Consider the following 115,343-nt stretch of genomic DNA (forward strand, 5'->3'; position numbering starts at 1 on the left):
CTTGATCCAACTATAATCCTCTTCACCTCTGACAAGCTTAATCCTTCTATTTAGCCTATCAATAGGAACTATGCGAATAGGTACTCACATAGTCTAGGCTAGAATAAAAGGCTGGGCAAGATCCAGCTCCTCCTCAACAAACCGTATGTTAGATTTTCCCTTTACGGGTTTCCGATGTTCGTTATTCATGCGCATGCAGATTACAGTAACGTTTTTAATCCATATTGCCTGGCAATATACTTCACCTCGACCTGTGATCGCATCCAGCTTCTGGGTTGTCTATTCTTTATATATACAAACCGATTTAATCGTTGCAGAATTTACCAGTACAGTCTAGCTAACTTCTACTGACTGAAGTTTATATATTAATAGTTTCTCCTTCCCTGAATCTTTGGATCGAGCCACGCTACATGTTCCTAAAATGTTCTTACCCGCATATCCGCCGGTTTGGAAATAGTGCCACCGTACAGGCTGCGGATGGTGGTTACATTTCTTTCAACGCTCGCTCGAAGTCCTTGAGGAAGTTCCGTTCTCCTTGTTCCCCAATCTCTGTCAGCGGTCACTGTATCCACGACTTCTGCCACCCTATACGCTTTCACTCGTTTACACGCCTCGTACAGCACACCCCCGCGGAAGAATTTTTCATACATGACATGCCATTTGTGCTTGTGGTTCTCCTTTGCCGCATGAACTAGCTTTTCAAGTTGTTTAATCATTTTCTTGGTTGTTATGAGCACCTCGGACTCCCTACCTCAGACGTTTCAATTCGTCTTTTTGGAATTATAGATTGTCTCTTTACGGATTCCTAAAAAAACTGTGTGAAGGAGGGTCTGCCATGATCACTGCAGGATTTTTCATTCCATTCTGTTCCCCATTACGCCGAATTGTTATCCACTGCTGCTCCAAGTTCTGCATAGCTTTCTTAGCCTTCGTCCAGTTTCACAATACTCGTCAGCCTCTTTCCTCCCTTGCGAGGCCTTTTGGATAACGTGGCAGGATTTCTTCATGTTGCGGCCTGAATTGTTGCTCGTCCTGTCTCTGACGGGTACTATTGTCGATGTGCTCTTACACACAGACTTCGCCATATGCAAGCATCCTGGCTACCATTGCTCCTTGGTCGGACTTTCACCAACAAGATCATACGTGTATCTGGGCACACTAAAACAAAAAAAGCCGCTATAATAGTAACTTTAATGGGATATTTTCTATCCGACATAAATAGATTTAATATTCGTTCACTGGACCACAACCAAAAGGTTGGCAAGTCTGGATTGTCGATGCTGTTTCAATGAAACCTGTATAATCATGATATTTATAATAGTGATGGTCTGTCATATTGAATTAATGTAGAACCGTCTTTAAAAGTGATGGAATTATCGGTTGTACTTTCGACTAGTTCTAAAAGGCTATTTTCCACTTGAAGTGCTGGTAAAGAATTTGCCTGATCTTGAGCGAATGCTGGAATTGAGATAGATGTAGAAAGCATGACTCCGGCTAAAATGTTTTAGCAATTTTCATTGTTTGTATCATTTTAGTCCTCCATTCAATTCTAATCTTTCTTTTTTCTAAAAAAATCGAATTTGATTACGTAATCAAACAAAGATGTAATCACAATAGCCCCAATTGGAATAAACAAATAAACCCAGAACGGATTATTTGGAGCTTCACCAGGCGGAGAATCTGTTAAAATAAAGTAAAGAACAATGCAATAGATTATAGCCAATACAATACCTGTTATGTTTCTATTTTTCATAGTTGCTCTCACCTCTTGTTCACAGAATCAAGTATTGTATTTCCAACTCAAAAATATTATGACATAAATTTGGTATAATTTCTCTTATATACCTTAAAGTTTTTAAATAATATTTATGATGATAGCTTTAACCAGTATAATTCCCTTTGCTCAACAGCTATTTTCAGTACTATATTTCGTTTTTAATATCTGACTCCCTATCTCAGCGTTTCAGTTGCTATATAATAATATGTAACTTCTCATGCGCTAGGATACTAAATGATATTTTCAGTTAAACGCACAATGATTAGACACATCTCTATTCCGACACTTGGTACAAGGTACAAGTTCTGGTCTCGAACTAAGGACATGAACTATAAAGCTAAAGTATGGTCAAATTCTCTGAAATAGGGTAGAATTATTATAGTTACTTTCTCAGCGATAAAACAAATGTAGTAGACTAAACATAACTTTCGGAGCCAAATATGACTCCTGCACAAACGAGCCTTATATACAAAGGCTCGTTTTTTGATGTATCTTGTAAAATATCTTTTCTGTTACTAATTCGAAGATTTTCCTTTTTACATCTTTCAACAACAACATTTTACTGCTCTGTTCGATACTTTGATTAACTTGCGCTTACACCGCTGTAAGGCGGTTTTACATACACAAAAAAAGGAATAACGTTCTATACAGTACCCGTTCTCTCGAGATGTGCCATCATCTCTTATCAGAAGTTTTCCCATCATTCCTACAGCTACCGCATACGTACTCTCCGTATAGGACGAATGCTTTCCATATAAAAGCTCGATCTTCCATAATGCCTCAACCGTTTTTGGCATCTCGCTGAACTGAACATTCGGCGCAAACCATCAAGCCCCTAGAAAAGAAAAAAAGACGACCCACCAATTCGAGTCGCCTTCATTCCAACTCAATGCCAGTTTAAAAAATCACGAAACGACCCAAACAGCTCCGTCAAAATACACCCCGAAAATGAAGGGGAACTAGAGAAGCTGAAGAACAATTGGATCGGACAAACTTCATGAATAAGCATAAATCTTCATAATAAACAGAAAAGTTTCAGCGCTAAGTACACAAGTAGATCTTATAAAAACTCGAAGTCATAGCTCACGTTTTTAAAACTTGATGATACGAACAAACACTCTAAACAGCGACCTATTGTAAATCATCACCATAAGATATCATTATTTTAGCCCGGTATCGGTTAGTATTAATCCACATTTACAGGCTCGATCACTTCGAATAAAAATGGATTACCATTTAAATATTCTCTTATGTATGCTTGGGCATACTTTTGTTCATCGATTAAACTGGTTGTTTCTCTTGGATCAGAGGAGTGATGGCAGGTGTTCTCGATCATGAACATGACAAAAAAACATTCCAGATCCCGAATATAGTCCGTTTCCAACTTCCTAATACTCTCATAACCTTGGACAAGCATCCATCGATGTTTTGGCCAAAGCTCCAATATGGTACCTGCCATATCATAGAGATAATATCCGTACCCACATCTTCCAAAATCAATCGGATAGGGTTGATTATCTCTAAAAACCATATTACCGGTATGTAAATCAGCATGAATGAGCCCATAGTTATGTTCACTTGGATGCATCGTGGTAAGTTGGGATACAACCTTCTCAGCTGCATCTTGATACAGCTTCCACCCCTCTTCGGATAAAAAACGCTCATAATAACGTTCCAACTTAGCCATTTCACGTTTAAAACTTTCTACTCCCCAAGTAGGTCTTACAAAATCAGAAGGTGGATTGAAATCCTTTGCCGCTGCATGGAGCCTGCTCATCAATACACCCATATTATATGCTTGATTATCTGTAAATTCACCTACTGCTTTTTCACCTTCTATCCACCGCATCATCGTTACATAAGGGCGCCTATATCCTATCTCTGTTTCGATGTCCAATACATAAATACTATCACAATTTGCCATCCCTTCTGGTACAGTTAGATCTTTCGATTTGTTCAGGGCTTGTAACAGTAGGAGCTCCGAACGAATTTCCTCTCTGCTTAATCGGTCCGAATGAATGCGAAGTAAATAATTGTTATCTGTACTGGTTTCAATTTTATAGGTGATCGTATCGGATAGTTGAATAAACTGGATGTTATCCCATTCTAAGTCATACTTTCGAATTGCAGATAAAGCGACTTTCCTTGCTCTGATTAATAACGCCCGCCGTTCTTCATCAGTATCAAATCTAAAAAAATCATTCATTTGTTATCCCCCTACAGTTTTATGAAGTAAACCAACTACTTCTCTTATATGTTATTATAACGATAGTAAAAGCTTGAAAATATGTAGTAAACAATTTAAACCATAATATACACAAAAAAGTCACATTAGGATTTCTTCCAATGCGACTTTTGTTAAGCTATTATTTTGTATAAACGATCTTTTTAATAGTATCGCTTGAAAGGAAAAATCGATCTGAAAGTTTCTCGATAGTGTCACCATCGAGAAACTTTCGCCGGATTTCATCATTTCTAAGATTATAACTTTTCTGCTGCCTGAATTTTCACCCCGATTTTTAACGCAAACCTTTTGATTTTGGGGACGTAAACCAATCCACCGTTCATATACTTTTGTATTTCATTTAATAACTCTTCCAGAAAGATGATGTCGGCATTTACATATCTCATGATAGCCGCTCCTTAAAATAGTTGAATTTTAAGGTAGCAAAGTCTACACTATAACAATTATCACTATCCGGATTTAAGCTGTTACTTATATTATTAGCTCTATACAAACAACCGCCGTTGTTCATAAAATAAACTTTGCATAGAACATATCTCGAACATTGTCATAGTGTCTCTCCTTCCTAAATAACATTCAAACTAAAATATGTCTTCATCGGAAATAGAATGCTATCTCAATAGTAAGATATTACTCCAAGTGGGCGAAGTGTCAACACTATACAATTAAATCGTTTGAGCTAAACTGTCACATCTCATCTATTCCTTACGGACCATCAATATTAGACACTCCACATGTATCGAGTACGTGAATACTTTAAGCTCCTTCCTGCAAACTCAGCGTTGCCGATGCGATATCCAGTTCAATTCTCTGCTTTATCACTAGCGATGATATGGTTCACCTCAGTTAATCTTAAACTAAACTGCCCGCTAGCTTAATGAATTAGAGCAGTGACAAGTAGTTAAATACTTATCTAATCGGTAATCAGATCATTTCCTTGTCCTTTTCGGCAATCGGTACAAGTTCTGGTCTCGAACCAAGGACAAGAACTTTAAAGCTAAAGTATGGTCAAATCCTGTGAAATAGGGTAGAATTGTTTTAGTTACTTTTCCGCAAGAAACCTCTGCACTAATCCAAACATAGTTATTGGAGCCAAATATGACTCCTACACAAACGAGCCTTAGTTACCGAAGGCTCGTTTTTTGATGATTTTTTTAAAATATCTTTTCCGACTTTAATTCGAAGCTCTTTCTCCAACCCAGAACATTTCACTACTCTGCTCAAAATTACGCTTACATCGCCGTGAGGCGGTTTTACATACACAAAAAAGGAACTAACGTTCTATTAGGAGGAATCAGAATGGCAAGTTTTAAGAAATTAAAAAGTGGCTGGAGGTATCGGTTAAAGTACACCGATCCGTTCACTCAACAACAAAAAGAGAAATCTGAGGCTGGTTTTGGAACTAAACCAGAGGCTGAACTAGCTGCTGCTGAATTTTTAAGGCAGCTAAAGCAAGGGTTTGAACAGACAGGCATTCCTTTGGTCGATTACATTCGAAATTGGATAGATAACTCTAAAAAAGGAGTTGTACGAAAGAATACGATCAAACAACATGAGAATAACTTAAACACCATATCCAACCTTATTTTAAGCGTCTGATGCTCAAAGATTTAAAACCAGATATGTATCAAGTCTTTTTGGACTCTCTATTTAAAAAGGGACTCAGTAAACGAACGGTCGAGATCATTAACTCAACAGTATACTCAGCCATAGAGCATGCATTGATTCAAGGGAAAATATTACGCAATCCATGTAAAGGTTCAATTATTAAAGGAGAGCACAAAAAGAAGACGATCCAATTCATTGATTCAGAGGACATTCCCATTTCTTCATACTGCTCGAGGAGATGGGTACATTTATTGGATTTTCTTTAAAGTGCTGATTGAAACGGGGTTACGAAAAGGGGAGGCTGCCGCTCTAAAGTGGTCGGATATCAATTTCAAAGAAAAGATGATCCGTGTTGATGTAACACTCGATTTTCAAGCTGAAGACGAGGACGAACTTTTCGGAGATACAAAAACCGGAATTCTACCCGCACCATTAGTGTAAGTAACGGAATCATAAATGATTTGAGGTATCATGCTTCATGGCAGAATCAAAATAAGATCAATTTAGGGGAGTCCATGTACAGACACGATTTAAATCTCGTCTTGTGCAGGAATGATGGTAGTCCGATGCCTAAATCTAGTCTTTTTAATGCTTCGAAGAGAATTTTGAGAAAAGCGGGTTTAAGTGAGGAATTAACGATCCATTCCTTGAGGCATACCTATGCCGTGATCATGCTTGAAGCTGGGGCTGACATAAAATTTGTACAAGAGCAACTCGAGCATGGCAGTGTGCAAATTACATCAGATGTGTATGCTCATATTTCCAAGAAGTTAGAAAAGCGTAACATTGATAAATATGAAGAGTACACTTCCCGTATTTTTGGATCAGAAAATCAAAAACCGGGGGACGTTTGGGGGGCGCAACCTCAATAGAAGTGCAATCTTCCCAAAACGTCCCCCGGTTCATTTCTTCAAAACCCCGTAGTTACAAGGTTTTTTCGATTAGTACAACGTAATATATTGATCGCGTTCCCATTGGTGGACTTGTGTGCGGTTTATGTTCCATGCTTTCAAAGTGGATCACCCACCATAATAAATCGGCTTAAAACAAGTATTATCAGTGATCAGCTTATCAGAACTAATCATAATTATTCAGACTTTTGTGGGCATTTTGTGGGCGCTTTTGTGGGCGCCCTTTTTTTCTTATTATAATGAAGAAACTCGTTTCAGATACTCACTTTGATTGCATTACTACTCTGACATTCAATGCAATAAATCTAGTCTATATAACGCTGGTTAAATCGAAAATCTCCTAATTAAATAATATGCTTATACAGATATTATAAAGTATAAGCTCTCAATTCCAAAGCGATACAATCTCATTAATTAATAGAGACAATTTCGGCTAAAGAAACCCAGCGGAACTCATCCTCTAACATCAACTTTATTTCACACCTTGCAGAGTTTAATCCCACAACTACTCTGATATCGGCTCCTCGAAGAAAGGGTTAAATAATATCAAATAAACCGTACTACTTCTATTATAAGAGTCAACAAGTACTTCACTGATTCGCTGCATTTCCTGATCGTCCAAATTTGGCTTGCCACGTCTCTTCTGTTGCTCACACTGAGCCAACCATGCCTCTCTGTGTTCAGGCATAATCATCCTGGATGTCTCATACAACCCGTCATCCTTTAGTCTGCTACGCATGACAAGCCCCCTTAATATTGAGTCTAATAGTCAATGTTCCCAGAGGGTGGTGTTTGGTCTACCTTAGGACGTTCTCCCTCACGTTCCCATCCTTCCAGTATCAATATGTTAGCCGTGTCAGACCAACCTTCCCAATGTATGTATTCCGCAGCAATGACATCCGGTTTATGCTTACCCGTTTTGACTGTAAGTTCGTGGATAGTAGGAAACCTACGCCGTCCACCTTTGTAGTTATATAAGATCCGAAGGACCTTCCTTTGATAATCCGTTAACATGTAAATCACCTCTCCATTATCATATAAGAACATACGTTCTTTTATCAATAAAAAGACATTGCCATTTATTTTTATAGTCTAGTCCAGAATTTTATAGTAAAATCGAACTGAAAAAGTAAAAATATGGAGGGGTATTATGGGAGCAAAGAACCAAGTTATTGCTGGTGATTACAAAGGAAAGTATTTAACACTGATGTTCGGATCAGTCAGCTTATCAACCGGATTCTTTTCTTCAATTAATCTAGATAAAACTACTGTTGAAGAATACGAAGTGATGGATGCAACACGAAGTAAAAGTGCTGTGAGTGCTGTTGGAAGAGGTTTTGTTGGAAGTTTAATTCTAGGACCTGTTGGTCTACTTGCTGGGCTTTCAGCAAAAGAAAAAAGCACTCACACAATTGCCTTACAATTTAATGACGGGAAGAAAAGTTTAATTGAAGTTGACGACAATATATATAAAGCCATCATGAAGAAGCTCTTCTAAAGATACAATAGATCTACATAAAATCGGAAACGAGGTGTTTATCCTAGTTAAGATTGAACACTCCAAAGAGATGGAAGATTATTAAATAACTTAGCTAGTGAAATTGAAATCCTTTATAACATACCAGACCTCAAGGGTTCTGTAGCTCAGATTAAATGGGCACGAGATATCAGGATCAAATTTTTAAATCAAGTCCACGACAAAGATGAAAACTTAGAGACTTTGTTGCCACTCCAAAAAAAGACTTCTGCATCGTGGTGGATTAATAACAAAGATTTAACTTTAGAACAGTTAATTAAAAAATCAGCATTACCTTAGGTCAACTACCCCAGCTGGCTAGACAGGCAACAGGACAAATACGCCTGTGTTTCACTATATATCATATGATAAGAAATAACGCAAAAAGGCTCCGCAATTCAACCGCGGTAGCCTTAGTTAACAACTTTTTTAGAATTCGCTTACTTCAAACGTCAAGACACGATCAAATAGGATGTAATCCTTGCGACTTTTGAATGGTCCCTTGTTATTATCGTGCTTGTTAATTGCATAAGATGCCTTTCCACTTCCCGATTGTTTTAATTCGTACCAGTCGATGAAGCCATTAACTTCTTTCATACTCAGATCGAACTCTTTTTCCAAGCCAGTTGTCATTGTTACAACTAAGATCGCGCGATTACCCGCTGGTTCTTGTGGTTCAACTACCTGCGCTTGAGGAGTTGCTGAAGCTTCATTGGAATATTCGGACTCAACTCCATTTACAATAGAATTCACTACAAAATAGTATTTCGTCCCATTAATGAGCCCTGGTACGATAAAATTCCCATATACATCTTTTGTAGCTGTAACAGTTTCAGTGTATTTACCTGGGTCAGTGCCATATCTAATAGTGTATTTATCTGCACCTTCAACTTGCTCCCATGATAGAGCAACCTGACTGTCACCTGGTACAGCTTTCAGGTACAAAGGTTCACTCTCTCCTACTAATCTTCCGTTATCATCAATATCAATGGCATCAAGCGAAAATGTATTACTTGTACTCGTCGTCGTTAACTTCACTTCATGAACACCAAGGGGTAAATTTAAAGATTCAAAAACCAGAGCTTGATATAAATTTACTGAATTATTTGGATTGTATGTAGAAATCTTCCCATCTATTTCAATAGTTACGTTGTTCACTCTGTTGTTCCAGTAGACATCAATAATTCGCAACTTAGTTCCATAAAATTTAAACTTAATTGCGTTTGATGTTGCGCCGGATAATTTATTGAAATGACCTGATCCCCCGTAAGTATTTACATCATCGGTCACATGACTCCATCCAACACCTTCATATTTAATGAACGGGTCCATATCATCATACCTTTTCCAGCCTTCGTCTGGAGATGTTAAACTTTCACCAATTGATGCTGCATTCACATTATGGTTTAAAACTATACCAGTTATAAAAAATAAAACTGCAAACAAAAAACTTATCTTTTTCAAAAACGTTACCTTCATGAATATTCCCCCTGAAATAGTTATCTGAACAGATTAAAAGATACAATGCGCTTCTATATCATGTCTAAACATAAACTTGCTGATCTATAAAAATCATCTAATTTATTGCATTTTTATTTTATATTGGATGCGCATCTCCACAAATTACCCGTTTCTATCCTTAAAGATTTGAGTAAAATTACATAGTATAGAGTCTCAAATGAGGCATTATCCTGTGTGGTAGATTCACAATCTCAGATCCCATAGACGCGATAATGGACAGATAGTATGCATCTATAGCTGATGGCTTTGACTACAAGCCTAATTACAATGCAGCGCCTATGCAAGTACATTCCTACAATTATTGGCAGCATAGACGGTAATCGATTGGGTACTTTCCGATGGGGACTAGTTCCTTCATGGGCCAAAAACGACAAGTTCGGTAATAAGATGATTAATGCCCGGGCTGAGACATTGAATGAAAAGGCATCCTTTGAAAGGTTGATCAGTTCAAAGCGTTGTATCATTCCGACAAATGGATTTTACGAGTGGAAGAAAGAAGAATCGGCAAAGCGTCCAATGCGCATTTTGATGAAGGATGACCGCTTGTTCTCGCTTGCTGGCCTGTACGATACCTGGACAGATCCGGATGGAAACAAATTGAGTACGTACACCATTATTACAACGGAACCAAATAGTCTTATGGAGGATATCCATAATCGTATGCCGATCACCTTGCGATCTGAGGATGAGGCTGAGTGGCTCGGAAGAGATAATGATGATGTTCAGTCACTACTTGGTCTGCTTAAGCCATATCAAGCTTCAGAAATGCGAGCGTACGAGGTGCCGAAGGAAGTCGGCAATGTGCGGAATAACAGTGAAGGGCTGTTAAAAGAGATAGGATAGAAAGTTATCAGCTTTATCGACTTAGAGAGGTCGTTAAAGCTTTTTTTATTATATCTAACACTTACTTGAATATATAGACATAATTGTTTATACATGGTTCTCTCGAAAAAGTATTATCATTTATGCAAATACATTCTGAAGGAGAATAAACATGAAGAAAAAAATAGTTTTACCGATCTTATTATCATTCATTTTAGTTTTAAGTTTTGGGACAAGTGTTTTCGCTGCTAATCTTGGACAGTCTTTAAAGTCTCCAGAAGCTGGATGGAACAGATTCGACGATGACAACAGTAAGTTTATCTACACTGGTGAATGGGAAACTAGCAATAGCGGCAGTGTCGCATGGTATGGTGGCGGAGTAAAATATATTACAAAATCAAGCGACAACGATTCAGTTAGATTTAATTTTCAAGGCACAAAGTTAAGAGTCATTGCACAGACTCATATAAGCAGAACAGATAAGGTTCAAGTGAAAATTGATAATGAAATCATTGATACATATAGTATCAATAATTCAGCTTCTACAGACCAATCTTTAATTTTTGAAAAAGTGGGTCTAACAGACTCAGTGCATAATGTAGAATTAATAAACTTAAATCCACAAGCTGATTTCATTTTTGATGCCATCGACATTGATGGAGAACTTCTAGATCCCACCACATCTACTCCTAATCCAGAACCTCAACCAGCGGGAGACCGCGCTATATTAACAGTATCAATGATAGGTGGTTTAGAAAAAGAATACGACCTTCCAATGAGTGATGTAAATGCATTCCTCAACTGGTACGATGCTCGTGATGTAGGAACTGGCCTAGCTAAATTTGGTATCAACAAATACAGCAACAACAAAGGTCCATTCAGCAAGCGTACAGATTACGTGATATTTGATAAAATTTTGACGTTTGAAGTGAGTGAGTATACAAGCAACTAAAACGAAAGAGCAGTGAGGTTATCCCTCCTGCTCTATTGTTGTAGCCTAAGCCATATTCAATGATGTATCCTTGATCATCTAAATCATGCCAGACGAATACCCGGACCTTAATTAAGGCTGCCGTGAGGTAATCCATATCTGTTTGTAGTACCCGATATCTATTCATTCTTCCACATCCATACATTTTTATAGAAAAATATACCTAGGTCTGATAGACTGTTTTCTTTTGTTAATTATTACTAAATCAGGAGGAAGAAGATTGAAATTAAAGAAGGTCCAGCTCAAAATGTATTTCAGTATATGACTACAGATTACATACGCATCACTAGTTCAGTAAACAAAGTAGACGAATCGTTACGGGATGTAATGATGATTGGACAAGGAAATGGTACTCTGTCCTCTGGAGCAGATATTATTATAAGTATTGGATTGGTTATATTGGCAACCAACGCTGACATACCTACATCAGCCGTAGGCGATATTATGAAAAATTTAGGAGTCATCGATGAAGGTGTAGATTGGACAACAATTGATGAATCCACAGAGGTTAATGGCGTTCGTTATACTCTTACCGGTTCTGATGTTCTTGGAATCATGTTTAGCGCTAGTGACGCAAATGATAAGTAATCTATAAAGGAGACTATTATGAAAAGATTACTAGCTCTACTCCGTGCCATATCAATGTACTGAATATATTTGAATAAACAAAGGTGGCAGGTTATCCCTGTCGCCTTTTCTTTTGTTATTAATAGAGTTCTTAATTACTGAAAATTTCCAATATAGTATTCACAGAACTAATATTTTACATGTTAAGCATTTACAATATTAAATTATATATGGTATATTTAACCATGGTTGGCCAACCGTCATATGTGAGAGGCTATTCGACATCTAAGTTCAAATAATCACACAAACCAGAATCTCTATTTTATTGGTTCTAGTATATTTAGGAGGTTTGAATATGAAAAGATTAAGAAAATTCTCTATTTCTGTTATGGCAACTGCTTGTTTATTAGCATTCGGTTCCGGCTCTGCATTCGCTAAAACTGGTTGGGCTGATTCCTTTGAGACAGCAGAAGTGATGTACTCAAGTGTTAACCAGTCTTCCGGATTTAGCGCAACACAGTATTTAGATAGCATGAGTGATAACGATTATTATGTTGTAGACAACACAAATGGATCTTCTGTTGTCACATTTAGTGTTATTGCTACCCCACCACCTAATTTCGATATTATTATGGGTATTATTAAAAAGGATGCTAGCGGTGCGATACTGTCCATTCAAATGGATAACTGGAATGGACCAGGATACGCTGAGGCAGTTGGTATGAGCGCTAAACCTGGTGAGAAGGTTTACTTCAGAATTATGGATAATGGTATCAACAACTACAACCAACCTTATACAATTCAATTCACTAAAAACTGATAATTAGTTTTATCAAAAAGCTCCCCCGCTTAATCTGCAGGGGAGCCATTTTATTTATAGTACTTTGACGACAGGATGAGTACAATGGGAAGTTTAACCTACGCGTTCCAAAGAGTCTCCACGAATCTGGAGTTCTCTCATTAAGCGACGTACCTTTTTGTGATTCACCTCGAGGCCTTTCTTTTACTGACGCGGTTCGCATACGTTTGTAGCCGAAATAAGGACGAAGCCGATGAATGCCTAAAATATGTGCTTTTAGATCCGCATCCCGATCCGCTCGTTTCTCTCTGAGGATGATATTCTTCTTCCATTTGTAGTAACCCGTACGAGAAATTTCAGCAGTTTTACACAACCAAACCACAGATGCCCACTTACTTATTTCTCGAACGGACTGGCACAGGGCTTCGAAATCCAGCTTCCCTCTCCGTGCAAATTTGGATTGAGCTTTTTTAGATATTCTATCTGCGCTTTCAGATAAGCATTTTCTTCTTCTGCACTGCTAAAATGCTTCTTCGTCCAACGTCCTCGTTAATCCTCAAAACTCTCTCCATTTTGGCTTTTCCGTACCCAAGTAATAATCTGGCCATCACTCTAAATACCAAACTTCTCCATGATCCGACTGTATGTCTAACCCTCTTCCAATCGCAGACGAACAACTTCTTTCTTCGTTTCTTCACTATATTGATTAAAAGTTTGGCTTGCTGGCATAACAAAAATCCCCTCCTGTTTTCAGTGTTGAGTTCATTTTAACATGATCTCTTTTTTCACTGTCTACCTTGAGGGGATAATACCATTGATTCGGAGGACATTGCTATTTTTCTACATGCAGCTAGAGGATATGGATATATCTATTGAATTTTCTTTAAGCTTCTTCTTGAAACAGGTATGAGAAAAGGTGAAGCAGCAGCTTTAAAATGGTCTGATATTAACTTCAAAGAAAAAAAGATACACATTGATGAAACGCTTGATTTTCAGGCAGAAAATGATGATGAGCTATTTGGAGATACCAAACCTTCAGATCCACGCGCACAATTACTGTAAGCGCTAGCTTAATCAATGATTTGAGATATCACGCCACTTAGCAAAACCAAAAAATAAAATTAACCTAGGAGAATTCATGTAAAGGCATGATCAAAATTTAGTGTTGTGTCGAAACGACGGAAACCACATGCCAAAGTCTACCCTCTTCAATGCTTTCCAGAGGATTATAAAGCGTGCAGAGTTAAATGAAGATCTTGAAATCCATTCTCTTCCACACACCTATGCTGTACCCATGCTTGAAGCCGGTGAAGACATAAAATTTGTTCAAGAACAGCTTGGTCATGGAAAAGTGTGCAGATCACCTCTGATATATATGCTCACATCTCCAAAAAGTTAGAGCAACGCAATATTGATCAGTATACCGCCAACATTGTTGGTTCAAAAAAGTCAAAATGGGGGACGTTTGGGGGACGCAACCTCAATAGAAGTGCAATTCCCTCAAAACGTCCCCCGGTTCATTCCTTCAAAACCCCGTTGTTACAAGGTTTTTTCAATTAGTACAACGTAATATATTGATCGCGTTCCCATTGGTGGACTTGTGTTCTATACATATCCCACTCAATTTCTTTCAGCTCATAGAAGTGAGCCAAGGCGTGGTCGCCGAGAGCATCACAGATGACTTCGCTGCGGATCAATTCATTCAATGCTTCTTTCAGGTCAGCTGGCAAGCTTGGAATGCCTTCTTCCACACGCTCTTCTTCTGACATGATGTAGATGTTACGGTCAATTGGAGTTGGTAAGGAAAGCTCACGTTTGATTCCGTCCAGACCTGCTTTTAACAGAACAGACAAAGCCAGGTAAGGGTTAGCAGCCGGATCCGGGTTACGAACCTCAACACGTGTACTCAGACCACGGGAAGCTGGAATACGAATCATTGGGCTACGGTTACTAGCAGACCATGCTACATAACAAGGTGCTTCATAACCTGGTACAAGACGTTTGTATGAGTTCACAGTTGGGTTAGTAATTGCTGCAAACGCACGTGCGTGCTTCAGAGTTCCAGCCATGAAGTGACGAGCAGTTTTGCTCAGACCCAACTCGTCCGACTCATCAACAAATGCGTTCTCATTGCCTTTGAACAAGGATTGGTTACAGTGCATACCGGATCCGTTCATACCAAACAGTGGTTTCGGCATGAATGTAGCATGTAAACCATGCTGACGTGCAATCGTTTTAACAACGAGTTTGAACGTTTGGATCTGGTCAGCAGCTTTCAGAGCATCAGCATATTTGAAGTCGATCTCATGCTGACCTGGAGCTACCTCATGGTGGGAAGCTTCGATCTCAAAGCCCATTTCTTCAAGTGTGATAACGATGTCACGACGACAGTTTTCACCAAGATCCGTAGGCGCAAGGTCGAAATAACCACCTTGGTCATTCAGTTCGTTAGTCGGGTTTCCTTTTTCGTCTGTTTTGAACAAGAAGAACTCGGGTTCAGGACCAACGTTGAAGGAAGTGAATCCCATATCTTGGGCTTCCTTCAGGTTACGTTTCAAGATACCACGTGGATCTCCTGGGAACGGATTACCATCCGGAAGATATACGTCGCAAATCAGACGTGCAACACGGTTCTCTGCAACCCATGGGAAAATAAGCCAAGAATCTAGATCTGGATAGAGGTACATGTCGGACTCTTCAATACGTACATAACCTTCAATGGAAGATCCATCGAACATCATCTTGTTATCCAGAGCCTTAGTCAACTGACTCACAGGAATCTCAACGTTTTTGATAGCTCCAAGCAAATCAGTAAATTGCAATCGAATGAATCGTACGTTTTCTTCTTTCGAAATGCGGAGAATGTCTTCTTTTGTATAACTCACTATAACCTCTCCCTTTCTTATCTGCGTATTTGGCTTGCCTGTTATATTTGTACATTAGAAAGTTCCACGGGTCAAGGAGTCTCACACCAAAAGTGCATGTTTTCCCCTCACTCGCCAAGTTATGCGAATTTAGTTTTTATTAAAGAATCGGGAAAGCTCTCCCTGAATGAGAGATACTTGTCCTGGTCTCTTACCTGATACAAGCTGCTGCTTCAGCAAGCGGTGCAACTGCGTATCGGACAGCTCTCTGCGTTTAACTTCAGTATCTGGCGTGATAACTGTAGCTTCCTCGGATTCTTTTGAAACAGGATTCATCACTTGTTTGATGCCCGCGATGTTAACTCCTTTTTCAATCAAAGCCTTGATCTCTAGCAATCTCTCTACGTCATTAAAAGAGAATAACCGTTGATTACCTGACGTTCTCGCAGGAACGATCAAGCTGTGCTGCTCATAGTAACGAATCTGACGTGCAGACAGATCCGTAAGTTTCATTACAATACCAATTGGGAATAAGGCCATATTTCTGCGGATTTCATCACCCATGTTCATCAACCTTCCAGTCATCTATTCTTCACCCTATTGTACATTTAGTTATTACCAAGTGTCAATGACGTGTTAGATAAACTCACAATAATTTACGATCTTTCATAGTCTGTAACGCCATTAAAACGCCATATTTGACATGAGAGTACGTTAATCCGCCTTGCATATACCCGATATACGGCTCCCGAATAGGCGCGTCGGCTGATAATTCCAGACTTCCACCCTGAATGAACGTACCTGCCGCCATAATGACAGGGTGCTCATAACCAGGCATATCCCACGGTTCAGGAACCACATGGCTATCCACAGCTGCTGCACGCTGAATCCCCTGCACGAAGGCGATCAGATGCTCGGCAGAGCTAAACTTAACAGCTTGGATCAGATCTGTGCGAGCTTCATTCCAGGCGGGTTTGGTTACAAATCCGGATTCAGCAAACATCGCAGCAGCAAACGTACTTCCTTTGATAGCTTGTCCTACAATTGTCGGTGCCATGTAAAGTCCTTGGTAGATGCCACGTGTTGTCCCCAGCATTGCTCCAACCTCTCCCCCAATTCCAGGGGCTGTTAGACGATAAGCTGCCAGCTGTACGTATTGTTCCTTCCCACATATGTATCCACCGGTTTCCGCAATGCCTCCACCAGGATTCTTGATCAGTGATCCGGCCATCAGATCAACTCCGACTTCTGTCGGTTCACGTTCCTCCGTGAATTCACCGTAACAATTGTCTACGAATACGATGACATCTTCCTTAAGCTCTTTAACACGCGTAACCATGTCAGCAATCTCAGCAACACAGAAGGATGAGCGCCAGTCATAACCACGTGAACGTTGAATCCCAATGACTTTTGTAGCCGGTGTAATGCTTTTTTCAACTGCTGCCCAGTCCACTCCACCTTCATCAGTTAAGGCCGTCTCACGGTAACCGATGCCAAAATCGCGTAACGAACCTGTACCATCACCGGGTTTGCCAATAACTTTATGCAATGTGTCGTAAGGCTTACCCGTGATGTACAATAATTCGTCACCTGGACGCAAAACTCCAAAGAGAGCTGTACTAATCGTATGAGTACCTGAAGCAAAATGAGGACGCACCAACGCGGCTTCCGCGCCGAATACATCAGCATATACTTCATCAAGCACTTCACGCCCACGATCGTTATAGGCATAACCTGTTGAACCTGCAAAGTGAAAATCACTTACTTTTCGCTGTTGGAAAGCATTAATCACCTTCCATTGATTGTGATCTGTGATCCGATCAATCTGTTGCAGTTGTCCTTCAATCTGACGCTCCACTTGACGTTGAAGTTCAGATATTTCTGAATCAAAGCTTACCATCTTACTTCATTCCCCTTCATAGCACGAATCTGACGTCGAATATCCATTATCGTGTAACTTATCACATCAATATGTCATGAATATTACAATTCAATGAATTCTTCAAGCATATAACCAAATTTCTCATATTCACCTTTTTGCAATTCAACTTCATAAATCACATCACTCTCTTCAAAGCTGGTATCCACTACATCACCAATTTTATAGAGTACCGACGTAAGATCACCACGTTCTGCCGGAATACGGAAGCGCTTCGTATCACCTGTCAGCTCTGTCTGAATGAATTCACGGATTTTAAGCAGATCCTCCGAGTCTAATGCGCTTACTTTAATATGGTCTTTATCCAATGGAAGCATCTCAAGCTGCTCTGCTGTGCACGCATCTTTTTTGTTATACAGGACTAACTGCGGCTTGTCCCCTGAACCAAGTTCTTGCAGAATCGTATTAACCGTCCGCATCTGATCTTCACGCATAGCTGATGAGGCGTCCACAACATGCAGGATCAGGTCTGCTTCATTCACTTCCTCCAACGTTGCCCGGAATGCTGCAATCAGATCATGCGGTAGATTTTGAATAAATCCAACCGTGTCGGTAAGTACGATTTCTTTTCCACTTGGAAGTTCCATCGTACGTGATGTAGGATCCAATGTTGCGAATAGCTGATCTTGAATATACACATCTGCAGCCGTCAACTGCTTGAGCAAAGTTGATTTGCCAGCATTGGTATAACCAACAAGGGCCACCTGAACAATACCTGTCTTTTTACGGCGTTCACGATGCAACTTACGATGACGTGTCAATTCTTCCAGATGACGTTTCAGATCATCGATACGACCACGAATATGACGGCGGTCTGTCTCCAGTTTGCTTTCACCTGGACCTCTTGTTCCGATTCCGCCCCCGAGTCTGGACAGGTTCTTGCCATGACCCGACAACCGTGGCAGCAAATAGCTATGTTGAGCCAATTCCACTTGAATAATACCTTCTCTAGTGTTTGCCCGTTGTGCAAAGATGTCCAAAATCAATTGGGTACGGTCAATAATTTTGAGATCGAGGGTTTCTTCCAGATTACGAACCTGTGCACCTGACAATTCCTGATCAAATATAGCTGTAGTTGCTCCCAGTTCCTCTGCAATCGCACGGAGCTCTTCCACCTTACCTTTACCAATGAACCATTTGGTATCACGTTTTTCCCTGTTCTGAGAAAGTACACTTAGCACTTCCACTCCAGCTGTCTCGGCAAGTTTCACCAGTTCCTCTAAAGAGTACTCAGGGTTGATACCTGTGCGTTTTACATCATCCGTAACAAGACTCACCAAGACGGCGCGATCTTTTTTGACCATATCTGTATCATGCGTGCCATTTGTCATGTATATGTTCACTCCCTCTAATTACTAAATTAATCCGTTGATATACATTGCCACGAATATGCCATGGCATGCCTTAAGCCGAACCGGTTGGCCCGGCCGGCTGGTGTAAAAACTATATTATCGCTTACTTTCGCTCAAAGTTCAAATCCTCTGTACGGATTGTCATCAGCTCCAGTTTTCCTGGACTGCCTTCCGAGTATTGTTCCAACAAACGAACTGCCTGATGCCTGATCGAACGCTCAATGGCATTACGAACGTATCTGGCGTTACTGAACGCATGCAGCGAATCATTTTTCTCCTGAAGCAAATGCTGCTTTAGCTTGAGTATGGTCTGTGGCATTAGAATATAATCACGCTCTTTGGCCATAATCTCAGAGATTTGAATCAACTGATCAATGCTATAGTCTGGAAACTCCACTTGAATGGGAAAGCGGGAAGGTAATCCGGGATTGGTCTGGAGAAAAAAATCAATTTCTTCCGAATACCCAGCAAGAATCAGTATAAACTGATTTTTGTTATCTTCCATGGACTTAACAAGCGTATCAATAGCTTCCTTGCCAAAATCCTTCTCTCCCCCGCGGGCCAAACTGTAGGCTTCATCAATGAACAATATCCCACCGAGTGCCTTCTTAACCAGATCTCTTGTTTTCTGCGCCGTGTGACCTATATATTCTCCAACCAGATCCGCACGCTCTACTTCAATAAGATGACCTTTACTTAACACACCCATCTTCTGAAAGAGTTTGGCAACGATCCTCGCCACGGTGGTCTTACCGGTTCCCGGATTACCTTTGAAGATCATATGATACACGTGCGCACCACTAATTAAGCCTGCTTCGGTACGCATCTGAGCAATCTGTAGAAAAGCATAGATCTCAAACACCAAGTCTTTGATATTTTCAAGTCCAACCAGTTGCTCCAATTCACCCTGTATCTCCTGGAAGTGCGCATGTTTGGTTATACTCTTGGCTGCCTGTACTGCCGTTGCTTCATCTTTGACCAACATCTGAGGTTCCTGGTTACGCAACACAATATTAATTTGTCTGGATGGTCTGCCTCCTGGTTGCTCTCCTGCAGCCATGACCCGTCCGTTCATTCGCCATCACCTCTATTTTATCGGGCTGAACTCTCCTGATTATTAATGTATTCTATCAGGTGCTCCAATATTAGAAGGATCATGAAGAATTCTACGGATAAGTAGATGACTCAAATCTGAATGTTTTTTCGAAACTCTCCGTTCTCAAACAAACTTGGCCTATGCTTCAGTGATAACTGAAAGTATGGGAATACATGTGCATCAATGGCATGCAGCAGTTCCTTTGCCGTCTTGTTAGCCAAGTCATAATCACCCGTTGTAATATGTTTTCGTGACAGTGCATCTTCAAGCTCATCTTCATCCAGCAAAAATACTTCCCCATCTTTCAATACAACGACATCCAGATACAGGTCATCAAACCAAGGAACACCCTGATCGGTTATCCCCTGACTACGACATGTATCAATGTACCACTCTACAATCCGTTCCTGATCGTCAAACATCGCTGTAACTACAAAGTGCTCTCCCTTCGGATAGTATTGCAACCAGGAATAACCTTTATCTGCGATACAGAAGGTACTGCCTCCATAAGTTTTCCACAGAGGTTCTTTCAAATCCTGTATGGTGTACAACGTAATATAACCTGTGAAAATTTTGGATTGAACGAACCGGCATGTGAATTGTCGGTTCGTAATCCGGCGCCAGTTCGCGCGATCCCCGAATTTCCGTTTCATACGAACCCCTCTTTGCCGACTACAGGTCCGTGACCTGCTCTGATGTTATTGGTGAACAATGTAATAACGTCCGCCTGATGGATTCCAGCGCTCTGGGCCCGCCCTTGCACAACGTATTACGAATAGTTACAGCTTACCATATTTAAGGTTTACACTCAAAATCAAGCTTTGTCCCACCTATTCATCAAATCAGCTTCCATTACAGTTGGTTATGTATAACACAAAAAACTGCTTCACCGGTTTCCGGGAAGCAGTTTTTTCAATATAGCTATTTAGTGATCCATTGGCTTAGCCGCCGGTTCCAGCTTGGGAATCTGCAGGTGCATCTGTCCCTCCAGTATCCCCACTTGTTCCGCTGTCCGGAGTTACAACTTCGCCCGGCGTTGTTACGCCCCCATCATCGGAACCTTCACCATTTCCGCCAGGATCTGTTGTGCCCTGACCAGGTGGGGTCGTATTTCCTTCCCCAGGTTGACCGTTTCCGCCGTTATTACCACCGTTGCCATTGTTTCCGTTATTACCATTACCATTTCCGTTGTTGCCATTTTCATTTCCATTACCGTTATTACCGTTCGAGTTGCCATTATCGGGTGTACCATTGTCCGGATTCTCCGTACCTGGCTGCTCAGGATCTATCTCTGTTCCAGGGTCTATACCAGGATCAGGTTCCTCTGGCGGCACTTCCTGCGCTTCAATCATCAAGGAGATGGTGTTGGAAGGATCCGTCTCAAGTCCTGATGCCAAGTCGTAAGCTGTCACATAGTACTCATAGGTTAGACCAGGCAACGCACTTAAATCTTGTGCATTGGTCGCTCCTATTGCATCAATGAGATGAGTGAACTGGGCTTCAGATGTTTCTTTCCGATAAATTCGATATTGCGTACTCGCGTCACCCGTTCCAGTCCAACTCAGGGAGACGGTTTGTGCATTTGGATCGTATGATCCACTCAGCCCACTAACGGACAGAGCCGGCTTTTCTGGTTCTTCTACTGGCGGAGGTGCCTGCCCTCCAGCTGGTGCTTTGAATTGCTTCACTGGAACGCCTTTTAAAGCATCTCCCATGACTTTGGCAAAGAAAGCTGCCGACAGCTTACTGCTGTTCTTAAGCATATGATTGGCATCCGGATTGTCATAGCCCATCCAGACTGCGGCAGTCCATTCCGGTGTGTATCCAACAAACCATACATCACGGTTGGCACTGTTGCCAGAGATTCCACTTTGAACAGTTCCTGTTTTACCCGCTACCGGACGATCCAGACGCGCTGAACGCCCTGTACCGTCATTAACAACGTTCTGCAGCATCTGTGTAAGCTGATACGCATTTTGCTCACTCATGACACGCGTTGTGTCCGAGTTATCGTGTTTGTACGTGGTTTTGCCTGCGCTATCCTTGATTTCTTTAATCGCATAGGCTTGTCGGTATTCTCCGAGGTTGGCAAATGCACTATAGGCTTGCGCCATTTCCAGTGTATTTGTACCTTTGCTTAGACCACCGAGGGCAATCGCCAGGTTTTTGTCTTCATCTGTCAGCTGTATACCTACACTCTTGGCAAAATTAATGCCTGTGTTAACGCCTATTTTATCAAGCAGCCAAACCGCAGGAATATTTTCCGACTTCGTAATGGCTTCCGTCATACTGATCGTTGAAGAATATCCATGCAAGTTACCAGGACAGTAGTTACCAAAACATTGCTTCGCATTACTCAGCGACGAGTTGGCACTGTAATTTCCTGATTCAAGCGCCGGTGCATAAGACACAATCGGTTTAAAAGCTGAACCTGGTTGTCTTCGACTCTGCGTTACCCGGCTATAACCTTTAGTCTGATAATCCCGTCCACCCAAGAGGGCAACGAGGCCACCATTCTCATGGTTCATGATAACCATGGAGCCTTGGACCTGTTGATCATCTTTGCTTGCCTCGAACAGACTGTCATCTGTGAAGGCCGTTTCCATGGCTGTTTGAGCCTGAGCATCCATGGTCGTATAGATTTTGTATCCGCCGATATTCAAATCATCTTCCGTTTTACCTGTTACTCGTTCAGCTTCACGGAGCACATAATCTATAAAACCTTGATACTTCCTGTCTTTCTCTGGTCGCTTGTAGTTATAGTTAATCTCTTTTGCTTCGTCCATCTCCGCCTTGGTAATGTAGCCTTGTTCATACATCAACTGCAATACCACACCTCGACGTGCTTTTGAGTCGTTTGGATTGCTCACCGGATTATAGGCAGAAGGCCCTTTCGGCATAGCCGCCAATGTAGCAATTTGCCACAACTTCAACTGACTCAGATCTTTTTGTCCAAAGTAAAATTCAGATGCCGCTTTAATCCCGTAACGCTGATGACCGAAGAAAATACGGTTCAGATACATCGTCAGAATTTCGTCTTTTGTGTACTTGCGCTCTAATGCCATGGCAATCGATACTTCCGTTGCTTTACGGAAGAACGTTTTGTCACGGGACAAGAACATGTTCTTGGCAAGCTGTTGGGTTAGTGTACTACCACCTTCCACCATGGAACGAGCCATGACATCCTTAACCGCTGCACGCCCAATGGACCAGATATCCACGCCTTGGTGATCGTAGAATCGCTTATCCTCCGTTGCAACAAAGGCTTGCTTCACAAGCTCAGGAATATCATCTTCTTTGACAGGTTCCAGCTTCTGAATGGATAGTTCCCCCATTAATTGGCCATTGCGATCATATACTTTTGAAGTTTCATTAATTGTGGTTTTGTCCTTATTGGCTTTGAGCAGATTTTCACCACTCACCATAATAAATAAATATCCGCCAAGTGCACAGAATATGGCGATTGCCATTGTGAAAAACAGTGTCCATCCAACGCGTTTACCCGTAATTTTTTTCTTTTTAGAGGTCTTTGGCTTCGCTTTTTTGGGTGACTTGTTATTGTTGTTGCGATTGTTAGACCTCGACAACGGATCGTTTGGCATGTTACCTCCTGACTCCCTTTCGGTTGCATAATTTCTAATCGTCTGTAGGCTCAGGCATATATTAAACATATTTTGCCCGGAATGAAAAGAACAACCCTTTATTCAGGTTGCTCTGTTTCAATACCTATACTTGTAGACGAAATGGTTGGTGAAAAGGTTTCGTAATTTTTTTAAGCTTCGCCGCTGTTATCTTGCTGCATCAGCGATACGCTGCGTTGCGGCGTGAACGTGGAGATGGCATGCTTGTAGACCATTTGCTGGCGTCCGTCGCTGTCAATGACGATCGTAAAATTGTCAAATGCCTTGATCGTCCCGCGGATTTGGAAGCCGTTGGTCAGATAGACCGTAGCAGGAATATTTTCTTTCCGCAGTTGGTTCAAGAACGTATCTTGGATGTTGATGGACTTGTTCATTAGCCGTACCCCCATTGGTTCATTTGAATTCGTGTTCAAGTAATATTCAATATCGCTGAGTAGCTTTCGTGCTATTATATCATGAACAGTTTCATATAATCCACAAAAACCCCTTGTCTGCTATTTTACCCCCATTCTTAGCGAGGTGAACAAATAGAAGACTTATCCATTATACACCGCTTGTCTGTTTTGCAAAAGAGGGACAAATTCTTCATTTTAAAGCACATTTATTCGTTGTTTGGCGAATGTTTAATCTCTACCATCTGTTCTAGTGATAAGTAAAAACCTCTATCCTTTTGATGACCAGAAGGTAGAGGTTTACATATCTTGACCTAATCGATGCCTGTCAGAAGAATACTAATATTCGCTTAAATCAATCAAATTTTTGTGTAATCAATTCACTTATCTGCTTGTATTTCCCTTCAAAATCCCGGGTATCCGTCATGTCCACCCATTCTATATCCTTCATATGGCGGAACCAGGAAAGCTGCCGTTTGGCAAACCGACGTGTATCCCTCTTCAACCACTCAACCGCAGCTTCCCAACTCACTTCCCCTTGCAGGAACGCTGCAATCTCCTTATACCCCAGCCCTTGCATGGAAATATGACCTCTGGCCACTCCGCGTTCCAACAGGGACTTCACTTCATCCACCAGACCTTGTTCGATCATCAGATCAATCCGCTCTTCTACCCGGGCGTACAACTTCTGCCGATCCATTGTCAAACCAACAATAAGAAGGTCATAAGGCGACTCTTTCTTCTGTACTGCCAGCTGATCAGACCACTTCTCGCCTGTGAGATGATGGATCTCAAGCGCACGTACAATTCGCCGTTGATCATTCGGATGCAGACGATCCGCACTAACGGGATCAACTTCCCTCAATCGATCATGAAGGGCTTGAGCTCCATTTAACTCCGCATAGCTGAATTGTTGCTCCCTGAACGCTTCGTCCGAACCACTATCGGAAAATTGAAAGCCGTAACATACCGATTCCACATACAGACCGGTGCCCCCTACAATAAAAGGCATTTTACCGCGTTCGTGGATTTCACTAATCAATCGTGTGCAACTCTCCTGAAACTCGGCCACAGAATACGGATACTCCGGTTCATGGATATCAATGAGATGATGGGGTACACCCTTCATTTCTTCAGAGGTAATCTTGGCAGTTCCGATATCCATTTCACGATATACCTGCATCGAATCTCCTGAGATAATCTCACAATTGAAAGCTTGGGCAAGCTCGATGCTCATTCTTGTTTTGCCTACTGCTGTTGGTCCAACCAACACAAGCAGTTTAGGTTTTGGTTTAACTTCCACTTTCAACATTAATCACTCCGTACAGGGTTTTTGCATTCGCCCGATCAAGTATTTCAAATCCGAGCCTGTCAAACTCCGCGCTGCCGCGCTTTTCTTTCATGACTACCCGTTTACGGGCAACCCGTTTCGCTTCCATAATGCTCTGTTCATCCAGCGCGTGAGCATTTGCATAATCTCGCAAGGGCTGTATAGCACTTGAATCCATCATCGGTTCACGGAACATGGGGTCAAAATATACGGTATCACAGCTTCGATCCGGCATGGAACGCAGCAAATCGAGATGATTCGCATGACGCAGCTCAATACGCCGGAAAGCTTCATTTACCGCTGGCTTGATCGTCTCATATTGAGACATCCCCTCCACTAATAGTGTATATAGCGGAAGAGAGCTCTCACATGCAATCACCCGTCCACTTTTGCCCACTGCAACCGAGAACACCAGTGCATCCGTGCCCAGTCCGGCTGTACAATCGATGATGGTATCCCCTTCATTCACCGCCCCCGCCTCCAGCAGTGGATCAGGTTCTCCTCGCAATATACGTTTGGCACGAACAAATCCCATGCTGGGGTGGAACTCCAGCAACGGTGAATCCTTCCGAAATAGACGCACTTTACCCTGGAGTACAACCAGAACCTCCTCCGCCTCATAGTGTTCAATCATCATGGGCAGAGACATTTTATTACGGCGCACGTAAGTACCCCCTGTTGTTTCAGCAAGGTTTCGGGCCCGCTCCACAAGTAAAGCCGCTTCCTTTTCACCGGTTGTAATATACATAGATTCCTCCTAAATAGCTACATAACACGTTTGAACAATTTTTCCAGATCATATGTTGAAAATGAAATCACAATCGGCCGCCCATGAGGACAAGTGTAGGGCTGACGACATGAACCCAGACGCTGAATTAGCACTTCTGCTTCCTGATCCGTCAGCTTTTGGTTCGCTTTAATGGACGCTTTGCAGGAGCACATAATGGATGCAGCTTCTCGCATCTTGGCTACATCTATGCTGCGTTCACTAAGAACCCATTCGGACATTTCTTCGATAATGTCTTTCTCGTCCCCTTTGGGGAACCAGAACGGATGGGAGCGCACACGGAACGTCTGTCCACCGAAATGCTCCAAATATACACCCGCCTGTTCGAACCAGGCCAGCCTTGTTTTCAGCTTTTCCGTCTCCGAAGGTGTAAATTCGAGCGTAATAGGCAGCAGTAACTCTTGTGAGGCCTGGGCAGGGTTACCAAATTTCTCGTAATAGTACTCATAATTCACGCGTTCATGAGCGGCATGCTGATCAATCAAATATAAACCTTGGTCATTTTGCGCAATCAAATACGTACCATGATGCTGTCCGATCAGACTCAGCTCCGGAAATTCAGGCATGGATGCATCTGATTTAATGGCAGCAGCAAGTTTAGTGGCATCAGGCAGACCTGAGGTTTTCCACGTCCGTTCCCCTCTTGCAATCGAAGAAGGGTTGTAGGTTGACCGAGCTTCCCTAACCGGTGAATTTACGGATTCGGAGCGATACGTAGCTGGTTTACCTTCAGCTAACGGTTTTGCTGTTGCTCCACGATCCCCACCATCTTGAGAAGAGAGATCAGATTTGGGAACAGTTTCGGTAGAACTTGTATTTGAACTTGTACTTACATCCTTAGTGCCTTCTTGCACGTCAGCGGATGTCTGCCCCTCGCCATGACTAGCAATCTTCTGCAAAATATCCCCGTTCCAACTTTCTAACTGCTCCGGGGGCTGTGTAACCTCAGGTGGAGCTTCGGGCAACGGCACTGAGTGACCCTGTTCAGATACCAACTGTGCTGTAGACACATCCGCCGGAGCATCCAAATCCAGATCATCATCTTCTGTAGTTAACTTCAGTGGTGCAGCAGTAGGTTTCCCTAGTGGACCCTGTTGACCATATCCTTCTGCATCAGATGCATCTTTCAGCGGACCACGCGGAAAGAGGAATTGCTCCTGAATAAAGGAGTTATCGTCTCCACGTCGAATCTGCTGTTTTTTGACCTGTGGAATTAATACCTCCTGCCGGAGTATACCCCGCAACGTCGTCTCTATAAATTCATACAGTTCTGGTTCCTTGCTAAAGCGAACCTCCAACTTCGCCGGATGCACGTTCACATCCACAAGAGAGGGGTGCATCTCCAACTGCACCACGACAAGTGGGAAGCGATTGATCGGCAGCAAGGTATGGTAGGCTTTGAGAATCGCCTGATTGAGACCGTAATTGCGAACAAATCTCCCATTAACAATCGTTGACATACCATTACGATTCGCTCGTGTCCATTCTGGCAGGCTGATCAGCCCGCTCACCCGGTAATCCAGACTTTCTCCCTGGATGGGAAGCATCGCTTTGGCAGCACTTGTCCCATAGATCGCTGCAACCACTTGTAGCAGATCGCCGTTGCCCAACGTCTGAAGCAACACATTCTCATTATGGCGCAGTCGGAACGAAATGTTTGGATGAGACATCGCCATCCGGTAAAGGACATCTGATATATGTCCCAGTTCCGTCTGGATCGTTTTCATATATTTGAGTCTGGCAGGTGTATTGTAAAATAGTTCTCTCACTGCAAAATCTGTACCTTGGGGTGAGGTTGCGTCTTCATGAGTGCGAAGGTTCCCGCCTTCAATCACGATGCGGCGCCCCCGCCCGTCACTATCACTTGCGGATAATACCTCTACCTTGGACACGGCGGCAATACTCGCCAAGGCTTCTCCGCGGAATCCAAGACTTGTGATCTGGAACAGATCTCGGCCATGGGCTATTTTGCTGGTCGCATGACGATAAAAGGCGGTTTCCATGTCCTCTGGCTCAATACCTGTACCATTGTCTTTGACACGAATACTGAGGAGTCCGCCCTCTTCCACCGTCACTTCAATCTTGGTGGCGCCTGCATCCACCGAGTTTTCGAGCAGCTCTTTGACAACTGAAGCAGGCCGTTCGACCACTTCACCCGCCGCGATCTGGTTGGCAATATGTTCATCAAGCACATGTATTTTCGCCACAGGTTTTCCCCTCCCTTATACTCAGGATAATTGCTGTGCCTTCAATTTGAGATCATTCAATATCTGCATCGCCTGAAGAGGCGTCATATTCATGACATCGATATCTTTCATCGTACGGATGAATTCTCGCGCTGGTTTATCCACCGCAACTACATCCGGTTTCGTTGCCACATTCGGCTCATCATCTCCAAAGATGGACAGTTGAACCACATCCGAATGGTTTGCGCTGGACTGTCCTTTGCTGTTTGATTTCTTGGCATGTTGCTTCCCAACCGAATCTTCAATGGAAGGTGTGTACTCTGCACTCTCCTCAATCTCGTGTTCCCGGATCAATGGTGCTGAATCCGTGTGCTGGAATTTTCCACCTTTTAATTTCAAGCCTTCTTCCTGCTTCTCGTTTCCGATATATTCACTGCCCACTGCTACCTGAGCAGCCGCATGTTCAAACCCATGCAACAGTCCATTCGCCCGCTCAATAATGCTATCAGGCAGACCTGCAAGAAGTGCACAATAGATACCATAACTGCTGCTGGCTGCCCCGGCAATCAATTTGCGCAGGAAATTAACTTTGTCACCACTCTCCTGTACCGCCATCGAGTAGTTGGCCAGCTTGTCCAGACTCTCCTCCAGATGAGCAAGCTCATGGAAATGAGTTGATACAAGGGCTTTACAGCCGATAATATCATGTACATATTCAATAACAGACTGAGCAATCGCCATACCTTCACTGGTCGACGTTCCCCGTCCCAATTCATCTATAATAATCAGACTACGTGGTGTGGCTTTGTCCGTCATGACCTGAATGTCGGCCATCTCCACCATGAATGTGCTTTGTCCACCAATGAGATCATCCGCGGCACCGATCCGTGTGAAAATGCGATCCATAATCGGCACTTCCGCCTGACCCGCAGGTACAAAACAACCTACTTGCGCCAAAATGGAGATTAAAGCGACCTGTCGCATATACGTACTCTTACCAGCCATATTTGGTCCAGTAATCAGCAGAATACGTGCCTCTTCCTTGGTCATTGCCGTGTGATTGGCAATAAATGCGCCATCTCGCATGACCGCCTCAACGACCGGATGGCGTCCTTCTTCCACAACCAGATCATAACCGTCGGTCAACGTGGGCCGTACAAAGTTGCGCTCAGCACTGATCACCGCAAAAGATTGATACACATCAATTTCCGCTACCTGTTCAGCCAGCTTCTGCAATCTTGCAATCTCTTTGTTCAGCCGCTCGCGCAGCTCTGCGAACAGCCCATACTCAATATCAACCATTTTGTCCTGAGCTTCGAGAATCAGCGTCTCTTTTTCCTTCAACTCCGGCGTAATGTAACGTTCTGCATTGGCAAGTGTCTGTTTACGTTCATAACGTCCTTCTGGCAACGCGGACAGATTGGACTTGGTGATCTCGATATAATAACCAAATACTTTGTTATATCCAATCTTCAGCGATCGAATGCCTGTCGCCTCACGCTCTCGCGCTTCCAGCTCCGCAATCCACTGTTTCCCGTTAACTGAAGCCTCACGCAATTCATCCAGACGTTCATGGTACCCTTCACGAATCAGACCTCCGTCCCTTACCGATACCGGCGGCTCGTCCACAATGGCTTGCCCGATAGCTTCACGCAGATCATTGCAATCATCCATCGTTTCGGCAATATGCTGCAATGTTGCGGAAGATGATCCTGCGCAATGCTGACGAAGTCCTGGAATTTTCTCCAGCGATGACTTGAGCGCATTCAGGTCACGACCATTCGCATTACCAAACGCAATCCGGCCTACCAAACGCTCCAGATCATAGATGTCTTTGAGTTCTGCCCGCAGGTCTTCACGCAATATAAACTGGTTGTACAGCGTATCTACCGCTTCCAGACGCTCATTGATCTTCCCTTTTTGTAACAATGGCTTATCGACCCAGCGACGCAGCATTCTTGCACCCATGGACGTCTCGGTCCGATCAAGCAACCAGAGTAATGAACCTTTTTTGGAGCGTTCACGCACGGTTTCCACCAATTCCAGGTTCCGGCGGGTAAACGGGTCCAAGATCATATAATGATCTGGCTCATACGTTGAGATTTGTGTTAATTGTCCCAAAGAACGTTTCTGTGTCTCGCTCAGGTAGGAGAAAAGACGTGCAATACACGCTTGACGTTCAGGCTCTAATCTTGCCCAGACAGCCTCGCCAAACTGCTGACGGACCAAATCCTCCTTATTTTTTGTCCACGACGTGTAGACCACAGGGCGACCGATTGGAGATGCCTCGGCTTCTACCGTTTCAAGCAGCGCTACATCCCCCACCAGCTCCGATGGTTCGTAGATGCCGATTTCATCCTTGAGCCATTCCTTGGAATAGGGTACGGATGTCACATACAACTCACCCGTTGAGAGATCACAGGCCGCGAGCGCCAGCGTATTTTGATTACCTGTAAGACACACCATGTAGTTGTTGGACTTGTCACCGAGTGTCTTGCCTTCCATTACCGTTCCCGGTGTAACCACACGTACAATTTCACGTCGTACCATGCCTTTGGTTACACTTGCATCTTCCATCTGCTCACAAATTGCAACTTTATATCCTTTTTCAATCAGACGCTGTATGTAATTGTCAGCCGAATGATAAGGTACACCGCACATCGGAATTTTGTCATCCGTGCCTCCGTTGCGTGCGGTCAGCGTGATCTCAAGTTCACGGGAAGCATTAATCGCATCCTCGAAGAACAATTCATAGAAGTCACCCAGTCTAAAAAATAGAAAAGCATCTTGTGCTTCGGCCTTCACTTGCAAATATTGTTGAATCATTGGCGTATACTGAGCCATGATGAATATCCTCCATCCCGTTCCTATAATGTCAGGAAGAAACGCGTCCTGGAAGGACAATAAGACGGTCAGGCACTGTGTTTGCGCCTCCGCCTTATGTGTTGGCTAATCGCCACTTCCTTCAAAGGTTGCTGCTCCATATCTTCCGTAGTAGCTTATTACTCATAAAAGACTTGTTTCTTATTATATCAAAAAAACGTCCGTACTTCATGAACCTGCCCGAATATTCCAGAGTTTGCGAATATCGCGGCTCTCATCCCAAGTTCTTCCCAGTTTTAATTGAAGGATTAACGGAGACGCATACCGTTCATAACGTGCATATCCATCCAACCTCTTCAGATCATCTACGAGTGCTGGGATGTGATCCTTAATCACTTCGCGCTTTCCTTCATAAAAAGCCGTATGGACCTCAGCTTTCGCTAACGGACGCTGCCGTAATTGAGTATACCCGCTCGCGATCAGACCTGCCAAGGCCACAACACCTTTTGCAACAAGGGGCGATACAAGAAAGCTGGGTAACGTACGATACTCAAACCCACCATAGGATTTCAGGCGAAAATCACCAAGTGCTCCATAACGGGGTCGTCTTCCCGATCCACGTGGGTCTTGCAGAAATGCCAGTGGCAATGCCAGATAATTGTCCAGTGCACGAAGCAGTTCCCCGGTAAGATTCATCCCGCTAAAATGAATATGACCGCCTAGAGGTAACCCACGCTGTGGCATCCCGCCTGCCTGCCAGATGAGTGAGTGATCACTAATGCTGCGGGAAGCGGCTGCGAATGCCCTCATCAGATGAGCCAGCAGTTCTCGTGGTTCGGAGCTGGGAGCCGGTCGCAGTTCGGCAACCGGATATATGCGCCGTCCACCAATCGTGACGGAATCACAGCCTGCCATTCCTGTACGTTCAAGAAATCTGGAGGCGGGTACGATTTTGGATTCCGGCATCTGCACCAGAAGAAACTCCGGGTCCATGCCGAGTATTGGAATAGGTCTGTGACTTACTTCCTCATCCAGCAGTTCCTGATGCTGCTTCCAGCTTTCCCTATAGGTAGCAGCAAGGTTGGTCACCCCTTTCCAGGGACACGGGTCGATCGAAATCACTGCACAGCCGCCATTCCCTGAGGATTCCATTCGAACAGCTCCATGATCCAGCCCTAGCGTATACAGCGTTTTGATCGCAAGTCGTTCTATGCGCTTGAACAAGGTTGAACTCGCTTCACGCTCCAACAGAGTTTCCTGTGCCCCTCCCATGCCACTAGTATCCTTGCGTTTGATCCGGATCGCCTGCAGACAGCTTATCTCTACGTCATAGCGTACACGCAAGCCTGGTTCACGTTTGCGCCGATCGTGCAGTGACAATACTTCAATACCTGCCTGTTTCAACCGTTCTGCACGTTCTCCAGAAGTCATCCTTTCATATCGGCGCAGCGCTTCCTCCGCTTGTTCCATCACATTCATTACGTCCCCCCTCCCGGATCATGCAACTAAAATAAAAATAACCCCGCAATGCGGAGCCTTCCCGTGAAAGGTATTCCAGGCACATTGCGAGGCTCGTTACCACACATTTTTTAATATTTAAGAAGAAAGAGGGCTTACGCCCTCTTCACCGCGCCTTCTGGCGCATATGATACCTTAGGTTATCAAATACAGGCGTCAAACTCACAGCTCATCGTCGAGCAGATCGGGATCGAGATCGTCATAATCTCCATCGGCACTGCCAAAGTCATAGTCCTTGTCTTCGTAGTCACCGCAACCATCTGTGCAGACCTTCACACAAACTTTGGTTTCGGCAACGAGTTCCACAGCGAATTCCCGTTCTACCCGGATAATTACACTGCTTCCACCTGCTGATACTGTGGCTTCCACACAGCTAGGTTCCTGCGTTGCATCCGCAGATACCTCCACTGTGGAAGTCCGGTGTTTCGGGTCCAGATAGGACAAAGGCACATGTTCTACATACGAGACCGTTTCTTTGGCTACATCCGTCTGAGAGTTCTTGTCGTAGGAATACCAAATGTTGATATCGTAAGTACCAATAACTTCAATTCCGTCACCCGCTGATACGGCTTCATATTGGTGGTTGATAATCCAAGCCCCCAAAATACTTGTCGGACCATTTGGCGGAGTCACGGTATGTGTTACGGTAGAGAACTTACGACCTTTGCCGCAGATCGCCTTCGTGATAATCTCTCTACATTGATGTTTATGACTCAATGACATCTTTAAACCTCCTCCATACAATCATTCACTACAAGTGTATGCAGGGCATTCGTCTAGGGTGACAACTATTTTCTATTATTCGTTTGTAGATTGGGACCGGTCCGAGATTGGGGACGGTGCTTTGTCCTTCTTCGCGACTTTCAGATACAGCGCGAGTTCGCGGCACAGCTGGAGAATTGCAGAACGAATCTCGAATTCTTCCCTTGTATCCGGCAGCTCCATACGTTTGAATTCTTCTTGCACATCTGCAAGAAGTTTTTCAGTTCGTCCCGTGTAGGATTCAGTGAGTACGTCCTGACTAAGCTGATCGAACAGCTCCGATACCATCTCCGCATGTGGCATCTTCTGATAGATCTGGGACACGAGATGCATCATGTGCTGGATGGAGTCCAACTGCGTTTTGCGCATATAGAAGTAGACGCTCCATTCCTCATTCGGATGAATCACCTGATTCTCCAGAGAACGTTTGGCAGCATCAATACCGCCAAGTATCGCTTTATCTGCTTCAATCAGCTCTCTCCCCGCCCATGCTTCATTGGGATTACGCAGCGTGGCCGCAAATTCCTTGAAAATCTTCGAGAAGAGTTCATCGATTCGTTTGCGAATGCGCAGCATCTGTGGATCTGCTGCCGGCATATAGGCCAGGTTAACCGCCATTGCGGAACCAAGACCAATTAACAACAAAGCAATTTGTACGAGGACGACATGCACGTCCATCTCCCCGCCGCCGAACACCCGAAACACCACAACAGAACCTGTAACAATGCCTTCTTTAAATCCTACCCGGACAATAGCCGGGAATGCGATCAATATGTATACCGCCAGCACCCAATAATGGAAGCCTAGAAAGTGAAAAAGTACACTTGCAAATAAAAGTCCAACTACGGAAGCAAAGAACCGCGCCGATATGGTGCGAATACTTCGTTTTCTCGTTACATCCACACCAAGAATGGCAAGCAATCCCGCTGATGTTGGTCCCGGCAAGCGACACCAGTCTGCAATCAATACAGCCATTAATGCGGCGATTGCAGTTTTAATTACCCTAAAACCCATTTAACATTCCATCTCCTCTAAGCTGCAAAAAAATTCTTAGCCAGCTCGTCGCCTCATTCATTTATCATGACTAGTATGTCTCATCCAAAAGTAAACTAGACGACATCAACCGACATGCGCATGCATGCCGGTCACAGCAACACGCCCCGAATGAGGGACGCTGGCAAGTTAGATCGTTGCGACAGAACCTCAAGGCCCTCTTCTCCAATCATCGCATTCATTCCGGATCTGCGCGGAATAATCATACTAAATATGGTACTTGATTTTACGGTATCGGGCAACGTGACACCCCTTGTGAAATTGTATACATATCATACCCGGTCACATTACGAGTAAAACACTTCAGAATCACCTGCGGCCAGCCAGCATTTTGCGTTCTGCATAGACAACAAGTTGGTACATGGCTGTTGCAACTGCAGCAATAATTAACAGACTTGATAATACAAGTGTGAAGTTGAATACCTGGAATCCGTAGATAATGAGATAACCGAGCCCTTGTTTGGCGACAAGAAACTCACCCACAATTACACCCACCCAAGCCATGCCAACGTTCACTTTCAAAGTGGATACAATCGCCGGAAAAGAAGCAGGTAATACAACTTTTGTAAAAATCTCGGAACGGTCTCCACCAAACGTACGAATGACTTTAATATAATTGGGATCCACTTCATTGAAGCTGTTATACACCACCAGTGTCGTGATAATGACCGTGATAGACAATGTGGTCATAACAATCGCTGTAAAACCCGCGCCGAACATCACAATAAAGATCGGGCCAAGTGCTACCTTTGGCATACTGTTGAACACAACCATATAGGGGTCCAACACTTTTGACAAAAAAGGAGACCACCAAATTAAAACCGCAAGCAAGGTTCCCACCAGTGTTCCCAGTAAAAAACCAACCGCCGTTTCCCCTACGGTTACCCCAACATGTGCCCACAACTCGCCACTAGCGATGTCCTTGCCAATCTGGGCAAAAACCTTACTCGGATAACTGAATAACAGTACATCAATCCAACGGAGTCTGCCTGCCACTTCCCATAGCAAAAACATACATACTAGCATAGATAACTGTACGGCAAGCACTTGGTGTCGCCATCTGGCCACCTGCTGAATATGATTCCGATGCAGCTGCCCCATCCATTCGTCACGCTTTTCCTGCTTCGGATTCATTGGATTCACGCGTCTTCCTCACCTCCCCCGGACTGATCCAGTTCACTCCACAATGCCTGAAACAACGCATTAAATCCTTCTTGCTCCCTGGCATGAAACGGCTGAGATTTACGAATTCCATCGGGAATGATAAATTCACGACGGATGCGGCCCGGATTGCGATCCAGTACAATGACGCGGTCACTGACCGCAATGGCTTCAGACAAATCATGGGTGACGAGAACAGATGTTTTGCCAAACTGTTTTAACGTGTCCGAGACCAGATCCTCCAATTGCAGCTTGGTTTGATAATCAAGTGCTGAGAATGGTTCATCCAACAATAAAATCCCCGGATCGGTTGCCAGCGTGCGCACCAGGGCTACTCGCTGTCTCATGCCTCCTGAAAGCTCTGAAGGGTACTGATTCTCCGTTCCGGCCAATCCCATACTTACCAGCAGTTCCCGTACACGCTCACGGCTCCGTTCATCCAGTCTGCCTGTCAGTTCAAGACCGATTAATGCATTATCCAGAATGGTCCGCCACGGAAACAGATAGTCCTGTTGAAGCATATAACCAATCTGTGCTGAGGGGCCGCCAACGAGTTTACCTTTAACCTTAACCTCTCCTCGGGTGGGTGTGAGCAGCCCGGCGATGATCGACAACAATGTCGTTTTACCGCATCCACTCGGTCCAACCAGACTGACGAACTCTCCTTTTTGGATCTCCAGACTCAAGTCCTCAAGCACCAAGGAAGCTTCCCGCTCGCTGACGTATACTTGAGAGATCCCCTCCAGTCGGATCACACTCTCGGATTCAGGCATTCTGCTCACTTCCTTTCCTGAATACCCCATTACTTTGATTTCGTAGCTTCTTCCGCATGGGCATTATCCACAATGGCATTCAAATCCACACGTTCTTTCAACTCTCCGGCGGCACTCATGACATCAAGCAGATTGTTCCACTCTTCCTCATCAATGATCGGATCCGTTGCATAGCTGCCCTGTTCCTTATAACGGTTCACACTGCTTACCAAAATGGCTGGATCGATGTCTTTGAAAAAAGGAGAAATGACTTCAGCAATCTCTCCAGCCGTATGGGAATCCACCCATGCCTGCGCTTTGTGTAGACCATTCGTAAACTTCTGTACGATATCCTTATTGTCGTTAAGATAACTCTGTTTCGTCATGAAGACGGTGTAAGGCAGAAGACCACCTTCTGTGCCAAACGATGCAACAACCTTACCCCGACCTTCTTGTTCAAAGATGGATGCCTGGGGTTCAAACAGTTGAACATAATCTCCCGTGCCTGAAGCGAAAGCAGACGCAATGTTGGCAAAGTCCACATTTTGAATCAGCTCCAGATCACTTTGCGGATCAATGCCATGTTTGTTCAGTGCGAACTCCCCTGCCATTTGCGGCATGCCGCCTTTGCGTTGACCGAGAAATGTGGAATCCCTCAGTTGCTCCCAATCGAAGCTACCTTCTGTGTTACGAGCGAACAGAAATGTACCATCCGTCTGGGTGAGCTGGGCAAAGTTAATAACCGCATCTTCCGCTCCCTGCTGATAGACATATATGGACGTCTCCGCCCCTACCAGTGCGATATCCACCGAACCTGCGAGTAATGCCGCCATCGTTTTGTCACCACCAGCAGTCGTTTGAATATCCACCTCAAGTCCCTGCTCTTCAAAAAAACCTTGAGCCACAGCCACATACTCCGGTGCGTAAAATACCGAACGAGTCACTTCGCCAATCGTAATCTTGGCTTCATTCTCTTCCTTATTACAGCTGGTGAGCGCCACAATGATAATCAGCAGAATAACGATGCCCCGGACGAACCATGGCGTGTATTTCATGTTGTTTCCCTCCTTCACTGGTTTCAGCAGTTTCTCTCTATTATGGATATGCCGATGCCCAACAAAAGGTTAAGAACTTAAATGCAAAAAAGAGCCGGGCAATGATGCCCGACTCTTCAGCTCTTCGAAATGTTATTTAATATGTTATATATGGGATATCTACAGCTTGTAAATCTCGGCATATTTGGCTTCCAGATAATCGGCCAGATAATCCGGGTTCAATTCTTCACCCGTTACGGCAACAATCAATTCGGAAGGTGTGCGACTTCTACCATACTGGTAGATCTTGTCTGTAAGCCATTCCTTAATTGGAATCAGATTTCCTTCGGCAATGAGGGTATCAAACTCCGGCATTTCCTTGCGCAATGTATGTAGAATTTGAGCTGCATACATATTACCCAGAGAATACGAAGCAAAGTAACCAAAGTCACCACCGGACCAGTGAACATCCTGAAGAACACCGTCTCCATCATTCGTTGGCATAATACCGAGGTATTCCTTGTATTTTGCATTCCAGGTCTCCGGCAGGTCCTTCACTTCCAGACCATCGTTGAATAACATTTTCTCGATCTCATATCGGATAATAATATGCAGGTTATAGGTCAGTTCATCCGCTTCAATCCGAATGAGTGAACTCTCTACCCGGTTGATTGCACGATAGAAATCTTCCAGTTCAACCTCGCTCAGTTGCGGGAAATGCTGCTGCAAATCTTTGTAATAGCGTGTCCAGAATGGCAGGCTGCGACCAATCATGTTTTCCCAAAGACGGGACTGGGACTCATGAATCCCCATGGACGTTCCTTCGGCAAGAAGGGTACCCGCCAGACTGTCATCAATATTTTGCTCGTACAGGGCATGTCCACCCTCATGCAGTGAACTGAAGACTGCGCTTGCTACATCATCTTGCAGATAATGTGTAGTGATCCGCACATCACCCGGGTTAAGACCCGTTGCAAAAGGATGAACACTCTCGTCCAATCGTCCAGCTTCAAAGTCATAGCCCATTTGTTCCAGGATGAACAGACTGAATTTTTCCTGTTGTTTGGTGTCAAACAACTGATTCAGGAACTCTGTATTTGGCTTGTTTTCTGAAGCATTAATCTTCTCTTGTAGAGGCACCAAACGTGCTTTGAGGCGGGCGAACACAGCGTCCACTTTCTCAACCGTCAGATCCGGTTCATACATATCAAGCAGCGTATCATAACGTGTATCCTTCACACCCCAATAATCAATAAACTCCTGTTTGAGCTTAACGATATCTGTGAGATAAGGTGAGAATCCAGCAAAATCACTGTTATGCTTGGCATCTTCCCATGCCGTTTCGGACTTGGCCGTGAGCACCGTATATGCTTGTACTTTCTCAGGTGGTACGGATTGACTGCGATCATATTCTTTCTTGCAATCTTCAACCAGACGACGATCTATATCTTCGAGCTGTTCCGATACTGCTGGAGTCGTTAATGCATCCAGGTAAGTCTTCATGTCAGCCGAGGTTTGCAGCTTGAATGCTTCGGTGGACAACATACCCAGCGTCTCGGAGCGAGTCGGAACGCCTTTTTTCGGCGCACCTGTGCGCAGATCCCAGTGAAGCAAACCAATGGCTTCATGATAGCTCTTAATTTTACGAGCCAGATTACGGAAGGATTCCAAATGTTCCTGTGTTTGTTTATCCATTGTTATCGTTCACCTCTTCAAAAAAAATGTTATACCCTATTGATGATACTTTTTGCATTGCGTATAATCAACTTTTAACAGATGAAAATTGCATTGTTCTCCTAAAGATACGTGTTCAAAAAGTCTGGTTTTCATTACCGAGAAGATAGAAATGGCGTTCAACTTCGATGCTGATGATGCCCTCAGGCATGATTTGTAATCAAAAGTGGACTTTTTGAACAACCTCTAAAGGGTTGGAGTAATTCCATCTGCTGACCGTGAAATACTATTAAAGCAAAGGCGTGTAGGACAAGCTGCATCATATGCAAGTGGCCGTGCTCGTCGTATTGGATAACAGGAGGCAATGGACATGAACAACATTCAAGAGATTTTGACTTACAACAAATCATTTGTCGAGACTAAAGAATACGAAAAGTATACGGCTGGCAAGTTTCCAACCAAAAAGATGGTTATCATCACTTGTATGGATACACGTCTGGTGGAATTGCTGCCCAAGGCTATGAACTTGAAAAACGGCGATGTGAAAATCATTAAAAACGCAGGTGCAATTATCTCTCAGCCTTTCGGGAGTGTAATGCGTAGTGTACTTGTCGCCATCTATGAACTGGGTGCAGATGAAGTCCTGGTAGTGGGGCATACGGAATGTGGTATGGCTTCCCTTCACGCTGAGACCATGATTGGACATATGGTTGAGCGTGGTGTATCGGAAGAAGTCATGACTACTCTGGAGAACTCTGGCATCCGTTTGCAAAAATGGTTGCGCGGGTTTGACAGCGTCGAAGAAGGGGTAAAACATACTGTGGAAGTGATCAAGAAACATCCTTTACTTCCTCCCAATGTACCCGTCCACGGCATGGTTATCGATTCTGCTACAGGTGAACTTGATCTTGTCGCTGAGGGGTATGGACAACAGGCATCTCTCTAAATGGTTTGGAGTGCGGACCTTATGGTTCGCACTTTTTTTGTCTAAATTAAGGCAGTTGTTCTGTCAGGTTGTCAAACCATACAGTTTCAGTGTACACTTTTTATGAAAGCGGTCAAAGAAAGTAAAAACGATTGTTCTCTCTGACCTAGCCCTAATATTAAGGAGACATGTGCATGAACATACTTTCCTACGGATTACTCGGGCTGCTTACCCGCGAGGAGTCATCGGGCTATGATCTGATGCTGAAAATCCAGCCACATTGGCAGGCGAAACACAGCCAGATCTATCCACTCCTGTCCAAGATGGAAAACGATGAGTTATTGGCCTCCCGCTGGGTACAACAGTCTGACAAACCGGACAAGAAAATGTACGCAGTTACGGAAAAAGGCATTGAAAAGCTCTTGGAATGGATGATTACTCCTGTTACCGCACCGGTTACACGCGATGAATTTAATTTGCGTATTTTGTGTGTTGGCATAGCGGAAGACGGAAGCATGAGACGCATTCTTAACGAGCGTAAAAGCTGGTTTATGGAACGCATACGTTATTTCGAGGATCTGAAGTCACGTATACCTCAGGATAATCTTCGTGTAGGCAACCGAGATTTTGGAAGCTACATCCTGGTACAAAAAGGGTTAATGCACGCACAAACAGGCCTGGAATGGTGTCATTGGGTTACCCAATTGCTTGATGGCCAAGCTGCAATTCAAGACCCAAGTCCAAGCGTTTCAGAAATTTAATAAAATTTGAAACGTTCCTGCAAGTTGACCGTATTACATGAGTAAGGCCCATTTTTGGGCGATTCAAACAAATTAATCGGGGGGTTACGATCTTTACAATGAAGAAAAAATTCGGAGTTAAACATCTAATGATGGTATTTATGGCCTTTACATTATTGTTCGCAACAGTGGGAGTAACGAATCCGGATTCTGCAGATGCAAGACGTGGTGGCGGATTCAAGTCCGGTACAAAAAGTTATAGCAATACACCTAAGAAATCCGACAGCAATGTAAGCAAATCGAATACGAATAACAATTCCAGCAATGGAGCAGCTACAACGAACCGTGGCGGATTCTTCGGCGGTGGCGGCGGATTCATGAAAGGCATGATGCTTGGTGGTCTTGCTGGTATGATGTTTGGCGGATTGTTCGGTGGCATGGGCGCTCTGGGTAACATCCTTGGATTGCTCGTGAACGTTGCAGCAATTATGTTGATTGTTATGCTGGCTATGGCACTCTTCAGAGCCATCTCCAATCGTCGCAAACCTGCAGCGGATGGTCGTTATGACCGTCGCAATGATCGTGATGATGACCGTAACAGAAACGGACGGTACTAATCTCTATGGTTCTGAGCATGGATGAAATTGTGAATGCAATCTGTATTCATATGGCAGAACGTAAGGGTGTACGTCCAACCGATGTGAATGTAGAACTGAGCTGGGAAGAAGATACAGGTTATTCCGCTGAAGTTTGGATCCAAGGACGCAGTCAATATCTGGTCGAGTCCAATATGATTGAAGCGATTCTTCGTTACCTGCACAGTGAATACAACATCCGGGCGTACCGTGAAAATGTGCGACTTGATCTGGATGAAGAAATCACAGCGATCGTTAATCAATAAGATAGGTCAATCACTGGCCTGATATACGAAAGACCGCCTCCCCTCTGTCGCCTGACAGAGATGGAAGGCGGTCTTTTTGTTTCTGTATTTGTAGCTCTATTTGTGCGTCTATTGTAGTCTCTATACGTCTCTGTGTTACGTTCTAATTCTTGGAAACTACGATTGAAGTTTAACCAGGCTGTAGTTCTTCTTACCTTTACGGATAATAATGAATTTACCGCCAATGCCATGCTCTGCCGACACTGTGAATTCAAGCTCCGTGATTTTCTCACCGTTCATGGAGATAGCGCCTTTAGTGACATCCTCACGCGCCTGGCGTTTGGATGGCTCCAACCCCAGATCTACGAGCCAGTCGACGATATTTTTCGCTTCCCCGTCCGTTTCGAATGTTGGCATTTCCTTGAAACCCTGCTCGATTTCATCTGCTGTCAGGGAACGGATATCACCACTGAACAGCGCCGCTGTAATACGTTTAGCCTGTTCGAGCATTTCTTCGCCGTGAACGAATTTTGTCATTTCTTCCGCGAGTGCTTTCTGTGCTTCACGTCTGTGCGGCTCTGTCTCTACCTTTTCAGCCAAAGCTTCGATTTGTTCTTTGCTGAGGAAAGTAAAGTATTTCAAGTATTTAATGACATCACGGTCATCTGTATTCGCCCAGAACTGGTAGAATTCAAATGGTGTCGTTTTGTTCGGATCAAGCCAGATTGCGCCGCCAGCTGTTTTACCGAATTTGGTTCCGTCCGATTTGAGCATGAGCGGAATGGTCAGACCATACGCCTTCGCTTCAGATCCTTCTTTTTTACGAATCAGATCAAGACCACTCGTGATATTCCCCCATTGATCCGAACCGCCAATTTGAAGCTGTACATCTTCGTTTTGGAACAGGTGCAGGTAGTCGAGTGATTGAAGGATCTGGTATGAAAACTCGGTGAACGAGATTCCGCCTTCCAGTCTGCTCGCAACTACATCCTTAGCTAACATTGTGTTAAGGTTAAAGTTTTTGCCGTAGTCACGCAAGAATTCAATCACATTGATTTTGTGTGTCCAATCGTAGTTGTTCACCATGCGAACCTGATTATCACCGTCTGTTACGAACAGCTTCTTCATCTGCGCTGTCAGTGCATCCACATTCTCCTGCACTTGCTCCATCGTTTGCAAAGAACGTTCTGCCTGTCGACCACTTGGATCACCAATCGTTCCTGTAGCTCCACCAATCAAAATAACCGGACGGTGTCCTGCCAGTTGAAAACGTTTCAGCATCATGAATGGAATGAGATGTCCGATATGCATGCTATCCCCCGTAGGGTCAACGCCGCAGTACAGTGAGATTGATTTGGTTTCAGTCAACTCACGCAGTCCCTCTGCATCTGTCTGCTGGTTAATGGCGTCACGCCACTGTAGTTCATCAATAATATTCATGTGTATAACCCCTTTTCTATCCTCAAGATTCAGTCATGATCTACGTTAAATTACGAAATTACACGCTGGAACGGCTTTTTTGGACACAAAAAAATCGCCTCCTTGTCTTCATTAGACACAGGGACGATTATCATAACCGTGGTACCACCCAAATTGCATGGACAACACGTGACCTTAACACGTTATCCATACCACTTTTGGCAATATATCGTTTGCCCATCCGCTTGGCATTACCCAAGTACTCCAGAGTGTAATTCGCAGCCCTTGTATGTATCAGGTTCCATCAACCCCTGACTTTCTGTAACAGGGACAAAGCCGCTACTGCGCTCTATCAACGTGATTCATGTATTCAATTTATAGCAAGTATAGCCGAACGTTTCAGTCATTGCAAGACCAAGTATTAATCTTCGAACAGAACAACGGATGCATAGTTGAAACCAGATTATATAATCATCATGTTCAATTTTCCGTGATAATAACCATAAGCTTTCTCCGCGATCTGATCCTCATTGTTCCAAAACTGCTGATCCAGCGCATCTAACTGCTGCTCTTGTTCCTTTGTCAGGAATTTAGGAATATCCCACAGTTCGGTAAGCCTTTCATCCTCTTTCAAGTGCTCAATGTAGCCGTATGCTGACGTTATAATCTCCACGACTTGAGTCGCACCAATGATATGTAATGCCCGCAACGCGTAACGGTATACCTCTTCCCCCCAGTTGCAGAAAAACTGTATAAAACCGCCATTAAAGACATCCGCCTCTAACAGCCATAAAGCAGCAATGTCCTGCTCATTCGAAGTCAACGATGCCCAGCCCTGTTCAGATTCATTCTTTTTTTCGACAAATAACACAGCATAGTCATACCATACGTCATTAATATCTTGCTCGCTCATGTAACACACCTCACTTTTCTTTATGCCATGCCCTCTAAGTCCTGACGTTTGCCCGTCTGATGCCAATGTAAATAAGGATTACCGATCTGCTGGAAGGCTTCCAGGACACCCCTGTTCAGGTCCTTCATCACTTCATTTGTATAGTTCAAATGCGTCTCTTTATTATCCACGCCATGTCTTTCCAACAACCCTACATGCGTCGCGGTGAAAATAATATCTTCCAGCAACCAATAGATGACTTCATCCGGCTGTTTCACCTGTTTCTCCAATGAGACGTGACCACGTTCGTATATTCGTACGATATACGTATCTTCTCCAGTCTCTACATAAGGCACCCCATCCCATTTAAAGGTCTCAAACAAGCGGTTAACATAGTTCTGCATCTGTTCCCTGGGAAAAGATGTACGCTCTAAAAGCTGTAAAAGGATGTCTGCCAATTGTTGTTTGCTTAACATGTTGGACATGAATGCACCTGCCTCTATAAAGTAACGTCGATGACAGAATAAAAAAATGAAAAAGCTGCCCAAGGCAGCCTCTTCATATTTATTCCTACTGTTCAATCAGGTCCCACAAAAAGTCTGATACGAAGTATTACATTGTGCAGGTAGTTCGGCATATTCAGCCTGTTCAGGTGAGTGTGCAAACGGATCTGAAAGAACTGCCAAAAGCTTCTCCATCACGCTAAGGTCTCCGTGATTCTCCGCTTGCTCAAGGGCTTCCTCGACCCGATGATTTCGGGGAATGACGGCTGGATTGCTTGTTCTCATCAACTGTCGAGAGACTTCCTTCTCCTCTTGCTGTCTGTCCAATCTTGCTTGCCACCGCTCATGCCATTCAGCAAATTCTGTCGTGCCAAACAAAGCTGTCCCTTCCAATGTATCAAAGGTCAATGCCAGAAACGTATTGGTGTAATCTGCACTATGCTTCTCCATAAGTTCAAGAAGCTCCTTGATCAGCGCTTCATCTTCGGCCTCTTCATCCAACAAGCCCAGTTTGGCACGCATTCCCTTGAGCCAATGATGATGGTACAATTCAGAAAATTGTGCGATAGCATCCTGAGCAAGTTGCACGGCCTGTTCTTCATCTTCATGCAACAACGGCAGAAGCGTCTCGGCAAAACGAGCCAAATTCCACCCGGCAATATACGGTTGATTACCATAAGCATAGCGACCTTGCCTGTCAATGGAGCTGAATACGGTCGAAGGATTGTAAGCATCCATAAAGGCACACGGACCATAATCGATGGTCTCACCACTGATCGCCATGTTATCCGTGTTCATCACGCCATGAATGAAACCAACACGCTGCCACTGGGCAACGAGTGCCGCCTGCCGCTTAATCACTTCTTGAAGGAACAAAAGATAGCGATTTTCGGCTTGGGCAACCTTAGGGAAATGTCGATTCAACGTGTAATCAGCCAACGCCCGAAGATCGTCGATAGACCCCCATCTGGCTGCATACTGGAAGGTTGCTACCCGGATATGACTGGAAGCCACACGCGTTAAAATGGCACCTGGCCGCTCTGTTTCGCGGATAATGTTTTCTCCTGTTGATACCACAGCCAGACTGCGTGTCGTTGGGATCCCCAGTGCATACATCGCTTCACTAATAATATACTCTCGCAACATGGGCCCTACAGCAGCACGTCCATCTCCTCCACGAGAGTACGGTGTTCTCCCTGAACCTTTCAGCTGGATATCCACTCGCTCGCCCTGTGGCGTAATCTGTTCACCCAACAGCAAAGCTCGTCCATCTCCAAGCATGTTAAAATTGCCGAATTGATGCCCTGCGTAGGCTTGAGCTAAAGGCTCGGCCCCTTCCGGAATCAGGTTACCTGCAAAAATTTCCGCTCCTTCCTCACTGTCAAGAGACTCCACATCCAGACCCAAGCTGGATGCAAGCAGTCTATTGAAAATAATCAGCTTTGGTGATTCAACAGGCACTGCGCCCTGACTTGTAAAAAAGGGTTGCGGCAACTGCGCATAACTATTCTCCAAGTTCCACCCTTTGTTCAACGTTTCTTGTTGCATGGTGATCACAACTCCTTTTCTGCACCAGGGATATCCCTTGGTTATATTGTAGCCTTGTGAACCAATGCTCATTTATGTAGTCGCATGGAAATTCAATTCAAGAGGTTGTTGACTTAAACGAACATCTAAAATGTTCTTGATGAAACTTTAGCATATTTGCATGTCTTTTGCATTCCTCATGAATCGTAAGCACCAAAAAATCCAAGAGGTTTCTTTGCCAAGTGGAATCATTGTCTTACATTCCACTTCCCAGAAAACCATCTTGGATCTATTCCACTTACTACCAGATGACACGTCTGTTATTACAAGGATTACGTATGTGCTTCTTGAGCCTGTACAGGCTGTATTGGCAATTTCTCTTTTTTCAAAGCAAGGTTAAAGAAGACATTAAGCAGGATGGCTGACAGGCTTCCCGTAATAATACCATCGCTAACAATAATCCGAATACTTTGAGGAAGCTGGGCAAACAGATCGGGTACAGCAGTAACACCGAGCCCAAGTGAAACGGAGCAAGCCACGATCAATAGATTCGATTGTTTGCCAAAGTCGACGTTTTGCAGCATTTTGATCCCGGATGAGACGACCATTCCAAACAGGACAACAGTCGCTCCTCCGAGGACAGCACTTGGAATAATGGTTGCAAAAGCAGCTACTTTGGGAATAAGTCCGAGAAAGACCAGTATACCTCCGGCTGCAACAACAACATTGGTCGTTTTCACTTTGGAGAGCTGAACCAAACCAACATTCTGAGCAAATGTATTATATGGAAAAGCATTAAAGATGCCGCCAAGGACAAACGCAAGACCTTCTGCGCGATATCCCCGTGCCAGATCGTTTTCGTTGATCGGTTGATCACAGATTTTGCTCAAAGCCATAAATACACCTGTTGATTCGATGATAACCACCGTACCTACAATAATCATTGTAATAATGGGGCCGATTTCGAAGGTAGGCCATCCAAAGTAAAAGGGTTGAGGTAAATGGAACCAGGAGGCTTCCTGTACAGAGGCAAAATTCACTTTTCCCATGATGGCTGCGATGAGGGTTCCCACAATAATACCAAGGAGAACAGCCAGGGATTTTACAAAACCGCGAGCATATCGATTCAGGATTAGAATGAACAGTAATACACCAAATGAAAGCGCCAAATTGTCCAAACTTCCGAAATTCTCGCTGTTTGCTCCACCCGCCATGTTTTTAATGCCGGTTGGGATTAGCGCAAGACCGATAATGGTTACCACTGTACCGATCACAACTGGCGGAAACAATTTGACGATTTTGCTAAAAAATACGGCAAAGATGACGATAAATAACCCGGCTGCGATGATCGACCCATATATGGCAGGAATTCCGTATTGCGATCCAATCGCAATCATGGGTGTCACCGCTACAAAAGAACTTCCGAGCACCGCTGGCAAACCTATACCCAGATACTTCCCTTTCCGAGCCTGAAGCCATGTTGCAATCCCACACGTTAACAGGTCAATGGATACCAGATACGCCAACTGCTCTGCAGTCAGATTTAGTGCTCTGCCCACAAGCAAAGGCACCAGAATTGCTCCCGCATACATCGCGAGTACGTGCTGAATTCCCAGTGAAAAAACTCTCATCTTTTTGGTTTCTTTCATCCCACGTTGCCCCCCTGAAATTAGAATCAACCAAACCGCTGCAAAATCATGTTATGTTGATTCACATTATATAAACTATTCAGGGAAGTTCCATGATTCATAACATAGAATTGTGATAAGAGATAAAGAGCCCAACTAAAATTGGGCGTGTTATACAAAAGGTACTCTCAAACCGTTTGTATCGTGTTATATTAGTTGACGCAGAAAAACGAAAGTACTCTTTACACTCAGAAGCAATGAAACATGAACGTGAGAGGTAACTTCAGTGATTCATGTAAATTCATGTTAATGCATAATGTCAGAACATCATTTCTTTCATATTCTCAGCTTGTCGTGTTAAGAGGTTTGATGTTAAAACGTTGCTCCATTACCTCTCCGTTCTGGTGAACCCTCTCCGTAAAAAACACTTCTTCTCTGTTCATCAGAACAACGGATGAAGCTCTGGTCCCATAGTCGAATTTCTCACTTCTAACAAAGATGGGAGAAAGCAAACGTTCCCACTCCAATGGAACACCTGTATGGGGCAAAAGCTCATCCACTGAAGGGTCTGCCATTTGCAGCAAACCTAATATTTCTTCTGTCAGGGTAGCTTCGTCCTCCCCTTGGATGATTTTCTCCAGCCCTTCTTTTCCACGCTTCACCTTGGGCCAATCCGTATTAATCAAGTGATTACTAATCCCGTATATTCCCGGTTTCAACTTCATCACAACATTACCTACATTAGAATAATAATAGAGGTCGTCAAGATCACCCACTAACAAATTGTAGCCAGGATAATCATTTCGGCTTTGCTCCGCATGTTGCATATACTGCTCAGGTGTGGACGTTCCCTTTAAAAAATCAGCAACCAGATCTCCTCTTGAGCCCTTGGCATGTACATCTTCATTCGGATCACGATAATTCGTGGTAGCAGCCAGACGCCCCTCTGTGGTTACGCCCATCCAGGTTCCCATTTTCGACAAATCCCGGCCAGCCAATATATGAGGATGATCTTCCCAATAGTGTGCTTGAGCCGTAGGTCTGTGATAGAATTCATCCCTATTTGATCCCAATATAAGCGGATACTTTGGATCCATGTTGTAAGCAAATAAAATTAAACACATGGGAATCTTCAACTCCTATATTCGTTAAACCTCTGATTTCGCGCCTTTATATAGCATAATCAACTACAATTACATCTTCCACCCAACCATCGAGGGAAGCTACAAATGCCTGATGAGCAGGATGTGGACCATAGGCGCGCAATGCCTCCTGATCTTCAAACGTCACTCTCAATCCAATCGTGTAACCTTGGATACGATCCGTTTCTTCCGTTGCATTGATCCCTGCGGTCAGCCCGACAATCCCCGGGATTTGTTCCTGTAACGTGAGCAATTGATCCACCCATTCCTGCTGTTTAGCTAGTGTGGTTTTATCGTTAAATTTAAAAACAACCAAATGTTCAAACATCTTGTTATTCCTCCCATATCCATCCGAATATTAATGCAATTTCGTTAAATGAAGTCAATTCAACAATTCCAATCCACCCATCATATAAGGGACCACTCTGTTGGCTAATTCAGCCGGAGATTCCTGCCCGCCTTCAATATTCCATCGATACGTCATTCCATAGATCGACCAACTTAGTGTGGTTGCCGTAATTTTCAGCGTTTTGGGATCTACATCACCCGCTACTTTGCTCAATAATTCAAGAAGGAATTGCTCCAGTTGAGTCTTGATGTTCTCTTCAATAATTGGTGCAACTGTCTCATATTTTTTGATGCAACCATTACTTGAGACGTGATAATCACATAATGAAAATATAAGCTGCTGTATGGTTTCGGCTGATAACCGGGCATCCGGGTCCACTCTTTTCGTCACGTATTCCATAAAAGCATCCGCTAAAAAGGCTTCAAGCAGTGCATATTTATCCTGAAAATGGGCGTAGAATGTAGCCCTGTTAATTGTGGCTTGTTCCGTAATGTTTTGAATCGTAATGCTGTTGAAATTTTTAATATTCAATTGGTTTAAAAACGCATCAAGAATTAATTGACGCGTGCGGATTACACGCGAATCATTCGAGTTTGGAGACAATACACCAGACATGTCCCAATCCTCCTTTGTACACAAAATATTTGGTTAGACTCCTTCATTATAGATAAGTGTTATTTGTTCAACAAGTGAAAGTAAGTGCAAAGACACCATACAATAATCCGTGTCTTTCGCTTAAGCAACAAAATGCTTCGATTGTTGGTTGAGCATGCCTATACACCTTGTTAAGATTGCACTCGTACCCGCTTGAAGGTGCATAATAATGGAGGTGCTTAGTTTGAGTAATCAACAACATAACGTTATTTCTACAGAGTTTCTGTTCCAACCATACACTGTTCAAAAGTTAACCCTATCCTCGCGCATCGTCATGTCCCCCATGGCTCGTGCCTTCTCCCCGGATGGTGTGCCAGGTCCCGATGTAGCTGCATATTATCGTAGGCGTGCCGAGCATGGTGTTGGACTCATTATTACCGAAGGTGCGACCATTAAGCATCCATCTGCATCAAGTGAGCCTAGAATCCCTCATATGTATGGAGAAGCAGCTCTTCAAGGCTGGGCTGAAGTGGTCGAACAAGTCCATGAAGCCGGCGGCAAGATTTTTCCGCAGATTTTACACATGGGAATCGTTCGCCCTTCCGAATCTCAGCCTCACCCCGAGGCTGAATCACTTAGTCCATCGGGAGTTGATATGGAAGGTACTCAAGTAGGTGAGTCAATGACGGAGGCAGAGATCGCAACTGTGATTCAAGCTTATGCCGATGCAGCAGCCAATGCACAAAGCATTGGTTTTGACGGAATTGAGCTTCACGGTGCACACGGTTTTCTGATCGATCAATTTTTCTGGAAAACAACGAATAGGAGAACAGACCGCTATGGCGGTGACCTACAGAAACGAACTCAATTCGCGGTTGAAGTTGTAATGGCAGTTCGTGCTGCGGTAGGTCCTGATTTCCCTATCGCGATGCGGATTTCCCAATGGAAGATGAATGATTATCAAGCCAGACTGTTCGACACCCCCGAACAACTGGAACAATTCCTTCATTTGCTGGTTGACGCAGGTGTAGATATCTTCCACTGCTCGACACGACGCTTCTGGGAGCCCGAGTTTGAAGGATCTGAGCTTGGATTTGCAGGTTGGGTGCGAAAGCTAAGTGGTCAAACCACCATTACCGTCGGTTCTGTGGGTATGCCAGATGAGCCTGAAGCAGGAGCAGATAAAGCAACACATCCAGGTATGAGCGAGCTTATGAAGCGTTTCGATCAACAGGAATTTGATCTGGTGGCTGTGGGACGTGCGCTTCTTGGTGACCCGGCATGGGCAGTTAAAATACAGGAAGGCCGCGTATCTGAAATTCACCCTTTTACACCTGAAGTACTCGCTACGTTACACTAAGAACAATACCTTATTGTTCCAGAGATTTTTTCTCCACTATATATAGGTTTGAACTCATGAATCAACTATACTTAGCAAAGGGCTCGCTTTCCCTCCGGGATTGCGGGTATTTTGTTTTTAGAGATATCTGTCCGACCAAACACTTCGAGCAATAGCAATATCATTCAAGAAAATTCCTTCTTTGCAACCTATAATGATCTTAACTTACCAGAAAGAAGGTGCATCATGACTCGGGAAGTCCGGACTGTCGTATTTGATACCGATCTACAGCTAGAAGCTTATCAATTTGAAGGCATTATGCAGAAGTTTCCCAATCATTTTCATGACTATTATGTCATTGGATTCATTGAGGAAGGCAAACGACACCTCGTCTGCAACAACGAAGAATACATTCTGAATAGTGGTGACATGATTGTTTTTAATCCACATGATCCTCATGCCTGCGAACAGGTCGATGGCAGAACCCTCGATTATCGCTGTATCAATGTCCAGCCTGAGGTTATGCGAGAGTATGTGAGAGAGATTACCGGACAAGCTTACTTGCCACGGTTTACATCCCCCGTTCTCTACCAAAGTGAACTTGTGGGTTCCCTGCACGAGCTGCATCAGATGATTCTGGAAGAGCAATCGGATTTCTGCAAAGAAGAATTGTTACTCTTACTACTGGATCAATTGCTGCGAGATTATTCGGATGCTGAACCACCTGTTTCCACACAGGATGTTACCTTGGAGATCAGACGCATATGTGATTACATAGAAGCTCATTACATGGAGAGCATCTCGCTGAACGAGTTAGCCGATTTGACGGAGATGAGCAAGTACCACCTGCTGCGTTTATTCACCCGCCAGAAAGGAATATCACCTTACCGTTACCTGGAAACGATTCGCATTAATCAAGCCAAACGTCTGCTGGAACAAGGTCTGCTTCCGATTGAAGTAGCTGCACAGACAGGATTCAGTGACCAGAGCCATTTCACGAATTTTTTCAAAAAACTGATCGGCCTGACACCCAAGCAATATAGACGTATCTTCAATCATGATTCAGAGTTGAAACGAACCACCACTAACATCGTATGACAAGTCATCTTGATCATCAAAACACTAAAGCCTCTACCGGACATCTACTCGCTTTGTTTACTATACTGATCTGGGGAACTACCTTTGTCTCGACCAAAGTTCTGCTGATTGACTTTACTCCAGTGGAGATTCTATTTTTCCGTTTCCTGATCGGGTATTTGATACTGTTATTGATCTATCCACGTTCACTGCGGATCGCCTCATTCAGAGAAGAATGGTTATTTATTGGAGCAGGACTATGTGGGGTGACGTTATATTTTCTTATTGAAAATATTGCTCTGGTGTACACAACAGCTTCCAACGTGGGTGTTATTGTCTCCATTGCCCCGTTCTTCACTGCCGTGCTCGCACACTTCTTCTTAGATGGTGAGAAGTTAACTCGCCGCTTCATTATCGGATTCGGGATTGCCTTGAGCGGCATCCTACTCATCGCACTGAACGGCAGTTTCATTCTGCAACTGAATCCGATAGGTGATCTGCTTGCTTTCATAGCACCTGCGGTATGGGCGATCTACTCTGTGCTAATGCGGAAAATTGGGCAGCTTCGCTATCACTCCATTGGTGCGACTCGCAAAGTGTTCTTCTATGGCCTGATCTTCATGCTGCCAGCTCTTTTCCTGTTTGAATTCCACTTGGAACTCGGACGCTTCACAAACATGACCAATCTCTCCAATATTCTCTACCTCGGTCTGGGTGCCTCCGCGTTGTGTTTCGTGACCTGGAACCGGACTGTAAGTCTTCTTGGAGCTATTAAAGCGAGTGTATATATCTATCTCGTGCCTGTCATTACTGTTGTGTCATCTATACTGATTCTTCAAGAGCAGATAACCTGGGTGATTGTACTCGGTGCGTTCTTAACCCTATTTGGCTCTTACATTTCAGAACAAAAAGGACACAAGCATAACAACAAAAACACTAATCCGCATAGCGGTTAGTGTTTGCTTCATTTTTCACTGATATAACTGGACATCGTGGTTGACCACCGTTAACATGCAGCAGAAGTCATTCATTTTATCTTATTCAATTGAGACAGCAGAATCTCCAGTTCCTCTTGCTCCAGATGACGCCATTGCCCCCGCTCCAGTTGATCCAGCGTAATATTCATAATTCGTACACGCTCCAGCTTCAGGACTCGGTACCCCAAGGCTTTGCACATTCTGCGGATCTGCAGGTTGAGACCCTGTGTCAGAATAATACGAAATACATTGTCACTTTGCCTATACACTTCGCAGGGCTTGGTCACCACGTCCAGAATTTCAACGCCTTCAGACATGGACTTTACGAATTCGTCAGTTATGAGTTTGTCTACAGTCACTACATATTCTTTATCATGATTATGCTCCGAACGCATCATCTTGTTCACAATGCCTCCGTCATTCGTAAGCAAAATCAACCCCTCAGATGCCTTATCCAGCCTGCCTATCGCAAATATGCGAGAAGGATAATTCATATATTGAATGATGTTCCCCTCCACATGTTCTGCTGCTGTGCAGACAATACCGATGGGTTTGTTCAGAGCAATGTAGACAGGTTCGCTGTCATTACGAGGAATCTCCTTCCCATCAATGAGTACCACATCGTGAGGTTCAACTTCGGCCCCTTTTTCACATACCCTGCCATTGATCGTTATTCGTCCGGCCGCAATTAAACGGTTCGTTTCCCTGCGGGAGCAGAATCCCGTTTCACTTATGTATTTGTTAATTAACATGTGTCACCGCTTCTCATCTATAGTATTGCCACTGGTGCTTAGAGTACTGGTACGTTCATTCGCTTCGTGCAATCAGTTAGTACCTTGTACTGATTTTCATTCCACATCATCTCATTTATACTGAAACGAAGCAATGATTGGTTATAAAAAACACATACAACGTTACATAGGAAAGCCAAATTACACTCTGGAAGGAGTTTCTCATGTACAAAGTTACTCGATTTACAGTTGACCCCGATGATCCAAACCAAGACTCTGGCATGTGGATTGGTGGAGAAACTGCATACATTTCCGACTGGCCACTCAACCCTGAGGGGCAGCCTTTATTACATCTGTTCTCCATCAATTGCAATACACTTTCACAGCAGGTCCATATCCCTTCTTTACCACAAGATAAATATATCTCGGTCTTCTCGACCTACTCCGCTTCCGAATACTTTCTGGATCAGGTAACCTATACGGGAGATGAGCTGGAATGGAACGAGAATATTGTTGCCGGATGCACTTATGTCTCGGTATCTTCGCATCCACTCACTTCCGTATGTCCCGTTCCACCCATTCCGTTAAGCGGCGTACATTTGATTGAAATGGAGTTAGACGATCATGAGTTCCCTGCATTTTCATTTTTCTCTCCCACTGTAACAAACTGTGTGAAAGGAATTGACCATTTGCTAGAAGAACATCAACTGGTTTGTCAAATATATTCCGGAGATTTTCCTGAGCCTTATCGGGATATATTGGGTCTTCCCGATGCAAACGGTTATTTATTTTTGCGAAGTGGTCCCGCGTCTGCGCACGCACCATTCGATGGAATTTTCTTTGTGCAAACTGCTTAATGGCGATTCGTTGAGGTCAGGTATCATCATATAAAACGGCTAATCAGAACGTTTCCCGTCTACTCAGACAGGGAACGTTTTTTATATATGCACGTTTTACTATCCTCGATCAATACAGATGGAAAACCCTGTTAAAAGGTCATATGAATTAAATCATATCTACCCTTTCGACACGAAATCGTTTTAGAAAAAATTTAGTACAAGAAATATTTCTCTTCATCAAAATTTAACATTATTTTACAACAAAAAGCATGTACATTTGGACAATTATGGTATAAGTTATATATGAAATAAACATAAATTACATAATATAAAATTTATATCCAACTAGGAGGCAGGCTTTTGAAAAGAATATTCGCTCTAAGCTGCGGTTTTTATCTGTTAATCGGCATAACCAGCGTTGTGCTCGGTGCACTTCTTCCTGTTTTATTGTCACATTATGAGCGCGGTTACAGTGATGGCGGATTTTTGTTATTTCTGCAGTTTCTTGGATTTCTTGTCGGTGTCATCGCAGCTCCTGCCCTGACAGCCCGTATCGGAAGAAAAGCGATGCTGACCCTAGCTCTGATCTGTATTGTAGCCGCCTATATAGTACTCGGTTTTCTGCCATCCTGGTCTGTAGTTCTTCTTCTCACAATTATCGTAGGTTTCGGTTCAGGTATCATCGAACCCTCTGTAGGTGCATTCACGATCGAATTCACTGAGAATCAAAAGGCGGTCGCCATGTCCAAGCTGGATGTCTTCTTTGCTCTTGGAGCACTTCTCATCCCGGCTGTCGCTGCTTTATTCATCTGGATAGATCTGTGGCATCTTACTTTTTATACGGTGGCCGTGTTGTCACTAGTTCTCATGCTGCTGTGGATTACTATGCCCCAGCCAGCCGCACTGTATCTGGAACAGGCTGGCGAGAATACAGTGGCACATGCAGCAGGTAAAGCCCAATATTCGAGAAAACATCTGGGTCTGCTGACAATCTTCGTCATCTTCTTTTTCATCTACATGGGATTGGAACTGGGATTGATGAACTTCCTGCCCTCCATTCTCGTAGAACGATTGCACCTTCAGGAATCTGTCGCATCGCTGAGTGTCTCCATCCTGTGGATTGCGATGATCATCGGTCGTCTTTTCTCCGGGAAAATAGCGGAAGCCGTCAACTATATGCCATTCCTGATCTGGAGCACGGTTGGCACGCTTTTGTTTACTGTCGCTATGGTATTTGTAACTGGACAGTGGGCAACGTATGTGCTGATCTTCGGAACCGGTCTGTTCATGTCGGGGCTGTTCTGTATCGCACTAGTCTACGCAAATGTTCTGATTCCCGGTATGACCGAGCGGACAACCAGTATCATGATCGCATCGGGTGGTATTGGAGGTGCCATCTTGCAGTATGTGACTGGATGGAGTATGAGTACAGGGCCTGTCGTGAATACGATCTGGATTTTGGCCGGATTCTGTCTGATCTTGCTGCTCACATTGATGGTCTCTCATCTATGGACTGTAGAAAATAATGCAGTACGTACTGCTCTCGCACAACATAGTAAGGAAATGTAAACATCGTTTCTTAAGGGAGGTGATGCCCGCATCATCCGGATTGTTGAGCTTCGTTCGAGCTAGTACACCATTATATTGGAGGAAATCGTATGCAAACTTTAACCAACAACCGCTTCATAGCCGGAAAAGGGATTAAGTTGATTGACGATTCAGGTGTTGAATACCTGGATGGCGTGTCGGGAACATTCAATCTGTCACTGGGCTATAATCACCCACATGTTGTCAGCAAAATTCAGGAACAAGTCGGCAATCTGACGCATATGTCTTCCTCCTTCACCGAACCGTACGTAAATGAAGTACTTGATCACTTAATCGAATATGCTCCAAACGACATTAATGCCGGATGGATGCGGGATATCACTGGTTCAACTGCCAACGAATGTGCAACCAAAATTGCACAGAAGTATACCGAATCAACAGACATCATCAGCCTGTATCTGTCCCATCATGGGCAGACCCAATTTGCCACTGGGATTTCGGGGAATGCCTTTAGACGGAAACGCTTCCCCAATTCGGCTGTGGCTAACGCTGTCCATGTACCTGCCCCATACTGTTATCGTTGCCCATTCAAATCCTCAAATGGAGACTGCGGCTATCAATGCGTTGAAGCTATATCTGATGCGATAGAATATGCAAGTTCCGGCTCAGTCGCCTGCATGATTATCGAACCCATTCTCGGAAATGGCGGCAATATCATTCCTCCTGCCGGATATTTCAAACGACTGCGTAAACTGTGTGATGAGTACAATATTATTCTCATTGCTGACGAAGTACAGACAGGAATCGGTCGTACCGGAACCATGTTCGCCAGCGAACTGTTTGATATCCAGCCTGATATGATTACCCTTGCAAAAGGTCTTGGCGGGATCGGCGTACCTGTTGCTGCGGTGTTAATGCAATCCCGGCTGAACGTGCTCGAAAAGCACGAACATTCCTTCACCTCAGGAAGTAATCTGATCTCCGTAACTGCTGCCAAATCCACCTTGGAAGTGGTATCCGAACCCGGGTTTCTGGATGCGGTGAAACGCAAAGGTGAAATTTTGGGTGAGTTGCTGCATGAATTGGCTATGAAATACCCAAGTATCGGTGAAGCTCGTGGTGTCGGGTTAATGTGGGGGTTGGAGATTGTAGGTGACGGTAATGAACCGGATACGCTCAAAACCAATGCCATTGTTGACCGTGCTTTTACAGATGAGCATCTGATCTTGAGAAGTTCAAGATATGGATTTGGCAACGTTGTTAAGGTTCGGCCTTCCCTCACCACAACTGAAGACGAACTGGTTGAGATTGTAGAGCGGCTGGATTCGGTGCTTGCCAGCGTTCATTAGTGAGTAATTCATATTACACTCGAACACTACGCAAACAGAACAACCTTTCGATCGCTGTTATCCCCGGATTTTTTGATTCCCCTTTTCCCAAGGGAAAAATCCGTTGATAAAGGCGAACGCTCCGCTTCTACATGTTTGTTCTGTTCTCTTCGTTATCGTGTAATCTGAAATACAATTTTATTACTATAAGGAGGTTATATCATGCTTGCATTGGTATACAAATCGGCTTGGGATGTGGCGCTTGAGGATCGGCCTGTCCCGGAAATCACAAGAGATAATCAGGTGTTGGTTCGTATTCGAGCAACTGGTGTATGCGGTACCGATCTCGGTATTGTAAGCGGCAAATATCATGCGGTCCCTTCTGTCATTCTCGGTCATGAGTCTGCTGGGGAAGTCATTGAAGTTGGCTCTGCGGTTACGACATTACAACCGGGCGACCGTGTTGTAGTCGACCCTACCTATTATTGCGGACAATGTGACATGTGCAGAACAGGCAGACAAAATCATTGCACACATAAGTCTGTTACCGAGACAGGTGTGAGTGCTGACGGAACATTTACAGATTATTATGTGACCGAGGATCGTTTTTTGTACAAATTGAAGGATCATGTGAGCTATGAAGAAGCAACTTTGACGGAACCACTCAGCTGTATGCTGACCGGGATTAATCAGATTCATTTACTCCCGAATTTCAGAACAATCATCCTCGGCGCAGGCCCGATTGGCATTCTGTACAGCTACGCGCTCGCCTCTAAAGGGGTTACCGGCTGTCTGGTCGACATCTCCGAAGAACGCTTGGCTATTGCCGGTTCCATTGCACCTGATCGTTGGGAAGTTCATTCATCCTTCGAAAATGCCATAGAATCACTGTCACCCGAAACCCAGCAGGTCGATATGATCGTTGATACAACGGGCGTTGTGGGCACACAAGTACTTTCCCAACTCGCCAGCGGCGGTTACCTGATGCTGGTTGGTCTGAGAGATGGAAACACATCCTTCAATCCCAAGGAAGTTGTGGACCGCAGTCTGAAAATTATTGGTTCCATCGATTCTCTGGGAACATTTGCAACCGCACATTATATGATTGAACAAGGGATTATTCCGGCAAAAAAAATCATCACCCACTCCTTCCCGTTGGAGGATTACGAAGAAGCATTCGGCACACTTGGCTGCGATATTCAGGGACGCACACTTCAAGCCTCATCACATGCCATTAAAGTTGTGCTGCAATCCAGCGGTTCCAGTTTCTAAAGTGGAAGGTTAACCATGAATGGATTACATTAGAGATATATGTATACACAATCCTGGAGGAGGAATACAACATGGCAGCGAACAAAGAATCTAACGGACTGGGAGCCCATGATATCATTCAAGCGGTCATTTTTGACATGGATGGTGTACTAATTGACAGCGAACCGATTTATTTCGAGATTGAGCGCAGCTCTTTTACCCATTTTGGAGCAAGGGTGACTGATGAAGAACATCATACCTATGTTGGAGTTACGCTGGAATCCATGTGGCAACAAGTATTGGACAAACATCAGCTGACAGCTACGCTGGAAGAAATATTTGCTTATCATCAGCATAATGTGATGCAAACCATGCTTGCCCATCCGAATCTGACGGCAATGCCTTCCGTGGAACGCTGGTTAAGCTGGCTGCATGAGCAACACATTCCCATAGCCGTAGCTTCTTCCTCTCCACGTGCACTGATCGATCTGATCATGGACAAAACCGGACTTGGGCAATACTTTGAGGTGCGAATGACAGGTGAGGAAGTTACAAACGGCAAGCCGGCCCCAGATATTTTCCTGACCACCGCTGAGATGATTGGTGCATCCCCTTCAAATTGTCTGGTGATCGAGGACTCGCGCAATGGTGTCCAAGCCGCCAAAAGTGCAGGCATGCGCTGCATCGGATATCGTAATCCGGGATCAGGCAATCAGGACTTGTCCAAAGCCGATCTTCAGATTTCCAGTTACGATGAGTTATGGACATTGAAGAATACACTGCCCTTTGAAGGCAGATTGCCAAGTTTGTCAAAGTTTCGCTGAGAAGATCGTAATTTCGGAATGAGGATTTAGAAAAAAAAAAATCCAAACGGCTTCAATTCATTTGAATTGGAGCTGTTTGGGATTTGCTTGCTGCAATGGGTGTTACATAAGAACACATGCTGTAATTTCAACTAAACCGAAAGATCGAGACTTCTACCCAGATTGGGATGAGGAGCAGGTATTGACTTCAACATTTCCGCCATCTGCTGGCCTTGCTGCTGTGCCATGTCTTTTGTAATCGACATCACTTGCAAGCTTGCCGACTGCACTACTGAAGCTTGGCTCATCGCCATTGATAATGCTGCAATATCCATGTTCTGCACTCCTTTCACTTTCTGATTACATAGATGTACTTATTATATATCGGTTAGAAGGGAGGAATTGTTAAAAGGTCGATCAAAATGTTGATCCGACCACGTAAGAAGCTTTATTTCTCCATCTACAGTAATTTTCCAGCTATCATCATTAACGGAGCATAAAAAGGGGATGCCATAAGTCATGAGCATGACTGAGGACATCCCTTATTAAAGTTATTTTATTCTAATGAACCTGGCACACGCTATTCGCTCAGATTTGCACAGGTCTGTGGTGTAACGAATCACAGAGACGTTATTTCGTCGATTGGGTTGTTTTTTAGGTTCTGACACCCTGATATGATGAAATAACGTTACTGAGGTTCGTTTAAGTTTGCCATTCACATCGAATCTACCTATTAATACGCGTCAGATTCGTTAGCGCTTTGAGTGAGGTGGAAACTCACTTTGGAGCGGCCCATTACTTGTGCATTAATAACTGTTCGACGTACTCAACGCAAGTTTGTTTATTTTAACTTCCGGGTTACTTACCACCTGTTGAATCATGGAAATAAAGTGTTTTTGAATCTGTTCAACGGTAGATGGGTCATACACATTGGCATTGTACATCAATATGATCTTCATATTTTCATGAGGCTTGATGATCAAAGTAAAATCAAAACTATTGTGTTCTGTACCCCCAACATTCATAATCTCAAGCGGTGTTTCACCTTTCTGACCCAGACTCTCCATTCGGTTCTCTACCGGGAAGTTCTGATACACAACAACATGGTTAATCAGAGATTGTTTTTGCTTGGTCAGATTTTGAATATCATATAACGAATACGTATCATATGCATGTGACTCCACAGCTTGTGCCTGATTCCTTTTCATTAGAGATATAAATGACTCATCTGCCTTAGCCTGGATACGAACAGGAATCGCATTAATAAATAATCCAATCATGCTTTCGATCCCAGGAATGACAGGTGGTCTGCCCGATACCACACTTCCGAATACAACATCGTTGCTTTCATTGTATTGCTGCAACAATACACCCCAGGCAGTCTGCACTAACGTATGGAGAGTTACATGCTGCTGTTCTGCAATCTGTTTCATTTGCTCGACCAGTACATCATTCAAATAACAGTTTAACGTTCTGGAATCCTGTCTTTCATGTTTCGGTTTGATTTTTTCTCCAGGCAGTTTCGTTTGCCCCTTATAACCATCCAAGTAATGACTCCAATAGGTTATTGCACCTTGATGATCTTGCTGTTCCAACCATTCAATGAATTGACTATAAGGTGTTAATAGAGTCACTTGAGGCTTTCTATTCTCCCGAATCGCAAAGTAATTCTCGAATATTTCCTTGCTTACCAGAGACATACACCAGCCATCCATCAAAATATGGTGAAAACTCCATATGACGCGGTATTCCTCAGGCTTTGTTAGTAAAACAGACATACGTATTAGCGAATCTCGTTGTAAGTCAAATCCTCTTGCCTTGTCTTGCTCGATATACTCGTCAACATACGTTTTACGTTGTAGCTCACTTGTGCCAGCTACAACTTCATAGTTAAATTCAAATTTCTTCTCTTGATACACGATTTGAAGAGGGATATCCACGAAATCACTGTAAAAATTAGTTCTTAATATCGCATGCCTTTGCATTAATTGATCCAAACTTTGCGCAAAAGAGGTAACATCCAAATCTCCACGCATATCAAACATGATTTGTACAAAGTAAGCGCCCGAAATTGGATTCCGTTCACTTTCGTACAACATTTCCTTCTGTAATGGTGTAAGTGGATACACATTTTCGATTCGACCGATGTGCCCAGTTTGTTCCACGATTTGATCCAATTGATCAATGGTTAATGACTTGCATGAAATATCACTTGGGGTAAGCTCGGTTTGTCCCTTCGTTACACAATGTTCAACGACTCTATTAAGACCTTCCTTATAGAGACAAGCCAATTGCTCCATCGTTTCCCGGCGATATTGTTTTGAACTATAGTTAATGGACAGCGACAACCGGCCCTCTCTAACAATGCCATTGATATTAAGAACAAAAGGTCTCTTGTTGTTTTCACTTACGGAGGGCCCGCTGGAATAAGGCGAAAATTTAATGCCATCTTGGCCCGAATCCTGATTCACCTGTCCCATATAGTTGAAACTAATTTCGGGATTTTTCTCTAACTTGAATGCTTCATATCCATGTGACAAATACCTCGAAATCCCGTAACCAATGCCCTTGGTTGGGATCTTGCGCAGTCCTTCCTTGACGGTCTTAATCTTCCTTGATAAGTCAGCCCCGGACTCCATCGTAATCATAACGGGGTACATACTCGTAAACCATCCCACTGTACGCGTAATGTCCAGCTCCGGCAGGATGTCTTCTCTACCATGGCCTTCCAGATTTACGAGGATTTCTCCCATGCCTGTCCACTCATGAACAGCCATTCCTAATGCCGTTAGCAATATATCATTAATTTCCGTATGGTACGCATGATGTGTTTGCTTTAATAATTGCTCGGTTTCCGTTGCTGTCCAATGAATGGTAATCGTTTCACTATCTTTGCCAATCGTCTCATCACAATCCATATCTTTAGGCAGCGGGCTTAGCTGGGCCTGCTCCACACGACTCCAGTATGAATTCTCTTGCTTCATCGAAGGGCTGTCTGCAAACGTAGACAATTGTTCTGCCCATTGTTTAAACGAGGTCGTTTTTTGAGGAAGCCGGATTTCTTCACCTCTTAAGAACTGGTCTTGCCCTGTCTGGATATCTTCATATAAAATACGCCATGAAACCCCGTCTACCAACAAATGATGAATGGCAATAAGCAGGTGATCCCCTTCAGCACATTGGAACAACCCAAGTTTGATCAAAGGTCCGTGAGACAGATCCATACCACTCTGAATTTCTTTTGCTTTATTTTCAATGAACGATGCAGGATCTGCTTCTGTTTTGAGGTCAACGATTTCAAGGCTGTATAATCCTTCTTCGTCTGCCCCTCGGTTCCACGCTTCATATCCGCCTTCAGGAGCTTGTCGATAAAGGATGCGGAGAGCATCATGCTGTTTCACGATCTTATCCATGATGCTGTGAATAAAGCGAACATCAAACCCTTTTTCACGAAAAAACATCATTTCCTGATTGTAATGATGTGCGTCCACCATATTTTGATCAAAGAACCAGCGCTGAACAGGTGTCAGCATCACTTGCCCCGTAACTTCCCCTTGGTCAGAAATAGTGCTCACAGATGTCACGTGTTCACTCAACTCCGCTACTGTCGGATAGGTGAAGAAATGCTTCATTTCCACTTTATACCCTGCTTGAAGCAGTCGTGAGGAAACTTGAATACATTTAATCGAATCGCCCCCGAGTTCAAAGAAATGATCTGATGTGCTAACCTTTTGAACACCAAGCACAGCTTCCCAGGCAGCGACGATTGCTTGTTCTACAGCGTTCTGCGGCGCCATATACTCGGTCCCTTTTTGCATATGTTCTTGTGGAGATGGCAATGCCTTACGGTCAACCTTCCCATTGGAAGTTAACGGTATATACTCTAATTGAACAAAATAAGACGGGATCATATAATCCGGAATTTCATGAGATAATGCCATTCTGATTTTCTTCGCTGTCAGTGAGCTGTCGCCTTTCCAATACGCACACAACTGCTTCGAACCATCCTCATGCTCACGGGCAATAACGACTGCTTCCTGAATGGAGTCTATTTGCAAAAGCGCAGTTTCCACTTCGCCAAGCTCAATTCGGTAACCTCGAATTTTCACTTGATGATCGATTCGTCCCAGATATTCAATATTTCCATCCGGCAGCCATCTTGCGGCATCTCCTGTGCGATACATCTTCCCTTTTGTAATCCAGGGATGATCAACAAATTTCTCTGCGGTTAAATCAGGCCGGTTCAGATAACCTCTGGCAAGGCCCTCACCTGCTACAACTAATTCTCCCTGAACACCGATCGGTTGAATGCGTTGATGTTTATCCAAAATATAGGTCTGCAACGTCGGGATTGGTTTGCCAATATTGCTCTTTCCAGCATGTATTTCAATGTCGGTTATTTCCTTATACGTTACATGAACCGTTGTTTCGGTTATCCCATACATATTAATTAACTGGATAAATGGATATTTCAGCTTCCATTCCTTCAATAACACGGGATTGAGGGCTTCTCCTCCAAAAATCACTTTTCTTAATTTCAGATCTGTTGCATGACCTGCCAGTTCTTCCTGAAGTAGATGATAGAAATACGTTGGCGTTTGATTCAATATCGTCACTTGCTCGTTTTTTAACAATTGTAGAAATTGTTCCGGACTTTTTGCCGTCATTTGAGGTACGATAACCAATTTTCCGCCATAGAGCAATGCCCCGTACATTTCCCATACCGAAAAATCAAAACAAAAGGAATGGAATAATGTCCATGTATCTGATGCATTAAAATCAAACAAATTTTTACTATTGAACAACAATCGCACCACATTTTTATGTTCAATACATGTCCCTTTTGGTTTACCTGTCGTTCCTGAGGTATAAATTACATATGCCAGGCCTGTCGGTGTAGCAGTAATTCCTAAATTGGAATAATCTTCATGATAGGACTCAGGTAGATCCAGGCAAACGACCTCTCCTGCAAAAGAGATGCGTTCTTGCAAATGACTTTGCATTAATAATACATGTACACCCGAATCCTCAAGCATGTAGTTTATACGATCCTCCGGATATTCAGGATCAATCGGCACGTATGCGCCACCCGCTTTCAAAATCGCAAGGATTCCTACAACCATGTCTAGCGAACGATCAGCGATGATCCCGATTAACTGATCATTTTGAATGCCTTTAGCCTTCAACGTTCTTGCCAATTGGTTGGCTTTCTCGTTCAGCGTTTGATAGGTTAAATGTCGATCATCATATACAACCGCAACGTTTTCGGGAGTTCTTACTGCTTGTTCCTCAAACAGTCCATGAATTGTCTTGTCCATTGGATATTCAGCCATAGAATCATTAAACTGTTCCAAAATTTGTGTTTTCTCCTGTGTTGTGGTCAAGTCAATGTCATGGATCGGAATATTCTGATTGTTGACCACTTGCTCCAACATCTGAATCAAGTGACCTTGAATGCGTTCTACGCTTGCCCGGTCATAGACATTAGCATTGTAATAGAACATACATTTCATGGATTGGCCTGGTTTGATAATCAGGTTAAAGTCATAATTTGTTTGTTCATCTGCTTCTACATTCGTAATCCGAAGAGCTGTCTCTTCCTGATCCCCAAACTGTTCCATAATGCCCTGTACAGGATAATTTTCGAATATCAGGATATGATCAATCAAATTTTGCTTTTGCGATGTTTCCGCTTGAATCTCGTATAACGGATACGTGTCATGTGGATGCGAAGCGACAGCTTGTTCCTGATTCCGCTTCATAACCGCTGCAAATGTCTCGTTACCTTGAGTCTGAACGCGTACAGGAATGGTATTGATGAATAAACCAATGATTCGCTCAACTCCAACAATCGCCGCAGGTCTGCCCGACACCACGCTTCCGAATACAACATCCTCACTGCCGTTATATATCTGTAGCAACATTCCCCAGGCTGTTTGCATAAACGTATTCAGCGTCACCTGATTCTGACTGGCCACTTGTGCGATTTGTCCGGTTAATTCCTGACTTAATGTACAAATCATATGCTCTGAATGATATTCATCACTCTTCGTAATCGAATGTTCTTTTGGCAAAGTGGTCTGCTCATCATAACCTTGCAGATAGTCACGCCAGTATTTCAGGGATTCTTCATGATCTTGGTTGTCCAGCCATTCAATATAGTGTTTGTATGGAATCGTACTCTTTGCCTCCAGTTTTCGTTGTTCCTGAATAGCAAAGTATCCATCAAACAACTCCTGGATTACAAGAGACAGGCACCAGCCATCCATCAAAATATGATGATAATTCCAAATGAAACGATAGGTTTGGTCATGCGTTTGCAAGATCGAAATACGCATTAACACATCCTGAGACAGGTCGAAACCTTTTATTTTATCTGCTCTTGTATATTCTGCCACGTATGCTTCACGATCTTTTTCATTCATCTCACGCAAATCTTCGTATGTTAGCCCATTCCGTTTATGACGGTATACCACTTGCAGAGGTCCATTATTCCATTTGCTATGAAAATTTGTTCTGAGAATCGAATTACGCTGCATCAACTGATCCAGACTCTTCGTAAATGCTTCCACGTCTAACGGACCATGAAGATCCAGCGTAGTTTGAAGGAAATACGCTTCAGACTTTGAATGAAGCAAATGATGAAAGAACATCCCATTTTGCATCGGTGACAAAGCATATATATCTTCGATTTCACCAATGTGTTCCGATTCTTGAACAAATCCTTCTAATTCTTCAATGGTAATTCCTTTTAACGTTAGATCACTTGGTGTACATTCCCGCTTCTCTTTTGTCACACAATGCATCACGATTTCTTGCAGATGATCTCTAAAATATGTTACCACTCGCTCCATCGTTTCTTTTTGATATTGGGTGCGACTATACCGAAGTGACAACGTCAATTTGCCTTCCACAATTAAGGCATTCATATCGATAAGAACATTTCTTCTGTGATTGTCGCTTGCTGTTGCTCCGCCTAGATAGGGAGAGATCTGCATCCCGCTATTCTGAAGATCCTGATCAAATTGACCCAAATAGTTAAAACTAATTTCAGGATTCAAGGTAAAGGGCGTTTCTTGCTGATGTGCACTTAAATATCGTAAAATACCATAACCAATCCCTTTTTTAGGGATTTGACGAATCATTTCTTTGTTTGTTTTGATGAAAAGAGACATATTTGAACTTGCTTCCATATCAAGTACAACCGGATACTGGCTCGTAAACCATCCGATCGTTCGTGTAATATCGAGATCCGGTAAAATTTGTTCTCTTCCATGTCCCTCCAGATTGACCAGTACTTTATCCATGCCCGTCCATTGGTGAATAGACATGCCTAATGCATGGAGCAGCAAATCGCTAATCTCCGTTTTATACGCGCGATTCGCTTGTTTTAATAATTGTTCCGTTTCTGCCGCTGACCATTCCATCGTGATTACTTCGCTGTCTTTTTCCAGTGCATGATCCGCTTTAAAATCTGTAGGTAACGGCTTATAGGTTGCTTGTTCAACTTCATTCCAATATGCAATCTCTTGCGTTATCGCATCACTGTTCGCATACAACTGAAGCTGTTCTGCCCATAATTGGAATGAAGCCGTTTTTTGCGGTAGTTGAATCGATTCTCCATCACTTAATTGTTCATATCCTCTGGATAGGTCTTCAATCAAAATTCGCCATGAAACCCCGTCGATGACGAGGTGATGAATAACGATGAGTAAATGATCTCCGTCTGCACATTGAAATACACCCAGCTTCATCAAGGGTCCACGTTCCAACGTAAACGCACTTTGCATTTCATTTGCCTTCTTCTCGATTTCTTGAGACGGATCTGCTAATGACTTGAAGTCCATCACTTCAATTGTATATAAGGATTCCCTTGCCAACCCTTCATTCCACGCTTCATAACCCTGTTCTGTAAGACGATATACTGTACGAAGTGCATCATGATGCTCACTCAATTTATCGAATACACGGCGAAGTGTGACTTCATGAAAACCTTCTTTCCGATACAACATCACGGACTGATTATAATGATGGGCGTCTACCTTGTATTGCTCAAAAAACCAATGCTGGATTGGAGTCAGCATCACTTTTCCAGTGATGCTTCCCTGTTCTGACATGGTACTTATGGGTTGAACATAGGGAATCAAGCTTGCTATGGTTGGATTTTTAAACAGATGCTCCATCTGCACCTGGTAACCTGCTTGATATAACCTCGAAGAAACTTGAATGGATTTAATCGAATCTCCTCCAAGCTCGAAGAAATTATCCAAAATCCCAATGTTCTCTACCCCAAGTACCTCTTCCCAGATCGATACAAGTTGTTGTTCCACCATCGTTCGGGGTGCTTCGTACTCCATGCCCTTCAACATATGTTCTTGGGGAGCAGGCAAAGCTTTGCGATCGATTTTCCCGTTAGACGTGAGCGGCATCTGATCCAGCTGTACAAAATAGGACGGAATCATGTAGTTTGGCAGTTGCTGGGACAGCGCCTCCCGCAGTTCCCCGATCGTGATTGCATCCTCTCCTACCAGGTACGCACATAATTGTTTGGTTCCCGTTTCATCTTCTCTGGCTATGACGATGGCCTCTTTTATCTGGGTACTATTTAGAAGAGCCGTCTCCACTTCACCAAGTTCAATCCGGTGTCCACGAATTTTCTCTTGATGATCCACCCTTCCTATATACTCTATGTTCCCATCGGGCAGCCATCTTGCGAAGTCACCTGTCTTGTACATTTTTGCTTCCGAAACAAATGGATCATCCACGAATTTCTCCGCAGTCAGATCTGGACGGTTCAAGTAACCTCTGGATAGCCCTGCTCCGGCTACACATAACTCTCCCTGAACTCCAATAGGCTGCAATTCATTCCGTTCTCCTAAAATGTAGACTCTATTGTTCGCAATAGGCTTCCCAATTGAGATATTTTGATCTGCCGACTTGATCGACAGAACTGTGGATACAACACTATTTTCGGTTGGACCGTATTCATTACACACTTCGATGCGTGGATTGATGCGCTGCAATTTGTGTATTAAGGCAGGAACAATCTTCTCTCCCGCAGCCACCACATTTTTCATGGATGCCCAATCTTCCGCGTTGACTTGTTCCAATAGAGTCATCAAGAAACTGGGTGGACTTTGGATGTGCGTGATTTGCTGTTTTTTGACCATCGTATTGATGGCTATAGCATCTTTACACTGTTGCTGGTTTAACAAGTACACTGTCGAGCCAGATATCATCGGACCAAAGAAATGAGTAATAAATGAATCAAAAACGAAAGGATTCAGCATTAATACCCGATCATTTCCGGTAAAATGATAAAAATCCGATTTCCATTGCAGGGAATTCACAATGCTGGCATGTTCAATCATTACGCCTTTGGGATGACCTGTTGTTCCAGACGTGTAGATCATATATGCCAAATCACTGGAGATCGCTCCATCGTCCAAATTTAAATGATGGTCATGGTGATTTATTTCAGAATCCAGAATGACACATGTCCCCGCATAATGTTCCGGCTTTTGTATATGACTTTGATGCAGCAACCAAGCCACTTTTGAATCCTCAAGGATATAGTGAATACGATCTGCCGGATATTCCGGATCGATTGGGACATATGCCCCGCCAGCTTTTAGAATACCGAATAAACCTATGATCATCTCAAGTGAGCGCTCTGCCATAATGCCAACGAACTGACCCGCCTGCACCCCCTTAGCTTGAAGCGATCGGGCCAATTGGTTGGATTTTTGATTTAACTCTCTGTACGTTAACTGTCTATTCTCAAATACGACTGCCGGATGGTCCGGTGTTCGTTCCACCTGTTCTTCAAATAATTGATGCATTGTTTTGTTCTGTGGATACTCAACCCTTGTATCGTTAAAGTCATATAACAGCTTGTTTCGATGAAACTCTGATAACATATCAACTTGACTTAACTCCAGATCAGGTTGGTTTAGAACTACGGAAAACAATTGGTCAAGATGCTCTACAATTTGTACCATATAATCGCGATCATAACGATCATCATCATAAACTAATCTTAACTGAATGGAGTCGTTCTCTAGATCAAAGTGGAACATTGTCGCCGCTTTTACGTGATTTTCATCAAGTGCAGGATGAATTTCATTCAACGAAACCAAGGTATGAATTAGAGGTACATGGTTCGAATCATACTGAACATTTAAACGTTCAACCATTTTTCTGAAAGGGATTCGTTGATGCTGAATGGCTTCGGTTAAACTGATCTTCACTTGATTAAATAAGGATTTGAATGACATCGCTTGATTGATATTATTTTTTAAGACAAGAACCTTATTCGAGAGCGATAGATCAGTGTTCTTTTCTTCCATCGTTGGTATACCAATAATCATCTTGGTTTCATTCGTGTATTTATATAACAGACACTGAACTCCCGTTAATAAGATCGTATATATCGCCATAGGAGCATTTCGCGACATGGACTTGATTTTATATGAAACATCGGCTGACAAAGACTTATATATATCATTCTGGTGCTGCGTATCGTCTGGGTGTTTGGAGGTTGTCTTGCAATAAGGCAAATGAACAAGATGATCATCATCTTCAAATCGGCTTGCCCAATACGATTCCTGTTTCTTAAAAATAGACATACGGCACCCCGATCACTTTATATTTTTAGGTTAGCTTAGAAGAAATCTACTTCAATTAGATCAGCCAGCGTATCCCCATCTATTAATTCTTCAACCAATTTAATCTTCTTGATTTCAATATAAGGGTCGTTGGCAATGGTTGTTAATATGACCAATAGATTTTGTGACATCGCTTCAATCGTTGTTTTCTCAAATAAAATCGTACTGTATTCAAAGGCCACTTCTAACTTGTGTTGCAATTCGGTAACATACAACGTTAAATCGAATTTGGATACTCTCGTATTTGGAGCATAAGGCTTACAGGTTACTCCATCCATCTGAATCTCTGAAGCATCTGTATTCTGCAATACAAACATGGTGTCAAACAACGGATTCCGCCGAGCATCTTTGGTTACATTTACTTTCTCAATCAATTCTTCAAACGGATAATCCTGATTCTCATAAGCGTTCAACATATTTTCTTTCACTTCCAGCAGATACTCCGTGAATGTTTTATCCGCAGCAGGATTATTTCGAATAGCCAGTGTATTCACAAACATCCCCATGACCGGCTCCAGCTCAGCATGTGTCCTGCCTGCAATCGGTGCGCCTACAATGATATCTTCTTGTCCGCTGTATTTGGACAACAGAATGGTATAGGCGGCTAATAGAATCATATATAACGTTGTTCCTGTCCGTACTTCCATGTTCCTTAAGCCTGGAAGGATGTCTTCCTCCATAACAATGTCCAATACCTCTCCAGCATAGCTTAGCGTTTCAGGTCTCTCATAGTCTGTTGGCAGATCCAATAGCGGGATACTCTCACCAAACACAGTAAGCCAATACTTCTCCTGCTTTTTCATCCGCTCACTATGAAGCTGTATTTGCTGCCATTCAGCATAGTCCTTATATTGAATTCGAAGAGGAGATAGCTCCCCTCCCTTATAGAACTGGCTAAGTTCAGTCATGAGAAGATGTACAGATAGTCCGTCTGCAATGATATGGTGGAGATCTACCAGCAATACATGACGCTCCTGCTGAAGTTCAATAAGTCCCACCCTCATAAGAGGTGCTTGCCCGAGATCAAATGTGCGAACAAACTGTTCAATTCGATCTTCTATCTCTTCTTCCGTTGACTCGATCAATTCAATTCCAAAGTTAACTTTAGGGTATACGATCTGTTTCGGTTCCCCGTGTATGACTTTGAATCCAGTCCGAAGCGATTCATGACGATGAATCAATTGTTGGAATGCTTCTTCCAATCTGATCCGATCAAGCGATCCTTCCAACATAAACATACCTGACATGTTGTACATGAGTTCCTTGCCGGCTTTGATGCTCATAATGTACATTCTCATTTGCGCTGAAGAAATAGGATAATATTCTTTTTCCTCCACTTGAGGAATGGACACTGATACTTCCTGTTCCATTTGTTCAATAGATTGAGCCATCTGTTCAATGGTCTGCCATTCAAAGACGTTTCTTACCGATATGTGGATATTCAGCTTTTGATTGATTTTGGCGGCCAGCTTGGTCGCACGTAAAGAGTTGCCTCCTACATCAAAAAAACTGTCTTTTACACTGATTTTTTTCACGGCAAGCACATCCTGCCAAATAGGCAGCAACTGTTTTTCCACCCCAGTTTGGGGTTCTATATATTCACTTCCCGTTTGTATGTTTTCTTCTGGACTCGGAAGCGATTTGCGATCGATTTTCCCGTTCGCTGTCAGAGGCATGTGATCCAATTGTATAAAGTAGGCTGGTACCATGTAATTCGGCAACACCTTAGAGAGGCTTTGTTTTAACTCTCCCACCGTCAGCGTGGAATCCGCTGTAAAGTATGCACATAATGATTTGTCCCCGTGATCATCCTCATGTGCAACGACGATAACTTCTTTCACACACTCTAGATCTAACAGCGCTGCTTCGACTTCTCCTACTTCGATCCGGTATCCGCGAATCTTAATTTGGTGATCCATTCTTCCCAAATACTCGATATGGCCATCGGGAAGCCATCTCACCAAATCTCCCGTTTTGTACATTGTCGCTCCCTGGACAAACGGATCACGTACAAATTTTTCTGCTGTCAGCTCAGGTAAATTCAAGTATCCTCTACCAACCCCATCACCAGAGATACATAATTCTCCTACGACGCCTACAGGCTGAACTTTGCCATGTTTGTTCAATACATACAGGCGATTATTTCCTAGTGTTCGACCAATCGGTAGGTGAGCTCGTTGATTCGCTGTATCCAGGTGTTCTGGAAGTACACGGTATGTCGCAACATCCACACAACATTCTGTTGGACCGTACACATTAATTATGGTTGGAGGCGTTATATGATTGAGAGCAAATAATGATGTGATTTCATTTACACTTTGCTGAGAAAGAGCTTCACCGCCAATGAGCATATATTTTAGCGATATGCCTTGAACGTTTTTTGCCTTCGAAAGCAATTTCAGGTGCGCAGGTGTTCCGTCTGTCAAATCAATTTGGTGGTGCTGGTAATAATTCATTAAATCTTGTCCATCCAGTACCGTGTCCTTGTCTACAATAAACAAAGCATGTCCTGACAGCAGTGCGCCAAAAATCTGCTTCACAGATGCGTCGAAATAGTAAGGCGCAAGTAAAGCGACATGCAAACCGCTAAGCTGATCATCTATAACTTGACTGTACAACGCTTGAACCAAGTGATGAACCTGACGATGTTCGATCATTACACCTTTTGGCATGCCTGTTGTGCCTGAAGTATAGATCATATAAGCCAACTGCTCGGAATTCCCTTCCGTTTCCAGATTCGACAGATTAGCTGCATAGGTTTCTTCATCGTCCAAATCAATCATTTTTCCATTAAACGATACCAACTGCTTCAAATGCTTTTGCGTGACTAACAACGTTGCCCCCGAATCATGTAGGATGTACCGGATACGCTCTTCAGGAGAATCCGGATCAATCGGTACATACGCCCCGCCTGCTTTTAGAATGCCAAAGATGCCAACGATCATCTCAATCGAACGATCTGTCAGAATACCTACAAATTGATCCTGCTGCACTCCCTCAGCTCTAAGCGTATATGCCAACTGATTCGCCCGTTCATTCAATTGACGATACGTCCATTGCTCATTTGCAAAACTAACAGCCAATTGATCAGGTGTCCGTTCCACCTGTGCTTCGAATAACTCCTGAATGGTCTGATCCCGGGAATATTCTAAGTTGGTATCATTAAAGTCATATAAAAGAACGTTCTGCTCATGTTCAGACAGCATTTGAATATCGGACAAGGCAATATCAGGTTCGATCACAATGTCTCTGAGGATGTTGAACAGATGTGTTTTCATTCTGTCGATGGTATCCCGTTCAAACAGCTCCGTCTTGTAATTAAAGTGCATTTCCAGACACTCATTATCATCCTCAACGATGAACATCAGATCATATAACGATACACCGACATTTAATTCTCTAACTTTAAAGCTGCAATCCTGTTCTTGCCGTTGATTCAACGCGGTATTTAAGAAGATATACATCGTATTAAAAAGTGCTGTCCCAGTGGTATCCCGATGTGTGTTTAATTTCTCTACAAGATTGTCAAAAAGATAGTCCTGGTTATCCAATGCATCCAGGGATTGTTTTTTAATTTCTTCGAGATAGGATCGAAACGACTTATTCCCCACCGGCTGTGAGCGAATCGCTACCGTCTGGATAAAGACACCTATCATATTCTCGACATCCGGATGGTTTCTTCCTGATGTTGGCGTGCCTACAATCATATCTTCTTGTGCTGTGTATTGATGAAGCAGCACATTATACGCTGCCAATAACACCATAAACATCGTAGTTCCCGTTTGTTTCGCAAGCTTTTCCAGCGACTGCTTCAAATGCTGATCCAACACAAATGACAATCTTGAACCTGCCGAAGTCAAATGAGGTGTCCGAACAAAATCAGTAGGCAGATTAAGGTTCGGGAGTTCTCCTTTGAATTGATCCAGCCAATATTTTTCTTGCTGCTTATAAGACTCCCCCGCCAGAAATTCTTTCTGCCAAGCTGTAAAGTCTTTGTATTCAACCTCAATGTCCGACATGCTTCTTCCGTCATACACATCGATCAGTTCATTCGCAAGAATGCCAACGGAATATCCGTCCGATATAATATGATGCATCTCGATGAGAATCTCTGCATGATCATCGTTTACACGAATGAATTCGGCACGTATTAATGGCGCTTTGGAGCAATCAAATGGTTTGGCAAACGCCTTAACATGTTGTTCGAATGAAGCAGAACTTTCCTGAGATCGTTTCACTTCAAAATCAATCGTTGGAGCAATACGCTGGTAAAGCTCTCCATCCATCAGATGGAAACTGGTGCGAAAAGCTTCGTGACGGTGCACGATTTGTTCCAATGACGAAATCAATTTAGCTTCATCGATATTTCCTGTGACCGTAATATGGCCGCACATGTTCTGAAACACACTATTCGGCTCAAATTGATCCAAAAAGTAGATCCGCTGTTGTGCAGATGATGTCTCATAGAATTCCTTGACGTCCAATGCCTTAATCGGAATGAATGTTTCCTCGTTCTCGCCTGTAATCAGACTGGCCAGCTGCTTCAGACGTTGATTTTGGAAGAATTGAACGATTGAAATTTTGTGTTGAAACTGTTCATGTACCTTGGATAGCATTACTGTCGCCTTGAGCGAGTTACCTCCGAGATCAAAAAAGTGATCATGTCTCCCCACTTGATCGAGGGATAATACGTCCTCCCAGATCAAAGCCAGCTTTTTCTCCACGTCATTGACTGGAGACTCGAATATGGCTGCATGATTAACGTGAGGAAGACGCTCCGTAACAAACCGATTATATATTTCCTGTAATTGGTCCTGTTGCTCGGATGAGAACAACGTCAAAGACGAAATTTCAGCCTCTGGATGACTCACCATTTTTTGCAGCAAACCCTTAAATCCTTCAGACCACAATTTCATCATCTCAGGTCCAATAAGCTCGGTATTGTAATCAAAATCCAGGTACAATTCATGGCTAACATCCGTAATATTAAGAAATAAATCGTAAGAAATATGTTTGATCGGATACGACATGAATCCAGTCTTGATATTTTCAAATTGGAGATGATGAATCGTTCTGTCCATATTAAATAAAATCCGGGTATCCGGTGCAGGCATATGAGCAAGCTGTTCGGATACGATGGTCAATGGAACATGCTGATGCTTCATGACTAGAGCCAGCGTTTCCTTGAGCTCAAGGACATGGTCTACAACGGATTGCTTCGTTAACAAGGCATGGTGAACAGGTACAATGTTGACACAGTTGCCAATCAGCGCATTTTTTCGCATATGAGACTGACCCGCTGTAGGCACGCCGATGACAAGGTGAGACTGCCCTGTTAGTTGATGCAAATATAAATGAAACGCTGCAAACATCGTTACAAACAAACTGCTCTTATTATTTATACTTAACGTTCGCAAAGACTCTGTTAATTGATGATCTAGCTTGATGGAATATCTTTCACCGTCATATCCCTTGGGCACATCATCGGACGGTGCCGTTGGAAGTGTAATGTTGGGATAGGATAAGGAAAATTGTTCTTTCCAGAACTGGACTCCTTCGGTAAATGACCCTTTTTCATGTTCAAGTCGTTGCCATCTTAAATACGCTCGGAATGGAGTGGCTTCAGGTAATTGAACCGGAACTCCTCGGACCAGAGCAGAATAGGTATGTTCCAACTCTTGAATGAATACAGCAATAGACCAGCCATCTACAACAATATGATGAAATGTCAGCACCATAAGGTATTGATCAGTTGCCTTTTTAAGCAAGGTGATTCTAAATAGAGGTTCCCCAGACTGTAAATTGAAGGCTTCATTTGCATCGGCAGATAACCAATTGGAAATTTCCCGTTCTTGATCCTCACCCGCATATGCCGAGAAATCCAACCATGTACATTGAAATTCCATTACGGATCTGATTTGTTGTGTTTCACGATCGGCATGAATGACTGTTCTCAGGGCTTCATGACGCTGTGCGATCTGATTCACGGCCTGATCCAGTGTGGAAGGCTTGATTCCACCTGTCATTTTTAAAATAACACTCTGATTTAATGCAGCATTTGCATCTTCCCCATGTAATGAAGTTAACAATAATTGTTTTTGCTCTAAAGAGAGCGGATATTCCGAAACAGGCGATTCACCAGGGATAAACCCCCACTCGCGTAGTTCATGGATCGTCTCTTTTACGATTCTGATTATCGTATCCATGTCACCTATGGAATGCACAGTTGATATAAAACAGTTACGGCCTTCCCAAATATATAAACCTTTATAAATTAAATGGTAGAAGAATAATTCCATATCTCCAAATGATATAAATCGAAATAAAGATCCATAGTTCACCATTTGCATCGGTACATTCGCTGTTTTGAAAAACGCATTTAATTCTTTTACAAGATAATCTGTTTTTTCATTTAATTCCTTATATAAGGTTTCTGCTTCAGATTGAAGATACTGTAATACCGTTAACATCACTCTCATCGTAAGAGGGTGTGTACAGAAGGTTCCACCGACAAACGTTTTTTTATCTGCATCGGAAGGGTAAGAATCATCACCAAAGTTCCAGGTTCCACCATCTACCGGATTCATAAATTCAGCTTTACCCGCGACTATACCAATAGGCAGCCCACCACCGACCACTTTTCCATACGTAACCAGATCTGCTTGAACCCCAAACCAATCCTGTGCTCCACCCAGACCAATTCTGAATCCAGTGATGACTTCATCGAAAATAAGTGCAGTCCCAGTTTGATTTGTTATTTCTCTAAGTTCCCGTAAGAATTGTGTTGGCTGCATATCAGGTCTTCGACTTTGCACCGGCTCTACAAGCACAGCAGCCAATTCATCACCCAGGTTCTGAATCATATCCAGTGATTGCGGATGGTTATAATTAAGAATAATCAAATCATCTATAGCGCTATTTACAATACCAGGAGCCATAGGCAGCGCAGACGATAAAGCATCCCCAGGATTCGCTACACCCAACACGCCGTCATGTGTACCGTGGTAAGATCCTGAAAATAATACAACTTTGGAACGCCCCGTTGCTGCCCTCGCTAAACGAAGTGCAACCATGACAGCTTCTGTTCCTGAATTATAAAATGCGACACGCTCTACACCCGTTAGCTCGCAAATTTTAGCTGCGACATCTCCTGCCAAGTCTGACATAGGGCCCAATGGAGGCAATTGTTCCTGGAGGCTGTCTGCTATTACATTTTGAATAAATGCTGGATTATGACCAAATAGATTTACTCCAAATCCCATCGTCAGATCCAAATACTCATTCCCATCCATATCCCATAACTTAGATCCCTCTGCACGCGTTGAAATGATGGGATACACCATTTCCTTCCAATACGAACGAAATCCAGATACATTGCGATTATTCGCATGAACCAAACGTGTTTGGCCTGTTTTTAATTTGGAGCCTTTGGTTCTTGCGGTATACTTTGTTACAAATTGTTCAACATACTGGTTCTGAAGCGGTGATAATCCACTCTCTTCATGAATCTTCAACGATTGATACGGTATAAAAGGTTTTTTTTCTTCCTTCGATTCCGAATCCGGTTGGATCTTTTTGGGTTCATTGGTTTTATTGATTTCATTCATTACCGGTGAAGCTTGAACTTTTGGGGTTTCATGATGTTTCATCTCCAAAAGAGGCGATTGAACAGCATTCATTTGCTCGCCTAACAGCACATTCAAACTTTTTAATTGGGACTCCATAAGCTGAATGGCAGACATCACAATTTGTTCCGACACATTCCCTGAGGATTTTGCCGTGTTTATATTGTTCACAGATGCCAGATTTCGTTGTTCAGTATGCTCCTGAACTGTTTGATTGTTTATATTTTCAGATACATCATGATGCTTTATATTCTCTGACACATATTTAACTAAGGAATTGATATTTGTAAGGGTTTCAAAAAACATTTCCATCGGGATATTCAAACGGAACAGCTCTGAGATTTCCTTCTGAATTTGCACAAGAATAATGGAATCCAATCCCATTTGGAGAAAATGAGCTTGATGATCCAGCTCTTCCAACTTCAAACCAGATGCACGACTGATGCTTGTTTTAATCTTTAATTCAATATCGTTTGTATTCATCTCCATTTGAACCTCATTCCTCTCTGACCTATGGCCCGCTGGTATCGTATGTTTGACTTCAATCCAACAGCGCTTCTGCTCAAATGGATATAGAGGCAATGGAATTTTCCGAATGACTTCATGATTATAAAACCTTTCCCAATCAATCACTGCCCCCAGTGTAAATAACTGACCGAGTTCATTTAAAGATTCTGCCTTTCCCTGAACATAGAGATGATCGCTAACAAGCGTTTTGTCTTTTTTGGCATAACCAAAATAAACATTTGGCAGTTTACCCTCTCCGCTTGCAATTCGTTTCAATTTTTCATGTAATTCTTGTGTACTCGTGACTACGATGGCAAGCCGATAATCCAGATTAGCCCTTCCCGTACTGGCTGTATAACAGATTTGTTGAATGGAAACATCCGTGTGATCGGTTAGATATTCATGATACGTTCTAACCAATTCATCCAGCGCCCGTTCCGTGGCAGCAGACAGAACAAATAGATGAGGCTCTTGGGACATTCTTTTATCTACGGTTGGGGAAGGAACATATTCTTCGAGAACCACATGCGCATTGGTACCACTGAAACCAAAAGAACTAACCCCGCATCGTAATGGACCCTCTTTTTCACCAAAAGCCATTAATTCCTGATTCACATAAAAAGGTGAAGCTTCAAACTTAAGCATGGGATTAGGCTTGTCAAAGTGAACCAATGGTGGAATCTTTCTATGTTGAAACATAAGAATAGATTTAATTAATCCAGCGATCCCCGCCGCTTCAAAACCATGTCCAATGTTAGCTTTGGCAGATCCGATTGCACAAAATTGTTTCCGATCCGTATATTTCTCAAAAGCTTTACGCAAAGCATTGAACTCAACTGGATCACCTAATTTTGTCCCTGTTCCATGTGCTTCAATAAAGTTAAGCGTATCAGGAGAAATGCCGGCTTCTTTCCATGCCTGTTCGATCACATTGGTCTGTGACTCTGGGTTAGGTGCTGTGATTCCTACCGTCTTGCCATCCTGATTAATCGCACTTCCCTTAATCACACCATAGATATGATCCCCGTCCTTAATCGCTTGCTGCATTGGCTTCAACATGACCGACCCAACACCTTCGCCAAATCCCGTGCCGTTGGCATCTTCGCTAAACGTTCTCGTCAATGCATCTGGAGATTCCATATCCAGTCCGATACTTATCGGTAATAATGCCGTTCGAATGCCTCCTGCGATTGCCATTTCACAGTCTCCAGCGAGCAACCCTTTACATGCCATGTGAACAGCAACAAGTGAGGAGGAACAAGCGGTATCAATCGTTAAGGCCGGGCCTTTTAAATTCAAGAAATATGCAATTCTGCTCGCCAGTACAGATGGTAAATTTCCAATGATATAATTTTTGGGTTCTGCGGGGTAACTCGCCGTCACGAGCCGTTCGTAATCATACCCAACTTTGGAATACCCCACGTACACGCCCACATTTCTTCCATTGATTCCTTCCCCTGCATACCCAGCATCTTCAATCGTATGCCATGCCGTTTGCAAGAACATCCTTTGATTCGGGTCCATAAATTGTGCAGTTTTTGGAGTTATGCCAAAGAAAGAATAGTCGAATTGATCAATTTGATCCAAGTAACCACCCTTGATCCATTGAACTTCGCTCATTCCACTTCGCATGGATTGTATATAATCCGCTGCGTCTTTTATCCGACTTTCCGGGTAGTCCCGAATGTTATGCGTTCCATTTTCCAAAACACGCCAAAAATCGCTTGCATTTGATGCACCAGGGAGATTCAAAGACATACCGATAATAGCAATATCTTTGGATGGCGTATGATCCTCTTGAGTTTTGTTGACTTGCATGGTCTCGCTGTAACCTCTAGCCAGATATGCTGCCAATTCAGTTATCGAGGGATAGGTAAAGAGGTCCGTAACAGCAAGCTCTTCTCCGTATTTTTGTTCTATACGTTCAGCGATTTGGGCCAGCTGTAATGAAGTTGCACCCATATCAAAATAGCTATCCTCAAGTTCAACCTTTTTCCCAACCAGCACTTCAGAAAATAGTGAAGTTAATTCACGTTCTATGACTCGAACCGAAACAGCAGCCTTTCCCTTTGCCTTGTCATTGTCATTCTTGATCCAGTCATGGATGAATGCAGATTCTGTTGAGAATTTGCCTGCTTCATACTGCTTGGCTAACTGATACCGCTGGATTTTCCCACTTGTTGTTTTGGGTAATTTTTTGATGGGTAGTACCTCTTTGACACTCCATCCCCCAAGTTTATATAGATGTCTTTTGATTTCTTTAACAAGCGGCAAGAAGTGTTCGATCTTTTTTTTGTATACGACAAACACAATAATTTCTTCACTTTGACTATTCGAATCATACACACCACAAGCAGCAACTCTTCCGAGTTCAATATCATCTAATTGTATGGCGACACGTTCAATATCATGGGGATATACATTTTTACCATTGATAAAGATAATGTCTTTTTCCCGCCCTGTTACAACCAGTTTTCCGTTCATGATAAAACCCAGATCTCCTGTATTCACCCATCCGTCGTGCGTTAATAACTTCTCCGTTGCTAGTGAATTATTATAATAACCTTGGGTGACGTTATCCCCCTTGATTTGAATTTTTCCAATAACTAAATCGGGAACACTGTTCATTTCCTCATCGCAAATTCTAACATGGCAATAATCAATTGCTTCGCCAACGGCAACAAATGATGCCACATGTTCAGTATGTTTCTCGACTTCGATGACACGCTCCCCTAAGTTCAGATGATCCCGGTGAACGTACACCGCAGTAAACTCTTCTTCTACCTTGGGAAAGGAGACGGCAACAGAGGCCTCTGCTAATCCATATACGGTAAACATGGCTGTTTTCTTTAAGTGATATGCTGACAATACATTTAGGAATTCGTCACACACTTCGGGTAATATAGGTTCCGCCCCATTATAAATGACTCTGACAGATGACAGATCCCATCCCTCCGCTTTGTCTTCGCGAAAGAAATTCAGGAAGTATTTATAACCAAAGTTAGGGGAAGACAGTATGGTTGCTTTGTGTTCATTTACTTTTTTCATCCATAGAATCGGTTTGCGAATGAATAATTCCGTTGGGAGCAAGTACTGTTGAATTCCTGCCACGAGGGGTACGAGATGAAATCCAATCAAACCCATATCATGGGTAAGGGGCATCCAGGAGAGAAAACTATCGTTTGAACTAATTTGTGTGCCATTAATAGCAGCACAAGTATTATAAATCAGGTTTCGATGGGTGAGCATAACGCCTTTGGGATCACCGGTTGATCCAGAAGAGAATTGAATAAATGCCAAGTCATCAGACTGAGGTTCAACTATATTATTAATAGATTCATAATGATATATGGTATCTTGGATCAGATCCGTTCTGACTTCTAATTGATGATGGAAATCAAGCATGTCATGTTCCAAAACAAATCTCTTCATTTTATCCAGCACCTTCTCAGATGCAATCATGAAAGGGTTATTTAGCAAATTCCAAATACGGCATACTTTCAAGTTTTGTTCTTCATCTTCACCAATACTTACAGGGATAGGGATCATTCCACCGAGTATACAAGCCCAGAATGCGACTAAAAACCGTTTGTTTTCTTGAATCTGAAAAATAATCTCTTGTTTAGGTTTAATTCCGATGGCTTGTAGATAACCTAAATACCCTTGTGCCTCAGTAAATAATTGATGATAAGATATAAAAGTTTCACGTTTGTCCGCATCGATAAAACGAATACCGCGGTCGGTTATTTTACCTCTGTCGCGGATAATATCCACTAGTGTTTGAAACTGATTAGTATACATATCTCTCCTCCAAATGAATCATCTCTAACATGCTTATCTAATTATTTACACATATTTCAAGCAAAATTTTACCATAGAAATATATGTAAAATCAATCAGTTTATTGTTACTATATGGTAAAAAATAGAGATTGATTTGTGGGTTATTGACATATTTATTACCAAATATCTGAAGCTTCAACAAGTTCAGATGCATTAAAGGACAAAAAGACTACCTTATAAAAAGGCAGTCTGTTGCTGTAATATAGATCTTGCAAAAGAACAGATCGGGTACTAGATTGCATCGATGAACGCGGTTCCATCCAATGGAATTTTTTTTGCTATAATAATGGAATGACATACCTGTAGAGCATCATTTATCTCTTCTTCACTAAGTTCATATTCATTGTTGTTTACTTGTTCCTTTGCCCGTTGTAATTGGTGAAACAATGGCTCAACCGTTTGGGTATAGGATATTGAATCTGTATTATAATTCCTTGAAATGAGTGCGGTTACTATTAGTTCTGATAACAACTTTTTACGAATCGTTAACCGCTTATTTTTCCTTTCTTGTGTATTTGTAAGCATTAGTAAATCAGAAGGCTGACTTAGCGAGTACGGTACAATACGCTTCGTTATTTTACTCATAAGACTAACTAACACATGTTTAGAACCCAACTCTACAACTTCAGTGACTCCCTGTTTAATCAAATAGTTCATCGACTCTAACCATCTTACAGGCATCGTCATCTGCATGGTTAAATAATCCACGACAGATCGATCAGACTCATAGGGTGCTGCTGTAACGTTGGAAATAACCGGGTATTTTGCATGGGCATATTGATATTGATCCAATTCAACTTTGAATTGTTCTGCTGCGGTTTGCATCATGGGAGAATGATAGGGACCACTTACATTGATATACGAATGTTTCGTTCTCAGGGCTTCTGTCCTTTTAATAATTTCTTGTATAGAGTGCCGATGTCCCGAAATGACAAACTGCTGGTCAGCGTTCACACAAGCCACACAAGCAGGGCGCTCGATCGTGGAAACTTGTTCGCATATGTTTTGAAGTGTATCTAAATGAATACCTGAAATGGCGGCCATGGTACCTTTCTGATCCGGGTCTGCATTGTGCATAATGATCCCTCGTTGTCTTACCAGTTTAATGGCGTCATGAAATGAGAGAACACCTGCGCATACCAGAGCCGAATATTCTCCCAAACTATGCCCAGCCAAATAAGCGGGTTCCATCCCTATTTCTTGCATATACACCTGATATGCTATGACACTAACAGTCAAAAGTGCAGGCTGAGCATTCATCGTCATTGTCAAATCAGCCATGCTACCTTCAAAACATAACTTTCTCAAATCGAAAGAAATGGCATCACTAGCTTCTTCAAATAACTTCTTAGCCACATCAAAGTTATTCCAAAAGTCTCTCCCCATCCCAACCATCTGAGAACCTTGTCCAGGAAACAACAGAGCTACATTACTCATCCAGCATCCTCCATGTATCTACTTTATATTTCATGCACTTCGACAACCATAAACCAATAAATTCCTTGTTTGCAAATTTATAATAAACTTTCATTAGGAGTTATGCAATAACAAAGTCAAAAGGAGGGGCATCTATTTCTATGAACGGAAAAAAATTCGTCATTCTTTTTTGGCTCCCTGTTGGCCTCTATATTGGAACATTTAGTGCTGTTCTTTACTGGATCTTGTCTGTAGTCTGAGTACTATGCAAATAGACACCTCCATTGAGGAGATGCCTGTTTTGTTCTAATCTGATCATTCAAGACTCGCGATTCCCCTTATCCTCAGAGAAAAGGATTCCTCTTTATTTCAGATCCGATTTTTTCGCTCGCTTCGTTCTCTGTATCACTCAACATCTGATCTGAAGATCGCACAGTTGAATAATCGTCCTGTAATACAATTACATACATCCCCTTACCTGGAATCCTAACTTGGCATACAGAATTTTCTTTGTTCATGGTGATCAGCTGCTCCATTAAGTCTGATGCCGTTATAACTTCTTTCATCCAAATCCCCTCACCTTTCTACGGATTTACACCTACTGCGAACGGACGTGCCCCCACCGGAATAGTAGCAATCACCGTATTTGTTTCGCCATCGATCACAGAAATGGTATTGTCATCTTGATTGCTTATATAAACTCGATTAGTTAACGGATTGGCGCCCGCTCCGTTTGGATTATTCCCGACCGGAACAGTAGTAATCACGGTATTTGTTAATCCACTAATTACTGAAACATTATCCGTGTCTCGATTGGGTACGTAAATAGCGTTTGTGGAGGTATTAACCGCTACTTCAGCTGGCGTAACGCCGACTGGAATGGTATCAATGACGGAATTCGTCAATCCATCAATAACGGAAACCGTATTACTGGTAAAATTCGATACATAAATACGGTTGGTGGCTGGATTGACCCCTACACGGAATGGATTAACCTGAACGGGTATCGTAGCAATCACTGTATTGGTTACTCCATCGATCACAGACACAGCATCAGAATTAAAATTTACTGCATAGATCCGATTCGTTAAGGAATTGACGCCTATACCCGTTAAAAAATTGAGTCCCGGAATAGTGATAGTATCAATCACCGTGTTGGTCAATCCATCAATAACAGTTACATCTTCAGTTGTATCCAATGAATTAAAATTTGCTGTATAAATAGCATTGGTCGCTATATCGACCCCTACGTCACCTGCCTCACTCCCAACCGAAACAGAAGCAATCACTGCGTTGGTTAAACTATTAATGACGGAAATGGTATTACTGCTTCTGTTTGCGACATAAATACGACTCGTTAATGGATTGACATCAATCCCTGCAGGATTCGTCCCCACAGGTATCGTAGCAATCACCGTATTCGTTTCGCCATTAATGACGGAAACATCGTTACTATTAAAATTGGCTACATATATGCGGTTGACTGACGTATTATCCCCCTCTATTTCAAGTTCGGAAGAAACTAATCGATGTGCAGCAACAAGCTGGCCGGTTTCATTTTTGCCCCACACGGAAATCTCCGTCTGCTCTATAGCTACACCTTCAACTGTAAAGACAAATTCAAATGCATCAAGATTGGCAAAATAAGTTCTTGTCACTACCTGATCCGGATCAATTGAAATCTGCTCGCTGACATATAAAGTCCTCGTAGAGGTCAGATTATACCCTTGTATCAAAACAACGGATCCATCCAGAGAATTCCTGTTATCAATTTTAACGGTAACTTGTTGTGTTGGCCGTACATCACTGACGGCATTATTCTCGATAGGTCCGGTTGATAGAATGGCCATTTCGATTCTCTCCTTCACTTAGATGTTATGGTTTGATTAGAATCCTTTTGTAAAAATATAAATTGATCTGTTTAAACCAAAAAAGACCCTGCAATAATATATGCAGGGTCTAAAATAAGGTTTGGGACAAAGGGTGTACGTATTAACTGTTTTCCAGATTGCCTCATTTCTTTATCCCTCAATCAATCCATACTTCACAAAACTATGATACAATCCATCTTCCTCTACTGTTCCAGTAATATCATCTGCAATGGCTTTCAGACCTGGCTTTGCATTACCCATGGCAATTCCGGTGTTACAAAATTCCAACATCTCGGCATCATTCATGCCATCACCGATGGCAAATGTATCTTCTTGGGACATGCCCAGATGATTCAGCAGATCGGCGATTGCAATGGCTTTGTGAATGCCAGGGATCATCAGTTCACCACTTCCTTCACCAAAGATCGGCACAGTGCACTGAATGACTTCGAATTTCCCTTCAAACTCTTGCTTGATCCGCTCAAACGGGATGGCTGAGCTCTCCAAGAAACATACCTTATTCACATCATCCTTATACAGGTCGGCCTCTCCATACGTTAATCCGGCAATAAACGGGTGCGGTTTCAGTTCCTTCTTCTCTCTGGCTACAGGGTCATTCTCCACATCACCATAGATACGGCGTTCCAGGTGAGGTTGAAGATTGCTACTCGCATACAATGCCGAATTAGATTCAAGGTAAAAGTCAATGCCGTTTTCATTGAAAAAATCGACCATATGTCGAACATCTTCCGCTGTTACCCTTTTGTGATATAACACGTCCTTGCCAAACTCCACATAACCCCCACCTGCACCAATCAGACCATCGAATCCGACATCCCAGATGGAATCATAAATTTCTGCTTTGGATCGGCCTGTACATAAATAGAGCAGATGTCCGTTCTCTCTGGCCTGTTTACAAGCCTTCTGTGCTGACAACGGAATACTTCCGTCATCGTCGACCAATGTGCCATCAATATCAATAAAAACAATTTTTCGCTTCATTTCTTGCATCTTCTTATGCCCCCATCATGTATCTCGTATATGTCTATGTTGTTGTATACAAGAGTTATAGTATCATCAATCAATTTTTCCAAAATGTGGTCAGAATTTCGGTTCTGTTACAATGGTTACTTACATGCCAACTTGTCCATATGTACGGTTTGCCAGTCATCATCCTGCTCAGCAATAACCGTAAACCCTTGGCGTTTCCAGAAATCTACGGCTCCTGCCAAGAAGCGATGTGTATGCAAATACAGCGTCGTATAGTGCATATCCTTTACCACGCTCTCCAGTTCGTTCATCAACATCGAGCCAATGCCAAACCTACGATACGCGGGATCTACATAACATTTTACTATTTCGGCAGCCGATCGAGCTGCATATCGACCTTCCACAGCTTCGATGCGTCCATCATAAGGTAATATTCCAATAGAACCGACGATGCCCGCATCCTCCATCATTGCAACAAGAAAGATCGAACCATCGGAGTGCAGATAATGTTCTCTGAACTGCTCGAAGTCCACAGGCAATTTCGTATGATCCATCATCGGAAACACTTCTCTGCGTACACGCATGGCAAAATCAATGGCGTCATGAATCTGGTGTGCCTGAACTGGTGTGACTGTCGGTATACTCTGAAGTTGTGTCAATAAAACCACATTCCTTATCCTCTGTATTTAGGAGTTACCTCTCGGCCCTGCCTTAAATCTTGTTCATGCCAAAGTGGTTCTCTTCATATCATCTTACCGAATTTATCCCTTCCTATCAATCTATCTACACTACTATCCAAATTGCAAGAGTGCCCGCGCAGTCTGATAGAGTTCGCATACGATAAGGCGTGTCACAAATCATATTGGAGGGATAAACGCTCATGTGGTTATGGTTAGGTGTTTTTGTTTTCATTTTGCTAGTAATCGGGTTCATGTATCGTTATCTGGACCAACTTGCCGAGAGCAAGTTTCATCCGCACGCTCCCAAGCAGCTCTTCGTCAAATTCAAGGAAGGTACAACCGAGGATGAGATGCATACCCTTCACAAAAAAGGGAGATGTAAGGTCGCTGAGACCTATGAAGATTTAGGATGGTACCGTGTGGAATCCCGCAAAAAAATGCACCGGATGCTGAAACATTACAAAGATCATGAGCTTATTGAACATGCAGAGCCGAATTACCTCGTTGAGGCTTCCTTCACTCCTAATGACCCTTTCTTTCCTTATCAGTATAACCTGTCCAAAATCAATGCACCCGCTGCATGGGATATTACTCAGAGTAACAACTCTGTCAAAATCGCCATTATCGACACCGGTGTACAGCTAAACCATCCAGAATTGGCCTCCAAGCTCCTCCCCGGTTATGATTATGTTGATTATGATAACATCCCTGAGGACGGGAACGGCCACGGCACCCATGTAGCCGGGATCGCTGCCTCCGTTACCAACAATGGAGTGGGCATCGCAGGCGCTGCTCCACTCGCATCCATCGTTCCGCTCCGGGTACTGGATAACAAGGGGCAAGGAACGATAGGTAATGTAGGTAACGGGCTTGTCTTTGCTGCCAACAACGGTGTACAGGTTGTTAACCTGAGCCTTGGTGGGCCGATGGGGAATGCTTTCCTTCAAGCTGCCGTACAGTATGCTTGGGATCGAGGAACTGTGATTATTGCCGCAGCCGGTAACGACAACACTTCATTCCCAATCGTACCCGCATCGTATCCCAATGTGATTGCTGTCGCTTCAACCAACCCTTCCGATCTCAAATCCAATTTCTCCAACTATGGTTCCTGGGTGGATATGGCTGCACCGGGTGATACCATTCTTTCCACATACCTGGGTGGTTCCTATGCCTACCTTAGCGGGACATCCATGGCTGCCCCTCATGTGGCTGGAGTGGCTGCACTTCTCGCTGCACAAGGGAAAACAAATGCTCAAATTCGGGACGCGCTGTGTTTCGCTTCTGATCCGGTATCAGGCTCCGGGATCTACTGGACATATGGTCGACTGAATGCTTATCAGAGCTTGCAGGTGCCATAATACACCTACTATTGCTCATGATTGCACACAGGGCATATCCTTTCCATTTTTACACAAATAAAAAAACGAAGGGGCATCTGTAAGTAAGATGCTCCTTCGTTTGGTTAAAAAGTATTCGATGTTACACTTTTGCTGCCCAAAGCTCTATTTCAATTTTTATCTCTGGTAGACCTAACGCTGTAATGTATCCAATCGTCATTGCAGGATAATCCGTACTAAATAATTGTCCCCACTCGGCATATAAGAAATCCCAATCGATTTCCTCGGTTGCCCATACGTTCACTTTGATAATATGTTCAGCATCTAAGCGCTCAGATTCGAGCACTGTTTTAATATTATTAAATGTATTCGTGACTTGCTCATTCAGACTCTCTGGAAAAAGTCCATTGCGATCTGCTCCAATTTGACCCGAAGTCACAAATAACTCTGCATTTCTCGGGATTCTTGTAATATGCGTGTACTGACCTACAGGAGCTGGCATATTTTCTGGATTTTTTCTAGTAATTTTGTCAATATTCATTTGGATTACCTCATCATTCTTAAGATTTTTCTGCGTTATTTCCTAGTTTTATTCCGATTTTGGGCAGACTTCACCCTTGGAATAGATTCTAGAAAAAGACAGCAGTGGAGTATCCATATCCCGAAGATATAAACGCAAGTGATTTTTTCTTCATGAGTGGATGCTCCTCCCTTCTTAAGTGACAAGATTCTCTTCATTTCTTTATTATATCTGAAAGCCACATCAAGGGTCAAATTCATCCCCTCATAGACAAAGAGCAATCCCGTAATAACGAGACTGCTCTTTGTTTATTCTATAGCGTTGGACCCCTTGTATCAGAAATATTGTGCGCCATTACTCGCAATGACATCTTTGTACCAGTGAAAACTCTTCTTTTTCACTCTGCGAAGTGTGCCCGTACCATCATTATTTCGGTCTACATAGATATAGCCATAACGTTTCTTCATCTCTCCGGTACCCGCACTGACCAGGTCAATCGGTCCCCAGCTTGTGTAACCTATGAGCTCTACACCGTCTTGAATCGCTTCAGCCATTTCGGCAAAATGACTATTCAAATATTCGATGCGATAGTCATCTTCAACGGAGTCATTGTCTAACAACACATCGGTTGCTCCAAGTCCATTTTCTACGATAAACAAAGGTTTGCCATAGCGGTCATGCAGTTGATTAAGCGTAATTCGAAGCCCCTTAGGATCAATGGTCCACCCCCACTCGGAAGCTTGCAGATAAGGGTTCTTTACTGAACCAAATACATTGCCTTCTGTCGAATCTTTCAAAATCTCAGGGTCCGTACTGGTGCACCGGCTTGCATAATAGCTAAAACCGATATAATCGACCGTGTTCTGCATCAAGATCTCTGCGTCTTCCGGTTGCATGTCAATCCAAATGTCATTTTCTCTGAAAAATCTTTTCGTATAACCCGGATATGCTCCCTTCGATTGTACGTCGATGAAGAAGAACGATTCACGATCTTTCTCCATAGCCTTCCATACGTCATCCGGGTTAGAGCTGTATGGATACACCATTCCAGCGGCTAACATACATCCAATCTGTGCATCCGGAATGATCTCATGACAAGCCTTAACAGCAAGTGCACTCGCTACCAATTCATGATGTGCTGCCTGATACAGAATCTGATCTTTGTTTTCACCATCCTGAAGGACAATGCCCGCTCCAATATACGGAAGATGCAGCAACATGTTGATCTCATTAAACGTCATCCAGTATTTCACTTTATTCTTGTATCGATTGAATAGCGTCGTCCCATATTTCTCAAAGAAACCAATCATCTTGCGGTTCTTCCACCCGCCGTAAGTCTCGACCAGATGTACAGGTACATCGAAATGGCAGATCGTCACGACAGGTTCAATGTTGTATTTTAATAACTCATCAAAGACATCATCATAAAATTGCAAGCCTGCTTCGTTTGGCTCCGCTTCATCACCATTAGGGAAAATCCGTGCCCAGGCTATGGAAAGCCTGAGGCACTTAAATCCCATTTCTGCAAATAACGCAATATCTTCCTTATATCGATGATAGAAGTCAATGGCTTCATGTGAAGGATAGAATTCCCCTGTTTTTGGTTCATACGAATCCAGGTTACCCAGAGCAATATTCCATCGATTGGCACCAATCGGAATCAGATCTACCGTTGTTAAACCTTTGCCACCTTCCAGATAAGCACCTTCCAATTGATTCGCTGCGGTTGCTCCTCCCCAGAGAAAATTCTCCGGGAAGGCTGTAAACTTTTCATTCATTGAGGAGTTCCTCCTTAACCAGCCTTAGTTTGAATTAGCTTAATACCGTGATCAATTTATCTTTCTCATGAACGGATGCATCTTTTGTTCCTACAACGTCCAGATAATTTGAAGTATTAGTCACAATGATCGGTGTAACCGTCTCATACCCTGCATCCTTAATGGCTTGCAGATCAAACTCAACAATCAGGTCACCTGCGTTAACACGGTCTCCATCTTTCACATGGGTTGTAAAATGTTGACCTTTCAGTTTGACCGTATCCTGTCCAATATGGATCAGCATCTCTACACCATCATCGCTAACAAGACCAATGGCGTGTTTGGTACGATATACGGTTTGAACAACACCTGTGATTGGAGATACCACTCTACCACTGGTTGGACGAATTGCAATCCCTTTACCCATGTGCTCTCCTGCAAACGTTACGTCATTAATTTCGTTCAGTGCAACAACTTCACCAGCCATTGGGCTGACGATTTCGTATCTGCTGTTCGGATTTGGATCAAGTACTGGTGCTGGAGCTGGTGTAGCTTCTACTTTGTCTTTAAATCCAACCACGTATGTCAGAATAAAACCAAGGATGAACGCGATACCACATGCAACCAGAGCCATATAGAATCCGGAATCAACGCCTGTTGCCTTATTAATGAAGCTTGGGAAACCGAACACACCCAGTCCACCAAAGATGTATAATTTTGAACCGGCCAATCCCAAGATACCGCCACCGATACCACCTGCAATACAGCTCATGATAAACGGTTTTTTCAGTGGAAGTGTCAGACCGTAAATTGCTGGCTCCGTTACACCGAAGATCCCAGAGATGAAGGCCGGAATACCTAAAGATTTCAATTTCGTATTTTTGGTTTTCAGTATAACCGCAAGTACAGCACCAATTTGGGCAAAGGAAGCAGCGAAAGACATGGCAATTACCGGATCAGCCCCAGAAGTACTCAAGTTAAGAAGCATGACTGGTACGAGTCCCCAGTGGAGCCCAAACAGTACAAACACTTGCCACAAACCACCGATAATCAAACCTGTAACAACTGGACTTAAATCGTAGATGCCTGTTGCTCCTGCACCAATCAACTGTCCTGCCCAAGTGGATACTGGACCAATCAGAATGAATGTTGCCGGAACGATAACGAGCAAAGTAAAGAATGGAACAAGGAACGTGCTAACGACTTTAGGAATAATATTTTTAAAGAATCTTTCAATTTTAACAGCGAAGAATGTAGCAATAATGATTGGAATAACCGATGTTGAATAACTCATCAGAATAACTGGAATACCCAGGAACGTAATGTGAATCGGTGATTCAATTAACGTACCTGCAAACAGGGTGTACAATGGATCTCCAGCAGTCAGGCCGGACAGCGTAGGATAAACTAATGAAGCACCTATCGCCATACCCAGGAATGGTGAACCGCCAAATTTCTTGATTGCCGTGTAACCAAGGAAGATCGGGAAGAAGTAGAACAGACAGTCACCCGTTGCATTCAACAGTTGGTACGTTCCAGAAGTGTCTGTAATCCATCCAAAGGATAAAAACATGGCTGTGAAACCTTTGATCATACCTGTGGCAGCCAGCAAACCGAGTAACGGTGTGAACACACCGGAGATCATATCGATAAATCGGCTGAACAACCCTACTTTTTTGCCTGAGTTGTCAGTTTCCTCTTCCATTTGTCCTTCACTTGGGAAATTCCCTACTTTAACAACTGCTTTATATACATCCGGCACTTCGTTGCCGATAACAACTTGATATTGTCCACCACTTTGCATGACGGTAATAACACCTGGCAGATTTTTAAGTTCTTCCGTTTTGGCTACGCTTTCATTTTTTAGTTTGAACCGCAGTCTTGTTACGCAATGGAATACACTGTTTACGTTCTCGCGACCACCTACACGTGACAGAATGTCCTTAGCTAATTGATCGTAGTTGCTCATTGTAATTCTCCCTCTCTAAGTAGACTCCCCATGACTTTTGAAACAAATAAAACCTGAACCACTGAACATACACAACATACCGGATCGTCCGGAAATCAGTCGTGTTATTCAGCAATTCAGGTTTTGCCCTTAACGGTTGCAACCCTGTAAGGCTGTACACATTGGTATTTAATTATTTGGATAACGAAAGTAAGTTACATTCCATACCCTCTGAACTGAGGATGGTCGGCATTGCCTGATTGAACAGTTACAATCCGATTGATGTATGCGCTTACTTCTTGAACTCATCATAGTACATCTGAACTACGTTTGCAACACTTATTTTTATTAATTTCACAAATACATTTGAGTGACCGAAAATGAAAAACAGAGACCACTTCGAAAACTTCAAAGTGGTCTCTATAGAGCTAATGCTCAGATTAATAAAATACGCACTAAAGCAGAATTAACCAATAACCGTAACCAATTTATCCTTTTCTTGCACTTCACGACTTGTTGTAGCAACCACGTCCAAATAATCAGCCGTATTAGTTACAATAATCGGTGTTACGGTCTCATATCCCGCCTCAATAATGGCCTGCAGATCGAATTCAACGATCAGATCGCCAACACTCACACGATCTCCATCTTTCACATGTGCAGTGAAATGTTGACCTTTGAGTTGTACCGTATCCTGACCGATATGGATCAAAATCTCTACACCTTGATCATCTACAAGACCAATTGCATGTTTGGTACGATAAATCGTCTGTACCACACCATTAATCGGGGATACAACTCTCCCACTGGTTGGGCGAATAGCGATCCCTTTACCCATATGTTCACCAGCAAATGTAGCATCATTAATTTCTTGCAAAGGAACCACCTCACCCGTCATCGGGCTGGCAATTTCGTAGCGATTGTTTGGATTAGGCTCAAGTGCAGCCTTCTCTTCTTTTACTGGCTCTGGAGCCTGTTTGGCAGCCTCTGGATTAGCAGGATCTTTGAATCCTACAAAATAAACGAGAACAAAACCTAGTACAAAAGCAATGATAGTGGCAATCATGGCCATCCAGAATTCATAGTTGACTCCCTCTGTGGGACTAATCAGCGCTGGAACACCAAAGATTCCTGAAGCAAATACAAACATTTTGGAGCCAGCGAAGCCAATAATACCACCAGCGGTTGCAGAAGCAATACAACTCATAATAAATGGTTTCTTCAATGGCAAAGTAAGACCATAAATAGCAGGCTCAGTTACACCAAAAATCCCGGACACAAAGGCAGGAACACCCAGTGATTTGAGTTTGGTATTTTTCGTTTTAAGCATAACGCCAAGAACGCCACCAATCTGAGCAAAGGAAGCAGCAAACATCATAGCCAGAATCGGGTCTGCTTTCAGTGTGGACAGATTCAGCAGCATAATTGGTACGATACCCCAGTGTAACCCGAAGATCACCAACACTTGCCACAATCCACCAACAACAATACCGGTTACCAACGGACTCAAGTCATAGATGCCCGATACCCCGGCACCAATCAGCTGACTTGCCCATGTTGCGATTGGACCAATCAAGAGGAATGTTACAGGTACAACAATCAGAATCGTAAAGAATGGCGTGAGGAACGTTCTCACAACAGATGGAATGATCTTTTTGAAGAACGCTTCTACCTTTGCTCCAAAATAAGCAGCAATAATAATCGGAATGACGGATGAGGAATAACTCATCAAGATAACGGGAATACCCAGGAACGTGATATGAATCGGTGATTCAAACAATGTGCCTGCAAACAGCGTATAGAGCGGTTCCCCACCACTAAGACCGGATAAGGTCGGATATACAAGTGATGCTCCGATGGCCATCCCGAGGAATGGAGATCCACCGAATTTTTTCATAGCTGTGTAACCCAGGAAGATCGGGAAGAAGTAGAATAGACAGTCACCTGCCGCATTCAACAATTGATATGTTCCTGAAGACGGGTCCAACCATTCGAGAGAAGTAAACATGGACAGGAAACCTTTGATCATCCCTGTTGCAGCTAGCAATCCGAGAATTGGTGTAAAGACACCTGAGATCAAGTCGATAAACTGACCCAAGAGACTCTCTTTTTTACCGGAAGATTCTGAATCATCACTTGAGACCGGTTCGTCCGCATTCATATTACTCACCTGTAACAAGGCTTTATAAACATCAGACACTTCGTTACCCACAACTACCTGGTATTGCCCCCCGCTTTGCATTACCGTTATGATTCCAGGCAGATTTTTGAGTTCGTCTGTTTTGGCATTATTGTCATTTTTTAATTTGAAACGAAGTCTGGTCGCACAGTGCACCACGCTGTTAATGTTCTGTTTTCCACCAACGCCAGACAGAATGTCTTTGGCTAATTGCTCGTGTTTCATGAAGTCTTTTCTTCCTTTCTGGCTAGACACGGATTCAAAGCATATTGGAGAGAATAAAAAAACCTGAACATCTGAATGTATGGAACACCCGGTTAACGGTATGTTCAGTCATTCAAGCGTTCAGGTTTTGCCCTAGTGGTTGCAACCCTGCAAGCTGATCTATGGGATTATTCAGAAGTTGCATTCACAACTCTCTCAATATGAATCGTTAAGTACATCAATTCTTCGTCAGTTAGTTGATACGTGTAGTTGCTTTCAATGAATTTCTTGATTTTCTCCGAGCACTTGTGCGCTGCTGGATACTTTTTCTGAATCATCAGGAACAATTCATCATCGTTGTTGCTCTTGTAATGTTTTCCCTTCACCAAACGTTGGGCGAAAAACTTCAAATGCGTCACAAAGCGATAAAATGTCAGTGAGTTCTCATCAAAATCAATCTTGAAATGATACTTGATGATTGTCAAGATTTCCTGCATGACCTGCGTCATACTCTTGATGTTGGGCATTTCCTCGTTCAAAGCTGCATTAACAAAGTGAAGTGCCATAAAACCGGCTTCGTCCTCGGGCAAGATCACACCAAACTGATCACAGATCATATTGAGCGCTTCCATTCCGACTTCATATTCCTCTTTGTATAACTGCTTCGTCTCCCAGATTAAACCGTTGCGTATGGGCAGATTCTTGCGATACCGCTCAATGGCAAAGTGAATATGGTCTGTGAGATGTAAGTAAATGCTCTCATTTAATTTCTTGCCAAGTTTTAATTTGGCGTAAGCGATGATTTCCTCGGATACTTTCATGTATTCCAGAGGAATGCTTGAGATTAATGCCTTGAAGTTTTCCTGAATATCTTCATTCTGTAAAGTAAATATCTTGTCGATATGCTGCTCGGAAACCATATCACCCGCCCGCTTCTGATAAGCAATCCCCCGGCCAATGATAATAACTTCCTGTTCGTCATTCATTGCAACTACAGCATTATTGTTCAGCACCTTCTCGATTTTCACTTTATCACTCCAATATACAGAAAAAGACAAACCAATCCCTTTTCTCAAGGTATACGGCTTTGCCTGATTCAACAGTTACAACCCGATATGTTGTACGCGCTTCCCTCATAATATTACAAATTTCTACACAGTGCAACAAAAAGTTAATATCGAATTAGCATGACTCCTGATCTAGGTAAATATACTCACAGGAGTGAGCAAATCAAGAATTATTTTACAGGAATTCACGGTTTATTGTTTTTGCTTTCTTTCTCCAGTTCAGCTTCAATTCTTCGATTAATCATGTTCATTTCTTCTGAATCCAAACGATCAACTTGAGTGTATTCTTTATCCAACTCGTACTCTTGCGCCTCGCCTTTGTTCATTAACCCCAGATGATTCTTGATGTCTCGGATATCTTCACGCATATGTATCGTCTGACGGTATTGATCTACAACAAGTGCAAAAATAATGCCCCCAGCCACTATTGGACCAAATGGGATCAGATAACATAAAACAAGTCCTATGAGCAAAAATAAAACAAAGTACATGATGTAATGCCCCTCTCATATAAAGTATCTACTTTGCTAAGTTAGACGTTTCTCAGATTACAAATTAAAGCGTTCCTGGATTAACTGTGCCACTTCATCCGGACTCTTGTGTGTGTTATCAATCCGTATGTAGTGCTCATGCTTGATTTCTCCCGGTTCCGAATTCAATCGATATAGCTTCATCGTATCAAGCAAATCTCGCTCAGACCACGCGATGTCTCGCTTGGTTGGCTTATGCAGCAGCCGATGCGGACTCTTGTTACGCTCCAGTCTTTCTGATGCATCAGCCTCCAGTTCCACATAACAGACCTGTCCTCCATTAGATTCGAATAACTCGCTGATTTGACGAATGTACTCTCCGTCTTGCTTCAGGTCAAAAGCCCATACAAATGTAAAAATCAGACCCGGTAGGTCACTCTTCGCCACTTCTTCAAAAATCTCCTGACGGAACAGATTAACCAGTCTTTTGCCTTGTGGTGTACCATAGCTGAAATAAGGAGACACCAATTCAATGGTCATATGGTTATGAAACAATTTAAGCTTTGTTATCTTCTCCAGTTCTTGCCCAACCGTCATTTTGCCCACAGCCTGCGGACCAAAAATAATCACCAATTTCATTTGATCACTCCTGACAAGGTGGTGTTCATTCCATTAATTCAATTTTATGGACATTAAACTCTATAATACCTTCATTAGGGCAAATAAAAAAGAGGTTTCAAGTGATTCCCTCAACGCGTGGAGGGCTTGAAATCTCTTATCTTAAATTACATATGTTTATTTATACTTACCGTCCGATCAGTACCCATCCCCACTTCATCCGGCGCAAACCCATCGCACAGATCCATGAGATCAGGAGCGCCACAATATAAGAAAGTATGATGCCCACGCTGAAGTGCCGAGCCAGGTCATCTGTGAATTCACGTCTCCAGAAGAGCAGTACGAGTGGATGCATTAAAAATACACCGAACGCAACTGTACCCAAGGAGTCCAGAATACGCGTAGCTTTTCGAACCTCGGTATGTTTTCCTGTGCCCATTCGTTCACTGAAGATCAACAGGAGCAAGCAGGCTGACAAGGTAAACAGATTACGGAACAGGAACAGCACGGTATAGGTTATAACCGGGTATGCAGCAAAAGCGGTTTTGATATAAGCATTACCATATATAAAAATGGCACCTCCACCTATCAACGCAGCTATGAGCACATAACGGTGAGTATACAGTTTGTTCAATGCCCACTCAAAGTTCAACCCAACCCATGCGCCAAATCCAATCACGATCAGATAACTGGGTAACAAACTTCCTGTCCGTTCGAAGTGAAACTGCAAATGTAGTGCATAGAAGATCGCTTGGCCAGCAATAAAGAATAATGGCAAGTACCGATTAAACAAACGATGGCGTATAAGGGACAGAAGCCATGGAAAAACGATATAGAATTGAAGAATAATCAGAAAAAAGTACAAGTGCGTATGAGCGGTTCCCATCACTAATTGTTTGGCAAATTGAACACCATGGGTCAAAGGTTCTTTGCCCGCAAGCAACTGTTTAATGGCAAAGTAGATAAGGGACCACACCACATAGGGTACAAATACATTAAATAAACGCTTCTTATAAAAAGCGAGCATCCAACCCTTTTCATTCACCTTGGAGTTGTAGTTGTAGAACAAGACTAGGGATGACAGAAACAGAAACGCTGGAACGGCAAATTGCAAAAACGTGTTCCAGAAATAATACACATCATGATCTAATGTATGCTTGGGGTAATGCGCAACTGCTGTTGAAGTTGCATGAATAGCTACTACTGCCATGATGGCAAAAGCACGATAGAGATCCAGATACTCAATACGCCGGGGCCGATTAACCGGTTGATTCATAAAGATAACCTCACTTGTGCCTGATATGGGATGATAGTTTCCGGCCGCAATCCAGATTCTATGCTTCATTTTAATCAGCACACGAGGGTAATACAATCATAATCCATATTATTTTCGTTTTATTTCATCATTATTCTGCATTATTCGACATTCTCTATCCAGAATCGTTCAACAACGTTGCCATTGGACTCCACATAGTCTTCATCCCGAATGCCACCATTTCGAAGGATAACCCTTCTGGAAGGCTCATTAACCGCATCACATACGATCAATACTTTGGTGATTCCAAGCTCTCTCGTTTTCTCCAAAGAAAGCCTGAGAATTTCGGAACCATAGCCATTGTGCCGCTCTCCTGGACGAATACCATATCCAATATGTCCTCCACTGTTGAACAATTTATCGTTAAGCTCATGCCTTATATTCACAGCACCCACGATTTGTTGACTCTCCGTGACCAGCCAATATGTACTGTCTTTGACCCAGCCCTCCGGGATGTCGATCCCTTGTTCATTGCGTTGCAAAAATGCCAACATCTCATCGAACGCATAAGGATCTTTGGAAATGACCCAAGGTACCATCAATTCTCCACTTCTGACCCAGTCTTCATAAAATGCCAAATACGCTTCCTTATATGCTCGTGATGGTTTAATTAATCTAACGTGTTCTTTCCCCATTATCATTACACCCTCCCAACAGATATTGATATTGCCACGTTCTCTCTTCCAAGACACGACGTTCTTGTTCTTCCATCAGAGAGTCATAAAAGATAGCTTTCACTGCATAGGTTGCGGCATGTACCGCATGGCCTTTGACATGGGCCGTTGCAGCTGCGTGTCCCGCCGCACGAGAGGCAGCAGAGGCAGCGACATGATCGGCTTCCCGTGCAGCAGCATGAGCTGCAAAAGCCGCCTTTCGTGCATCAACCATGGCAATCTCTCCACGGATCCAACCTCTTCCTGCATCAATGGCATCACGTGCGCGGAGATCCTCCGTCTTCTTCTCAAATATATACAAGACACGTGCCGCACACTCCGCAGCCCAACAGGCCAATGTGTGGTGATCCTGTTGCTTAGCCAAATCCTCTATTTCACTACGTAAAGGTGCATCTTTGAATGCAGGTTTTGCCATGGTCATGCTCCTTTCATTGTTCAAATACTACAAATTTACTCTCAACAAGTTCGAAAAAGGACCTGCGTGTGTGCAGATCCTCTTCAAGTGTACATCTTACCACTTATTCTATCATTATACGGACTCTGTCAATGTAGCCTCCTGAACATCCCGATCCTTTTTCGCATCCGTGTCTTTGTACGTAAATTGGTAACTTCCAGATCCAAGTGTGACTTCAACATCGTCTCCAATGTTTTGAATATCCTGAACTCCACTTATCTGATCCAACTGATCCAACGGTTTCCCTTGTTCCAGAACGATCTGTGCACCTGCTCCAGGAAGACGTACCGTACCTCTCGTGTTGGCGGGAATATGCACCCGTATATCCATTTTACCATCCGCCAACCGGTGCCAGCTTGAAGCAACATGACCATACATCGTCTCCAGACTCGCTTCCACCCAATCCAGTCCAGGTCCGGGTTGCGGCTCGATATGCACCATTCGGAATCCTGGCTGATGTTCATCGGACCGAATGCCGGCAACGTAACGATACAACCATTCTCCAATCGCTCCGTACGCATAGTGGTTAAATGAGTTCATATCAGCACTCCAGAGACTGCCATCCTCTTTTATCCCATCCCAATGTTCCCAGACGGTCGTTGCGCCTTGAGTCACCTGATATAGCCAGGACGGATAATCCTCTTGAAAAAGTAATGTATAAGCCAGGTCGTGAAGACCTGCATCACTCAATACCGGATTCAGATAAGGTGTGCCCACGAAACCTGTAGTAAGATGATTGCCCGCCTCTTTCACGAGTTTTGCCAATTGATCAACAGCACGAGTGCGGGCAGTCGCGTCCAGCAGGTCAAATTGAAGCGCAAGAACATGTGCTGTTTGCGTAGGAACAGCAATTTTCCCAGCTGGAGTCACGAATTCATTTCTAAACGCATGAACAATGTTTGTGTGCAACTCCTTGAAATATTCAGCATCATCTGTCTTTCCAAGGACCTCAGCCGCTTTTTGAGTTAACGAAACCGAATAGGCATAGAAGGCAGATGCCACATAATCCGTGTCCGTTGCGCCAACATAACTATCAGGCTTGGAGTCCAGTCCCAGCCAATCGCCAAAGTGGAATCCCGTGTTCCACAGATACGGATTGTCACCCTGCACATGAATATACTCGATCCACTGCTTCATACTCTCATATTGTTCGGCCAATAATCTGGCATCCCCATACATCTCATAGATGGTCCAAGGACAGATAACTGCTGCATCCCCCCAAGCGGCGGAAGAATGACTGGTGTCTCCCCACCCTTCTGAGGTGGAACCTCTCAGATCTGGAACGAAGAATGGAATACCTCCATCTTCTCCCTGATCCGCTTCCAGATCCCGCAGCCATTTGGTGAAGAAGGGAGCCGTATTCATCAGGTAGGAGGACGTGCGGACAAACATCTGTGCATCCCCGGTCCATCCGAGCCGTTCATCCCTCTGTGGACAGTCTGTCGGCACATCAAGGAAATTCCCCTTTTGCCCCCACAATATATTGTGATGCAGTTGGTTTACCAGCGGACTGGAGCATGAGAACTGACCTGTTTGCTCCATATTCGAGTGCAGTACTATTCCGGTGAATTCATCCAGACGAACGTGTTCCGGAAAGCCAACCAGCTTCACATAGCGGAACCCTTGGAACGTAAAATGTGGTTCAAATGATTCCACGCCATCCCCCTTGCACGTGTAGCGAATACACTGCTTGGCGGCGCGAAGATTATCGGTGTAAAAGTTGCCTTCATGATCCAATATCTCAGCATGGTGCAGCTCAACCGTCTGACCCGCCTCACCTTGAATGCTGAATCTCACCCATCCCACCATATTCTGCCCCATGTCTACTACACGATCTCCCTGTGGGGTTGTTAACAAGGCGATTGGCTGTAGCTGTTCTACTTGGGTAACGGGTACGTTCTCCTGAGCAACGATGATATCTTTGGGATGATCCAGTACGTTCACGGGTGACCAATTCGTCTGAGATGAATCCGACCAGTCGGACTCCATTTGTGCATCATACGTCTCCCCCATATAGATGTCCGACATACGAATGGCACTAGGAGCAGCGGTCCAATCCCCATTGGATATAATACATTCCTCTGATCCATCTGCGTATTTCATATGCAGTTCCAGCAGCAATGCGGACGTTGAACCAAATATCTCCCGTTCTTTGTTCCAGCCAAGATATCCTCGGTACCAGCCATCTCCCAGATTAGCACCTAAAGTATTCTGTCCATCCTGAAGCAGGTGGGTAACATCATAGGTTTGATATTGTAATCGCTTACGATAAGAGGTCCAACCAGGTGTAAAATAATCTTCTCCTACTCTTGTGTTGTTCATATGCAACTCGTATAATCCAAGTGCTGTAACATATATGCGGGCAGAAGTAACAGGTTGTTTCACATTAAACTGCTTGCGCATACGCGAGCATGACGTATCTCCATCATCTGATGGTTTAGCTGTGATCCATTCTGCTTGCCACTTGTTATGACTATCCATAAGTCCCATCTCGAAATAAGCCGTTTCGGACCAGCCCGAATCATTTCCTGCATCATCCCATGCCTGAATCCGGTAATAGTATCGCGTTTGCGGGGAAGGCTGAAAATGGTTTAATTCCACATGTATGGATTGATCCGTGCTTATCTTGCCAGAATCCCATGCAATCTCATCAAAATCTTCTGACAGGGATAGCTGGATCTGGTATGCGGATTGCATGCAGTTCCGACGATCAGACTGTAACTGCCAGCTTAATCTCGGTGATTTGACATCAAGGCCTATCGGGTTGATTCTATACTCACAGCGAAGGTGACTAACGTTGAACATTAGCAGATCGTCCTTTCCATCTTGGCTTCCCATTCGGGGTTACGATATAATTATATCGATCCTGTTGCCCTAAATACCCGGTAATCAGGACTATTTCATCCGGTGATTCAGCCATCTGTGCGAGGAGGTTGCTTGTGAATTCATCTGTACAACTCATGAAAAGTGAATACTTTCTGCATAATCATTTGCAACTTTTTGTCAATCGTTGCTCTGAAGATTTTGTGCTTCCTTTTCACGCACATGATTTTATTGAATATAGCTACGTTGCCGAAGGAAAGGGCTTTCATCATATCGGTGAAGATGTCATTCCGGTGACAAAGGGGATGCTGTTTGTCATTCCTGTCGGCGTTCCTCATGTCTTTCGTCCTGTCAGCACCAACGTAACCGAGCATCCGTTAATTATATATAATTGCTTATTTAATGCTGAATTGATCCACACGCTGACAGCAATCATTCAGGAAAAAGAAATCATTCAACATCTGATGGATCTGGAACAAAATCAGGTTCCTTATATATCCGTTGTGGATCACAACGACCGGATTGAAGAACTAATGGTGAAGCTGTACCGTGAATCCTCCGTTCCGGGAATCGGTTCGTCTACCATGTTATACACCTTGGTAAGCCAGTTGGTATTGATGACCTACAGACAACTTTATCAAAAGGATCATGATGAAGAGCATCATTCCACCGGTTTTGATTACATCCTTCACTATATCAAGGAACACGTGAGCAACCGTATTCGAATGTCTGATCTGGTACGTGTATCGGGCTGGAGCGAGAAGCAAATTGGGCGAATGTTTCTGCGACATACCGGACAGAACTTTAGCGGCCACCTGCAACACCTCCGTATACAAAAAAGCTGTGAACTGCTTAAGAGTTCACAGCACAAAGTCAGCCTGATTGCAGAGCTGGTTGGATATCGGGATATGGATTCATTCTATGCTGCATTCAAAAAAATAACAGGCGAAACACCTCTCGCCTATCGCAAAAAATCCAGAGCACAGCACTCTGGACAATAAGATTTACTTTCAGACACCAACAACCTGTAACACTTCATCTATGTATGCCTTGGCCTCTTTCCATGAAGACATCAACGGAAAGTTGTATCGCTCACGCTCCTGTATATTCCATGGATGTGGGATACAGATGACCTTTTTGCCGTCCTCATGCGCGGGAATCAGGTTATGTGCTCCATCATCAATGAGCAAATCAAAAGCGAGCAGGTTTTTTCTTTTGCATGTAATAAACTGTTCTGCGGTTATAAAAGGCATATGCTGCTGAAGCCAGTTCCACTTCTCAACGACTGTTCTTGGTTCTGCTGCCGTCACAACAATAACATCATAAGCATCGTTCAGCTTTCGCATCTCATCTACAACATACTCGTCGTACAATTCCAATTCCTCGAACAGACCCGGCCGACCATAAAATACATCATGCGTGCTCTCTGGATGACGCAAATGGGATGTATCCCAATGAATCATATCCTCATAGCGCAACGGATGGGTCGGGAAGTTGAGGTTGTTGTGATATATAGCCCGCTTGACCAGATGACATATCGTGTCATCCATATCTACAGCAATAATAGGCTTCTTCATGGTTATCCCTCCCCCAATACGAACACAGTATACCATCCAGAATGTTATGTAGTCATCTTTTTTACCTTGAAATGCCAATAGCGTTGATGAGAATTCTACCTGATCATATTAAAAAGGCGCCCCGGCGCCGTAATACCAGCTACGCCCGGAGTGCCTATATAGATTAATCTATTCCAAGTTCTCACCATTCGAGGCAATGACTTTTTGGTACCAGCCAAAGCTCTTTTTCTTATAACGATTCAATGTGCCTTGTCCGTTGTCATCCTGATCCACGTAGATCACGCCATAACGTTTGGACATTTCCGAAGTGGATGCACTGATGATATCAATCGCTCCCCAGTTGGTATATCCCATCAGGTCCACTCCGTCCATAACGGCTTCTTTCATTTGTGTAATATGTTTTCTCAGATAATCAATCCGGTAATCATCGTTGATGGAACCGTCTGCTTCAACGGTATCTTTGGCACCAAGGCCGTTCTCTACCACAAACAATGGCAGTTGATAACGGTCATACAGCTCTTTCAGTGCAACGCGTAGGCCGATCGGATCAAGCTGCCAGCCCCACTCTGTACGCTCCAGATTCGGGTTCTTGATCGTACTGTACAGGTTACCTCCAGTTACTCCATATTCCTCCGGGTTCACTGCGGACACCAAGGATGTGTAATAACTGAATGAGATGAAATCAACCGTGTGCTCACGCAGGATCTGCTCATCTCCTGGTTCCATGGCAATGGTAATCCCGTTCTCTGACCAGTACCGAGCCATAAACGTTGGATAACTACCACGAACTTGTACATCTGTATGCAACAGGTTCAGCTGATTATCGATCTGTGCTTGCAGCACATCCTCTGGCTTCGACGTCGCCGGGTAGTGAATCATACGCGCAAGCATACATCCGATCTGGAAGTTCGGGTTAATCTGACGTGCTCTCTCTGTCACCAGGCTGCTGGCTACAAATTGATGATGAAGTGCCTGATAAGAAGCCTGCATCGTGTTCTCAACTCGGTCTTCAATAATACCGCCGCCTGTGAACGGTTCAATAATGGTTGTGTTAATCTCATTAAACGTCAACCAGTATTTAACCTTGTCCTTGTATCGGGTCATCACCGTTTCCGCATATCTCACAAAATGTCCAATCACTTCGCGACCAGCCCAGCCGTTATATTTCAGGACAAGTGCCATAGGCATCTCATAATGCGAGAGGGTTACAAGTGGTTCGATATCGTATTTACGGAGTTCATCGAACACTTCGTCATAGAAGCGCAGTCCCTCTTCATTCGGCTCGGCATCATAACCATTCGGAAAAATACGCGGCCAGTTAATGGACAGACGGAATGTCTTGAAGCCTAGCTCAGCGAACAGCGCAATATCCTCTTTGAAACGGTGGTAAAAATCAATCCCGTAACGCTTCGGATAACCTTCTGCACTGTGATGTGCCATTGCTTTCTCAACCGTTGCACTGGTAACATGCATCAGTTCTCTAAGGTTGGTGTAGTCCTTTTTCTCAAAATAAGGAACCATGTCGGCTGTCGACCATCCTTTGCCACCAGCATCGAATCCACCTTCAGCCTGGTTGGCGGCAATAGCGCCGCCCCATAGAAAACCTTTCGGAAACCCTTGTCGATTAATCATTCGTATCTCTCCTTCTTTTGTTGATATTGTTAGTCCTAAGACGGACAGTTTAGATCTCAGCTTTCAAGACGTCTTCACCCATCGTGATTTCGCCCAATTTCACAGGTAGAACCTGCTTGTAATCAGCCGTATTGGTAACAACCATAGCGGTTGTAATATCGTATTCTTTTGCAATCTCGGCCAGTTCAAACGTGAGTAATTTGTCTCCAGCCTGTACACGTGCTCCTGTAGCAACATGTGCATCAAAATACTGTCCACGCAGCTTCACCGTGTTAATTCCAACATGAATCAACAATTCCATTCCGTTATCACTGCGGACAACGATTGCATGTTTTGTTTTGAACACATTCATGATGGTACCTGTCACTGGAGAAACCAATTCACCCACCGTTGGAACAAATGCCACACCTTTACCCATCAATTCATCACCAAATGTTGGATCATTGACTTCTTTGAGCGGGATGGATTTACCTGTCATCGGTGCAACAGCTACTGCATCACTCGTTGGTGTTGGATCGCCCATGTCGTCCACATTTACGGTTGTAGCATCGTTGGAAACAACTTTCGCTGCTGCTGTAGAAGCACCCGGTGAGAATTGAGCCAACGCCTCTGCGTCTCCTTCTTCTTCCTTGATACCAAATATCGTAGACATGATCGCACCCACGATAAAGGCCAAAATCATACCCCCAAAGGAATACCAGAAGGTCTGTCCGATCAGGGAAGGAAGTCCTGGGAGACCACCATTACCCGCAAGAACGTAAGCTTTCGCGCCAAAAGCAAGGGCGAATCCGCCACCCACTGCACTACCAATCATGGCTGCGGCAAATGGTTTTTTGTATTTCATATTTACGCCGTACATAGCTGGCTCCGTTACACCCATGAGTGCGGTAAAGCTCGTGGACAATGCCACCGTTTTGAGTTTTTTATCTTTTGCCCGGAAGAATACGCCGAGTGTTGCACCAGCCTGACCCATATTGGAGATAAAGGTCAATGGCAAGAATTTATCAAAGCCCAGTGTAGCGATATTACTCAGGATGATCGGCACAAGTGCATAGTGCATTCCTGTCATAATAATGAGCGCCATCGCGCCGCCAAGAACAATACCTGCAATCAATCCGCCTTCATTCAGCAGCCAGTTGATGCCGCCAGACAATCCGCTACCTACAAATGTACCCAATGGACCGATCGCAATCAGCGTTACCGGAACCATAACAAGTAAGGTAATCAACGGCACAAGCAATAGTTTGAGTGCAGCAGGGATAACACGGTCAACCCATTTCTCAACATAGGACATCAACCATACTGCAAGAAGAATCGGGATAACCGATGAAGCATAACTTACTGCTGTAACCGGGATTCCCAAGAATCCAACCGATTCACCGCTTGATAACAATGCTGTCATGTCTGGATACATGAGTGCCGTACCTAGTGCAATCGCAACAAACGGGTTACTGCCGAATTTACGAGCAGCGCTGACTGCAATCAGTAAAGGCAGGTAGTGGAATACGCCGTCACCAATGGCTGAAAGAATACGATACGTATCCGTTCCGGCAGACATCCAACCTACGGACACGAATAGTGCAAGTAATCCTTTGAGCATACCTGCCGCAGTAATCGCTGGAAGCATTGGAGCAAAGACACCTGCGATTGTTTCAAAAATTTTCAGCACGACATTTTGTTTTTTATCCGACTTTGGCTCTTTCTTTTCTGTAGTTTGCTGGATTGCTGGATTTTCCCTCACCATGGCATCGAATACTTTTGCCACATCATTACCGATAATGACCTGGAATTGATCGCCGGAAATATTCGTTCCCATGACCTTATCCAGTTTCTTGAGTGAGCCGTTATCAACTTTCTCGTTGTCTTTTAGATCAAAGCGCAAACGTGTGACGCAGTGATAAACTGAGTTAATATTGTTTGTTCCCCCAACGGCTTTAATGATTTCCTGCGCCGTATCCTGATGTTTCATGATGTTTTCCTCCTCATTTTTCCAATAAAAAATACCCGAACGAATCTAGCGCATATGGATGGCGCCATCTCATTCGGGTATTGCCTGATTGAACAGTAACAAGCCCATAGGATATCCAGTTGTAATTTGATTCTATTGCGTGGACTTTTCGTCCCGCTTGGTTTTCATCAAACGTTCCAGATGGAGCGTTAGATATAACTGCTCAGAGTGAGTCATGTCATACTGATAGTTCTTATGGATAAAAGTCTCGATCTTGCCAATACATTTGAATGTCTCCGGATAGTTTTTCCGAACCACTTCATATAAATACTCCTCAGCATCATCATGTGAAGAATGTGTAATGACACGCTGACAGAAATATTTCAAATGGGTGATGAAGCGGAAATAATTGACGCTATCTTCATCCAATTCGACGTTGAAGTGATATTTGATGATATTCATGATCTCCTGCAACAGCTGCATCAGATGGGTGACATCGTTCATGGAATCATTGACTTCCGCATTGATGAAATGTAAGGCAATATTACAGATTTCATCTTTGGGAAACTCAATATCCAGTCTTTCCTTCAGCAAGGTCAGTGCTTCTCTGGCCACATCATACTCCGCCTTATAGAAGTGCTGAACTTCCCAAGAAAGTGGATTTCGAGTAATCATTCCTTTTTCCAAGCGCTGAACAGCAAAGTGAATGTGATCAGATAGCGAGACATAGATCCCGTCACTGATGGTTTTGTTCAATTGCGTTCGTGCCAGTGTCACAATATCATCTGTTGCCTGCAGAATCTCAATCGGCACTTCAGCTACGATGGATTTGAATTTCTCATAAATCGATGCATCCTGAAGACGAAATACCTTCTCAATCCGCTCTTCATCAATCTCATCGCCTGCTTTGAACTTAAATCCGATACCCCGGCCGAGGATCAGTAGTTCCTGATTTTTGTCATCCACGGTACTGACAATATTGTTATTAAATATCTGTTTAATAATCATTATGGACCCACCTGGTTTTTTTTGAGGAATAAAAAAGGGCAAAACCAAAACAGAAATAATAAAATCATTTCCATAGTGGTTTTGCCCGCATTACCGGTAACAAGCCTCGGATATAATTTATCATAACCTGAAAACGGTGTCAACCCAAAAATCCTACTATTGCTATTCCACTTCATTCCCTTACATGAGTCTTTTCCCTAAGCTTCCACGTTTAAGGGTGCATATGCTTTAGTATTAACATTTTGGAGCAGATTCAAACGAAATCAACCAATAAGCATCACTTGATCACTTGCTTCGAACAAAAAAGACCCTTCTCTCGAAGGGCCCACCGTATTATTGCTGGAACGTAACATTAATCTGTACAATCTCCGAACGACTACTAGTACGAATTGGAGGTCCCCAGAATCCAAATCCTGACGTTACGATGGAGTGCATAGAGCCCTTTTGCAGATAACCCCAATCATTCTCGTAGATCGCTTGTGTAATGAACTGAGCCGGTGCAATCTGACCACGATGGGTGTGACCAGATACGACCAGATCTACATTATTCTGCTCCGCAATATCCAGATCATACGGCTGATGATCCATCATAAGTACCGGTTGGGTCAAATCAGTGCCTTGCATTAAAGTAGCGACTTCTGCCCGATCCTTCTCTGTTCGGTCTTTCCGTCCAATTAGGGTGATCTTGTCATCCAGGACAATTTTGTCATCGTACAGAACTTGCATGTTGCTCTTCTCCAGCGCAGCAATCAGATCTTCAATCGGACCATCGAACTTATCGTGATTCCCGAGTGAAGCATAGACGCCGTATGGGGCCTGAATATCACTGATAATATCGGCAATTCCGCTATTGCGGTACATATCCAGATTGTCATCAATAATATCTCCAGGATACAGCACCAGATCCGGCTTCAGTGCATTAATTTCCTCCACCATGCGTTTGGCATGTGCAGGGCCAGATAGAAGTCCAAAGTGCATATCGGCAGCCATGACAATGTTGAGCTTGTCTACACCTTCTACTTTTTTATCAATCTGGATATTATACGTTCTCACTACAGGGCTGTAAGCGTTGAAAATTCCGTAACCCAATGTGGACACTAACAGCACCAGCGTAACAACTCCCGCCCATTTCTGTGTGTGATGTCTTGGAATACGGGTTAATCTCAGCAACCACATCGTGAGGTGGACGACGGGCAGGATCAACAATAACAACGAGAAGATTGCCAGCCAGTAAGAACCGATGATACCGAGGAACGAAATGCTTCCAAATACCCGTGCCAAAATGAAGGAAACGGCAAGGAATACAAGCGCTATAATATAAAACCATCGAAATCTGGCGGACACAACTGGTTTCATCCAACTCCAACCGCTCCAACCTATGTAGAACACTAATAAACCGTATACGACCAAAAACAATATACCTGCTAATACAAACATGCCCGGTCTAACCTCCACGTCAATAAGTTGTATTCTGAATTTTCATCACGGACACAGGTCCGTCTGAACAAGTATAACGTAGTTGATGAGTCAGATCATCTGTTTGGCAAACCCAGATTCGTACATTTTATTACAATTTGATGATATTCAAATTCGAACCATTAACGAGAAAAAGCATTCCCACAGCTGCCCTGAATAGCTAAATTCAAGGACAACTGCAGGAATGCTATATTTTCGAAATTAAAATTACTCGTTAGTGTCCATCCATTGGAAGTGGAATGAACCTTCTTTGTCCACACGTTTGAATGTGTGGGCACCGAAGTAGTCACGTTGAGCTTGCAGCAAGTTTGCTGGCAAACGCTCTGTACGGTAGCTGTCGTAGTAAGACAGTGCGCTGGAGAAACCAGGTACTGGAATACCTTGTTTTACAGCAGCCGCTATAACTTCACGCCATGCGCCTTGATAAGATTCAACGATGTTTTGGAAGTAAGGATCCAAGAGCAGGTTTTTGAGTTCTGCATCTTTGTCATATGCTTCTTTAATGTTTTGCAAGAACTGCGAACGGATGATGCAGCCACCACGGAAGATCATGGCAATGTTACCGTATTTCAGATCCCAGCCGTATTCATCGGAAGCTGCACGCATTTGTGCAAATCCTTGTGCATAGGATACGATTTTACTTGCAAACAATGCTTTGCGCACGTTCTCGATGAACGCTTTTTTGTCGCCAGAGAATGCTTCAGTTGCTGGTCCATTCAGGATTTTGCTAGCTGCTACACGCTCGTCCTTCATCGCAGAGAGGAAACGGGAGAATACGGATTCCGTAATCATGGACAATGGAACGCCGAGATCCAGCGCACTTTGGCTTGTCCATTTACCTGTTCCTTTTTGTCCAGCCGCGTCCAGAATAACGTCAACCATTGGTTTGCCTGTTTCTGGATCGTATTTGGAGAAGATATCTGCCGTGATTTCGATCAGGTAGCTGTCCAGCTCCCCTTGATTCCACTCGGTGAAGATCTCATGCAACTCTTCAACGGAAACGTTCAATACGGATTTGAGCAAGTGATAAGCTTCACCAATCAACTGCATATCTCCGTACTCGATACCGTTATGCACCATTTTCACATAATGTCCGGCACCGTCTGGTCCGATATATGTGCTGCAAGCGTCATCGCCAACTTTGGCAGAGATCGCTGTAAGGATCGGTTCTACCAACTGATAAGCACTTTCCTGACCGCCTGGCATGATTGCCGGGCCTTTCAGTGCGCCTTCTTCACCACCGGATACACCTGCTCCGATGAAGCGGAAACCTTTTTCTTCCAGTTCTTTACTGCGACGTTGTGTGTCAGGGAAGTAAGCATTACCTCCATCGATAATAATGTCGCCTTGATCCAGATGAGGAAGCAGTTGCTCGATCGTTGCATCTGTTGCTTTACCTGCTTGCACCATGATCAGAATTTTACGCGGAGACTCCAGGGATTCCACGAATTCTTCAATAGTGAACGCACCTGTCAGGTTTTTACCTTCTGCTTCTTTCAGAAGATCGTTCGTTTTCTCCGGGGAACGGTTAAATACCGATACCGAGAAACCTTTGCTTTCAATATTCAAAGCCAGGTTTTTACCCATTACTGCCAATCCAATAACACCAATCTGTTGTTTACTCATTATGTCCTCCCAATGCTCCATGATTTATATAGTTTTATTGTAAGTTGAAACGAATATATATTCAGTGATTATTGTACTGTTTTTTTCCAGTCCGCTGCAAATTTGTCCATACCTTGATCTGTCAGTGGGTGTTTGGAGATTTGTTCAATGACGGAGAATGGAACAGTAGCGATATGCGCTCCCGCCATTGCTACACGTGTAACGTGATCGGGATGTCTTACAGAAGCCGCAATAATCTGTGCATCCAGGTTATGTGTACGGAACAATTCAGCAATTTTGGTAACCAATTGTACGCCATCCTCGGAGATATCATCAAGACGTCCCAGGAATGGGGATACATATGTCGCACCAGCACGAGCAGCCAGAAGCGCCTGGTTCACAGTGAAGATCAACGTTACGTTGGTTTTCACACCTTTTTTGGTCAAGTAACGGCAAGCTTCAAGTCCTGCAAGTGTCATTGGCAATTTGATCGTAATGTTTTTGTCGCTGTTGTTAATTTTGATCAATTCGTCTGCTTGCGCGATCATTTCTTCAGCAGTAAGGGCATCTGGTGTCACTTCCGCAGAAACGGACTCCACTTCAGGTACCAAACGCAAGATTTCTTCAATACGATCTTCGAATTTCACGCCCTCTTTGGCTACCAAAGATGGGTTTGTTGTTACGCCAGACAATACGCCGATTTTGTATGCTTTTTGGATATCTTCCACGTTAGCTGTATCGATAAAAAATTTCATGATTGAATTACCTCCAGATATATTTTTTATTTTGGTTTAGAGATTCGCATTAACCGCCAAGGGTATGCTATTTGTAACTACAGACTCCAGATCCGCCGGCTCATCAAACCACCAGTGGTGACCTTCTTCTTCAAGCATAACATCTGATTCAACCGGTCCATAGCTACCCGCAGGATACAGGTGAAGTGGCAACAGATTTTCCTGGAATGCATCCAGAATTGGCTGCACCCATGCCCATGACAATTCTACTTCATCCCAGTGGGCAAAGAAGGTTGGATCACCCAGCAAAGCATCACGAATCAGATTCTCGTAAGCTTCCGCAAGGTCACCTTTGTCCGGAGAAAGATCAATATGAACCGGTTTGAATTCACCTTTATTCTCAGGATCACTTGCATTCAGTTGCAATGTCATGCTCTGATCCGGACTCATCTCAATGACAAGCAGATTTGGCTTGGAACCCTTGTTTTTCAGCACATTAGTCTGTCCTGAAGGTTCTTTGAATTCAATCACGATACGTGTTGATTTCTCCTTCATTCTTTTACCCGTGCGAATGTAAAACGGAACACCACGCCAGAAGAAATCATCAATTTGCAATTTGGCAGCAATGAATGTGTCATTCATCGTATTCTCGGCTACACCCGGTTCAGCAGTATACGCATTTACCGGTTTACCTTGAATGTTGCCTTCTGCATACTGTCCACGGATGATGTTTGCGCCCACAGTTTGTTTTTGTAACGGCTGGATCGATTCCATAATGTGTTTTTTCTTCAATCCAACTTTTTCGGAAGTACTGTTGTATGGAAGCTGGATCGCCATCATCATGAGCAATTGCAACATATGATTCTGGAACATGTCTCGCACTGCACCAACATGATCATAATAGGATGCACGTTCTTCGACACCTACAGTCTCATTCGCCGTAATTTGCACATTGGAGATGTAACGGTTGTTCCATAACGCCTTCATGATTGGGTTACTCTGATGCAACGTCTCCAGACGCTGTACCATCGGTTTGCCCAAATAGTGGTCAATCCGATAAATCTCTTCCTCCGTGAACGATTCGCTTAATTTGCGATTAAGGTCTCTCGCAGACTGTAGATCGTGACCAAATGGCTTCTCGATAACGAGGCGTTTCCATCCCTCTGTGGAACCCAGTCCACTTTCTTGAATGTTCTCGGCAATCGGTTCGAAAAATTCCGGACCAACCGAGAGATAAAACAAGCGATTGGACGGAATGCCAAGTTCAGCTTCTCTTTGTTCAACTAATCCCAACAGCTTTATATAATCTTCCTTATGGCTTATATTCAATACACTGTAGCGGAAAGCTTTCACAAATGACTTCACAACTTCAGGATCAGCTTGGCGTCTGGAAAATTCATTTAATGATTTTTCCACTTGTGCCTGAAAGAATTCATCAGACCAATCTCTACGCCCCAGACCAATCAATGAGAAGGTTTCAGGAAGCTTCTGCTCAAGATATAAGTTATATAAGGCAGGATATATTTTTCTTTTGGCTAAATCGCCAGTTGCACCAAATAAAACAATGGTAGTTGGTTCCATCTTACCGTTCTCCTTCCAAGTAACTCTGGTTTCTTTGTTGTAGTTACACTATAATACGTTTTATAGCCATACAAGTAATTAATATATTTCACAGGAGCTATAGACCACATCTATGACTACAAATTACGAACTATATAAAGTCTTTTATTGGGCCGCCAAAACGGGAAGTTTGACACAGGCTGCGAAAGCACTCTATATCACTCAACCCAGCGTCAGTCATGCCATTAAGCAATTGGAAGAGAGCTTTGGTCTTACCTTGTTTTATCGAAATTCCAAGGGTGTAGCGCTGACACAGGAAGGTGCCAGTCTATACTCCTATATTGAACAATCCCAGATTCTGATCTCACTTGCAGAAGAAAAAATGGCCGCACTGAAGAATCTCGACAATGGTGAATTGAGAATTGGTGGCAGTGACTCCCTGTTCAAGCATTACATGCTGGCGTATCTAGAGGAATTCCACACCTTGTACCCTAACATCAAGCTACATCTGAGTCATGGAACCACGCCGGAAGTGATTACCTTTCTGAAAGAAGGCAAGATTGATCTTGGTGTTGTGCGGATGCCCATTGTTGATCCACAGCTAGAAGTCAGGGAAAGTATTCAGTTGAAGGACTGTTTTGTAGCCGGGGAACGTTATGCTCAGTTGAAGGGGAAAGTCATGACACTTGAGATGCTTCTGGAGCATCAACTGATTCTCTTCTCCCGAAACAGCCGGGTTCGGATGGCTATAACCGAGTTGTTTAACAGCTATAATTACACGTTGAAACCTGAGATTGAGGTTGGTAGCGTTGATCTGTTAATTGAGTTTGCGCGTCGAGGACTGGGGATTTCCTATGTTACACGTGAATTTATATCCAAAGAGCTGGAGGAAGGTTCTCTCTTCGAAATTCAGCTTGATGTCCCGCTCCCCCCTTCCCATGTGGGGATTATGACCAAACGCAATATGCCGATTTCTCTGGCTGCCAACCGGTTTATGGATCTCATTTTCAAATCCTGAGTGGTCACAATGTCAAAAGGTACAACAAAGAGCCCCACCGTCCAGTTATGGAGGATGAGGCTCTTTGGCCTGCATAATGTTTGTGTTTATCTAACGATTAAAGACTCACCAGATAGGACGCATCCAATATAAGGGCAACCTTACCATTACCGAGGATCGTTGCTCCAGATAGATGGTTCATCGCTCCCAGATACGTACCAAGTGTCTT

83 protein-coding genes, 4 pseudogenes and 1 other annotated feature (1 of these 88 cut by a window edge) are annotated in these 115,343 nt (G+C 43.4%); of the genes and pseudogenes, 24 read left to right on the forward strand and 63 right to left on the reverse strand.

Going from position 1 to position 115,343, the window contains the following annotated elements; all coding sequences use genetic code 11:
• Window positions 1-416: 416 nt before the first annotated feature.
• The 4 genes from NST38_RS17955 to NST38_RS17970 all read right to left on the reverse strand — a co-directional run bounded on the left by NST38_RS17955 (window position 417) and on the right by NST38_RS17970 (window position 4,408).
• Window positions 417-716: a hypothetical protein gene (locus tag NST38_RS17955; RefSeq protein WP_179087840.1), complete on the reverse strand. Its 300-nt coding sequence runs from the start codon at window positions 714-716 to the stop codon at window positions 417-419.
• 833 nt (window positions 717-1,549) lie between these two features.
• Window positions 1,550-1,753 carry a hypothetical protein gene (locus NST38_RS17960; protein WP_017688028.1) on the reverse strand — a complete coding sequence of 68 codons (204 nt, stop codon included), beginning with the start codon at window positions 1,751-1,753 and terminating at the stop codon, window positions 1,550-1,552.
• Window positions 1,754-2,963: 1,210 nt separating this feature from the next.
• Window positions 2,964-3,983, reverse strand: coding sequence for a phosphotransferase enzyme family protein (locus tag NST38_RS17965; protein WP_036613574.1), 1,020 nt, complete (start codon window positions 3,981-3,983; stop codon window positions 2,964-2,966).
• Between the two features lie 275 nt (window positions 3,984-4,258).
• On the reverse strand, window positions 4,259-4,408 hold the full coding sequence (locus NST38_RS17970; protein ID WP_256719987.1) for a hypothetical protein: 150 nt from the start codon (window positions 4,406-4,408) through the stop codon (window positions 4,259-4,261).
• Window positions 4,409-5,321: 913 nt separating this feature from the next.
• On the opposite strand from NST38_RS17970, the pseudogene NST38_RS17975 reads away from it, so the two are divergent.
• Window positions 5,322-6,502 (forward strand): annotated as a pseudogene (locus NST38_RS17975) (tyrosine-type recombinase/integrase).
• A gap of 544 nt (window positions 6,503-7,046) precedes the next feature.
• Here the strand turns inward: NST38_RS17975 and NST38_RS17980 are convergent.
• On the reverse strand, window positions 7,047-7,280 hold the full coding sequence (locus NST38_RS17980; protein WP_083684324.1) for a YolD-like family protein: 234 nt from the start codon (window positions 7,278-7,280) through the stop codon (window positions 7,047-7,049).
• Between the two features lie 411 nt (window positions 7,281-7,691).
• On the opposite strand from NST38_RS17980, the gene NST38_RS17985 reads away from it, so the two are divergent.
• On the forward strand, window positions 7,692-8,039 hold the full coding sequence (locus NST38_RS17985; protein ID WP_076250176.1) for a hypothetical protein: 348 nt from the start codon (window positions 7,692-7,694) through the stop codon (window positions 8,037-8,039).
• 447 nt (window positions 8,040-8,486) lie between these two features.
• Here NST38_RS17985 and NST38_RS17990 read toward each other — a convergent pair whose 3' ends face one another.
• Window positions 8,487-9,536 carry a fibronectin type III domain-containing protein gene (locus tag NST38_RS17990; RefSeq protein WP_076250174.1) on the reverse strand — a complete coding sequence of 350 codons (1,050 nt, stop codon included), beginning with the start codon at window positions 9,534-9,536 and terminating at the stop codon, window positions 8,487-8,489.
• A 212-nt stretch (window positions 9,537-9,748) separates the two neighbouring features.
• Here NST38_RS17990 and NST38_RS17995 point away from each other — a divergent pair.
• From NST38_RS17995 to NST38_RS31670, 5 genes and pseudogenes are all read left to right on the forward strand, one after another.
• A pseudogene (locus tag NST38_RS17995) lies at window positions 9,749-10,421 on the forward strand (SOS response-associated peptidase).
• 151 nt (window positions 10,422-10,572) lie between these two features.
• Complete coding sequence (locus NST38_RS18000; RefSeq protein ID WP_076250172.1) at window positions 10,573-11,352, forward strand: hypothetical protein; 780 nt, start codon at window positions 10,573-10,575, stop codon at window positions 11,350-11,352.
• Between the two features lie 366 nt (window positions 11,353-11,718).
• Window positions 11,719-11,979 (forward strand): hypothetical protein, encoded by a 261-nt coding sequence (locus NST38_RS18005; RefSeq protein ID WP_143781231.1) that lies wholly within the window; start codon window positions 11,719-11,721, stop codon window positions 11,977-11,979.
• A 334-nt stretch (window positions 11,980-12,313) separates the two neighbouring features.
• Window positions 12,314-12,778, forward strand: coding sequence for a hypothetical protein (locus NST38_RS18010; RefSeq protein ID WP_047843417.1), 465 nt, complete (start codon window positions 12,314-12,316; stop codon window positions 12,776-12,778).
• 77 nt (window positions 12,779-12,855) lie between these two features.
• Window positions 12,856-12,903 (forward strand): annotated as a pseudogene (locus tag NST38_RS31670) (toxin-antitoxin system HicB family antitoxin); the annotation flags it as partial.
• On the opposite strand, the pseudogene NST38_RS31675 reads toward NST38_RS31670, so the two are convergent.
• A pseudogene (locus tag NST38_RS31675) lies at window positions 12,899-12,952 on the reverse strand (hypothetical protein); the annotation flags it as partial. The pseudogenes NST38_RS31670 and NST38_RS31675 overlap by 5 nt on opposite strands.
• Before the next feature lie 711 nt (window positions 12,953-13,663).
• On the opposite strand from NST38_RS31675, the gene NST38_RS18015 reads away from it, so the two are divergent.
• Window positions 13,664-13,819, forward strand: a complete 156-nt coding sequence (locus NST38_RS18015) for a hypothetical protein (RefSeq protein WP_256719985.1) — start codon at window positions 13,664-13,666, stop codon at window positions 13,817-13,819.
• Between the two features lie 127 nt (window positions 13,820-13,946).
• Window positions 13,947-14,156: a tyrosine-type recombinase/integrase gene (locus NST38_RS18020; protein ID WP_256719984.1), complete on the forward strand. Its 210-nt coding sequence runs from the start codon at window positions 13,947-13,949 to the stop codon at window positions 14,154-14,156.
• Between the two features lie 157 nt (window positions 14,157-14,313).
• Here NST38_RS18020 and glnA read toward each other — a convergent pair whose 3' ends face one another.
• The 19 genes from glnA to NST38_RS18115 all read right to left on the reverse strand — a co-directional run bounded on the left by glnA (window position 14,314) and on the right by NST38_RS18115 (window position 39,142).
• Complete coding sequence (gene glnA / locus NST38_RS18025; protein ID WP_036613569.1) at window positions 14,314-15,642, reverse strand: type I glutamate--ammonia ligase; 1,329 nt, start codon at window positions 15,640-15,642, stop codon at window positions 14,314-14,316.
• Window positions 15,643-15,771: 129 nt separating this feature from the next.
• Complete coding sequence (locus tag NST38_RS18030) at window positions 15,772-16,185, reverse strand: MerR family transcriptional regulator (protein WP_017687924.1); 414 nt, start codon at window positions 16,183-16,185, stop codon at window positions 15,772-15,774.
• Between the two features lie 82 nt (window positions 16,186-16,267).
• Window positions 16,268-17,521 (reverse strand): methionine gamma-lyase family protein, encoded by a 1,254-nt coding sequence (locus NST38_RS18035; RefSeq protein WP_076250168.1) that lies wholly within the window; start codon window positions 17,519-17,521, stop codon window positions 16,268-16,270.
• Between the two features lie 83 nt (window positions 17,522-17,604).
• Window positions 17,605-18,891, reverse strand: a complete 1,287-nt coding sequence (gene hflX, locus NST38_RS18040; RefSeq protein ID WP_076250166.1) for a GTPase HflX — start codon at window positions 18,889-18,891, stop codon at window positions 17,605-17,607.
• A gap of 124 nt (window positions 18,892-19,015) precedes the next feature.
• Window positions 19,016-19,987 carry an AAA family ATPase gene (locus NST38_RS18045; protein ID WP_076250164.1) on the reverse strand — a complete coding sequence of 324 codons (972 nt, stop codon included), beginning with the start codon at window positions 19,985-19,987 and terminating at the stop codon, window positions 19,016-19,018.
• 110 nt (window positions 19,988-20,097) lie between these two features.
• On the reverse strand, window positions 20,098-20,661 hold the full coding sequence (locus tag NST38_RS18050; RefSeq protein ID WP_036672757.1) for a DUF402 domain-containing protein: 564 nt from the start codon (window positions 20,659-20,661) through the stop codon (window positions 20,098-20,100).
• Between the two features lie 288 nt (window positions 20,662-20,949).
• Window positions 20,950-23,610: a PBP1A family penicillin-binding protein gene (locus NST38_RS18055; protein ID WP_076250162.1), complete on the reverse strand. Its 2,661-nt coding sequence runs from the start codon at window positions 23,608-23,610 to the stop codon at window positions 20,950-20,952.
• Window positions 23,611-23,780: 170 nt separating this feature from the next.
• Entirely contained in the window at window positions 23,781-24,023 is a 243-nt protein-coding gene (hfq, locus tag NST38_RS18060; RefSeq protein WP_017687918.1) for an RNA chaperone Hfq, read from the reverse strand.
• Between the two features lie 373 nt (window positions 24,024-24,396).
• On the reverse strand, window positions 24,397-25,353 hold the full coding sequence (gene miaA / locus NST38_RS18065; RefSeq protein WP_076250160.1) for a tRNA (adenosine(37)-N6)-dimethylallyltransferase MiaA: 957 nt from the start codon (window positions 25,351-25,353) through the stop codon (window positions 24,397-24,399).
• A complete protein-coding gene (locus NST38_RS18070; RefSeq protein ID WP_076250158.1) occupies window positions 25,334-26,119 on the reverse strand; it encodes a class I SAM-dependent methyltransferase in 786 nt (261 codons plus the stop codon). Before NST38_RS18070 ends, miaA begins: the two co-directional genes overlap by 20 nt.
• 17 nt (window positions 26,120-26,136) lie before the next feature.
• Window positions 26,137-28,365, reverse strand: coding sequence for a DNA mismatch repair endonuclease MutL (mutL, locus tag NST38_RS18075; RefSeq protein WP_076250156.1), 2,229 nt, complete (start codon window positions 28,363-28,365; stop codon window positions 26,137-26,139).
• 21 nt (window positions 28,366-28,386) lie between these two features.
• Window positions 28,387-31,188: a DNA mismatch repair protein MutS gene (gene mutS / locus NST38_RS18080; RefSeq protein ID WP_341344029.1), complete on the reverse strand. Its 2,802-nt coding sequence runs from the start codon at window positions 31,186-31,188 to the stop codon at window positions 28,387-28,389.
• Window positions 31,189-31,395: 207 nt separating this feature from the next.
• Window positions 31,396-32,646 carry a putative amidoligase domain-containing protein gene (locus NST38_RS18085; RefSeq protein ID WP_256719983.1) on the reverse strand — a complete coding sequence of 417 codons (1,251 nt, stop codon included), beginning with the start codon at window positions 32,644-32,646 and terminating at the stop codon, window positions 31,396-31,398.
• A gap of 201 nt (window positions 32,647-32,847) precedes the next feature.
• Window positions 32,848-33,408, reverse strand: a complete 561-nt coding sequence (locus NST38_RS18090; RefSeq protein ID WP_017687912.1) for an outer spore coat protein CotE — start codon at window positions 33,406-33,408, stop codon at window positions 32,848-32,850.
• A gap of 75 nt (window positions 33,409-33,483) precedes the next feature.
• Window positions 33,484-34,461, reverse strand: a complete 978-nt coding sequence (locus NST38_RS18095) for an aromatic acid exporter family protein (RefSeq protein ID WP_036613548.1) — start codon at window positions 34,459-34,461, stop codon at window positions 33,484-33,486.
• Between the two features lie 348 nt (window positions 34,462-34,809).
• Window positions 34,810-35,601: an ABC transporter permease gene (locus NST38_RS18100; RefSeq protein WP_370511416.1), complete on the reverse strand. Its 792-nt coding sequence runs from the start codon at window positions 35,599-35,601 to the stop codon at window positions 34,810-34,812.
• Between the two features lie 38 nt (window positions 35,602-35,639).
• Window positions 35,640-36,434 (reverse strand): ABC transporter ATP-binding protein, encoded by a 795-nt coding sequence (locus tag NST38_RS18105; RefSeq protein ID WP_047843426.1) that lies wholly within the window; start codon window positions 36,432-36,434, stop codon window positions 35,640-35,642.
• Between the two features lie 29 nt (window positions 36,435-36,463).
• Window positions 36,464-37,468 carry an ABC transporter substrate-binding protein gene (locus tag NST38_RS18110; RefSeq protein ID WP_076250153.1) on the reverse strand — a complete coding sequence of 335 codons (1,005 nt, stop codon included), beginning with the start codon at window positions 37,466-37,468 and terminating at the stop codon, window positions 36,464-36,466.
• A 159-nt stretch (window positions 37,469-37,627) separates the two neighbouring features.
• The gene (locus NST38_RS18115; RefSeq protein WP_036613543.1) at window positions 37,628-39,142 is read right to left on the reverse strand and encodes a carboxypeptidase M32; all 1,515 of its coding nucleotides are present in this window, start codon (window positions 39,140-39,142) and stop codon (window positions 37,628-37,630) included.
• 349 nt (window positions 39,143-39,491) lie between these two features.
• Here NST38_RS18115 and NST38_RS18120 point away from each other — a divergent pair, with 349 nt between their 5' ends.
• The 4 genes from NST38_RS18120 to NST38_RS18135 all read left to right on the forward strand — a co-directional run bounded on the left by NST38_RS18120 (window position 39,492) and on the right by NST38_RS18135 (window position 41,687).
• Window positions 39,492-40,067, forward strand: coding sequence for a beta-class carbonic anhydrase (locus tag NST38_RS18120; protein ID WP_036613541.1), 576 nt, complete (start codon window positions 39,492-39,494; stop codon window positions 40,065-40,067).
• A gap of 173 nt (window positions 40,068-40,240) precedes the next feature.
• Window positions 40,241-40,807, forward strand: coding sequence for a PadR family transcriptional regulator (locus tag NST38_RS18125; RefSeq protein WP_036613540.1), 567 nt, complete (start codon window positions 40,241-40,243; stop codon window positions 40,805-40,807).
• 98 nt (window positions 40,808-40,905) lie between these two features.
• Window positions 40,906-41,403: a hypothetical protein gene (locus NST38_RS18130; RefSeq protein WP_036613538.1), complete on the forward strand. Its 498-nt coding sequence runs from the start codon at window positions 40,906-40,908 to the stop codon at window positions 41,401-41,403.
• A 5-nt stretch (window positions 41,404-41,408) separates the two neighbouring features.
• Window positions 41,409-41,687: a YxcD family protein gene (locus NST38_RS18135; RefSeq protein ID WP_017687903.1), complete on the forward strand. Its 279-nt coding sequence runs from the start codon at window positions 41,409-41,411 to the stop codon at window positions 41,685-41,687.
• Between the two features lie 156 nt (window positions 41,688-41,843).
• On the opposite strand, the gene tyrS is transcribed toward NST38_RS18135, so the two are convergent.
• From tyrS to NST38_RS18175, 8 genes are all read right to left on the reverse strand, one after another.
• Entirely contained in the window at window positions 41,844-43,106 is a 1,263-nt protein-coding gene (gene tyrS / locus NST38_RS18140) for a tyrosine--tRNA ligase (protein ID WP_076250151.1), read from the reverse strand.
• Window positions 43,107-43,222: 116 nt separating this feature from the next.
• Window positions 43,223-43,450: a binding site (T-box leader), on the reverse strand.
• A gap of 98 nt (window positions 43,451-43,548) precedes the next feature.
• Window positions 43,549-43,998 carry a DMP19 family protein gene (locus tag NST38_RS18145; RefSeq protein ID WP_076250149.1) on the reverse strand — a complete coding sequence of 150 codons (450 nt, stop codon included), beginning with the start codon at window positions 43,996-43,998 and terminating at the stop codon, window positions 43,549-43,551.
• A 20-nt stretch (window positions 43,999-44,018) separates the two neighbouring features.
• On the reverse strand, window positions 44,019-44,462 hold the full coding sequence (locus NST38_RS18150; protein WP_076250147.1) for an Imm63 family immunity protein: 444 nt from the start codon (window positions 44,460-44,462) through the stop codon (window positions 44,019-44,021).
• Between the two features lie 96 nt (window positions 44,463-44,558).
• Complete coding sequence (locus tag NST38_RS18155; protein ID WP_076250145.1) at window positions 44,559-46,028, reverse strand: protein adenylyltransferase SelO; 1,470 nt, start codon at window positions 46,026-46,028, stop codon at window positions 44,559-44,561.
• Window positions 46,029-46,339: 311 nt separating this feature from the next.
• Window positions 46,340-47,656, reverse strand: coding sequence for a nucleobase:cation symporter-2 family protein (locus NST38_RS18160; protein ID WP_076250143.1), 1,317 nt, complete (start codon window positions 47,654-47,656; stop codon window positions 46,340-46,342).
• Window positions 47,657-47,979: 323 nt separating this feature from the next.
• Window positions 47,980-48,759 carry an NRDE family protein gene (locus NST38_RS18165; RefSeq protein ID WP_076250141.1) on the reverse strand — a complete coding sequence of 260 codons (780 nt, stop codon included), beginning with the start codon at window positions 48,757-48,759 and terminating at the stop codon, window positions 47,980-47,982.
• 46 nt (window positions 48,760-48,805) lie between these two features.
• Window positions 48,806-49,105 (reverse strand): Dabb family protein, encoded by a 300-nt coding sequence (locus tag NST38_RS18170; RefSeq protein WP_076250139.1) that lies wholly within the window; start codon window positions 49,103-49,105, stop codon window positions 48,806-48,808.
• A gap of 54 nt (window positions 49,106-49,159) precedes the next feature.
• Window positions 49,160-49,741, reverse strand: a complete 582-nt coding sequence (locus NST38_RS18175; RefSeq protein ID WP_076250137.1) for a TetR/AcrR family transcriptional regulator — start codon at window positions 49,739-49,741, stop codon at window positions 49,160-49,162.
• A gap of 223 nt (window positions 49,742-49,964) precedes the next feature.
• On the opposite strand from NST38_RS18175, the gene NST38_RS18180 reads away from it, so the two are divergent.
• The 3 genes from NST38_RS18180 to NST38_RS18190 all read left to right on the forward strand — a co-directional run bounded on the left by NST38_RS18180 (window position 49,965) and on the right by NST38_RS18190 (window position 53,092).
• Window positions 49,965-51,080: an NADH:flavin oxidoreductase gene (locus NST38_RS18180; protein ID WP_076250136.1), complete on the forward strand. Its 1,116-nt coding sequence runs from the start codon at window positions 49,965-49,967 to the stop codon at window positions 51,078-51,080.
• Window positions 51,081-51,305: 225 nt separating this feature from the next.
• Entirely contained in the window at window positions 51,306-52,157 is an 852-nt protein-coding gene (locus NST38_RS18185; RefSeq protein WP_076250134.1) for an AraC family ligand binding domain-containing protein, read from the forward strand.
• Window positions 52,154-53,092, forward strand: coding sequence for a DMT family transporter (locus tag NST38_RS18190; protein ID WP_076250132.1), 939 nt, complete (start codon window positions 52,154-52,156; stop codon window positions 53,090-53,092). Before NST38_RS18185 ends, NST38_RS18190 begins: the two co-directional genes overlap by 4 nt.
• A 71-nt stretch (window positions 53,093-53,163) precedes the next feature.
• On the opposite strand, the gene NST38_RS18195 is transcribed toward NST38_RS18190, so the two are convergent.
• Complete coding sequence (locus NST38_RS18195; RefSeq protein ID WP_076250130.1) at window positions 53,164-53,865, reverse strand: pseudouridine synthase; 702 nt, start codon at window positions 53,863-53,865, stop codon at window positions 53,164-53,166.
• A gap of 203 nt (window positions 53,866-54,068) precedes the next feature.
• Here NST38_RS18195 and NST38_RS18200 point away from each other — a divergent pair, with 203 nt between their 5' ends.
• The 5 genes from NST38_RS18200 (at window position 54,069) to NST38_RS18220 (ending at window position 59,634) form a co-directional block, all read left to right on the forward strand.
• Window positions 54,069-54,701, forward strand: a complete 633-nt coding sequence (locus NST38_RS18200) for a hypothetical protein (RefSeq protein ID WP_076250128.1) — start codon at window positions 54,069-54,071, stop codon at window positions 54,699-54,701.
• A 342-nt stretch (window positions 54,702-55,043) separates the two neighbouring features.
• Window positions 55,044-56,252: an MFS transporter gene (locus NST38_RS18205; RefSeq protein ID WP_076250127.1), complete on the forward strand. Its 1,209-nt coding sequence runs from the start codon at window positions 55,044-55,046 to the stop codon at window positions 56,250-56,252.
• Window positions 56,253-56,341: 89 nt separating this feature from the next.
• Window positions 56,342-57,580: an aspartate aminotransferase family protein gene (locus NST38_RS18210; protein WP_076250125.1), complete on the forward strand. Its 1,239-nt coding sequence runs from the start codon at window positions 56,342-56,344 to the stop codon at window positions 57,578-57,580.
• A gap of 201 nt (window positions 57,581-57,781) precedes the next feature.
• Window positions 57,782-58,831, forward strand: a complete 1,050-nt coding sequence (locus NST38_RS18215; RefSeq protein WP_341344030.1) for a zinc-dependent alcohol dehydrogenase — start codon at window positions 57,782-57,784, stop codon at window positions 58,829-58,831.
• A gap of 71 nt (window positions 58,832-58,902) precedes the next feature.
• A complete protein-coding gene (locus tag NST38_RS18220) occupies window positions 58,903-59,634 on the forward strand; it encodes an HAD family hydrolase (protein ID WP_076250122.1) in 732 nt (243 codons plus the stop codon).
• A gap of 131 nt (window positions 59,635-59,765) precedes the next feature.
• On the opposite strand, the gene NST38_RS18225 is transcribed toward NST38_RS18220, so the two are convergent.
• From NST38_RS18225 to NST38_RS18260, 8 genes are all read right to left on the reverse strand, one after another.
• Entirely contained in the window at window positions 59,766-59,948 is a 183-nt protein-coding gene (locus NST38_RS18225; RefSeq protein WP_076250120.1) for a YjfB family protein, read from the reverse strand.
• A gap of 471 nt (window positions 59,949-60,419) precedes the next feature.
• Window positions 60,420-70,241 (reverse strand): non-ribosomal peptide synthetase, encoded by a 9,822-nt coding sequence (locus NST38_RS18230; RefSeq protein ID WP_101313666.1) that lies wholly within the window; start codon window positions 70,239-70,241, stop codon window positions 60,420-60,422.
• Window positions 70,242-70,276: 35 nt separating this feature from the next.
• Entirely contained in the window at window positions 70,277-82,213 is an 11,937-nt protein-coding gene (locus NST38_RS18235; RefSeq protein WP_076250117.1) for a non-ribosomal peptide synthetase, read from the reverse strand.
• A 272-nt stretch (window positions 82,214-82,485) separates the two neighbouring features.
• Window positions 82,486-83,691, reverse strand: coding sequence for an ACP S-malonyltransferase (fabD, locus tag NST38_RS18240; protein ID WP_076250115.1), 1,206 nt, complete (start codon window positions 83,689-83,691; stop codon window positions 82,486-82,488).
• Window positions 83,692-84,014: 323 nt separating this feature from the next.
• A complete protein-coding gene (locus NST38_RS18245) occupies window positions 84,015-84,236 on the reverse strand; it encodes a hypothetical protein (protein ID WP_036672792.1) in 222 nt (73 codons plus the stop codon).
• 18 nt (window positions 84,237-84,254) lie between these two features.
• A complete protein-coding gene (locus NST38_RS18250) occupies window positions 84,255-85,520 on the reverse strand; it encodes a YncE family protein (protein WP_076250113.1) in 1,266 nt (421 codons plus the stop codon).
• 171 nt (window positions 85,521-85,691) lie between these two features.
• Complete coding sequence (locus NST38_RS18255; RefSeq protein ID WP_179087837.1) at window positions 85,692-86,552, reverse strand: Cof-type HAD-IIB family hydrolase; 861 nt, start codon at window positions 86,550-86,552, stop codon at window positions 85,692-85,694.
• Between the two features lie 116 nt (window positions 86,553-86,668).
• Window positions 86,669-87,190, reverse strand: coding sequence for a GNAT family N-acetyltransferase (locus tag NST38_RS18260; protein ID WP_083684390.1), 522 nt, complete (start codon window positions 87,188-87,190; stop codon window positions 86,669-86,671).
• 221 nt (window positions 87,191-87,411) lie between these two features.
• Between NST38_RS18260 and NST38_RS18265 the strand changes: the two genes are divergently transcribed.
• Window positions 87,412-88,569, forward strand: a complete 1,158-nt coding sequence (locus tag NST38_RS18265) for a S8 family peptidase (RefSeq protein ID WP_076250112.1) — start codon at window positions 87,412-87,414, stop codon at window positions 88,567-88,569.
• Window positions 88,570-88,690: 121 nt separating this feature from the next.
• On the opposite strand, the gene NST38_RS18270 is transcribed toward NST38_RS18265, so the two are convergent.
• From NST38_RS18270 to NST38_RS18320, 11 genes are all read right to left on the reverse strand, one after another.
• Complete coding sequence (locus tag NST38_RS18270) at window positions 88,691-89,089, reverse strand: RidA family protein (protein ID WP_076250110.1); 399 nt, start codon at window positions 89,087-89,089, stop codon at window positions 88,691-88,693.
• Window positions 89,090-89,403: 314 nt separating this feature from the next.
• Window positions 89,404-90,846, reverse strand: coding sequence for a 6-phospho-beta-glucosidase (locus NST38_RS18275; protein ID WP_076250109.1), 1,443 nt, complete (start codon window positions 90,844-90,846; stop codon window positions 89,404-89,406).
• A 34-nt stretch (window positions 90,847-90,880) separates the two neighbouring features.
• The gene (locus NST38_RS18280) at window positions 90,881-92,794 is read right to left on the reverse strand and encodes a beta-glucoside-specific PTS transporter subunit IIABC (protein WP_076250107.1); all 1,914 of its coding nucleotides are present in this window, start codon (window positions 92,792-92,794) and stop codon (window positions 90,881-90,883) included.
• Between the two features lie 445 nt (window positions 92,795-93,239).
• Complete coding sequence (locus NST38_RS18285) at window positions 93,240-95,177, reverse strand: beta-glucoside-specific PTS transporter subunit IIABC (RefSeq protein ID WP_076250105.1); 1,938 nt, start codon at window positions 95,175-95,177, stop codon at window positions 93,240-93,242.
• Window positions 95,178-95,344: 167 nt separating this feature from the next.
• Window positions 95,345-96,184 (reverse strand): BglG family transcription antiterminator LicT, encoded by an 840-nt coding sequence (licT, locus tag NST38_RS18290; protein WP_036613486.1) that lies wholly within the window; start codon window positions 96,182-96,184, stop codon window positions 95,345-95,347.
• A 224-nt stretch (window positions 96,185-96,408) separates the two neighbouring features.
• Window positions 96,409-96,714, reverse strand: a complete 306-nt coding sequence (locus NST38_RS18295; protein ID WP_076250104.1) for a hypothetical protein — start codon at window positions 96,712-96,714, stop codon at window positions 96,409-96,411.
• A 57-nt stretch (window positions 96,715-96,771) separates the two neighbouring features.
• Window positions 96,772-97,332 carry an AAA family ATPase gene (locus NST38_RS18300; RefSeq protein WP_076250102.1) on the reverse strand — a complete coding sequence of 187 codons (561 nt, stop codon included), beginning with the start codon at window positions 97,330-97,332 and terminating at the stop codon, window positions 96,772-96,774.
• Between the two features lie 166 nt (window positions 97,333-97,498).
• Window positions 97,499-98,656, reverse strand: coding sequence for an acyltransferase (locus NST38_RS18305; protein WP_143781230.1), 1,158 nt, complete (start codon window positions 98,654-98,656; stop codon window positions 97,499-97,501).
• A gap of 71 nt (window positions 98,657-98,727) precedes the next feature.
• Window positions 98,728-99,267 carry a GNAT family N-acetyltransferase gene (locus tag NST38_RS18310; protein WP_076250098.1) on the reverse strand — a complete coding sequence of 180 codons (540 nt, stop codon included), beginning with the start codon at window positions 99,265-99,267 and terminating at the stop codon, window positions 98,728-98,730.
• Window positions 99,242-99,715 carry a putative immunity protein gene (locus tag NST38_RS18315; RefSeq protein ID WP_076250096.1) on the reverse strand — a complete coding sequence of 158 codons (474 nt, stop codon included), beginning with the start codon at window positions 99,713-99,715 and terminating at the stop codon, window positions 99,242-99,244. Before NST38_RS18315 ends, NST38_RS18310 begins: the two co-directional genes overlap by 26 nt.
• A gap of 114 nt (window positions 99,716-99,829) precedes the next feature.
• Window positions 99,830-102,559: an alpha-L-rhamnosidase gene (locus tag NST38_RS18320; RefSeq protein WP_076250095.1), complete on the reverse strand. Its 2,730-nt coding sequence runs from the start codon at window positions 102,557-102,559 to the stop codon at window positions 99,830-99,832.
• Window positions 102,560-102,693: 134 nt separating this feature from the next.
• On the opposite strand from NST38_RS18320, the gene NST38_RS18325 reads away from it, so the two are divergent.
• Complete coding sequence (locus tag NST38_RS18325) at window positions 102,694-103,578, forward strand: AraC family transcriptional regulator (protein WP_083669597.1); 885 nt, start codon at window positions 102,694-102,696, stop codon at window positions 103,576-103,578.
• Window positions 103,579-103,587: 9 nt separating this feature from the next.
• Here NST38_RS18325 and NST38_RS18330 read toward each other — a convergent pair whose 3' ends face one another.
• The 8 genes from NST38_RS18330 to zwf all read right to left on the reverse strand — a co-directional run bounded on the left by NST38_RS18330 (window position 103,588) and on the right by zwf (window position 114,138).
• Window positions 103,588-104,154, reverse strand: a complete 567-nt coding sequence (locus NST38_RS18330; RefSeq protein WP_047843459.1) for a 5' nucleotidase, NT5C type — start codon at window positions 104,152-104,154, stop codon at window positions 103,588-103,590.
• A gap of 168 nt (window positions 104,155-104,322) precedes the next feature.
• Window positions 104,323-105,786, reverse strand: coding sequence for a glycoside hydrolase family 1 protein (locus tag NST38_RS18335; protein WP_076250093.1), 1,464 nt, complete (start codon window positions 105,784-105,786; stop codon window positions 104,323-104,325).
• Between the two features lie 49 nt (window positions 105,787-105,835).
• A complete protein-coding gene (locus NST38_RS18340; RefSeq protein ID WP_076250091.1) occupies window positions 105,836-107,755 on the reverse strand; it encodes a beta-glucoside-specific PTS transporter subunit IIABC in 1,920 nt (639 codons plus the stop codon).
• A 132-nt stretch (window positions 107,756-107,887) separates the two neighbouring features.
• Window positions 107,888-108,742 (reverse strand): BglG family transcription antiterminator LicT, encoded by an 855-nt coding sequence (gene licT / locus NST38_RS18345; protein WP_036613466.1) that lies wholly within the window; start codon window positions 108,740-108,742, stop codon window positions 107,888-107,890.
• 333 nt (window positions 108,743-109,075) lie between these two features.
• Complete coding sequence (locus NST38_RS18350; protein WP_076250089.1) at window positions 109,076-110,179, reverse strand: metallophosphoesterase; 1,104 nt, start codon at window positions 110,177-110,179, stop codon at window positions 109,076-109,078.
• A 246-nt stretch (window positions 110,180-110,425) separates the two neighbouring features.
• On the reverse strand, window positions 110,426-111,844 hold the full coding sequence (gndA, locus tag NST38_RS18355) for an NADP-dependent phosphogluconate dehydrogenase (RefSeq protein ID WP_036672842.1): 1,419 nt from the start codon (window positions 111,842-111,844) through the stop codon (window positions 110,426-110,428).
• Between the two features lie 68 nt (window positions 111,845-111,912).
• Entirely contained in the window at window positions 111,913-112,578 is a 666-nt protein-coding gene (gene fsa, locus NST38_RS18360) for a fructose-6-phosphate aldolase (RefSeq protein WP_036613461.1), read from the reverse strand.
• 36 nt (window positions 112,579-112,614) lie between these two features.
• Complete coding sequence (gene zwf / locus NST38_RS18365; RefSeq protein ID WP_076250088.1) at window positions 112,615-114,138, reverse strand: glucose-6-phosphate dehydrogenase; 1,524 nt, start codon at window positions 114,136-114,138, stop codon at window positions 112,615-112,617.
• A gap of 112 nt (window positions 114,139-114,250) precedes the next feature.
• Between zwf and NST38_RS18370 the strand changes: the two genes are divergently transcribed.
• Window positions 114,251-115,135, forward strand: coding sequence for a LysR family transcriptional regulator (locus tag NST38_RS18370; protein ID WP_036672843.1), 885 nt, complete (start codon window positions 114,251-114,253; stop codon window positions 115,133-115,135).
• A 97-nt stretch (window positions 115,136-115,232) separates the two neighbouring features.
• Here the strand turns inward: NST38_RS18370 and NST38_RS18375 are convergent, their stop codons facing one another.
• On the reverse strand, window positions 115,233-115,343 hold the 3' end of the coding sequence (locus NST38_RS18375; RefSeq protein WP_076250087.1) for a chemotaxis protein CheA. It continues 1,905 nt past the right edge of the window; only the last 111 of its 2,016 coding nucleotides appear in the window; its start codon lies beyond the right edge, outside the window — the gene reads right to left on this strand; it ends in the stop codon at window positions 115,233-115,235.

It is taken from the genome of Paenibacillus sp. FSL H8-0104 (assembly GCF_038050215.1).
In the GTDB taxonomy this organism is placed as follows: Bacteria; Bacillota; Bacilli; order Paenibacillales; family Paenibacillaceae; genus Paenibacillus; species Paenibacillus amylolyticus.

What these genes read in the sequence shown, in the direction of transcription:
- fsa (WP_036613461.1), bottom strand. Translation starts at nt 112,578, where the DNA reads ATGAAATTTTTTATCGATACAGCTAACGTGGAAGATATCCAAAAAGCA.
- NST38_RS18225 (WP_076250120.1), bottom strand. Translation starts at nt 59,948, where the DNA reads ATGGATATTGCAGCATTATCAATGGCGATGAGCCAAGCTTCAGTAGTG.
- NST38_RS18175 (WP_076250137.1), bottom strand. Translation starts at nt 49,741, where the DNA reads ATGTCTGGTGTATTGTCTCCAAACTCGAATGATTCGCGTGTAATCCGC.
- NST38_RS17985 (WP_076250176.1), top strand. Translation starts at nt 7,692, where the DNA reads ATGGGAGCAAAGAACCAAGTTATTGCTGGTGATTACAAAGGAAAGTAT.
- NST38_RS17965 (WP_036613574.1), bottom strand. Translation starts at nt 3,983, where the DNA reads ATGAATGATTTTTTTAGATTTGATACTGATGAAGAACGGCGGGCGTTA.
- NST38_RS18220 (WP_076250122.1), top strand. Translation starts at nt 58,903, where the DNA reads ATGGCAGCGAACAAAGAATCTAACGGACTGGGAGCCCATGATATCATT.
- NST38_RS18190 (WP_076250132.1), top strand. Translation starts at nt 52,154, where the DNA reads ATGACAAGTCATCTTGATCATCAAAACACTAAAGCCTCTACCGGACAT.
- fabD (WP_076250115.1), bottom strand. Translation starts at nt 83,691, where the DNA reads ATGAGTAATGTAGCTCTGTTGTTTCCTGGACAAGGTTCTCAGATGGTT.
- NST38_RS18270 (WP_076250110.1), bottom strand. Translation starts at nt 89,089, where the DNA reads ATGAATATTGACAAAATTACTAGAAAAAATCCAGAAAATATGCCAGCT.
- NST38_RS18110 (WP_076250153.1), bottom strand. Translation starts at nt 37,468, where the DNA reads ATGAAATACACGCCATGGTTCGTCCGGGGCATCGTTATTCTGCTGATT.
- NST38_RS18100 (WP_370511416.1), bottom strand. Translation starts at nt 35,601, where the DNA reads ATGGGGCAGCTGCATCGGAATCATATTCAGCAGGTGGCCAGATGGCGA.
- NST38_RS18015 (WP_256719985.1), top strand. Translation starts at nt 13,664, where the DNA reads ATGAGAAAAGGTGAAGCAGCAGCTTTAAAATGGTCTGATATTAACTTC.
- NST38_RS18235 (WP_076250117.1), bottom strand. Translation starts at nt 82,213, where the DNA reads ATGTATACTAATCAGTTTCAAACACTAGTGGATATTATCCGCGACAGA.
- NST38_RS18150 (WP_076250147.1), bottom strand. Translation starts at nt 44,462, where the DNA reads ATGTCCAACATGTTAAGCAAACAACAATTGGCAGACATCCTTTTACAG.
- NST38_RS18265 (WP_076250112.1), top strand. Translation starts at nt 87,412, where the DNA reads ATGTGGTTATGGTTAGGTGTTTTTGTTTTCATTTTGCTAGTAATCGGG.
- NST38_RS17990 (WP_076250174.1), bottom strand. Translation starts at nt 9,536, where the DNA reads ATGAAGGTAACGTTTTTGAAAAAGATAAGTTTTTTGTTTGCAGTTTTA.
- licT (WP_036613466.1), bottom strand. Translation starts at nt 108,742, where the DNA reads ATGATTATTAAACAGATATTTAATAACAATATTGTCAGTACCGTGGAT.
- NST38_RS18315 (WP_076250096.1), bottom strand. Translation starts at nt 99,715, where the DNA reads ATGGCAAAACCTGCATTCAAAGATGCACCTTTACGTAGTGAAATAGAG.
- NST38_RS17960 (WP_017688028.1), bottom strand. Translation starts at nt 1,753, where the DNA reads ATGAAAAATAGAAACATAACAGGTATTGTATTGGCTATAATCTATTGC.
- NST38_RS18165 (WP_076250141.1), bottom strand. Translation starts at nt 48,759, where the DNA reads ATGTGTTTAATTTTATTTGCTTACAACATGGATCCAAAGTATCCGCTT.
- NST38_RS18245 (WP_036672792.1), bottom strand. Translation starts at nt 84,236, where the DNA reads ATGAAAGAAGTTATAACGGCATCAGACTTAATGGAGCAGCTGATCACC.
- NST38_RS18300 (WP_076250102.1), bottom strand. Translation starts at nt 97,332, where the DNA reads ATGAAATTGGTGATTATTTTTGGTCCGCAGGCTGTGGGCAAAATGACG.
- NST38_RS18090 (WP_017687912.1), bottom strand. Translation starts at nt 33,408, where the DNA reads ATGTCATTGAGTCATAAACATCAATGTAGAGAGATTATCACGAAGGCG.
- zwf (WP_076250088.1), bottom strand. Translation starts at nt 114,138, where the DNA reads ATGGAACCAACTACCATTGTTTTATTTGGTGCAACTGGCGATTTAGCC.
- NST38_RS18340 (WP_076250091.1), bottom strand. Translation starts at nt 107,755, where the DNA reads ATGAAACATCAGGATACGGCGCAGGAAATCATTAAAGCCGTTGGGGGA.
- NST38_RS18195 (WP_076250130.1), bottom strand. Translation starts at nt 53,865, where the DNA reads ATGTTAATTAACAAATACATAAGTGAAACGGGATTCTGCTCCCGCAGG.
- hflX (WP_076250166.1), bottom strand. Translation starts at nt 18,891, where the DNA reads ATGACAAATGGCACGCATGATACAGATATGGTCAAAAAAGATCGCGCC.
- NST38_RS18115 (WP_036613543.1), bottom strand. Translation starts at nt 39,142, where the DNA reads ATGGATAAACAAACACAGGAACATTTGGAATCCTTCCGTAATCTGGCT.
- NST38_RS18020 (WP_256719984.1), top strand. Translation starts at nt 13,947, where the DNA reads ATGCCAAAGTCTACCCTCTTCAATGCTTTCCAGAGGATTATAAAGCGT.
- NST38_RS18310 (WP_076250098.1), bottom strand. Translation starts at nt 99,267, where the DNA reads ATGATAATGGGGAAAGAACACGTTAGATTAATTAAACCATCACGAGCA.
- gndA (WP_036672842.1), bottom strand. Translation starts at nt 111,844, where the DNA reads ATGAGTAAACAACAGATTGGTGTTATTGGATTGGCAGTAATGGGTAAA.
- NST38_RS18160 (WP_076250143.1), bottom strand. Translation starts at nt 47,656, where the DNA reads ATGAAAGAAACCAAAAAGATGAGAGTTTTTTCACTGGGAATTCAGCAC.
- NST38_RS18010 (WP_047843417.1), top strand. Translation starts at nt 12,314, where the DNA reads ATGAAAAGATTAAGAAAATTCTCTATTTCTGTTATGGCAACTGCTTGT.
- hfq (WP_017687918.1), bottom strand. Translation starts at nt 24,023, where the DNA reads ATGAACAAGTCCATCAACATCCAAGATACGTTCTTGAACCAACTGCGG.
- NST38_RS18295 (WP_076250104.1), bottom strand. Translation starts at nt 96,714, where the DNA reads ATGTACTTTGTTTTATTTTTGCTCATAGGACTTGTTTTATGTTATCTG.
- NST38_RS17970 (WP_256719987.1), bottom strand. Translation starts at nt 4,408, where the DNA reads ATGAGATATGTAAATGCCGACATCATCTTTCTGGAAGAGTTATTAAAT.
- NST38_RS18155 (WP_076250145.1), bottom strand. Translation starts at nt 46,028, where the DNA reads ATGCAACAAGAAACGTTGAACAAAGGGTGGAACTTGGAGAATAGTTAT.
- NST38_RS18105 (WP_047843426.1), bottom strand. Translation starts at nt 36,434, where the DNA reads ATGCCTGAATCCGAGAGTGTGATCCGACTGGAGGGGATCTCTCAAGTA.
- NST38_RS18125 (WP_036613540.1), top strand. Translation starts at nt 40,241, where the DNA reads ATGAACATACTTTCCTACGGATTACTCGGGCTGCTTACCCGCGAGGAG.
- NST38_RS18320 (WP_076250095.1), bottom strand. Translation starts at nt 102,559, where the DNA reads ATGTTCAACGTTAGTCACCTTCGCTGTGAGTATAGAATCAACCCGATA.
- NST38_RS18030 (WP_017687924.1), bottom strand. Translation starts at nt 16,185, where the DNA reads ATGGGTGATGAAATCCGCAGAAATATGGCCTTATTCCCAATTGGTATT.
- NST38_RS18250 (WP_076250113.1), bottom strand. Translation starts at nt 85,520, where the DNA reads ATGGCCATTCTATCAACCGGACCTATCGAGAATAATGCCGTCAGTGAT.
- NST38_RS18185 (WP_076250134.1), top strand. Translation starts at nt 51,306, where the DNA reads ATGACTCGGGAAGTCCGGACTGTCGTATTTGATACCGATCTACAGCTA.
- NST38_RS17955 (WP_179087840.1), bottom strand. Translation starts at nt 716, where the DNA reads ATGATTAAACAACTTGAAAAGCTAGTTCATGCGGCAAAGGAGAACCAC.
- NST38_RS18095 (WP_036613548.1), bottom strand. Translation starts at nt 34,461, where the DNA reads ATGGGTTTTAGGGTAATTAAAACTGCAATCGCCGCATTAATGGCTGTA.
- NST38_RS18280 (WP_076250107.1), bottom strand. Translation starts at nt 92,794, where the DNA reads ATGAGCAACTACGATCAATTAGCTAAGGACATTCTGTCACGTGTAGGT.
- NST38_RS18000 (WP_076250172.1), top strand. Translation starts at nt 10,573, where the DNA reads ATGAAGAAAAAAATAGTTTTACCGATCTTATTATCATTCATTTTAGTT.
- NST38_RS18035 (WP_076250168.1), bottom strand. Translation starts at nt 17,521, where the DNA reads ATGGTAAGCTTTGATTCAGAAATATCTGAACTTCAACGTCAAGTGGAG.
- NST38_RS18085 (WP_256719983.1), bottom strand. Translation starts at nt 32,646, where the DNA reads ATGAATGTGATGGAACAAGCGGAGGAAGCGCTGCGCCGATATGAAAGG.
- NST38_RS18045 (WP_076250164.1), bottom strand. Translation starts at nt 19,987, where the DNA reads ATGAACGGACGGGTCATGGCTGCAGGAGAGCAACCAGGAGGCAGACCA.
- NST38_RS18350 (WP_076250089.1), bottom strand. Translation starts at nt 110,179, where the DNA reads ATGTTTGTATTAGCAGGTATATTGTTTTTGGTCGTATACGGTTTATTA.
- NST38_RS18330 (WP_047843459.1), bottom strand. Translation starts at nt 104,154, where the DNA reads ATGAAGAAGCCTATTATTGCTGTAGATATGGATGACACGATATGTCAT.
- NST38_RS18135 (WP_017687903.1), top strand. Translation starts at nt 41,409, where the DNA reads ATGGTTCTGAGCATGGATGAAATTGTGAATGCAATCTGTATTCATATG.
- NST38_RS18145 (WP_076250149.1), bottom strand. Translation starts at nt 43,998, where the DNA reads ATGAGCGAGCAAGATATTAATGACGTATGGTATGACTATGCTGTGTTA.
- NST38_RS18050 (WP_036672757.1), bottom strand. Translation starts at nt 20,661, where the DNA reads ATGAAACGGAAATTCGGGGATCGCGCGAACTGGCGCCGGATTACGAAC.
- NST38_RS18200 (WP_076250128.1), top strand. Translation starts at nt 54,069, where the DNA reads ATGTACAAAGTTACTCGATTTACAGTTGACCCCGATGATCCAAACCAA.
- NST38_RS18335 (WP_076250093.1), bottom strand. Translation starts at nt 105,786, where the DNA reads ATGATTAATCGACAAGGGTTTCCGAAAGGTTTTCTATGGGGCGGCGCT.
- mutS (WP_341344029.1), bottom strand. Translation starts at nt 31,188, where the DNA reads ATGGCTCAGTATACGCCAATGATTCAACAATATTTGCAAGTGAAGGCC.
- NST38_RS18005 (WP_143781231.1), top strand. Translation starts at nt 11,719, where the DNA reads ATGATGATTGGACAAGGAAATGGTACTCTGTCCTCTGGAGCAGATATT.
- NST38_RS18275 (WP_076250109.1), bottom strand. Translation starts at nt 90,846, where the DNA reads ATGAATGAAAAGTTTACAGCCTTCCCGGAGAATTTTCTCTGGGGAGGA.
- NST38_RS18070 (WP_076250158.1), bottom strand. Translation starts at nt 26,119, where the DNA reads ATGTATATTACAACCGGTGAAAAGGAAGCGGCTTTACTTGTGGAGCGG.
- NST38_RS18120 (WP_036613541.1), top strand. Translation starts at nt 39,492, where the DNA reads ATGAACAACATTCAAGAGATTTTGACTTACAACAAATCATTTGTCGAG.
- NST38_RS18370 (WP_036672843.1), top strand. Translation starts at nt 114,251, where the DNA reads ATGACTACAAATTACGAACTATATAAAGTCTTTTATTGGGCCGCCAAA.
- NST38_RS18210 (WP_076250125.1), top strand. Translation starts at nt 56,342, where the DNA reads ATGCAAACTTTAACCAACAACCGCTTCATAGCCGGAAAAGGGATTAAG.
- NST38_RS18305 (WP_143781230.1), bottom strand. Translation starts at nt 98,656, where the DNA reads ATGAAGCATAGAATCTGGATTGCGGCCGGAAACTATCATCCCATATCA.
- NST38_RS18215 (WP_341344030.1), top strand. Translation starts at nt 57,782, where the DNA reads ATGCTTGCATTGGTATACAAATCGGCTTGGGATGTGGCGCTTGAGGAT.
- NST38_RS18230 (WP_101313666.1), bottom strand. Translation starts at nt 70,241, where the DNA reads ATGTCTATTTTTAAGAAACAGGAATCGTATTGGGCAAGCCGATTTGAA.
- NST38_RS18055 (WP_076250162.1), bottom strand. Translation starts at nt 23,610, where the DNA reads ATGCCAAACGATCCGTTGTCGAGGTCTAACAATCGCAACAACAATAAC.
- NST38_RS18255 (WP_179087837.1), bottom strand. Translation starts at nt 86,552, where the DNA reads ATGCAAGAAATGAAGCGAAAAATTGTTTTTATTGATATTGATGGCACA.
- NST38_RS17980 (WP_083684324.1), bottom strand. Translation starts at nt 7,280, where the DNA reads ATGCGTAGCAGACTAAAGGATGACGGGTTGTATGAGACATCCAGGATG.
- NST38_RS18130 (WP_036613538.1), top strand. Translation starts at nt 40,906, where the DNA reads ATGAAGAAAAAATTCGGAGTTAAACATCTAATGATGGTATTTATGGCC.
- NST38_RS18285 (WP_076250105.1), bottom strand. Translation starts at nt 95,177, where the DNA reads ATGAAACACGAGCAATTAGCCAAAGACATTCTGTCTGGCGTTGGTGGA.
- tyrS (WP_076250151.1), bottom strand. Translation starts at nt 43,106, where the DNA reads ATGAATATTATTGATGAACTACAGTGGCGTGACGCCATTAACCAGCAG.
- NST38_RS18170 (WP_076250139.1), bottom strand. Translation starts at nt 49,105, where the DNA reads ATGTTTGAACATTTGGTTGTTTTTAAATTTAACGATAAAACCACACTA.
- miaA (WP_076250160.1), bottom strand. Translation starts at nt 25,353, where the DNA reads ATGTTGAAAGTGGAAGTTAAACCAAAACCTAAACTGCTTGTGTTGGTT.